Source organism: Paenibacillus sp. FSL P4-0127, assembly GCF_038007325.1.
GTDB lineage: Bacteria > Bacillota > Bacilli > Paenibacillales > Paenibacillaceae > Fontibacillus > Fontibacillus macerans.
In genome coordinates, this window is sequence record NZ_JBBOWY010000001.1 from 4,527,317 (window position 1) to 4,642,659 (window position 115,343).

Here is a 115,343-nt window from a genome sequence, read left to right on the forward strand (position 1 = left end):
CATTCGGCCTCGCCGAACTGCGTCCGGCCGGCATCCTCCTTGGGCTTGTTCCACGGAGTATACACGACCGGCTTGCTGAGCGGAGCCGCTTGCTCCTTAATCCAATCAAGCAGCTCGGAATCCCCGATGATTTCCGCCGGATCGTACAGCCCCAGCTCGTCCCGCAGCCACTCCTTGCTTGAAGGCGACGAGGTGGCGTACAGGGCTCCCGTGGACAGGTCGCAGGCGGACAAAGCCATCAGCCCCTGGCGTTCGGTTACGCAAACTATGTAATTGTTGACTTTATCGCCAACCGTTTTCCCTTCCATAATCGTGCCCGGGGTGATCACCCGCACGATCTCGCGCTTGACCACTCCCTTGGCCTGGGCGGGATCTTCGGTCTGCTCGCAAATCGCCACCTTGTATCCTTTTTCGATCAGCCGCTGAATATAGTTGTCCGCCGAATGGTAAGGAACGCCGCACATCGGTATTTTCTCGTCGGCCCCCCCATCCCGGCCGGTCAGCGTGATTTCCAGCTCTTTGGCCGCCAAAATCGCATCGTCAAAAAACATTTCGTAAAAGTCGCCGAGCCGGAAGAACAGAAACGCGTCCTGCGCCTCCGCCTTGACCCGCAAATATTGTTCGATCATCGGCGTGTAGGTAGCCATGATTCCCCTCCAGATTTGCCTCTATTTTCATGTCATTCGTAGAATTCTATTATAGCAGAGAAAGACGGGTAGGGGTTACGAACGAATTTGCAAATTCCATAACGGACGGATATCGGCGCTTTCGTCCCAGGTTCGCCCGGACAGGACCGCTTCCAGGAGAGGAGCGATATAGCTTTCGTAGCGGGGATAAGCGGCGGCGGCGCGGAGATCTTGGATCAGCGGGGGCAAAACGGAACGCAGTTCCTGTTGCCGGCCGGCGTAAAACGCGGTGAAAACGGCCGTTTTCTCCAGCGGCCTGCGATTGAGCTGTCCGGCGTTTTCGGCGATGAGGCGGGCCAGAGCGACGGTCCCTTTGGCCACCAGAGGGGAAATCAAAAAGCTGGGCAGCGTCCGGTACTCGAAGCCGCCGTAATCTTTGCGGCGGACGTCGCCGAGAAACCCGTAGCGCGGACGGCGGCGATGGCTGCGGCCATCCTCCAGCACCGCAAGCGGCAGCGCCAAATAGTTGTCAAAGGTCCGCAGCAGCTCGCTCGTCAGCGGAACGCCGCTGAAGTGGAGATGTCCGCCGAGCGGAAACCCTCGCTGCGGCATGGCTCCGGCCTGCCAGACAAGCTCCCGGTCATCGATCGCCTCGCCCGCCGCGCGAAAAGCGCGCATCAGGTGAACGATGGTTTCGCGCGGATCATGTCCCGGCTGCGGACGCAGCTCGGCGAGCGGAAACATGCGGCGCCCGCGGTAACGCAGCACGTCGCACCCGGCAGCGCCATGGCGGCTGAGGTAGCGCGAGGCCGGGATCACTTTGCCGGTGGCCGGATTCACCAGCAAAAATTCCGGGTCCATCCCGATCAGCGGTTCCTGCGCGGCTTCGCCGGCTTGCTCCAATTCTTCCATCGCTTCGCGGATCGCCCGGGCGAACAGGCCGGCTTGCCGCAGGTCCGGCACCTCCGGCGCCAGGGAGAGGGCTTCCACCGTAAAGCGGCCTTCTTCTCCGGCCGCGATCACGACCTCTCCCATATCCAGCCCCAGCGCGTATAAAGCCCGGACCGCCGTGGACTCCAGCCGTTTCCACAGCACGGAGCCCGGGGCCGGCCCGTTGGCGGGGAATTGCAGCGCATGCCCGCTCCGTCCCAGCGGCCGGGCCTCCAGGGCGCGCAGGTGAAACACGCTTACCGCGTACCGCCGGATAAACCGGCGCGGCGGCAGCTCCATGCCGGAGCCTGAAGATAGCGGCAGCAGCGCATCCGATACGCTGATCCCGGCTGCCCGCAAACGGCGGCTCGCGTCCTCCGGCGGCCGCTGCGGCGTTACAACGCAGGAACGGTTAAGGACGATCTCCTGTACCCCGCCGCCCCAGTAGGCCTCCTCCGGTCCGTAATGAATCCAGGCGCCGCGGCGCTCTGCGCGGCTTTTTCGTTTGCCGCGAAGCCTTTCCGTACGTTCCGTCCCGAAAGGGCGAATCACTCGATAACGGCCGCCGCTTCGCTCCAAAGCCTGCGTCAGACGCGTTTTGGATTCTTCCGAAGCGACGCGGATTTTAAGCACAGTATATTTTTCCCTGTTCACGGTCCGCATCTCCCGTCTCATTCGGCTTTTCGAAAAAATTTCCACAAAAAGAGGGCGGCCGCCCTCTTCGACGACGCCCCTGCTGCATATGCTACATTGTAGCCCGAACACCTGGCGCTCAACATCCGAATGTATAAGGCTTGAATTACAGTTCGTCGTCGAGGAGATCGGGATCCAGATCTTCGTAGTCTCCCAGCTCGGAGCCGAAATCATAATCCTTGTCTTCAATGCCCCCCGGCACGACAAGGACGTTCAGCTTCGTTTCGGCGATCAGTTCCACCGCGAACTCGCGCTCCACGCGGATCAGAACGCGGCCGTCTCCCGTCACGTTGGCCTCGACGGTGCTCGGTTCCTGCGTGGCTTCCGCGGAAACTTCGACCGTCGAGGCGCGGTGTCTCGCATCGAGGTAGTTCAGCGGCACATTCTCGACGTAAGATACGGTTTCCTTGGCGACCTCGGTCTGTGAATTTTTATCGTAGGAATACCAGATGTTGATATCGTAAGTACCAATAACTTCAATTCCGTCTCCCGCCGCGACCGCCTCGTACTGGTGATTGATGATCCAGGCCCCCAGAATGCTGGACGGTTTGTGCGGTGGAGTCACGGTATGTGTTACGGTAGAGAACTTACGACCTTTGCCGCAGATCGCTTTCGTAATGACCTCTCTACTTTGATATTTCAATGACATGTTAGTACCTCCTCCATACATCATTCACTTAAGTGTATGCAGGACATAGGCGAATGTTGAATATGCAGAGATAAATAAAAAATATTATGGTTGCTTTTATTAGGCAGTATATGTAATTGCCGCTAGTTTTAAGGACGAAAAACGCCCGGAAAATCAGCGGCCCAACAGCGTTTTTTTCCGCCCGGCCGCTTTCAAGGGGAGCGGCGCCTTGCTTTTTTTCGAAACTTCGAGATATAAAGATAGCTCGCGGCACAGCTGCAATATCGCCGAACGGATTTCAAATTCCTCGCGGCTCGACGGCAGCTCCATCGTTTTGAACTGCTGCTCCAGCTCGGCCAGCATCCGCTCGGTAATACCGGTATATTCCTCTTGACTTACGTCAATGCTCAGGCGGTCGAACAGCAGAGCGGCAATCTCTCCTTGCGGCATCCGCTGGTACACTTGCGAGATTAGCTCCAGCATGCCTTCGATCCGGTCCAGCTGCTGTTTGCGCATATAAAAATACACCGTCCAGGCCTCGTTCGGAAAAATCATCTGATTTTCCACGGCGCGCCTGGCGGCGGACAAGCCTTCATCCACAAGCTTAGCCGCTTCCGTCAGCTCTTTGCCGTCCCATAGATGATACGGGTCGCGCAGCGAGGCGGCGATTTGCCGAAAAATGACGGAAAACCGTCCGTCCACCTGCCGCCGGATTTCCATGAGCTTCTCCTCCGGTTTCGGCATGTACAGGAAATTGACCAGCAGCGCCGAGCCGAGGCCGATGATCAACAGCTCCACCTGAGTCAGCATGACGTGCCAGGAAACCTCCTCCCCGCCAAACACCCGGAACACGACGACCGAGCTGGTCACGATGCCTTCTTTAAAGCGGGCTTTGGCAATCAGCGGGAAAGCGATCAAAATATAAATCGCCAGCACCCAAATATGGAATCCCAGCACGTAAAACAGGATAAAGGCCAGAATCAGTCCCAAAATCGAGGCGAAAAAACGCGCCGAGATCGTCACAAGACTGCGCTTGCGGGTCACATCCACCCCGAGAATGGCCAGCAGGCCCGCGGACAACGCCCCGTCCACCCCGGTAAATTCCGCGATCAAAATCGCGAGCAGCGTAGCAATAGCCGTTTTAACAATGCGCATGAAGACCACCCTTATGTATGGATTTGCCGCCTATTGTCGATTGTATGAAAATATCCTACTTGATTTCACGCCCGCTTACAATCCCGCCAAAACGAAAAAGGAGCGTTACCGCTCCCGAACCAGTTTCCGCTCGATATAAACGACCAGTTGATACATCGCCGTGGCGACAACCGCAATAATGACCAGGCTGGAGATGACCAAGGTAAAGTTGAACACCTGAAACCCGTAGACGATCAAATAGCCGAGCCCGATTTTGGCGACGAGGAATTCGCCGACGATGACGCCGACCCAGGCCATGCCGACATTCACCTTCAACGTCGAGACGATGGTCGGAAACGACGCCGGCAAGATCGCCTTCATAAACACGTCGCGCCGACTTCCTCCGAATGTGCGAATGACCTTGACAAGGTTGGCGTCGACTTCATTGAAGCTGTTGAACACGACCAGCGTCGTCACGATCACGGTGATCGACAGCGTCGTCACGACGATGGCGGTGAAGCCGGCTCCGAACATGACGATAAAAATCGGCCCTAAGGCCACCTTCGGCATGCTGTTGAAGACGACCATGTACGGATCAAGCACCTTGGACAGAAAAGGCGACCACCAGATCAGCACGGCGAGCAGCGTCCCGAGCAGCGTGCCCAGCAAAAACCCGACCGCCGTCTCGCCGACCGTCATCGCCAGATGCGGCCACAGCGCGCCGCTCGCCGCATCTTTGAATATTTGCCTTGCCACCTTGGACGGATAGCTGAAGATCAGCACATCAATCCACTTCATCCGGCCGGCAAGCTCCCACCATCCGATCAACAGCAGCAACAGAAAGATTTGGACCGCCAGCACCATCCGCTTCATCTTCCGCTTTTGCTTCCGGTGCTGGTTCCATTTTTCTCTAAGCCAACGTTCCCGATCCGGCAAACGCGTTACATCCGCCTGCATCAATGGCCCCTCCTCCTTCATCCGATGTCTCGAGATCCCGCCAAATCTCCTGAAACAATTCGTTGAATCCCGCTTCCTCCCGGGCATAAAAAGGCAGGGCCCTGCGGATGTTGTCCGGAACGGTATACATGCTCCGGATTCTGCCGGGCTTTGGGGCCAGCACGATAACCCGGTCGCTGACGGCGATCGCCTCGGACAAATCATGCGTCACGAGCACGCCCGTTTTTTTCCGCTGCTTCAGCGTGCCGGCGACAAGATCCTCCAACTGCAGCTTCGTCTGGTAATCGAGCGCCGAAAACGGCTCGTCGAGCAGCAGCACCTCCGGATCGGTGGCCAGCGTCCGCACCAGCGCCACCCGCTGGCGCATGCCCCCCGACAATTGGCCGGGGTACAGGCCGGCCGTATCGCCAAGCCCCATCTCGGCCAGCAGGTTCCTTACCGTTTGCGTCGTTTCCCGGGTCAAGCGTCCGGTGAGCTCAAGGCCGATCACGGCGTTGCCGAGGATGGTCCGCCACGGGAACAAATAATCCTGCTGCAGCATGTAGCCTACTTTCGAGGTCGGTTTGGTTACCGGCTTGCCGTGCAGCAGCACTTCCCCCCGGGAAGGAGCCAGCAGCCCGGCCATCACGGAAAGCAGCGTGGTCTTTCCGCATCCGCTGGGACCGACCAGGCTGATGAATTCACCGGATTCCACGGTCAAATTCATCCCTTTCAGGGCTAGCACGGCTTCCCGATCCGTCACGTAAACCTGATCCAGATCCTTCAGTTCCAAAACAGGCAACAAAGCGCTCACGCTCCTTTTCCGTGTAAGAGGTTGTTCAAAAAGTCATCTTTTGATCACGAAGCGGGTCAGGAAGTGTTCTCGACGTCGAATCTTGAATTCAGCCGGGCCAAGCATATGCTTTCGATGTATGTTTCCTACGGAAACATTTCAGGTGCTCACGTACCCAAAACGTACGCTCCGCTCCTGACGTCCCTAGCTTCATCCAACCTTCTCGGTGCTGAAAAGCCGACTTTTTGAACTCGCACTTTAAGGTTGTTCGAAAAGTCAGCTTTTGAAGATATAAGAAGGAGTTAACTACTAAGTGTAACTCGGCATCGAATTGAACACGCATTATAAATGCCGGTTTTACCGGCCGGCAGCTGCGGAGGCGGATTGTACCGCTTTTTCGGCAAACCGGTTGTCGGCCAGCTTCTTAAGCTCTACCCGCTCGTTTAATTCCCCGGCGCTTTCCATCACATCAAGCAGGTTGTTCCAGGCATCCTCGGCCAAGGCCGGCGTTTCGGCGTAAGTTCCCTGCTCCAAATAACGCTTGACGGAGCTGGCCAGAATATCCCGATCCGTGTCCTTGAAGAAAGGCGCGATCGTTTCGGCCGTTTCCTCCGGCGTGTGCTCCTGAACCCAGCGCTGGGCCTTATGAACCGCATTGGTGAATTTCTGCACCACTTCCGGATGATCTTGGATATAGCTTTGTTTGGTCATAAAGACCGTATAGGGCAATTTGCCGCTTTCCGTACCGAAGGAGGCGACGACATGGCCTTTTCCTTCCCGCTCGATGATGGAGGCTTGCGGCTCGAACAGCTGGACGAACTGGCCGGTGCCCGAGGCGAATGCGGCGGTGATGTTGGCGAAATCGATGTTTTGAATCAGCTCCAAATCCTGATGCGGATCGATTCCCCGCTTGCGCAGGGTGAACTCGCCGGCCATTTGCGGCATGCCGCCTTTCCGCTGGCCGAGAAAAACGCTCCCTTTCAATTTCTCCCAATCGAATTCGCCGACATCCTCTCTGGACACAAGGAAAGTTCCGTCCGTTTGCGTCAGTTGGGCAAAATTGATCACCGGATCGTCCGAACCCTGCTGATAGACGTAAATCGATGTTTCCGCCCCGACCAGCGCCACGTCCACAGCCCCGGACAACAGCGCGGTCATCGTTTTATCACCGCCCGACGTCGTTTGCAGCTCCACATCGAGGCCCTCTTCCTTGAAGAAGCCTTTTTCAAAGGCAACGTATTGGGGGGCATAAAAAACGGAACGGGTCACTTCCCCGACCTTTACCTTCTGAGTTTGGCCGCCATTGCCGCAGCCCGCAAAAACCGCGCCCAGCAGCACCGCGGCGGCCAGCCATAACACCGTACGGCGCTTTATCATCCACGTTCACACTCCTTCCAACTTGCCGGATACTTAATAGTATGCTATTGCCCAGCAAAAGGTTAAGGAGTGAAGTGCCCTGGGGCTTGATTGGAAAAAACGAATGGATTGACGGAAACCGGCCGCCATTTCGAATTCCCATTGGAAATATTCAATAGATTCCGCCGACCATTCTATTGGATAATTCCAATCAGCAAAAAACCCCCAATCCCAATTGGATTGGAGGTTTCGCCACTACGGATTGGAGGCTTGTGCGGCCAGGCAACGGCCGTTTACAGCCCGTAGATGCTTTTGAATTTTTGTTCCAGGTAATCGGCCAAGTAGTCCGGATTCAGATCTTCTCCGGTCACCGCCTTGATAATTTCCGCCGGCTTGCGGCTTTTCCCGTATTTGTAGATTTTGTCGGTCAGCCATTCCTTGATCGGCTGGAAGTTGCCGGCCTCCACTAAGGCGTCGAGCTCCGGCATTTCCTTGCGCAGCGTGCCTGCGATTTGGGCGGCGTACATGTTGCCGAGCGCATAGGAAGGGAAGTAGCCGAACAGCCCGCCCGACCAATGCACGTCCTGCAATACGCCAACCCCGTCGTCCGGCGGCGTCAAGCCGAGATAAGTCTGATACTTCTCGTTCCACACTTTAGGCAGTTCGCTGACCGGCAGCCCTTCGTTAAAGAGCATCTTCTCGATCTCATAGCGAATGATGATGTGCAGATTATAGGTCAGTTCATCCGCTTCGATCCGGATCAGCGAATTTTCCGCGCGGTTCACCGCCAGGTAAAACATCTCCGCGGTCACGTCTTTAAGCTGCTCGGGGAAATGCTGCTGCAACTCGCCGAAGTACCGGTTCCAGAACTCCCGGCTGCGGCCGATGACGTTCTCCCAGAACCGCGACTGCGATTCGTGAATGCCCATCGACGTTCCCTGCCCCAGCGGCGTTTCGGCGAGCTCATCGGCTACGTTTTGTTCATACAACGCGTGCCCGCCTTCGTGCAGCGAGCTGAAAATCGCGCTGGCCACGTCATTCTGTTTGTAATTCGTCGTAATCCGCACATCGCCGTGATTGATCGTCGTTTCGAACGGATGCACGGTTTCGTCGACCCGCCCGGCCTCGAAATCGTAGCCGATTTGCTCCAGCAGGAACAAGCTGAACTTCTCCTGCGGCCCTACGTCGTACCGCTGCTTCAGGAACGACGCCTCCGGCTTGTTCGCCGCGTTCGTCACCGCCGCGACAAGCGGCACGAGCCGGTCGCGCAGCTGTCCGAACACTTGATCCAGCTTCTCCACGGTCAAATCGGGTTCATACATATGTAAAAGCGTATCGTAACGGGTCGCTTTGGGTCCCCAATAATCGATGAATTCCTGGGTTTTCTCCACGATTTGCGTCAAATAAGGTTCAAAACCCGGAAAATCGGCGTTTTCCTTGAAATCCTCCCATAGCGTTTCGGCGTGCGCCGTCAGTTCGGTGTACGCTTGGAACTTTTCCGGCGGAATTTTAACGCTGCGCTCATACTCCTCCTGCACGTCAAGCACCATTCTCCGCTGGATATCGTCCAGTTCGTCCATAACCGCAGGCTGGCTTAAATAGGCGAGATACTCTCCCATTTCCGGCGAAGTTTCCATTTTGAACGCCTCCGTCGACAACAGCCCGATCGATTTCGCGCGGGTTTCCGCCCCTTTTCTCGGCGCGCCGGTGCGTAAATCCCAGTTCATCAGCGCGACCGCCTCATGATAGCTCTGAATTTTTTGCAGAAGTCCGCGAAAAAGTCCCCACTTTTCCGCCGTTTCCTGTTTCATCGCCATTCCCACCTTTACTCTAAAATAACTGCTACTCTTGATGATACTTTTAACAAACCGTATAATCAAATTTTAAGGCGGGTTGTATAATTTATTTTTGAGATAATTGACTTCCAGACAAAAAGGAGGCGCTATGGCGCGATGAAAGTAACTCTTAATACGGCGGCGGAAAAGCTCATCCGGACGTCCCTCGCCGATAAGCCGGGCATGCTGCGCATCGTGTATGATACGGAAAACTGCGGCTGCGGCATGAGCGGGGTTCCCGGTCTGCAGCTCGTCTCCAAGCCGGGCGATTACGATATCCCCTTGGAAAACGACGCCTATCCGTTCTGGATCGACCGGATGCAGGCCGTTTTTTTTGAAGAAGAGCTGACCTTAAGCGGCGAAGAAACGACCGGAACCTTTCGGCTTGACGGCAGGTCGCAATTTTACAAATCGAATATTCGCCTGGTAGACCGGCGGTAATCCCAAATTTTATCCTAGGAGGCAAAACCAATGACCCAACTTGATACTATCCTGGAGTTTAACCGTAAATTCGTCGCCGATAAAGAATACGAGAAATACATGACGGACAAATTCCCCGAGAAAAAAATGGCCATTGTCACCTGTATGGATACGCGGCTCGTGGAGCTGCTCCCGAAAGCGATGAACCTGCGCAACGGCGATGTCAAGCTGATCAAAAACGCGGGGGCGCTCATTTCCCATCCCTTCGGCAGCGTCATGCGCAGCTTGCTGGTTGCGATTTACGAGCTGCGCGCGCAAGAAGTATACATCGTGGGCCATACCGGATGCGGCATGGCTGCGCTAAATTCCGATCAAATGATCGGTTCGATGCGCGAACGCGGCATTTCCGAAGACGTGCTGAACACGCTGGAACATTCCGGCATCAAACTCAACGAGTGGCTGCGCGGTGTTGACAATGAGAAGCAAGGGGTCATTCAAACCGTGAACCTGGTCAAAAATCATCCGCTTCTCCCTGCCGGCGTTCCCGTTCACGGGATGCTGATCGACTCCACGACGGGAGAACTGGAAGTCGTCGTCAACGGTTACGAAGAGTAGTAGTATGCATTTAAGGATCGCATCGAAGTGTATGAAGCGGAAAGGGTGTTAACATAAATGAATTATCAGTTTGACGAACGCACGCAACGCAAAGGAACATGTTCCGAAAAATGGGATCTCGGCAAAAAGCTGTTTGGCGATCCCGACGTGCTTCCCCTGTGGGTGGCCGATATGGATTTCAAATGCCCGCCGGCGGTGATCAGCGCGGTCACCGAACGGGCCAAGCTCGGAATCTATGGCTATACGACCAGACCTCAGGAATATCTGGATGCGATTATCGGCTGGTTTGGCAGACGGCACGGATGGCAGCTGAACGCTTCCTGGATCGCCAATACTCCCGGGGTCGTTCCTGCGCTAAGCGTCGCCGTTCAGTCGCTGACGGAACCTGGGGATGCCGTTATTTTGCAGTCCCCGGTTTATAACCCCTTTTACGATGTGATCGTGAAGAACGGGCGCAAGGTGGCCGAAAATCCGCTGGTTTTGCAAGACGGCGCCTACCGGATGGATTACGGCCATCTGGAAAGCTTGATGCAGCAAGGCGCCAAGCTGATGCTGCTCTGCAACCCGCACAATCCCGGCGGGCGAGTCTGGACGAAAGCGGAATTGGAACGGTTGGGAGAGCTTTGCAGCCGGTACGGGGTGAAGGTCGTATCGGATGAAATCCATTGCGATCTCGTGTTCCCCGGCAACCGCCATTATCCGTTCGCCTCGTTGTCCCAGCAGCATGCGGACATGACCATCACCTGCCTGGCGCCGTCCAAGACGTTTAACATTCCCGGACTGGCCAGTTCGTTCACCGTCATTTCCAGCCCGCAGCTGCGGCAGAAATTCACTGACCGGATCGATGCCCTGGCCATCGGTTCGGTGAATTACTTCGGCCCTCCGGCCACGATCGCGGCCTATAATGAAAGCGAAGATTGGCTGGAAGCGGTGCTGGAATACATCGGGGCCAACCGGGATTTTGCGGTCGGTTTTTTGGCCGAGCGTCTGCCGATGCTGATCCCGGTCCGCTCGGAGGGAACCTACCTGCTCTGGATCGACTGCCGCGCTTTGGGACTTGACGGAGCTGCGTTGAAACGGTTGATGTACAAGGACGCCAAAGTTGCATTTACCGAAGGCTCCATATACGGGAGGAACGGCGAAGGTTTCCTGCGCGTCAACCTCGCCTGCTCGCGCGAGCTGCTGGCCGAAGCGCTGGAACGTTTCGCCTCGGCCGTGGCGGCGGCAACGAAATAAACGTCAACGGAAGAACCTGGCCCAGCCGCCAGGTTCTTTGTGTAATCCGCAGGTATTGCCTTGCGAAGGAGGACCGTTTTTATGCCGACGCATCTCCATACGCTTTTTCAACCCAAACAGGCCAACGGAAGAGATCCGGCTTACCGATACCGCGAGCTGCCCCCCTCCCCGATGCTGGCTCCGTTCGTCTCCTGTTATTGGCAGAGCGAACCTGCTGGCGAAGGAGACTCCGTGCGGGAACATCAAATCCAAGATCCGCGGCTGAACTTAAACCGGTCTCTTCGGCACAAGAACAAGCCGATTGACCGGGTAATCCCGGACGGCTGCAGCGATATTTTATTTTCGCATGATCTTAAGCGGGGTCGCTACAGCGTGCTGTTTTGCGGATTATCGGACGAGCCGTTTGCGATTCGTTACGACCGGGACTATCCCCTGTGCAACTTCGGCATCCGTTTTTTTCCCGGAGCAGCCTACGCGCTGCTCGGTTTGCCGCTCGGGGAACTTACCAACACACTCGTTGCGCTTGATCTCATTTGGCCGGGAATGACGGACGAGACGGCATCCCGAATATTTGCGGAGACTTCGTTTCGCGGCAGGGTTCACATTGCCGAACAATTCCTGCTGTCCGCTATGTGGATGGATGGGGCTGGAGGTGAAAACCAGTTTCGAAATCTGCTGCACCGCATTTTGGTTTCCGGAGGAAAAATGAGCGTCCGCGAGTTGGCTAAACAAGAGGTGATCAGCGCGCGCCAAATGAACCGGATATTCCTGAACCGGATCGGGACGAGCCCTAAAAAGTTCAGTGAAATCGTGCGCTTTCAGGCGGTAATCCAATCCATCCGGAATCCCCCCGAAATGGACGGAGCCTCCCTTGCTCTCAAGCACGGTTATTTTGATCAAGCGCATATGATCCGTGAGTTTAAGCGATATTACGGTTGTTCTCCGATGACGGCGGTGCGGGAATTCGGGGGCGTGTCCGATTTTTACAATACGCTCCCCCATGCGGCCGACTAAAATAAAGCAGAGCAAACCCATCCATTTGGCACAAGGAGGTTCCATTGATATGAAACCGCGTATTACAGTCATTACGATCGGCGTGGACGACCTGGAGAAGTCGGTAAAATTTTACCGCGACGGTCTGGGATTCCCGACCGAAGGCATTGTCGGACAAGAATTTGAGCATGGCGCCGTGGCGTTTTTCGATTTGGAGCCGGGGATCCGGCTCGCCCTGTTCAGCCGCAAAAATTTGGCCCATGACGCGCAAATTCCCCAAACCGCGGCCAGTCCTTCCGAATTTACGCTGGGCCACAACGTAAGCAGCAAAGAAGAGGTGGACCGGGTCATGAAGGAAGCCGAACAGGCCGGCGCCACCATCACCCTGGCGGCGCACGACACGTTTTGGGGCGGGTATTCGGGTTATTTCCAAGACCCCGACGGCCATCTGTGGGAAGTTGTCTGGAATCCGGCTTGGGAGAATTAAGGAAACGGGAAGACACCTAATCAACTTTTTCATATCAGCATCGGCTTTGTTCATATCACCGGCGCTAACGGACCGAGATGGCTTATCCCCGTCACATTAGCCCAAAGGACTTATTTGGAAGCCCGATAACGACAGGTGAGCTCGTTAGAGCGGGAAATACCCGGGAAATGGACGAATACGGTCATTCAGGTCCGTTGCTGGGATTACACCAAGCCGGGTTTGGTTAAGGGCTGCGGGGCGAGTTTATCATCTTTCATGGAAAGAAGGATGGCCCGACCGGATCAACTGCAAAAGTGCATTCTATTTCCCCTAAATTACGATTTTAGAGCGATTGAAATGCAAATGTGCATCTCATTTTGGGCTATATGATAAAAAAGTAACTTTTTACCGGAAATGAACTGCACTTTTGCATTTGAACCACCGGTTTAGAGGAGTTCCGACAAAAACCGCCTGCACTTTTGCATTTCGTGGTGGGAGGGTCCCTCTCTTCCTTATATCGCAACGTAGCGGGAGTGGCATATAGTTCCTTTTATGCGAAAGGCTTCAACTCGCTCAAGTTCCCGAATAGCGGTCTCAAGCCCCGCATTCCATCGCTGTTAACCTCATGCTCGACCTGGGCGAGTTCCCTAAAAATTAGCCAAACTCCCTTTTTACCGTTCCTTCAGCAGTCTCTGCAAATACGCCGCCCCCTTACACCCCGGTCCACACATCCTTGGCGTACCGTCCTTCCGCGTTCAAGCCCTCCAGCCACTCCTTCGCTTCTCGCGCTCCGGTTCCCTGAACCTTTTGATAGGACTGGAGCAGGCGCGCTTCCACATCCGGCGCCATGCGGCTGCCGTCCCCGCAAATATACAGATGTCCGCCGCTTGCCAGCAAGGTTATCACTTCTTCGGCATTTTGCTCGATCAGGTCCTGAACATACGTTTTGGGGACGCCGTCCTTCCGGGAAAACGCCGTATACAGCGAAACGATTCCGTCCCGCACATAGCCTTCCAGCTCATCCCGGTAAATAAAGTCGGCCTCGTTCCGGCAGCCGAAAAACAACATGGCGCGTCCAAGCTGTTCCCCCTCCCGCTTCAGCGCCGAGCGCGCCTGAAGGAAACCGCGGAACGGCGCCAGCCCGGTTCCCGGCCCGACCATAACGACCGGCGTCCCGGGATCGTCCGGCAGCCGGAACCCGGATGCCGGCGTACGGACGAACATGACGACGCGGTCCCCCGGGTTGGCTTCCGCCAAATAATTGGACGCCACTCCGCGGTATTCGCCCTGCCCGCTCCAGGCCGGCCCGCGAACGACGCCCACGGTGATGCTGGCCGTTTCCGGAGATATTTTGGGCGAACTGGAGATCGAGTAATATCTCGGCTTAAGCGGGGGCAGCAATTCCATAAAGCGTTCGAACGGAATTTCGCACGCTGCGTATTTTTCCAGCAAATCGAGCATGGTGATATGGCGTTTGACGATCTGCGCCGTGTAATTTTCCCCTTCCAGCAGCTGCTCGAGTTCGCGTTTATGGGGCGGACATGCCGTGTAAGACGCCAGTTCGCGAATTTGCGCCCGGGTCGCCGGCTCCTGAAGCTCCACGCCATGCGCCAGCAGATCGCGCAGGTTCACCGGCCGATCCAAAGGAAGATGGGCCGCGCTGAAGCCGCTGGCCGTCATGATCACTTGATCCGCCCCGCTTAAACCGAACCGCTTTAAGAGCCGTTCGATTTGAACGCCGCTGTTTTCCGGCAGTACGCCCAGATGATCGCCTTCGCTGTAGCCGAGTCCTTCCGGCAGGGACAGCTCGATATGCCGGGTGCTCCGTTCGCTGCCTTCGGCCTGCAATTCCCGGTTAAGCGCTACCGCGGCGGAAACCGCATCGTAGGACTGCACCAGCGGCGATTCTGTCAATTCGTTTACGAATCGGATGCTTAACGTGCTGCGCTCCCTTTCGGCGTTCGGATTCAAAGCGATCCCGAAAAAGTCCATCGCCTCGCCCCACATCCGCGACTCCCACGTTTCGCGCTGCTGCTCGAAATCGCCGCTGGCGTCGGCTTCGCCGCGTACCGAGAAACGTTTGGCTCCCTTGAGCTCCATTTGCTCGTCGATAAATTTCGGCACATGCTGGTATGTGCTTGCCCAGTTGCGGTCGCCGCAGCCGAACACCGTATAATTGACGCCGGCCAGGCTGCCCGGCTCCACTTCCTCCAGCCATTCCACAAATTGTTTGGCATTCGCCGGAGGTCTGCCGTTATACGAGGAGGTGACGATAATGACCGCCCCTTCTTTGGGCAGATTCCCGACCCGCTCGTTTAAAGGCTGGGCTTCGCTGCGGACTCCATGCAGGCGCGCCAGGTCGGCCAGCTCCCGGGCGATTCCTTCCGCCGTTCCCATTTCCGAACCGTAGAGAACGAGCAGCGGACGGTCGTTAATCCCGACCAGCGCCGCCGGCCGGGGCGTTTCCGCTTCCAGCATCTGAAGCGGTCCTTTGCCGGCTTCCTGGACGGGAAGCACTTTCCCGGCGAGGTTTTCTTTTTTCGAGCGGGGCGCCACCCGGATCGTAAAACCTTCGGGCTTTAGCGTCAACGTCTGTTTGACTTTGAGCTGATAATTCGTATGATCGATGAGCTCGAACCGCTGCAGAATCATCCCGAGAACGAGCGCCGCTTCGTGAAGGGCAAACTGCCGGCCGATACAGGCCCGCTGTCCGTTCCCGAACGGTTTATAAGCATCGTGGGGTATTTTTTTCGGATCTTCGAACCGCTCCGGCCGGAATTGTTCGGCGTCCTCCCCCCAAGCCTCCTTGTCCCGATGCAGCTTCGGCAGGATAACCGCGACCGTCTCGCCCTTCTTGACCGCGTATTTGCCGCCGATGACGGTATCCTCCTTGGCGAACAAACCGAATTGCGGGGCGGTCGGCCACAGCCGCAGCGATTCGTCCAAAATCATGCGGATATAGTTCAGCTTCCGCACCTGCTCGTAGCTGGGAACGGGGTCCGTTAAAACTTGATCCACCTCTTCATAGGCTTTTTTCAGCACATCCGGATTTTTCAGCAAAAAATAGATGGTAAACGACAGCAAGCCGCTTGTCGTCTCATGCCCGGCGATGAGGAAGGTGATAATCTGAAAACGGATATTTTCGTCATCCAGCAGCTCCCCGGTTTCCGGCTCGGCCGCACTGAGCATCCGGGCGAGCAAATCGGTGCCCCCCTGCTCCCCGCTCGCCTTGCGTTCGGCGATGATGCGGTCGACCAGGGAAAACATCGATTGAATGTCGCGTTCGTATTGGCGTTTTTTCTTCACCATCAATTTGTTCTGAATCGGCAGCCGGCTCGAATAATGCATCGCTTCGTCGAGCGCGTTCACCATGCTGACGATAAACGGATTTGGCGTTTCCCGGTAGTAGCTGTTGAACCGGTAATCGAATCCGCATAAACCGATCGTATCCAGCGTAAGCCGGGTCATGTCCTCCGGCACATTGATGCTGTCGTCGGGGTTCAGCCGGGCCCATTTTTGCACGAGCTGCAGGGCGATGTCGACCATGCGCGCGTGGTAACCTTTCATCGCCGGCTGGCTAAAGGAAGGGATAAGAATATGATGCGCTTTGGCCCAATTCGGCTCCTTCGTCAGGCTGGTAAATAAACCGTCGCCGGCAAAATCGCGTACTTTCAGCAAATGGCCGATGCTTTTGTCAAAACGCGACTCGTCGCAAACCTCAGCTGCAAGCTTATGTCCGGATACGGCGATAAATGAGCGGTTGGCCACCTCGAACCGGTAAATCGGTCCGAACTCGTCGGCCAGTTTGGCAAAAGATAGAGTAGGCAAATCTTTATCGATCAAAGGCAGGTTGCCGAGCGCCCCGTAGGTTTTGGGCTGGGGGATCGGTTCTAGTTGCTGATCCATCGGGAACGAACACTCCTTTTTGCTTTGGGATTGCCGCAAACTATTCTTTTTGGACAACCTCTTTTAGGTTGATAAATTTCCCATTTTATTATTCAGCAAGAATTGTCCAATAGCGAATAGCGGTTGAACAAAGAGGCGCATTTCCGTCATTTTCCCCATGCCTTAGCGGCTTCCTCCACAATCGCCCTGACGCCCGGATCGATTTGCGCCAGCGGCACCCTTGAAACGCTGATCCGCAAAAACTTCTCCCTCGCCAGATAGTCCGCCAAATAAAACGCTTTGCCGGGTGACACCCGGATATTTCTGGCCGCCAGCCGCTCCGTCAAACGTTCCAAATTGACCTCCCGGGGCAAGCGCAGCTGCGCGAATATGCCCGAGTTGACGTCCGGAACCTCGGCCTGCCCGGCTTCGGCATGCCGCCGCACCGCTTCCAACAACGTTCGAATCCGTTCGGAATACCGGTCGAATAAGGTTTGCTTGTGGCGTTCGTACATGCCGTTTTTGATGTACACCTCCAGTGCGGCCTGGGACAACAGAGAGGTGTCGCCATAATTTTTATAAGCTCGAAACTGTTCCAAAAGCTCGCCCGGCAGCGCGGCAACGCCCAATCGCAGCCCGGGAAAAACGACCTTGGAAAAGCTTTTCAAATAAATGATGCGCGAGGCGCTGTCATACGCATGGATCGGGGAATATCCCCGCTCATCGCCCAGGTCGGCCATATAGTCATCCTCAACGACGTATACGTCGTATTTTTCGGCCAATTTGGCGATCGCCTTTCTTTGTTCCGTGCTTAACGTCGTCCCCAGCGGGTTGTGATTGCGGGACATGGTGTAGAAAAATTTGATCCCCCCGCTCTTGAACCGCTCCTCCAGTTCGCTTAAATCGACCCCTGCCGCAGTACGTGCGATACCCTGCACGGGGATTTTTTCCGCCGCGAGAAAGCGCAGATAAATATCGTAGCTCGGCTGCTCGACCAGGATGGCCGACTTTCCGTGCGGAAAAGGCATTTTCGCCAAAATTTCCAGCGCCTGCTGCACGCCGGAGGTGACCGCGATATGCTCCATTTTGGCGAACACCTGATTGCTTGCCAGATGGGAAACCAGCGTTTGCCGCAGCTTCTCCATCCCCAGCGGATCTCCGTAGGTGAAGAGCTGGGCCTTGTACGTATCGATCGCTTTGTTGAGGCAGTGCTGGAAATCGAGATAGGGAAACAGGCCGATATCCGGCGACGCCGACGTAAAATCGATGGTATCGCTTTCTGCGCTTGTCCGCGCTGCGGCGGAATGCCCGACCACATAAAACCCGCTTTGCGCCACGGAGTAGATCGCATGCCGCTTTTCCAGCTCCGCGTAGGCCTTGATGATCGTGCTGGCGCTGCATTCGTATTCTTGAGCGGCCTTGCGCACCGGCGGAAGCTTTTGTCCCGGGCGATATCGGCCTGCAGCTATTTTCCGTTCGATGTCGGACAGGATGGCCATGTACTTTTTCACGTTTCTGCTCCCCTTTCCCGTTAATACTGCCGGACTGGCCGCAATGCAGCTGATCTGTATCGGTACAGTTTTGAAAAATTGCGATTTTTCTTATCGATGATTCATTATACCATTGCTTACAGAATGACTGTTCGCGAACAGAATCAAGCCTTGAAGCTCATTAAGGAGGTTGTCCGCTTATCGAATCCAAAAAACAAACTCTTGCTTATATGTCCGCCTTGGTCAACGCCGCGATCATCGGCTTCTCTTTTCTGTTTACGAAAATCGCCTTGGAAGACGCGGGTCCTGTCGATACGCTGGCTTTCCGCTTTGCCGTTTCGTTTGCGGCGATGTCGATTCCCGCAGCCCTGGGCCTGATCAAACTTCAATTTCGAGGCAAGCCGCTCTTCCGGGTGATTTTATTGGCTGCGTTCTATCCGTTGGGGTTTTTCCTGTTTCAAACGTTTGGGCTGCAGCACGCCAACTCCGCGGAGGGAGGCATTATGTATGCTTTTACGCCGGTGTTGACGATGGTTTTGGCCTACGTCTTTTTGAAGGAAACGACGTCCTTGGGACAGAAGCTGGGAATCCTTCTTTCCGTATTCGGCGTAGTGTTTATTTTTGTTATGGGCAACGGCCGTATTGATTTCGGGAATGTGGCAGGGCTTCTGTTGTTGTTCTTGTCCGGCCTGGCGTTTGCCGGATACAGCGTGCTGGCAAGGTCGCTGCTGAAGCTTTACAGTCCGTGGGAGATCAGCTATTTGACGCTCGGCATCGGCTGCTTGATTTTTCTGGCCGTTTCGGTGGCCGGGCACGCCTCCGCCGGGACGCTCGGGAACTGGCTGGCGCCGCTTGGGAGCGGCAGGTTTATTTTGTCGGTCATCTATCTCGGCGTGCTGTCTTCGCTCGTCACCGCGTTAAGCTCAAATTACGCCTTGTCCAAGCTGGAAGCCTCGCGGGTGAGCGTCTTTTCCAACTTGTCGACCGTGGTGTCGATTGCCGCCGGGGCGATGGTTCTTGGAGAGAAAGTGACGGTGTATCATGTGATCGGCTCGCTCCTGATCATCGCCGGTGTAACGGGCGCGAATCTCTTGGGAGCCAAAAGCAAGGGGGCAAAACAAGGGCGGAAACAGCAAGACCGAGAACACCAAGGCCGAAAATAACAAGTTCGAAAACAACAAGTCCGAAAATGGCGCGTGTCGCTCGGGTGGCGAAGCAACTTAACCAATCTGCACCACCCGCTGGATTCTAACGGATACCAGGGCCGTTATTTCAGCGAAAACGGGAGCATTGGGGATGTAACGGATACCAGGGACCTTATTGGACGGTTCGACGCTCATTTCCGCCCATTTTCTGGCAAATAAGAGCGCTTCGGGCAAATAAGGGCTCTATACGGTCCGTTAGCCGGCCTAAGCTTGGGGCTCCGGCCTTGATTATAAAGAAAAATTTACAACTAAGGAGTGGATTTGATGACTTCCGCGGTACAAGCCGACTTTTTTACCGTGATGCGGGAACGCCATGCGGTTAAGCACTTTGATCCTGCGCACAAGCTGAGCGAAAGCGAAATTAACTTTCTTTTGGAAATAGCGGGGAGCGCCCCCTCCGCCTGGAACCTTCAGCCCTGGAGATTTCTTGTGATCGCTGAACAGAGGCTTCAGGAGAAACTGCTCCCGGTAGCGTACGGTCAGCGCCAGGTGGTGGAGGCTTCCGCCGTGATCGCTGTCCTGGGGGACCTTGAGGCCCACCGGGACGCTGATATGATTTTGAGCCGCGACGTGGCTGCCGGGTTAATGCCGGAAGAAATCAAGGCAAACCTGATCGCTCAAATCGAAGGGGCTTATTTGAACAACCCGCAAGCTCCCCGGGATGAGGCGATACGAAACGCCTCTCTTGCCGCCATGCAGCTGATGCTTGCCGCCAAAGCGATCGGGTATGACACCTGCCCGATGGGCGGTTACGACGCCGGCGCATTGATCGAGGCGTTTGACATACCGTCACGTTATATTCCCGTGATGCTCGTTGCCGTCGGGAAAGCGGCCCGCCCCGCCCGGCCTTCCACCCGTTTGTCCGCCGAACAGACCGTCGTTTGGAACGGGTTTTGACCACAAGAAGAAGCTCCTTACAGCCTAGGGGCTTCTTTTTTATGTCCGCCAAATAGAGGCTTGGCCAAATTGCTCGGAGGTTGCTTTTTCTCTAAACAGCCTCGCATAGCGGCAGGTACTGGTTCGGGATTGCTTTTGGCGATTGTCGCCGAAGGCGGCCCCAATCCCCCCTTGTTCTTCCTGTAGCCTATCTGATCTCTTCCTTGAAAATGGAGCTGACCATCCGAATCCCCGGTTTCTTTCTTGATCCACTGTTGAATGGAGTAGTTGCAAAATGTACACTTACATATCCGGAATGCTGCCTTAGCGCTTGATTATGTGTAAAACATGCAATTACTCCGCTATCTTTCGAAGAGGAGGGACAGAAACGAGGAAAGTATTGTATGAAATACAATTAATCGAAAGCTGGGGTAAATGGATGTAAAGTTAGTTGTATGATTTGCAATTCTGTCAGCGCCAAGCCGGTCAAGACACGCTTTTGCCTGCCTTCCGATCCGACCAGGCGAATAAACAGGTTAAGTTGATTCCACTGATTCTGTAAAAGATCCAATCTAAGATACCGAGCAAGAGCCTCAGCAAACTTTCAGTATGTTTTCATATGGACTTAAGGTAGGGCAGTCATACTAAGCTTACAACTAGACTTATTCAACTAAGGAGGACATCCCCATGGCAAACAACAAATGGACAAAGTGGTGTGTCGGAGTATCGAGCGCGGCGTTATTCGTCGGACTGATCGGCCTGAACGCAAGCCACAGTGATGCAGCGAACCCATCCTCATCTTCATCCTCGACTTCGTCTTCATCCACGGCATCCGAATCTGCACAAAACAGCGGCCAGTTCACCTATGATCATCAAGGAACCGAGCGGAGACCGCGGTTTGAAGACTTTAACGGTAATGACGGCAGCGCCTCCCCCGGGACCGGCTACGATGGCGGCGACTCCGGAGCCGGGCCGCAATCCGGTGAATTCGGGGGGATGAGATCCCACGCATCCTAAAGGAGGGAAGGGCCATGCACAAATTTCGCGCGATGAACGCTCTCTTTTTCACGGCCGGTCTCCCTGAACTTTTCCGGCGCAGTGCCATGAACTGGTTTATTTATGTGGAAAACAAACTTAGCCGGTTTCGCCCCGACAGCGAGCTTTCGGCATTAAACCGGTGCGGTGGGCGGCCATTTGCGGCTTCTCCTCTGCTATTCGACATCATATCCGAAGCGGATCTGCATTATCAAAAAACGGAAGGCTTATTTAACCCTTACCTTGGCGCGGCGCTTTGCGAGCTGGGGTATTCCCGTTCCTTTGAAACCTTGACGGAGCCAAGCAAAACCGTTACAGCGATCCGCAACACCGCAGGGATCGATCCGCGTCTGGCCGGCCTGAACCAGGAATTGCAGCGGATTACGCTGGAACCGGGGATTTCCGTCGACCTTGGCGGTTTCGCCAAAGGATGGAGTGCACACCACTTCGCTTTGAAGCTGCAAAAGGAGGGAATTTCTCCGGGAGCGATCGGCGCCGGCGGAGACATTGCGCTCTGGGGCACGCCCCGTGAAGGATGGCATATCGGAATCGCCAATCTGTGGCAAGAGGAGCGGGATTTGCTGAAATTGCATCTGCACGGGACGCTGGGGATCGCGACAAGCAGTCCGATGAAGCGGCGATGGACGGATACGGACGGAAAAATCCTTCATCATATCCTCGACCCGCGCCGCGGCACCTCTGCCGACTCGGGTCTGGCGCAAGTCACGGTGGTGGCGCCGAATTTGCCCGAAGCGGAGGTTTGCGCGAAATGCATCCTTATTTTGGGCGCCGCAGCGAGAGCACAGTGGCTTCGCGGCCATTATCCTTGGAGCGCCATGATCGGCGTTAAGCACGACCGGTCCATCGTCGTCAGCGGAATGCTGGAACAATACAACGCCGCAAAAGGAGGCATCCCCTATGAGCTCATTTCTTGACGCTTTTAATGTATGGTCAACGACGCGCGCCGCAGGTTTAATCTGTTATCTTCTGCTGTTTGTATCAACAGCAGCCGGGCTGATGATGGGTCTCAAGCTGGCAAAAGGACGAACGACATCCCTCTTGCTGGCAGTACATGAATCCAGCGGCTGGTCTGGCTTTTTGTTCGGGCGGATCCATGGCGGAGTACTGCTGTTCGACAAATACGTCGGCTACTCGCTCACCGGTCTGCTGGTGCCGTTTACCGCGACTACACATCCCATCGTTACCGGGCTGGGAACGATCGCTTTTTATATCGCCCTGTTACTAATTCTAACTTCCGATGGAATCAAAAGGATCGGCAAAAAAGCATGGCGGACCATTCATTTTCTGGCTTTTCCCGGTTTTTTCCTTGCCTTGGTGCATGGTCTGTTCATCGGGACGGACTCGCAGTACCTTTGGGCAAAGCTGATTTATCTCAGCACAGCGGCAATCGTCATCGGGCTTACTGCGGCCCGGCTGATTCTGACTTTTCGCAAAAGAGGGGAAACCATTCCCACCATGATTCCGCAGGCAACCGAGCATCGTTAGGCCGCCGCATGAGTCCGTATTCGCGGCAGCATAACAAAAGCTCCTAAACGGCGCCTGCGCCGGCCAGGAGCTTTTGTTGCGATTATTGGCAGCCCGACAAACATTCTGCTTGGATATATCCAAGCAGGTGCTTAAAATAAGGTTCAATTCCCGCCAATCAATTGGGCTTTTCCCAATGAGAATGGCGTATCCTCCACGAATATCTATTGGATTTTGGCAAGCTGCGCTTGTTCGCGCGCCCATTTTTCGCAAACAGCTTCCGTCAGCAAGTAAGAAACGACCGCTTCCGCTCCGCAGTTGCGATTGGGGCCGTCCGCGTTTAATCCGTCGTAACAGCTGCCGTCCCGCTCGTTAACCATGGGAACTCCGAGATCGTTAGCGCCGTAAAACCAATCGCGGCATTTCAGGGCAACCGCTTCGTATTTCGGCATATCGGTCAGTTCATAAGCTTTAGCCGCGGCCAATGCCAGCTTCATCACATCGACCGGCTGTTGGTCCCACAGCGCCCGATAGTCCGGGCGGCACCAGCCATGGCTTCCCACCGGCCGAATCTGACCCGCTTCATTTTGCGACAAACCGATCAGGAAATCGAGGGAGTTTAGGGCGGTTTCAAGCAATTCCGGCCGCTGCAAGATCTCGTACGCCCACAACAGCCCCCAGGGCAGCAGCGCGTTGCTGTAGGTGATTTCGGGCTCGTACCACGACCAGTTCGGTGCCGAATGCCGGCGATAAAGACCGGTAAGCCGATCTGCCAGCTCCTTGATTCGAACGGTCAAATCGATATCGAACCCGGAGCGCTGCAGCAGGCCGAACGCGGCCAAGGCGTAAGCCCATCCCCGCGGGTAACGCATTCCATCGGCCTGAGCGAGCGCTTTGCGCAGGATCGATTCGACCGCGAAGGCGAAAGACGAGGATGGTTTTGATGTCATTACCTTGGCGCAAGCCCAAAGTACGCGCCCCAGGCAATCGTCGGACGGCATTTCCGGCTCTTGGCTGCGGTCGTAAGCGAAATTGTTGTGGAAATGCCCGTCTTCTTTTTGCGCCCACAGCAAAAAAGCGGTATACGTTTCCGCAAGCCGATCGAGCCATTTTTGCTCCTCCGGGCCGCAATTGCCGGCCCATTCCAGGCAAACCCATAATGCCCGGGCCTGGTCGTCGGTGCTGTACCCTTCATTGCGCCGGGGCACCACCCCCAGGGCATGCTCCAAAATCCCCGTCTCGTCGGTCATTTTCGCCAGATGATCAAACCGAACGGATCGCCGCTCCATATCTCCCCACCTCGGTAAACAGCCGGTGATATTCGCTTCCGACGTTCGGCCAATGCATCGTCTGCCCCAGCCGCTTCATTTTCCGGACCACATCCTGCAGCATCACTTCGTTGTTCAGCAGCGCTACGATCCGTTCCCGCCATAACGCCTCGGCATCCGCCGCGATCAGCAGATCCGGCTCACCCTCAAGCAGATCCTGGGCATAACAGTACGGCGTCGACAGCGCCGGCCGCCCCAAACCGACGGCATAAGCCAGGGTACCGCTGGTAATTTGCTCCAGTCCCGGATAAGGCGTTACATAAATGTCGCAGGCGGTGATATGGCGAACCAGGTCGTTTTCCTCCATGTAGCGGTCGATCATGACCACGTTGTCCCCGATGGCGCTGTCCTCGATCATCGCCCATAGCTCTTCGCGGTATTTCTCCCCCTCCCATTTCTTAACCTCCGGATGCGTCTGGCCTACGATGGCATATAAAACATGGGGGACCTGTTTGACGATTTCCGGCAGAATTTTAAGAATCAGTTCGATCCCTTTCCCGCGGCTCAGCAGTCCAAACGTCATCAGCACCTTCCGGTCAGACCAGCCCAGCCGCTCCCGGAACGTTTGCCGCCGCTCCGCATCGGGTTCGGGCGTGCCGTGCGGAATAAAGACGATCTTGTCCTCAGGAATGCCGAACGAACGGTTTAAATAGGAGATCGCCTTACGGTTCATCACGACGATCCGGGCGCTTCGCTCGGCGATTTCCCGCTGGATGCCGGCGTACGGTTCGCGGGGATGCTCAAACACCGTATGGAACGTTGTCACAAACGGTTTGTTTAGGGCGCGGATGAACCGCAAAATATACCGGCCGGCCTCCCCGCCGAATATCCCAAACTCGTGCTGCAGCGAAACGACCTCAATATCCGAATTGTTGATTTTGTTCGCCATCTTCTCATAATCGTTTTCGCAGTCGCGCCGCAGCAGCCACAGCAGCGGGTCAGTCAGTCCGTCCGCTTCCCCGTCGTGCAGGACGACCACCCGGTCCTTCGCTCTCCACTCTTTGGCCGCATGGACGGATTGACGCAAATGATAGGTGAATGTGGCCAGGCCGCATTTTTTCGGAACGTAAGTGCTGACATAAGCAACCCGCGTCATGCTTGCATCACTCCCAATCGGTTCATAACGGCTTCGTGCAAAATATGTCTTGAGCCGAGCTCCAGGTTGTAACCGAAAATGCAGTTGTTTAAGTACGCCCCTTCGTTCACCCGGCAGCCGTCCCACAGGATCGTCTCCGCGAGCCGGACGTTCGGGCCGATCGAGCACTTGTCTCCGAGCACGACATAGGGTCCGATGACGGAACGGGCGCCGATGCTTACGCGGTCTCCGATCAATACCGGAGGAACGAGGAGGACGCCGGTGCCGATTTTGCAGCCTTTGCCGATCCAGATCCCGCTGTCCCGATCGTATCCCGGAATGCGGATCCGGCTTGTTCCTTTTAAGAGATCCCAATGGATTTTGCGGTATCTGTCTTTCGTGCCCATATCCGCCCAATAGCCCTGGATGGTTGTTCCGAATACCCCTATGTTCTCGCGGATGAGCTGCGGAAACGTTTCGCGTTCAATGGAGACTTCCCGACCGGACGGTATCGCTTGCAGCACGCTTTTTTCCATGATGTAAATGCCTGCATTGATCCGTCTTGAGGGCGCTTCGTCCAAGCGGGGCTTCTCCACAAAACGCAAGATGCGCCCTGCATCGTCCTGCTCGACGACCCCGTACGCGCTCGGATCTTCCACCTCCGTCAGGCCGATCGTCACAGAAGCCGCGCGGGAACGGTGGAAATCCAGCAGCGGTTTCAGTTCGATATCGTGGACGATATCCGCGTTCATGGCCACAAATTGTTCATCGAGCAACGCTTCGGCGTTTTTGATCGCCCCGGCCGTGCCCAGCAGCGTTTCTTCCACGGCGTACTGGATCGATACGCCCAGCCTGCGGCCGTCGCCGAAATACGTTTTGATTTTTTCGGGATGATGCTTCAGAGCGATAACGAAACGGTGAACGCCTTGTTCCTTCAGATGAAGAATGAGATGTTCCAGCCACGGGCGATTGAGGATCGGCGCCATCGGCTTCGGCATGTTCTCCGTCAAAGGTCTAAGTCTGGTTCCCAAACCACCGGCAAGCAACAGCACATTCATTTTCGAAATCTCCTCCTGTCCCCAAAAAATGGTTCGATAAACAAACTTACGCCAGTTTCGGCACTGACGCTAATATCTCATGCCGTTCCCTCCTTTAGCTCACAATTATCAGCACTCCATCTAGTCGAGTGCTGATAATATAGTATTTTATGGAAAGTTGCTTTTTTTCCTCAAGTTATCCCATGCTTAATAGTTCCGGCAAAATCCCTTAATCGGCCCGTCTGATCCCTAATTTTCTTTAGAAATCTCATGATTTCTCCGTTTTTCGATTCATCCAGATATTTGAAATTTTATATATTGTAAATTATTATAAATTTAGTATACATTTCTATTAATAGAATATTTATACTAAAAAAATATATAGTGGAGGTTGGTAACATGAAGACTGGACGAATCAGCAAGATCTTCTTGTCACTCTCGATGGCCTTCGCAACAATTCTGCTCTTTAATGCTGTTTCGGCGAATGCCGAATCCGGCGGCGGCATTGAGCCAAGCGCCTGCTCAACGTTCATCTCCGCCGTTTTCGATGAAGCCGTAGAGGTTGGCGGCGTTGGCCAGGCGAAGTTCTACTGCGGCCCTGTTAGCGACGGCATCCCCATTGATTTTTCCGCTGACGATATTTACGTTGCACCCGTTGATCCCACGGTTGACGTTTATGCCGATCCGGACAATAACACGGTGTACTACAAAGGCCTTTATAAGGGATGGATAGAGATCATAGTTAGCTGGCTGGACAAGCCGCAGGGCCCCCATTCCACGTTTTTATGGCTGGAAGTGAAATAATTTAAAATAATTATCCGGCCCCGCCGGTTTAATTACTAACGCCGGCGGGGGTGCGGGAACGTAATCATGCATACCGTCCCCTGACCAAGCCGGCTGTTGATGTCGATTTCTCCGCCGTGTGCGAGAATGATCTGTCTGGCGATGGCCATTCCGAGCCCTGTGCCGGAACTGTCGGACGATGCGTTTGTCCCCCGGAAATACCGTTCGAACAAACGGGCCAACGTTTCCTGATCCATCCCGGCTCCATTGTCCTCAATGCCGATGCGAACCCGCCCGCCTGTCCCCCGCTCTTCATTGATCGTGATTTTTACGGTGGTGCCGGGCGGGTTATGCTTAATGCTGTTGGCAATTACATTTTCCAGTGCGCGCTGCATGTACCCCGGATCCAGATCAAGCGGAATCCGCCCGCGGTTCGTTTCGAACAAAAACGTTTTGTCCGCGGACTCCGGCAAGCTTTGGAGCTGCTTCAAAATATCTCTTGTCATCCTTACGAGATCGTTTGGCTCGAGCCGCAGCGGAAGCGCATCGTTTTTCAACCGGAAGGTCAGGCCAAAATCTTCGATCAGCCGCTCCATATATTCCACGCGATCCCCCATAATGCGGGAAAAGCCGCGCACCTGATCCGGCTCCCAGTCGTATTCGGAAGATGACAACAGGACGGTATAGCCTTTGATTACGGACAGGGGGGTTTTCAGATCGTGCGAGACGCCCGCCATCCATTCTTCCCGCGTTTTCTCCAACAGCTCCCGCTCTTCCTTGTTGCTGCGAAGGGCGGAGGTTAGCCGGGAAAGCGCCTGTATCAATTCGTGAAACGTCCTGTACTCGGCCCTTTTGCGCAGGTGTCCATTCAATACGGATTTACGCTGCTGCAGGGGCTCCTCGTATTTTCCTGCGGACAACCGTTCGATCCAGGAGACGATGTAGAGCAAGGGGGAGCCGAGCTGTCTGCCAAAATACAGGACGGTTACAATCCCGACGGCCAGTATCGCCAAAATCCATAATATATTCAGCCCGTAAAGCAAGGGATTGCCGTCCGCCGACGGCCTCCCTACCACCCAGGTCAGCTCGCGTCCGCCCGCCGCTCCGTACCAGGTGGAAAGCTGATACCCGTTTTTGGCCGGATAAATATAGTCAGAAACGAGTTTCCCTGGAATATAGTGATCCGTAATGCTTTCGGGTTTATTTACGGAATAAATCTCATCTCCCTGCTCATTCAGGACCTGAAGCCACATATCGTTTCGGATGATATCCTCCCGGACATCAGGGGCAACCGTGAGGCGACTTCCTTCAACCGCCGTTTGCTCGGCGATCTCGCGAACCGACCATTGCGAGGCTGGCGTTTTGCCGTAACCGAAAAAAAAGCTGAACAGCAGCATACTTCCGGCGATGAGCAGCCCCCAAACCAGAAGCAGCCAAATAAGCCGCGAAACGAAGTAATAGGCGATTCGATTTCTCAGTTTCATGGCCTTTCCCTGTCCGCCGGCGCCTCAAAAAGATAACCCAATCCGCGAACCGTTTTGATCCACCGGGGGTTAGCCGGGTCCTCCTCGATCTTTTCCCGCAAACGGCTGATATGCACCATCACTGTGCTGTCCCCGCCGTAAAGTTCTCCCCACACGTCTTTATAGATTTGGCGCTTGCTTAAAATCCGGTTTGGATGCTCGCAAAAATAAAGCAGCAGCTTTAGTTCCTGAACGGGGCAGTTAATCCGTATCCCGTGTACGGTCAATCTCCCGGTATTCGGATCTACCGCAAACGACCCGAAATCGTATACCGGTTTGCGCACCGGCTCTAGCGGCGGCCGGGCGGCGCGCCTCAGCTGGGCCTTGACGCGAGCGGCCACTTCCAGCGGATTAAAGGGCTTGGTAATATAATCGTCCCCGCCTAAGCCAAAACCCTGCAGCTTGTCCAAATCGGCCGTGCGCGCGGTCAGGAACAGGATGGGCGCATCCGTCTCCGCCCGGATCGTTCCGCACAGGGTAAAGCCGTCCATATCGGGCAGCATCACATCCAACAAGATCAGATCTGGCCGTTTTTGGCGCGTAATGGCAAGGGCTTCCGCTCCGGATAGGGCGGTCAAAATATGACGAAATCCCTCCTTTTCGAATACGGTGGTCAGCAAATTCAAAATATGCCGGTCGTCATCCACCAGCAGAAGGATATGTTCCTCCAGTCTATAAGCCACGCTTATCCTCCTCCCGCTTCTATTATAAATAAATATCGATGGCGATTCGTTAAGAAAATGTTTAGGAAGAGTTTTGCTCCCGTTCAGCCTTTTTCTTATACGATGGACCCTGAGGTGAGATTTTAATGAATGAGCCAATTTTGATCACAAACGGGCTAACCAAAAAGTACAGGAGCCGCACGTCCGTCGACGGCTTGAATTTACGGCTGGAACGGGGGCAAATTTACGGGTTTCTCGGTCCAAACGGCGCTGGTAAAACAACAACGATCCGCATGCTGCTCGGTCTGATCGAACCTACGAAAGGAAGTATTGAAATTTTTGGCCAAAGCCTAAAAAAAGGGCGCCTGTCCATATTGAAGCGCATCGGATCGCTGGTCGAATCCCCGACTTATTATGGAAATTTGACCGGCCGTGAAAACCTGGAAGCGGTCCGCAGGTTAAGGGAACTCCCGGAAAAAAGCGTCCACGAGGCCTTGGACATCGTCCGATTAACGCATGTGGCCGACCGCTTGACCAAAGAATATTCCCTGGGCATGAAGCAGCGGCTCGGTATTGCCGCCGCGCTGCTCTCCAGGCCGGATTTGCTGATCCTCGACGAACCGACGAACGGCTTGGACCCTTCCGGCATCCAGGAAATTCGCGAATTGATTAAGAAACTGCCGGAGAACGGCATGAGCGTGCTTGTGTCCAGCCACTTGCTGAGCGAAATTGACCAGATGGCTACGCAGGTGGGGATTATTCATCACGGAAAAATGATCTTTCAGGATTCGATCGAACGCCTGCGGGAAAAGCAGCAGCCCTTGCTTAAGGTTGGCGTCAGCGATGTATGGGAAGCCGGAGCCGTGCTTTCCCGAAACGGAATTATGGCCGAAATCCGCGACGATGGCTTGTGGGTCCCCCGTACGGAGCCGGGTTTCGTCTCCGGCCTGAACTCGCTATTGGTCCATGCGGGCTTGTCCGTATACCGGCTGGAAGAAGTAAAGCGGTCGCTCGAGGATATTTTCCTGGAATTGACCGGTACAGAGGGAAGCTTATGAGACATCTGCTTAAAGCCGACCGATTAAAGCTGAGGCGTTCGTCGTTATGGATCGTCGTGATGTTGGTTCCGCTGCTCATCCTAGCTTATGAAACGGTGAACTTTACCTACCGCGCCGAGTTTGTCGAGAGACAAGCCGAACTGTTCCGCGCGGGTTCCCCATGGATGTTCTTGTTGTACGACAACAGCCTGCTGTTCGGTTTGGGCTTTCCTCTGTCCGCAACCCTGGCCGCATCCGTCATTGCAAATATAGAGCACCAAGCAAACGGGTGGAAGCAAGCCCTGTCTTTCCCGGTTGCCAGAAGCAAAATTTATCTCAGTAAATTCATCTGGTTAAACGCCGGGTTATTGGTTTCCGTGACGGTTTTCCTGATCGGGATGGTCCTACTCGGCAAGCTGCTGGGATTTGGCGGAGAGGTGCCGTGGGGACTGCTCGCGGGAGATTGTTATGGGATGCTGATCGCCGTATTTCCCATCGCAGCAGCGCAATTTTGGCTGTCCATGACCTTGAAAAATCAAGCCTTTTCCATCCTGGTCGGTTCAGTGTCCGCGATGATGGGGCTGTTCCTGGCCGCGGCTCAAACGACCCGCTGGTTCCCGCTGGCCTATCCGGTACAAGCCTCCACGGTGATCCTGCGCTATGAAGGCATCGGATTAAATCCTGATTTCCCGGTGTACCTCGCGATCAGTCTGGGCTTGGGCATCATCCTGCTGTTTGGCGGGGCTATGCATTTTGCCGCTAGGGATGTTCAGTAAGCAAGGAGGATTTCTTTTGAAAAATATTTTGTATGTCGAGAGATTAAAGTTAAAACGCTCCAGGCTGTGGCTGCTCTACTTTATCGGCCCCATGCTGGGCGTGCTGTTGGCTTACGCGAACTTCTATAAAAACTACGATCTGTTTATGCAGCCCGGAGATAACGCATGGCTTGAGGCCTGGACACAGGTCGCCTTATTTATGGGCCCTTTCGTTCTGCCGATCCTGGTCGGCATCTATGCGGCCTTCGTCTGCCGGGGGGAGCATGTCGGGGGCGGATGGAAGCAGCTGTTGGCGCTGCCGGTCGGACATTCGCAAATCTTCCTGGGAAAATTTTTTATGGTCGTGCGTATGGTGGTCATTACTATGGTGATCCTTTTCGGCTTCTTTACTATCGTTGGTCTGGTTAAAGGCGTTGCAGGCGACTTTCCTTTGCTCGCCTTGCTCGGGTATATGTTGCGGGGGATTTTAGCAACCTTGCCGCTGGCGCTCCTGCAGCTAGTGATCTCCATCCGGGCCAAAACGTTCGGCATTCCCCTGGCGGTCAGCATTATTTTTACGCTGCCGGCGATTCTCGTCGCCGGCACGCCGCTGGGACAGGTTTACCCGTGGACGCAGCCGATGCTGGCCATGTCGCCCGAAGATGAATCCCCGATTCAATCTTACTTCTTGTTCTATTCCCTTTTGACAGGCAGCTTCACCGTCCTGCTGCTGCTTGGTTTATGGAGGTTTACGAAACGCGACACCCTGTGAATACCGTTCCATATTTAGTGCGAAACCCGAACAAGGACTCCCTCGGGAGTCCTTGTTCGCTAGAATCACTTGCCGTACACCTTCCAGCTTTGGATACCGGTGGATGTCGATGCTTTGGCGACGATGTTCAGCCGGATTTTATTTGTCGTCACCGGCGTGAACGTGGTCGTGTTGTACCGGTCGGGCTGTACGCCGTAACCCGACGCCCCGCTGACGTTCACCCAGGCCGAGCCGTTCCAGTATTGAATCGTGTAGGAAGCCGGCAAATCGATGCCCTGGTCGTCGTCGAACCAGTACACGTCGACCCGGTTGAGCGTATAATTTTGATTCCAATCGTATTGCACCCACTGCGTCGTGTTCGGGTTGTCCCAATTGCCGTAAACGGGATGGCCCCGGTCGGCCGAACTGGCCGGCGTATACCCGTCATTCAGCCCGGCCAGGCTCTCCCACGGTGAAACATACGAGGTTGAGGCCGTGGCCAGCGGGGCCACATCCACCGGCCCCTCGGGATCGCCGCCCTTCTGCAGCTTGATATCGTAGGTCGCGGCCGCGCCGATATTCAAGCTGACGATCGTGGGCGCTCCGTTCGCCGCGGTCACGCTGCCGGCGGCGTTGTTGTTGATCAGCACGTTGTAGGAGCCCGGCGCCAAACCGTTAAAGGTGACTTTCGTCGTATGGGCGGTTCCGGGCGTCGCGTTTTTCAGCGAGAAGTTGACGTAATCTTTGGCGGCAGCTACCGTAGCTGTCGTATACGTGTCCCGCTCCAGCACCATGCCGAGTTTTTCCGTAATCAGATTCAGCTTTTGGAATACGCCGTCCTTCGGGACGATGACATAATTGTTCCCGTTCTTCGTCACCTCGGCCCCATAGCCGTAAAGTCCAAACAGCGGATCGACCGCCACGTCGGCGCTCAAAATCTTGATCGCGCCCCAAAGGCCCAGATCGGCTTCCCCGGACATGCCGCGCCAGCCGTTGAACAGCGGCCCGCCCCCGACGCCAAGCGCCCCGTGGTTGCCTTTGGTCATTTGGTACGTCCAGGCAACCGCGCCGATATCGGCCGGGTCCGAACTGATCTGCCCGGAATTGATCGCGCTTAAGTTGCCGAGCTTCGAAGCGTAGGTCAAACGCTGTTCGACCTCCGGATTGGCCGAATGGTTGCGCACCCAGTCATCCATCGCATAACCTTGCAGCGCGACGGTGTACTGGAAGTTCCACCACGGCTCCCCGGTAATCGTCACCGGTACGGAATAGAAGTACCACAACGGCATAGCCCCGCGCGTCGCCCGCACCTTCGTGTTGATTTTGCCCATCATCGACAGGTTGTTGTTCATTTTGGCCAAGGTGTACACCGACTCTTCCCCGGTGTTGTCGTAGTTGTACTCCGAGCCGTACGGGTAGGTCGTGTTTTTGAAATTGTTGTATTTGGTGTTCATTTTGCTGACGATGTCATTGGCCTGGGAAGTGTAGCCCTCCTCGCGCAGCGCTTTGATGATCTCGGGCGTCGTCATTTCTCCCATCAAGCCGGTGTTCCAGTTGTATGCGACCGGTCCGTCGTAAAGCGCTTTGAAGATGTTGTAAGCACGCAGCAAATACGTCGTGCGCGGGTGAATGTAGTCGATCATGTCCGGGTACATTTTGGCGAGTTTGTACATGCTGAAATACGTGTTGTAGACGTGCGGATAAGCGTAGCCCCGGTACGTCGGCGTCGTGTTCGGTTCCGGCATCAGGAAATCGTGAATCAGGTAATCCTCATGATGGCCGTTCATCAAGTTGGTCCAAATCGCCGTTTCCAAATACTTGTCCACGGCTTCGATTTCCTTGGCAACCGGTTTCTGCACGTTTTTCTCGGCCAGGAACTGCCCGTGCGTCAGCCCCCAATCGTCGCCCCAGCCCCAATAACCGTTAAACACATTGCGGCGGGAGTTGGACTGCATCATCCAGTCGTCGAACACTTTGTCGCGGATGTCGCCGGGCACGTTCCATTGCTGATTGTTCACCATAAACGTGGCATGGCGCTGCAAAGCGTCGGCGACCGGTTCGATCGCGTAAAACTGCAGCACGGTTTTTTCGCCGTTGCCGTAGTTGACGGTAATATCGTTTTGCCCCAGCCGGCTTAAGGTTAACGAATACAATCGGTGGCCGCCCGGCGCGGTCCCGAGCGGAGTGATCGTCGTTTGCGAAGGATATTGGGCGACGACCGAATTAATCGGCTTCGTGGTCCGGAGGCTGAATTTCGCCGTCTGGTCGGTCGGCACGATCATCCCCGGCACGACGGTGAAGTCAATCATCCCTTCCGCGTACAGCCGGTCCTTCACTGCCTGTTCATTCGCCGCCTTGAAAAATTTGAACGCGTACGTCTTGCTGGCACCCGGCGCCAGCACCAGGCTCGTGTTCGGCAGATACCCGCGGTTCGTGCTTTTGATTACATTGGAATGAACGTAGAACACGGTCAGCCCTTCCGGCCAGCCGCCCTCATCGGCCGCCCATTTGCTGCCCGGGTGCTCTTCGATGCGCCAATTGTCCATATACTCGAACCCGGCTCCGGTCGAAACATCCGGCACCATCAGCAGCGTATCGCCGATGCCGCTGGGCCGCTGCACGGTAATGTAGGAATTGTTGTTTGCCACGTTGGAATGGGTGACGACCCGCGACTCGTAGATCTGCTCCCCGCCTCCTGCGGACCAATATTCATTGAAGGGAAGCGGGAGGCCGAAATCCCCGATTTCGAGCGTCTGATTGCTGGTATTGGTTACCGTGATCGACCAGCGCAAATGGTCGCTTTGGAGAGCGTAGGACTCGTCCACTTTGAAGTTGCGAATCCCTTCCGCATTGCTGGAGTTCTGATACGTGATGTTTACCGTGTTGCCGGATTGGCTTTGCGTCCGCCCGTCCGCCGAACGGTTGGTCCAGGCCTTCGTCCAGGCACCGCTTCCCAGCCGGTAGGTAAACATCAGCTCACCGACCCATTGATGGTCGGATGTGTTCTGCTGCGGAGCGTTGGTGGCGTTCATCACGTAATTGGTCGGGAAGCTGTCCCCGACGATTTGCAGGTTCGTGATTTCTCCATGGTTTCCGGTCGTAACTTGAAACTCACTGTTTGACAACGTATAGGCCGAGGCCGCCTTTGGTATGGCGACCGCCAGCGCGCTGGCGACAAACAAGCCGACAATCAACTTCAAGGGTTTCAGCGTCCGTTCATGTCCCATCATTTCACCGCTCCTTTTCATTTCCATTCAGGAATTAGATTCAGCAGCCCTCTCCTCCGATCCCGGTTTGTTTTTTTGTATCCTGCTTAGCTAAGGAACATCACCTCCTTTCCGGATAAAGCCATCGCCGCCACCGCCGCTATGTCCGCTTTGGCAACCGGACGGTAACCCGCGTGCCTTGGTCCCGGGCCGAACGGATCTTCACCCCGTACGCTTCCCCGTAAAGCAGCTTGATCCGGTTTAGCACATTGGCCATGCCAACACCGGGCGCTTCCGGATTCAGCGCGGAAGCAAGCGTTTCTTCGTCCATGCCTTGTCCGTTGTCCTCCACCGTAAACACCAGCGCGCCTTCCGCCTCATGACCGGTAATACGCAGCAGTCCACCGCTGGTCCGTAAAGCAAAACCGTGAATGATCGCGTTTTCGACGATCGGCTGCAAAAACATTTTCGGAACCTTGCAATCCGGCGGAATAAGGTCAAGCTCGTACCTGGCTTCAAACACCCCGCAATAACGCTGCTCCATGATATGCAGGTAGCTCTTGAGCCACGCGATATCATCGCCGAAAGCGACGAGCTCCCGTTTGTTTTTAACCGTATATTGGAGCATCGTCGATAAGCAGACGAGCATTTTGCTGATCTCCTCTTCATTTCGCTCGAGCGCCATCCAGTTAATAACGTTAAGTGTGTTGTACAAAAAATGGGGATTGAGCTGAAGATTAAGCGCCATGATTTCGGCTTCTTTTTCCCTGAGCCGAGTCTCGTAGTTTTCGTTGATCAGGTCGCTGATTTTTTCGTTCATCAAATTAAATTTATTGATCAGAATGCCGAATTCAAGGTCGTTCTGCTCCGGGATTTTGGTCGAAAACACGCCGCTCCCGGTCAGTTGAATCGCCACCAGCAGCTTCTTGATCGGGATCGTCAGCCAACCCGAAATCATGTAGGCGACGGCGATGGAAACGGCGATCAGCACGGCCGCGATGTACAAGCTGTACGTATGGACCAAAGGCAGATCGCTCAGCAGCCTGTCGTAAGGAACGACCAGAACGCTGATCCAACCGGTTATTTCCGACGTATCGTAACAGATCAGCATCTTTTTCCCGTTGACTTTGGAAATCGCCGTCCCGGTCCTGAATGCAATCGCTTTGTCCAGCCAACCCGCCGTTTCAATGTCCGTTAGCCTGGCGGTATCGGGATGAGCCACGATTTCTCCCTGCGGGGAAACGACGAACATGTAGGAGCCGTCGAGCGCCGTCTTGCCGGGCTGGGGCGAGCGAAAAAAGCTTTCGTTGAAGTTAATGAGCAGGACCGGATTCTCGGTGCGCGCTCCCCAGCTCTTGACCACGCCGTCCTGGACGATTGAGCTTTTCAGCAGTTGGGAGGCGGAGAAAACATAACGGTACCGCGGATCCAAGTCTCCGAGTTCCTCTTGGTCAAACTGCTTGGCAAAATCATACGTGGGAATCCAGATCAGTTTGCCGTCGGCCCGGAGCGTGTCCCGGTAGAGCTGCGATGCGTGCAGCTTGTCCGGTTTGACTGAGACGAAGGTCGGCCTGGAGGTCAGGATGGCCGTTCCGCCAAAGCTGTAATAGCCGGTGACAAGCTGAACGCTTTCGACGCTGGGCTCCGAGGCGTAATACGTGTTCAGAATCTCCGATACTTTTCGGTCCATTTGCAGAAGTTCCAGCAGATCCGTCGGGGCCGATCTGTCAAACAGTTGGAATAACTCCGGATCGGCCAGCAGCGACAGCGACTGGTCCTTGATCCGGCTTAGCACCATGTCGGTATATTGGTTGTTTTTCTGTACAACCTCCTGCATGCTGTCGCTGGCGTGCTTCAGAATGATGTCGGAGCTGGTCTTGTAGTAGGCATAACTGATGAGAATTATGGGGAACGTGATGAGGAAAACGTAGTAAACGATTAGTTTGGTCCGCAACTTGAGCCGGGCGAACCGGCGGAGAACGCGTTTCATGGCACGGTTACCCCCGCTTTTGGCGCAGGATGCGGATCGTCTTGCGGTACTCCTCCGGAGTCATCCCGAACTCTTTTTTAAACACTCGGTTGAAATACTTTACGTCCTGGTAACCCACCGCTTCGGCGATTTTGTAGACGCGTAAAGTTTCATGTTCCAACATGGCTTTGGCTTTGGATAAGCGGACTTGGTTCAGGTATACCGTGAAATTGATTTTCAGCTTGTTTTTGAAATATTGGCTAAAATAACCAGCGCTGAGTCCAAACTTCTGCGCCGTGGATTCGAGCGAAATGTCGGACCGGTAGTGTTCGTCGATGTAGGCCAGGCAGCGCTGAACGAGCTGATGGCGGTGATTTTCCTTCCATTCCTTGATCGTGCGGACAGCGCGAACCACCACTTCAAGCGCGCCGCCTTCCAATTGGGAATAGACGGCCGTATGCTCGGTCAAAACCTCGATCTCCCGCAAAAAATCGTCATGCAAGCTGCCTTCTCTGAGCAGGTCGTGATCTTCGATCATTTTGACGAGCAGCAGCTTGCATTTATCCCGCAAACGATGCGGCAGCGGGTAAGGAGGGGAGCGCCACTCGCGGAACATGCCGGCCAGCGCGGCTGTCACGGCCTGTTCGTCTCCGCTCCGCAGCGCCTCCTTCAGCGCGGTTTCCGCGGCGGAAGCCAGCGCCGGAATGCGTTCCCGGTCCAGCCTGCTGGCCCCGATCGCAAACACGGCTCGATCTTCCTCATAGAAATACTCCTGCCTGGCGAACCGCGCTTCGCGGACGCTGATGTGGGCTTCCTCCAGGAGACTATCCCTGCGGCTGCCGATCCCGGCCGATAGATGCCCCGCCCCGAACCGCAGCTCCGGTTCCTCAAAGACCTGCCCGGCCGCCTGCGGATCAACGCCATCGCCGAGCACGCAGATCAGTTCCTCGTCGTCATGTCCATTGACGAAGCAAAAGCAGCCGCCGTACCTGCGAAGCAAGGTTTGTACCCGCGACGCCTCTTCCGGCCCAAAGGAAGAATTCCGCTTTACGCTTACGGCTGCGCCTGCACCGGCAATTGGCAAGATCACCTTAAGCTCCCCCAGCCGATCGCCGCTTAGGGTGCCGTCGATCCACGATTGCAGCAGCTTGCCGCTGTACGCCGGCTCCATGCGGTCAATCCTGGCCGCCAGCTCCTGCTGCCTTAAACGGTCGCGCCGCTCCCGCTCGCTGATCTGCTCCGCCCGCGCAAACACCTCCTGCAGCTTGGCGGCATCAACCGGTTTCAGCAGATAGCCGAACGCTCCAAACGTAATCGCCTGCTGAGCATATTCGAAAAAATCGTACCCGCTCAGCACAACCACCTTTGTCCGGTTTGCCGGGTCTAGCTTTTCCATAAATTCCAGCCCGGTCATTTGCGGCATCCGGATATCCGTAAAGATGAGATCAAACACTCTCCTTTCACACAGACGCAAAGCCTCCTCGCCGCTGCGCGCGGAACTGACGGCGTCGCCCGGCCTCAGCTTGCCCAGCAGTTTGGTGAACCCGATCACATGGCCCGGCTCGTCGTGACCAACAGAAAATGCAGCATCTTCCTCCCTCCTTATGCCTCATTCCAATAGAATAATTTGGTATGAAAGGGACTATTTCCTGCATCTTGCTCCAAAAAATCCCGCCAATCCTTTCAGCCTTTTACACCGCTCATCGCGATTCCCTCCACAAAATATCGCTGACCGACGAGAAACACCGCGAGCGAAGGCAATACGATGATGGCGGTCGCGGCCATCATCAGATGCCATTGCGCCGAATACGTGCCCTGAAACAAAGTGAGTCCCAGCATCAGCGTATAATTTTTTTCCGAGGAAATGAACACCATCGGAGCCAGATAATCGTTCCAGTTGGCCAGAAAAGTCAGCATGCCGACGACGATGAGCGACTGCTTGCCGAGCGGCATAATCACGTTCCAGTAAATCCGGAAATGTCCGGCCCCGTCCATTTTGGCCGCTTCGTCCATTTCCCGCGGGATCGTCAGAAAAAACTGGCGCAGCAGAAAGATGTTGAACACCCCTCCGCCGAACCAGGCCGGCGCAATCAGGGGAACGAGCGTATCGGTCAAATGGAGGGTTTTCCAGCCGAGAAAATGCGGAATCATCACGACGAAAAAAGGCATCATCAACCCTGTAAGAATAAAGCCGAATATTTTGTCTCTGCCTGGCCACGTAATCCGCGAAAAACTGTACGCGCACACCGAACTCGAAAGGACGACGCCGGCGATGGAAAGCGCCGTGACGACTGTACTGTTCCAGAAATAGCGGCCAAAAGGGTTGCTCGAAAGCGCTTTGGCGAAGTTGTCGAACCTTAGAGAGTCCGGCACGATGTCCGGCGGAATGGCAAACAGGCCGTCCATGCCCACGAACGCCGTTCGCAGCATCCAGTAGAAAGGAAAAACGAACACGAGCCCGCCCGCCGACAATACGGCATAAAGGCTCAAGCGGACGGCGATTTTGCGTATTTTCATCTCCCGCTTTCCCGCCCTTCGTAATAAACCAGCGAATTCGAAAATTTGAACAGGACGAACGTGCACAGCAGAACGACGAGGAACAATAAGGTTGCTACAGCGCTGGCCGTGCCGAACTTCGTAAACTGAAACCCTTCCTTGAACAAGTAATAAACGATCAGGTAACTGGCGTTGTCCGGTCCGCCCTGCGTCATGACCGCGGGTTGCACGAAGGTCTGAAACGCATTGATGAACCCGATGACCGTGTTGAAAAAAATGATCGAAGAGCTCATCGGCAGCGTAATGTACCAAATTTTGTGCATGGTGTTGCCGCCGTCCACCTCGACTGCCTCGTACAGCTGCGCCGGAATATTCTGCAACCCGGCCAGGAAGATCACCATCGTGTTCCCCGTCAACCACAGGCTGAAGAGGATCAAAGTCGGAATGACGGTGGTGTCCGAGGAGAGCCAGGAAAACTTGGGCAAATGGAATAAACCAAGCCCATAATTGACGATTCCGAAATCCGGCTGCAGCATCCACAGCCAGATGATCGACGACGCGGCCAGCGGGATCACGACCGGCAGGTAAAACAAACCGCGGAAAAACGCCCTTCCTTTGATTTTACCGTTAAGCAACAGCGCCAGGAGAAAGGAAAACGCGATGCCCAGCGGAACGCTGACGAACACGTAATACAGCGTGCTGACCGCGGCGTCGTAAAAAAGCGGTTCCTTGCCGCTGAATAGCCGCGCGAAATTCTCCAAACCCACGAACTTGGGGCTCCCGACCATGCTGTACTCGGTAAACCCTAGCAAAAATGTGAATATAAGCGGACCCAGCACAAATATCAGGTAGCCAAGCAGCACTGGAGAAGCAAACAGCAAGCCGTATTTCAGTTCCTTTCTCCTTCGCCTCCGGGCGCCTTGCAAGGGATCGAACGCCGCTTGACGTGATGTTTCAGCGACAGATCTCATAAGCCTCTCCTCCTCCCGGCTTGCCGAGCGCGCGCGGCTCTGATACGGACCAAACGTACCCGACGCGCGCCTCCCCTATGCCGCCGGTTTCTCTATTTGCCGTAACGGCCCTGGATTTCCGGCTGGACCTTGGAAGCGACCTCTTTCATGGCTTCTTCGGCCGATTGTTTGCCGAGCCACACGGGGTCCAGCGCGGAAAACGCCAAGGAGCTGACCTTGCCGAAGTTTTTCACGTAATATACCGGCGATGGCGTGCTGTTGTTCAGCAGGTTGGTCAGGAAAGCATCCTTGAAGCCTGACGGGTGCGACGGATTGTTTTCCGCCCACTGGGCGACAAGCTCGGGATCGGTGTACCATTTCTTGAGCGTCGGCATCCACAGGCCGTCCCGATATAGGTTTAACGCGCCGGAAGGGTCGGCGAGGAATTTGGTGAGCAGCCACGTTTCTTCCGGATGTTTCGTCGATTTGAACATGGCGCTGACGCCGCTGATGCCCATGGCAACGCTGCGCTTCATCTTCGGAAGGACGCCGATATCGTAATTGACCTCGGCCGCCCCGAGATCGAGATTGATCCATTGCCCGTGCATACTCATCGCCACCAGCTTGGATTGCAAAGCGACCGCCTGCGACGGGATCGACTTGGCCTGCACCGGGTTGGGCGCGACATGGTGAACGTTGATCAGGTCGGCCAACCGCTGGATCGCTTCCACCGCTTCCGGCTGATCGAGAGCGAACTTCGTCCCGTCCTCCGAAACGAGGTCGCCTTCGTTGTTGACGATGTGCGCCATCACCGGACCGTACCAGCTCTCGAACGAAACGCCGAATTGCTTGATATTGTCCTTATCGAAGCCCGGATCCGCGGCGTTTTTACCGTTTTTGTCGATCGTCAGCTGCTTGGCGGCTTCCACGAACTGGTCCCACGTCCAGGCGTCCTCCGCTTTGGCTGGAGGCATTTCCACGCCGGCCTCCTCGAACAAGTCCTTATTGTAAAACAGCGCGAACGTTTCGCCCGCCGTGCTGATGCCCCAAGTGTAATTCGGATCGTCGCCGTTGAACCAGATATAGTCGAGGAAGTCCTCTTTTTTCAGCTCCGTATCCTTGGCGAACATCTCGTTGAAGTTGATGAATTTCCCTTCCTTTTGCCAGGCCTCTCCCAGCTCCCCATGCACATAACCGGCATCCGGCGTTTCGCCCGCCGCAACCATCGCGGTAAGCTTGGTATCGTAATCGCTTTCAGGAATATGCACGGCGTTGACGGTAATCCAGGGATATTTCTCGGTGAACTTTTTCGTCGCCTCCTCCAGGGCCTTCTTCTCCTGCGGGCTTCCCCAGAACGTGTACTTCAGCGTTACGGGTTCCTTGTCTGTACCTTCGTTCGCCGGGCCGGCCGTTTCCGCCGCGGATTCGCTCCCGTTTGACGGATTGGCGGTATTGGGGGAAACGCCTTGATTGCCGTTAATGCTGCTGCTGTTAACGCTATTGCCGCCTCCGCAGCCCGCAAGCGCCACTGCCGCAACAAAGATCAGTACGCCAAGCAACATCGGCAGTTTTCGGATGTTTGCCATTTCCTTATCCCTTCCTCCCTGCATCTTGTGCAATTCGTTCATCCTGCTCATCCTCTTCATCCTCTTCACGCTGAGTGGATACCTTAGGAGCAAGTTGGTTTCATTATAATGTAAACGCTGCCATTGTAAAATTATAGATTTTTCAGATAAGTGGACATTTTTTAGTTATACGCTTTGCCGGAAGCGAAAAAAGAAAAAACCGCCAGAGATATGAGCCCTGCGGTCCTTTGAGAATTCTTTACAACTAAACTTAAAAAACGGCGTATGACAAAGTAATCGGGCTAGAATCGGGTGTACATCAACACCAAAAGCTCAAGTGGAAATATAAGAGCAAAAAACGGCGTTATTTCTGCGATATCCGTCAGCTTGGGAGATATAGAGACAATTTATGTCGCTATTTTCCTACGCTGCGAGGAAAGGCTGCCCATTCTGGACCGTTTATAGAAAAATAAGTACAAAAATTGCCGCTAATGAGCTGACATAGACTATAAATCCGGATTATAAGTACGTAAATTGCCGTTATTTTGAAGGCCGAGATTGTTCGTTCCGTTTTAGGTCGGGCAAAGCTTAAAGCTCATTTTTAGAAAAGATCTTAATCGACATAGCTATAGAAATACCTAAAATCATAACAACAAGAGTAATTAATATCAGGTATTTCATGCCCTCCGGCAGGTTTGAAAAAATGGTGAGATCCATTCCCGAAACTATGTTATAAATCAGAGGTGTTCCAAATGAAGCCGCAAAAAGTATAATCATAAAAGCATATTTGGTTTTTTCCACTCCGAATTTAAATTGAAAAGGAGTATATATTCCGTATATGACAACGTGTATTAATAAAGTCATCAAAATCGCAAAAGGAGTGATTGAGGGAATCGATGGCATCATCAAGGTGGTCAAACCATATACAACGCAACAACAAACAAAAACCAGCAGAAAGTGGATATACTTAGCCACAACAATATCGCTGCGCGAAAAAGGAGCGGCACACAGCAAAGCATTAACCTTTGGATATTTCAGCTCTATCATTGCGACATACTGCCCTAATATTAACTCAGCAAAAATGACCGTAAGCATAAAAGAGCCGACACCCAAGATTTCTGGACTGCGACTTGCAATAAATAGAGGTAGCCCGATAACCATTGCCATAATAATGAGAAAGAAATTTTTGGATAATAGAAAATCTTTCTTAACCAACTGCGGAATCATCCTTTTAGCCCCCTTTCAATATAAGCCAACATAATGTTCTCAATAGTGGGCCGTTCAATCACAATATCAGACATCATTTGTTGAACATCCGGCAAATGCTTTGTGATGCCGGTAAAACTATAATTTGTAGCTTGAAGATTCAGAAACAGAGATCTATTTTTGCTGTTTAACGCATTAATATCGCCCTTTACGACATGATGGCCCTCAAGCAAGGTGTCTTTTTCTTGCTCAAAAATGATTTTCCCTTGATCGATCAGGATGAGCATATCGGCAACCTTATCTAAATCAGAGGTAATATGCGTTGAAAAAAAGACTCCTTTGCCCTCCTGTTTCATGTAATCCTTGATTATTGCTAAAAGTTGACTCCTTATCAAAGGATCAAGACCGCTTGTTGGCTCATCCATTATAAGCAAATCAGCTTCGTGGGAAAGGGCTAGAGCCAAAGCGTATTTCATGCGCATACCTTTTGACAGCGTCGCAATCTTTTGCCGGGAATTCAAAGAGAAGCTCTCCATGTATTCCTTAAAGGTTTTATCATTCCATTTGGAATAAGCTGGAGCGATAACGCTTTTCATTTCAGCCATTGTCAAATCATCATAGAAACTGCCTCCATCCAACACAACGCCAATACGATTTTTTAGCTCCCTTTCATGTTTATCCAATTCTTTCCCAAATACTTTTACTGTTCCAGAGCGTCTTTGTACAAGGCCCAGGATGGTTTTAATTGTAGTAGTTTTCCCAGCTCCATTAATACCGATAAACCCGGTGATACACCCCTCCGGCAAAGAGAAACTCACATTTTTATACGAAAAATAACTCAACGCGTTAAAGTGTGGAAGCGCGTCGAAACAAAAAGGGGGGGTGTTTGATTCTTTTTTTTCCATAATATGGGTTTATACTGAATTCAGTTCATGAAGTTCAACTTCATAGCCCATCTGTTTGATTTTTCGAATCCAGTACTCGATGGTTTTTTCACGTTTACCCAAATAGTCTGCGCCCAGTTCCTCGTAAGGCACTTTATCTCGTAGGACGACGTAGATGATCCGTAAGAGTAAATGTGAAACCGCTATAATGGCTTTTTGTTTACCCATTCGTTTGACTAGCCTGTAATATAAAGCGGATATCCGGGAGTCTTTGACCCTTATGGCGGCCCAACCGCATTGACAAAGTACGGATTTTAGTCCCTTATTTCCGCGTTGGTTCTTTTTTCGTTTTTTTTACCGTTACTTTCATGGTTGGCTGGGCATACCCCGGCCCATGAAGAAAGGTGAGCATCGGATGGAAAATGTGACATATCTGTACCCAATTCGGCCACGATGCTCGCCGCTGCATCATGTTTGATCCCAGGAATAGTGTCCAGCAACTCCATTTCCAAGCGATAAGGCATAGTCAGTTGTTCAATTTCTGTTTCCAGTTCTTGAATCTCCTGTTCTAGATACGCAATATGCTCCAGATGTCTTCGAATCATTTTCCGATGATGAAGGCGTAAACGGCCGTTTAGCGCCTCAATAAGTTCGGGAACTTTGCGTTTCAGAGACGACTTCACCATGTCACGAACCTGCCGTTCATTAAGCACTTCACCGTTGACAATGGATTCAAGTAACAATCGGCCGGAAACCCCAAAGACGTCTGACATAAAGGTGGTGAGTTTCAGATTGGCATCTTGCAATATCTTGTGAATCCGGTTCTTCTCTTGGGTCACATTCTGCAGGAGTTTCCGGCGGTATCGAGTGAGGTCACGCAAGTCGCGAATATCTACGCTCGGGACAAAACTTTGCTCGATTAATCCGCTTCGGTGTAACCGGGCGATCCACTCGGCATCGCTATAGTCGGTTTTTTTGCCTGGAACATTCTTGATGCGGGCCGGATTGGCGAGGGTCAACTTACAAGAATCCTCCAGAATGTTCCATACCGGCTTCCAGTATACCCCGGTGCTTTCCATGGCCACATGGGTACATTGTTGATCTTCGAGCCAGTCTTTTAAACGAAGTAGTTCCTTGGTGGTCGTTCCGAATGTCTCGATTTCTTTTGACGGTCTCTTGTCGAGCGGACCGTACAGAAGGCAGGCCACGATATTATCCTGATGGACATCTATACCTGCACATCGTTCCAAAATCGCATCCAAAACGAACAACTCCTTTCTGGATGTTTTAAGCAGATCATGCAACCTTGTATAAAGATGACACTTTATACTCGTACTCGTGGTAACAATCGGCGATTCTCGTGGTTGCAATTGGTCCGATTCTAACACGGAGTGTTTCTCCAAAATGTAATCGACCTATGATCCACCTATAATTATTACCTCATAAAGTGAGTGCGTGTACAACCCATATTTTTCATATATGGCGGTGGCCGCCAGGCCATATTTGATTCTAAAGAAAAATCCCGATATGACTTACAAAGTCCTGAAACTTCCAAAATGTTATTCATCGTCTAAATCTCCTCGTACAATATTTCCATCATTGCGTTTAGTTCTTCTTTGCTAATATTAAGCATTTTTGCCGTCTGTATCATATCCTGCATCTTTTGTTCAACAAGGCGTCGCTTGGAATCTCGAAGAATTTCCAAATTTTGGGCCGAAACAAATGTACCAATTCCAACTTGACTTACAACAAAACCTTCTTTTTCCATTTCGTCATATACCCGTCTAATAGTTAGTACGCTAACCTTTAAGTCATTTGCAAAGCTACGAATGGAGGGAAGCAAGTCACCTTCAACCAACTCGCCCTGAAAAATCGCATCTTTTATTTGGTCTTTAATTTGCTGATATAGCGGAACGTCTGATGTATTAGATATGAGGATTTTCATCTTATCAGCCATCTTTCCTTTAGTGTGTATTACTACAATACACATTAAACACTTAATGCACTATCCTGTCAATATAAGATCGCTCATGCCGAAAGTGGATATATATAAGATTAAGGCCGCAATCCCATTTGGTTGCGGCCTCAACAGCAAAAGCACAACTCTTCTATTCCGTTCCCGCTTTCAAGGCTTCGCTCATCGAAACGGCATGGACTTTTTTTCTGCAAAGCAGCTTCGACAGCTCATTGGAGAACATGACAATGACGAATCCAACCCCGATGTAAAGCGGGTCAATGATCACCGGCATGGCAAAAGGAGCGCTGTTTTCAATGGCTTTCATCCAGTCTCCCATAGCGGCAAAACTGAGCAATATGCCCAGGATATATCCAGCCGCGACGACTACCGTGGAACTGTTAAGGACCAGGGAATTGACTTCCTTTTTCCGGTATCCGAAGTCCTTCATGAGCGAAATCGTACTCTTGTTTTCCTCAATGATCATGGAGGTTACGACATAAATGATCATCATTCCGATGAGAAACGCCACCTCCGCAACGAATACGACCATGGATGCCAGAGGCGAAATGGTGGTCCCGTAGGTTTGGTTTACCTGCTGCAGAAGCTGCAAGATGCTGCGGGACGTATCGAAATCCAGCGCACCGGTCGGCTCGTCGCACAGCAGCAGCTGCGGATTTTTGACGATCGCCCTGGCAATGGAAACCCTTTGTTGCTCGCCGCCGGAGAGCTCCCTGGGGAAGCGGTGTTTTTTATCCTTTATTCTCACCGCCGCTAAAACCTCGTCCGTATTCAGAGGGAATTTGCTGATATTGGAAACCACTTCAATGTTTTCGGCAACGGTAAGATTGGGCACCAGGTTGTAAAACTGGAAAACGAAACCGATATTTTCGCGCCTATAATCGGTCAGCTTGTCGGCATTCAACCGGCTGATCTCGGTCCCGCCGACGATCACCCTGCCGCTGTCGCCGCGATCGATCCCGCCGAGGATATTCATCAGCGTGGATTTTCCTGAGCCCGAAGGTCCAAGGATCACGCCGATCTCTCCTTTTTCCAGCTGCATCCCGATTCCTTTTAAAACTTCGGTTTTGACCACGTCCGTTGTATAGCTTTTCTTTAGGTTGGCGACATCAATAAACATAACGGGGCCCCTCCTTTTACCGGTATAAGGCTGTCCGCAGAATTTGCAGATACTCCTCGAGCCCTTTGACCAGTTCATCAGAATGTGCTTTGTAGGCGGCGATATCATCGCCATACCGGAATTGACTGTCGAGCAGACCGTTTATCGTCCATATCATGATGTTTTTCGCCTTTTCCTCATCGATGCCTTCCTTAAACAACGTTCTGTCATTATGGGATCTTTGGCAGACTTGCTGTATCGCAAGCAAGGGAGAATTCAACAAATCGCCGGGCAGCCCCTCCGGAAATACTTCTTTCATGGCGGCATAAGCTTTTGTCAGAACGCCGATTTCAAGCGGGTATTGGGAAGACAGTTCAACCTTCAGCTTTGATACTCTTCTGATATTTTCAAGAAAGTCGCAGCTTTCTGAAATAACCTTTTCATATTCGGCAATAATCAGGTCCGAAGCATATTTAATGAGAAACAGAAAAAAACCTCTTTTGGACCCAAAGTAATGAAACAACAGGCCCTTGGATATCCCCGCCTCCTTCACGATGACATCGGTGCTCGCCGCCGTATAACCTTTGGAAAACTCCTTTAGTGCCGCATCGATGATACGCTCGCGTCTTTCTTCTTCCATCGTCATAAACTTATGTTCCTTAACGTCGTATTCTTTGACAAACTCGGAATCATCCGTTCTTCTAGCCAGCTTCTTCACCTCATTCAGAAGTTTGATTGACTTGAAGTCAATATATTGGCGAATACAAATTTGCTCCAAAAAAAGATGGTGCAGCCTCACAGCCACACCATTTCCCGTATATGAGTATTTCCTTATATAGTTCAACTATGCCGAGGATTCCTTTAACGAAGGTTTGCCCGCTTCAAGCAATACCCGGTTTCGGCCCAAAAACACCGAGAGAATCAGCATCAGCAAACCGGTACCGATCAGCAGCCACTCGATTTGAATGACGTCGGCGATCGGGCCGAAAATCAGCATGCCGACCGGCATCATCGAAGTCGATATCATACCGATCACGCCAAATACGCGGCCCAAGAAGTTCTCATCCACTTTTTCCTGGATCAGCACGTTGGTCGGGGTGTTGAAAATCGGCATCGCCACGCCGAAAACGGCCATAAACAACAAATAGATCCCAAAGAACGGAACGACGCCGAGCAAAAACGTACAGGCGCCCATCAAAAGACTCGCGGCGGCCATCGTGTGAATTTTGTTGCGAAATCCGCCCCATGCGGCGATCAGTCCTCCCCCGGCCATCATGCCGACGGAGAAGGCGATTTCAATCGCCGTGAGCCGCCATACCTCATCCCCGAAGGTACGCGTTACCTGGAGCGGCGTCAAAAAGGCGGCAGGGGCCATCATCACCATAAATATGGCAAAATACACAAAAAACGTCTTCAGAAAAGCATGGTTTTTGATGTAATTCAAACCTTGCTTCATATCGCTGAAATACCCTGTCGTTTGTCCGCCGGCGGCTTTTTGGTGAACCGGAATTTGGAAAAACAGCAGCAGCGTTAAAATAGCGATGGCGGCGGTCACGACGTCGATGAAAAAGATCATCTCGATGGACGCTACGGTTAACAGCGCGGCGCTTACGATCGGAGATACGAACATAATCACCGCCTGCAAGCTTCCGTTGGTCCCGTTGACCTTCGTCAGCTTATCGCTCGGCACGATCTGCGGCAAAATCGCGCTCACCGCCGGGGTTTGAACCCCGGTCCCCAACGCGCGCACCGCGGAGATCACAAACAGGAGCCAGGTCGCGTCGTAGCCCAGCAAAAACAGCAGCGCGAGTACCAGCGTTACCGTCGCGATCATTCCGTCCGCCAGCATAATAAGCAGCTTCCGGTTGTAACGGTCGGCCCATACGCCGGCAACCGGGGATAAAATAAATGTCGGAATAAAGCCGCAGAGGATGTAGAGCGTCATCATCATTCCGGACTTCGTATTCAGCGTAATATACCACATGATGGCATACTGGACCAAAGATGAACCAAACAGTGAGATCGTCTGGCTGCTTAAAAAGAGAATAATGTTTCTTTTCCAATGATTCATTGGCGGATTGTTGCTTGACCTGTCTACGCGGCTCACGGTCATCCCCTCTCTGTGCTTCGATATTTTTTATATAACCATAAGTATATCATTGGATCTTGATAAATATTTCTTCCCAATTGCTCACCCTTTGGCTCAGCAGAAATATTATTTCCTTACTTGCTTGAAATTCTTCTTGTCAATCCCACGATATTCGATTATATTTAGAAACGATACGTTTCGTTTTATAATAAGCAGAAGGAGGAGCGTAATTAATGAATCAGCGAGTTTTCAAAACCGGGATATTTTCGGTTCAGTGGTTCGTATTTTTGGTGGCCAATTCCTTGATTCTTCCGATTGTTGTGGGGCAAATCTTTCATCTGTCCTCCAGCGAAATCATCGGTTTGATTCAGCGCATGTTTTTCGTGGTCGGCATTTCCTCGCTAATCACCGGCTGGTTTGGGCACCGCCTGCCGATTGCGGACGGTCCGGCCGGCATTTGGGTCGGGATTTTCGTACTGATGGGGCAATTGGCCGCCTCGCAAGGCAGCGATCCCAAGCATATGCTGCAGCTTCTGGAAGGCGGCATGCTCATCACGGGGCTTGCCGTCGTTCTGATCAGCCTACTCGGCTGGGTGCGGATCATGCTGCGCGTATTCACCCCGCTGGTTACCGGCGTATATTTAATCATGCTGACACTGCAGCTCAGCGGGACGATGCTAAAGGGGATGGTCGGGCTAAACGGCGCTTCCGCTTCCGTTTCCGTCGACCCAACGAGCATCATTCTTTCCTTCGCCGTATTCTTGCTCGTGCTGGCATTGTCGATTTGGGGCAAAAGCTGGATGCGAAGCTATGCGGTCCTCTTTGGCGTCATCGCCGGATGGGCCGCATACGCTTGCGTGTCTGGGGTTGGAACGATATCTAAATCTGCTTCATTGTTCCGGGCCCCGGAGTTGTTTGCTTGGGGAATGCCGGCCATGAACAGCGGCATGTTGGTCACTTCCATCATCGTGGCCTTTATCCTGATCTCCAGCGTAATCGCAAGCAGGTCGGCGATGGAGCTCGTTGCGGACCAGACGCAGCCGGAAAGCCGGGAAAAATCGTTGAACCATGGGGGCATCGCCGCTGGATTGTCGAACGTGTTCTGCTCCTTGTTCGCGGCTATCGGCGTCGTTCCGTTAACGATTTCAGCGGGTTTCGTCCGGCTCACCGGCCAAAGAAACATGAGGCCTTTTTACTACGCCTGCGCCCTACTCATTCTCGTCTCGTTCGTACCGGGCATATATTCCGTCCTCTCCCTGCTGCCCGCGCAGGTGGCGAATGCGGCCATGCTCGCTTCTTTTGCCCAAATGATCGGCATCGGCATGCGTTCCATTTTGAAAGAAGCTTTGGACGAACGACGGCTGACGATTTTGGGACTGGCGCTTTCGTTTGGAACCGGCGTCATGTTTCTGCCTCAGGATTTGTTTAACACCCTGCCGGCCCTGTTTCAGTATCTGCTTGGAAACGGCGTAATGGTGGGAATGATCGTGGCGCTCGCGCTTGAGCAGGCGTGGAGGGAGAAGAAGCCGGAGCGGGAGCCGGGATCCCGGGCGGCGTCAGGCGGTGCCGCATCGGTGTAAATCACTGCGGCGGTATGATATGATTAGGCCAAAGATATACCAACGGTTACAGGAGATGAAAAAATGACCGCCAGAACCAACGTGTCCGCGGGCCGGCCGCGCAGCGAAGCATCCAGAAACGCCATATTGCAAGCAACGCTCGAGTTGCTGGAACAGTCCGGATATCCTTCTCTAACCATCGACGGCGTCGCCGCCCACGCCGGTGTGAGCAAAGCGACGATCTACCGGTGGTGGCGCGACAAAAAGATGCTTGTGCTGGAAGCGTTCCTGACCCTGTTATCCCCCCGGATCGACTTTGACGAAACCGCCTCGGTACGGGACAATTTCATCCGCCAGTTAAAAGCGATGTCTGACCTGTTCGCCCAGCCGCTCGGGCGCTCCATGCTGTCCGTCATAGCCGGCGGCGAAGCGGATTCGGAGGTGGTGCGGGCATTTCATACCTCCTATCTCCTCCCCAAGCGGAACGAGGCGAAACGGTTTATCGAAGCCGGAATCGAACGCGGCGAGCTTCTGCCCGGCCTTGATCCGGAGATTACGCTGGATTTGATCTTCGCTCCCGTATACCATCGCTTTATCGTCCATAAGCAAACACCTGATGAGACTTATATTGAAGGACTGGTTGACACCATCCTGAAACCTCTGGCTTCAAACCATACCTAAAACAAGAAAGCAGCAGCCAGGGAATCCCCTAACTGCTGCTTTTCTTCTTCTAGGGCGTAATATTTGACTTATTTGCTGCTGACGGATGACGAAACGCTTTACCGCAATCGGGTCGAAGTAGATCCGCTGTTAAAGGACGAGAACGGGCCAATCCCGGTCGTGCATTACACCCCGAGCGCAAAAACGCTGCAAAGGCGCGATCGGCTGGCCAGATACGCCTGCGAATCCTTGAAAGCGGCCGGTGCCAAAAAAATCATCCGCTCCGATACTCCTTTCGCTTTTCAGCTTCATTTGGAAAGCACCATGCGCATGGGTTTCGTCGTAGACACGAACTGCGAAGCTTATCAGGTCAAACGGCTATATATCGCCAACAATAGCGTTCACTTCAACGGAATCGGAGGTCCGAATCCGACGCTGACGACCCAGGCGCTGGCCACCCGGACGGCCGAAAAACTTGCGGCTAAATATTTCGCTTAGCCCGGCGGCAGGGTCACGGAAAAATACAGGGCAACGCCCGATAATGCGACTATGGCCAAAAAAACGATCGCCTTGCCAAAGCTCTTCATCTCCTTTTTTCCCCGCCTCTTTTCCAAAATCTTATGGTTGAAGTATGCATGCCTCATAGGAAATTTATTCAAACTTCGCCGGCCGAGCCTTTCTGGCACCGCCCTTTGCTTTGTTCCCGAATAAACTGGAAGATGCAGGATACCCTATTAAGCATGAACCTATTGGAGTGAAGCTTGTTGAAAAACACACGTCTATCGAAACGCCTGACAAAAAAGCTGGCAGGGATCGACCCGACTCCCGACACGCCGTTATCTGACAGTCTCGACCTCAACGAAGCGGCAATCAGACAGGCTTTTATGCATTGCGCCGATCTGGTCACGCGGAAATTTTATATTGTTCATTCACTTCCCTGCTTGGCGGTGTATCTCGAGGTGTTGGTCGATCATACGCTTTGGGACGAAGGATTGTTAACGCCGTTAATGAAGCTGGATCCCAAAGAAGCTGAGTCCCCGGAGCAGTTGATTGAACGCTTGAAGCATCATCTGCCATCGATTGTCTCAATGGAAACGGTATCAAATCTGAAGGAAGCTGGCGGGCGCATCGTCAATGGCGAGGTCGTCTTATTTTTCGAGTCTTCCAGGCAGGCATTATCCATCAAGATCAGGAACAAACTGCAGCGCCAGCTGGAAGAGCCCAGCACCGAATCGGTGATTCGCGGCCCGCGGCTCGGCTTTATCGAGAGAATCGATGTCAACATGGCTCTACTTCGCCATATTATCCGGACGCCGCAGCTTAAGATGGAGAATATTACCTTAGGAACGACGTCACAAACCGAGGTGGCAATCGTCTACATCGACGGCCTGGCAGCCCAAAACATAGTAGAAGAGGTCCGGCGGAGGCTGAACAAAATCGATATGAACAGCGTACTGACCTCCGGGTATATTGAAGAGTTGATCAGCGATCATCCCCGGTCTCCGTTTCCGTTGCTTCAGTCGACCCAGCGGCCCGATGCCGTGTCGGCCTCGCTGATCGAAGGCAAAGTAGCCGTGCTTGTAAACGGCTCGCCCTTTGCGCTGATCCTGCCCGTGACGTTCTGGTTCGCATTCCAGACGGTCGAGGATTACTACATCAATTTCCTGTTCGCTTCCATGCTGCGTATGTTGAGGTATTTGTTCGCTTTCCTGGCTCTTGCCTTGCCTTCCATCTTCGTAGCGGTCACAACTTATCATCCGAAATGATCCCGTCGTCGTTGACGATGACCCTTGCGGCATCGCGGGAAGTTGTTCCGTTCCCGGCGCTTATGGAGTCGCTCATGATGGAGGTCACGTTCGAGGCGCTTCGCGAGGGCGGCGTCCGCTTGCCGCGTCCCGTCGGGCAGACCATTCAGCATCGTAGGCGCGCTGGTTATCGGACAAGCGGCCGTTCAGGCCGGCATTATATCGGCGCCCCTCGTTATTGTGGTGTCGTTGACGGGGATCGCCTCGTTTCTGATTCCCAATCCGAATTTGAGCCAGGCGGTCAGCCTTTTGCGCTTTCCGCTGCTGATTTGCGCCGGGACATTCGGGCTTTACGGATTCGGGGCCGGTTTGATCGCCATTCTGATTCACTTAACCAATCTGCGGTCCTTCGGCGTCCCTTACCTGTCACCTGTAGCTCCGTTTCATTTGGAAGGGTTACTCGACGTTTTCTTTAGAGCTCCTTGGCAGGTACTTAATAAACGGCAGCGCCGCGTCGGGCAGGAATTGGAGCTGAAGAAGAAATGAATTTTCGCCGAATCGCCTTCACGTTCACAGCTTTATGGTGTTGTCTCGCCATGCTTACGGGATGCTGGGACCGCAAGGAGATGGACGAGCTTGCTTTTGTCACGGCTTCCGGTCTCGATCTGTCCGAAAGCGGGGAAATGGTTACTTCCTTGCAAGTCGCCTTGCCGATCGGACTTCCGACTCCCGTGCAATCCAAAGGAAAAAAGTCGTTTGTAGTTCTTACGAAAGAAGGAAAGAACGGCATCGATACCCTGAACAAGGAGCAGCAGCAATTGTCGCGGAGCATCGATCTGGGACACCGGAGAGTGATCGTCATCGGCGAAAGTCTCGGCAGACACGGATTGAACCAGGTGTTGGATACGCTATTGCGCTCCCCGGAAAGCAGGTATAACAGCTATATCGTAACCGCTTATGAAACGACGGCCAAAGAGGTCCTCAGCACCCCTTACCTGCTCGAGGAAATTCCCGCCGTCGGCATAAACAACATTATGCAGAGCGATTTCACCCTGGCCGTCAGAACCGACGAGTTTTTGGATGCGCTCGCCACCTATGGGAAGTCTCCGGTAACCGCGGGCATCCGGGTTACAAAAGATGGGACCGGAAATCCGACCTTCACACTGGACACAATTGCGGCTTACCGTGATAACAAGCTGGTCGGATTTCTTTCCGGAGACGAGCAGAAAGCGTTTCGCCTGTTTCGGGAAAATATCCAGGCATTGAGCTGGGTGGTACAGTTCGATACCCCGAAACCCGAATATAAAGGAACCGTTAGTCTAAGCATCTTGAAAGTGAAGACGAATATTCACACCCGAATGATTGAGGAGAAGCCCGAAATCACCGTTCATCTTACGGTAACGGGCAGAATCAGCGCCAACGACACGGAGCTCGACATGGCCAAGTCGGAGGTACACGATCGCCTGGAACGGACATTTGAAGACGAACTGAAAAAAGCGATGGAAAACGCCGTCTCGATCTCTCAACAGAAATTCAAATCGGATATATTCGGATTCGGCAGGCAGGTCCATATCGACCACCCTTATGCCTGGAAGAATCTTAAGGAGCAATGGGATGCGATGTACCCGACGATTCCGGTCGAAGTGAACATCGATGTCCGAATCGAGCGATTCGGAAGAACACAGGCTGCCGGACATCTTATTAAAGAATGATCAACAAAAGAATTGAGGATGGTTGGCATGAAGGTAACCGGCATGCAGGTTTTCTGGATGATTACTTTGATGGCTATGGGAATGACCTTAATCATGACGTTAACCCCAAGCGTAAGCGCGGCCAGGCAGGATATATGGATGTCCATTATCGTTGCCGGCTGCATTGCATTTCTGGTTACCTTGATAACCACACGAACGACACTGCTGCACCCGGACCAGAACTTAATTCAATTATCCCAGACCCTCTTGGGGAAATGGCTGGGCAAAGCGGTTATACTGGTTTACTTCATTCAATGGTACACCATCCTCCCAATCGTTTTGCGGCAATTTAACGACGTCATCCATGTCATGATGCTGCCGCTGACGCCGAGTTGGGCGATTATGTTGATTATGATTGCCCTGATCGTCTATGCGACTTATTCGGGGGGAATTGAAACGATCGCCCGCTGCAGCGAGATTCTCGGCCCCATCGTCATCATCATGGTGTTTCTTACCTTGCTCGCCAGCATCAACAACGTGAACCTGAATTCCCTGCTTCCCGTGTACGCGGACAGCGGCATCGCGGCGATACTCAAAGGTTCGCTTGCCCCCGCCTCCTATCTTGGACACTCCGTAGAGTATCTTCTGCTTGCCTGCTTTTTGACCACCCCGCGCAAAGGGGGGCGGTACGCCTTCGCAGCGGTGATTGTGGCCGTGTTTGTCGTCCTGATCGCCATGACGATAGCTACGACGACAATCGGGGTGACGCTAACCTCCAAAATGTGGTATCCTTTTTTTGAAATGTCCCGGAAAATATCGATATTCGGATTTATCGAAAACCTTGATCCGCTGCCGATTATCGTTTGGTTCGCCAGCGTGTTCATCAAACTGGCGATATATTTGTTCATAACCAGCTACGGGACGGCGCAATTTCTGAATATTGAAAATTGGCGATTCATGATCTGGTTCATCGCGCCGGTCATCCTTCTTTTCGCCTTGATTCCGCAGAACGTAGCCGAAGCGGTCAACCATTACTTGCTCAATTATTGGATTCCCGTCGCGCTTCCCGTCAACATGGTAGGCCTTCCCCTGCTGCTGTTGACCGTGGGAAAGATCAAACAAGGCGTGAGCCGGTCGAAAAAATAACTCCCGTATAAACAGGGGGAGGGATCGTCTAATCCAAGGAGTCCTTGATCTGTTTCATATGATGCTGATCATGAGAAATAAAAAATTCTCTGATATAGGACTCCAACGTGAACCCGCGCTTGCCCGGATAAACCATCGTAAATTTACGATCCTCCAGCCTGCTCAGATGATCGATCATAAGCTCACGGTTTCGTATCGTTTCTTCCATCGCCGCCTTTTTGGTCATCCCTTTTCCGTAAAGTACGGATAGCTCGTTGTATCCTAAATAATCCGGGTGCTCGGTTAATTCCGGGGACTCGCTTTCGGCCAGCGCCTGAAAAGCAACCCGATTGAAGTATTCGTCCCATTTCATGATGTGAACGATAATATCGTGGATGCTCCATTTCCCCTCACTGATTGGCGAAAACCAAACTTGATCGTTTAAACTGTCCAATGACCTGACAAATTTTAAAAATTCATCCAGTTCGGAAACCAACAGCTGCTTCACATTATTTCCTCCAACAAAATGATTTAAGAAAATCATATCATAAAATCCAGGAATGTACGTTCGTATTCATGTCCAAATTTTTAACAGCAAAGCAGAGTCTCGCTACCCGGAAACAATGAGGACAGTTAACCGGGCAAGGGCGTGTGATAGAATATAACGTAGTGATCAACTCAACTTTCGCAACACGGATTTGGCAAATAAGGTTGATGTAACTGGGCGAAGCAGCTATCCAGACCTGAGTGTTGACATTGGATCAAAGGAGAAAGCTCCTCCCGGTTTTCGAGGGACTTCGTGGATCATATCCAGTAGTTGTAATAAAGCGAACGCCCCACCTGAGCGTAACTGCTTCATACTCCAGCTTTCTTGGCCCATTGTTAAATGGAATAGTTGCAAAATGTACAATTACTTATCCGCAAATACTGCCACAGCGCTTGATTAAGTGTAAAACCTGCAATTGCTCCGCTATCTTTCGTAGAAAAGGCAAAGAGACGAGGAGATAGTTGTATGAAATGCAATTAAACGAATGTTTGGGCCAATGGATATAAAGTTAGCTGTATGATTTGCAATTAATGGTCAGAGCTAAGCCCGGTCAAGCACACTTTTGCCCGCCATCCGACCAGGCGGTATAAATAGGCAGCATCAGCGGTTAAACCTTTTGGTTCCGCGAAAGTTGAGTAATTAAGATAAAGGGAGGCAGCAACTTATGAAAAAGCAGTTGGATAAATTGTAACGTTTTTTCAGGAGAGCGCTTTATTTCTATCGAATCCGCGGCCCGCCCTCCTTCTTAATTAACAACATCCAAATAAAAAAACGGGAGGCTGGGTCCAGGATGAGAGGCGAACAAGAAATGATGCAAATGATTTTGGACTACGCAAAAAATGATAACCGGGTCCGCGCGGTTGGGATGAACGGATCGCGAACGAATCCGAACGCGCCGAAAGACAGATTTCAGGATTACGATATTGTGTTTTTGGTTACGGACATGAATTCTTTTATCGCGGATAAACATTGGGTGGACTGCTTCGGAAGCCGGATCATCATGCAAACGCCGGAAGACATGAAGCTGCTTCCGCCTGAATTGGATGGGAACTACTCTTATCTTATGCTGTTCTCGGATGGCAACCGGATCGATCTTACCCTTTGTCCTGTCGAGAAAAAAGCAAATTGGATCAACGGCGACAAACTATCCATTGTCCTGCTGGATAAGGATTGCGCTCTACCCCATCTCCCGGAACCAACCGATCAAGATTACTGGGTGAAGCGTCCGTCAGCCGCACTTTACGCAGATTGCTGCAACGAATTTTGGTGGGTTTCCACCTATGTGGCCAAAGGCTTGTGGAGACGAGAAATGACTTACGCAATGGACCACTTGAACATGTGTGTAAGACCTATGCTGATCAAAATGCTGGAGTGGAAAGTTGGTTTGGACACCGGTTTCTCTCTTAGCACGGGAAAAAACGGCAAGTATTTGGAAAACTACCTGCCGAAGCAGAGCTGGCTGGCATTGATGTCCACTTATCCGCAGGGAACATATGAAGCAGTGTGGAACGCCTTGTTCACCGCATTGGATTTATTTCGCGGCACGGCGAAAGAGGTTGCGGAACAGTTGAATTACGAGTATCCGCTTGATGATGACAGAAACGTCACTGCATACTTGAAGCGGGTGCAACAGATGGAAACGTGACGTAGCATAATGTAGCGCAATAAACAAACGCCAATCTAACATTGATTCAAAAAACAACCGCCGTCAGCAGTATAGCCGACAGCGGTTGTTGTATATATCGTCATTTACGCTTTCGGGCGACCACCGCCAACCGGCCGTTGTCGGTCGAGTACTCGCACGTCGACAGTACAATAAGCTTGTCGCCATAGCGGGCTGTCACGCCGGTGTCGTAAAGAGCGAGTTTTTTGATGTTCTGTACATACGAATCGAACTCGGCGGGCGTACTTACGTTGTCAATCCGGTAGTACTTAAAAACGTCGTCCGATTTGCGATAAACTTTTGACAGAATTACAGCAATAATCTCATACTCTTCCTTTTCGTAAAGCGTATTGAACTGGAACGTTGCATGCTCCTTATAAAAGCTTTCTTTCTTGTACTTCACCAAGTCTTTAAACATCCATCCGCTTTTCATGTGATGTCCGTGAATCAGCAAAATGCCCGAACCGTTGATCCGGCTGTGAGCGTCCAAAAATGGGAGGCCGCCTTTGTTTTTCTTTTTATCGAAATCATGATTGAGATAGAACTGCGCATCTTGTGGATTCTGCATGACCGGGTACTCAATTCGGGTGCCGTCGATCTTCAGCCATCCGACGATGTCCGGGTTCCTCTCGTAAAGCTCGCGAAATTCGGGAAGCATGACCGGCTTGCCCGCCTTCATGATCAAAGAGGAGGGGAGTGCCTCCCCTCCGTCTTTGCCCGACTTTTCTCCCCAAACTTTTGACAACTCTACAATTTTCTTCCGTTCAGCGTAATCCTGCAGGAAAGTTCTCGCCATTTCGAAGAGAGAAAATACCAACAGAAGAAAGGAAACGGCGATAAGAATTTTTTTGGTTTTATTCATTTTCTTACCGCCTTTCCGGTTTACTGGATGTGCTTTTTCTTCTTGCTGCCGAGCAGACAAAGTCCGATCGTAATCAAGGACATCAGCGCCAAAGCCATATAGAATGTTGGCGGTGCGCTGTTATCTCCGGTTTGCGGAACATCATCCAGCTCGCTGCTGCCGTTGCCGGTTGGAATATCGACGCTGCCGGTTTCGGGTTTGCTGTTGTCGCTCGGAATGCCGACGTTGCCGACTTCGGTGTTGCTGTTGTCGCTCGGAATGTCGACATTGCCGACTTCGGTGTTGCTATTGTCGGTCGGAATGTCGGCGTTGCCGTCGTCGGTTGGGCTGTTGACGTTGCCGGTTTCGGTGTTGCTGTCGTCAACTGGAGTGCCGACGTTGTCAGCTCCATTGACGTCATTGTCGCTTCTACTATCGCCGTTGCCAGACACAGGATTTTGCGGCTGGGGCTTGCCCGGTTCAGGCTCTGGCTCGGGTCCATTTCCGCCACCGCCGCCGCCACTACCGCCACCGGAACGGATTGGCTTCATTGGCACGTCGTGTTTTACAATGTCAAAATCGACAGAGATCGTATCGCTCCTGTACGTCTCGTATCCGTCCTTCGTTACGATCAGATAGTAATCCGCTTCAGGAAACACCATGTACGCATAGAAGCCATTTGCGTCGCTATCCTGCTCTGGGCTCGCGTTGTCGTGCGGCGGAAAATTCGGAAACGGAGGGAGCGTTACTTTCGTATCCGGAATGCGCCCTTTTTCTACATTCCGCTGCGTATTCGCATAATACAGTGTAACTTTGGCTCCCTCAATTTTCTTCCCAGTGGTGGCATTTCCTGTCGTTTCATCATAAACCGTACCGTAAGGGTCGACCAATTCCTCGGAGATATTCAGCTCTCCGTCTGCCTTTACGTCCAGCTGTGTCACTTTGATGAGCAGTTCCTCGCCGGTCTCGGCTTGATAGCGAACTTCCATGGTGTACTTCTGCTCGCTCAGCCCTTCCACGGAGAAAGTTCCGTTCGAAGCCATCGGAAACGCCTTGGGCTTGCCGTTTTCCTCAATATACTTGTTGTTCTTGTCCTTCAAATAGATACGCATATTGCTGGTAAACGACTCGTTGAATAACTCAGTTGTTCCATCCAACTGCTTGAACAGAACGATCCCTACCGCCGTAATGTCCGCCGGAACGGTCTCGTCCTTCACGCTGCCGTCCACATTTGCTTTTTGCGTGAACTCGACAGGGACATCCTTCCCGCTTGCCTGATACCACTTCGTATATGTGATCGTATAGTCGGTATCGGCCGCAGCTGGGACGGAATATTCACCCTTCTCATTCGTCCGGATCTTCTGCGTTTCGTTGGTCTTCTTGTTAGTCACAATGATTTCCGCATTCGGAATGATTTCTCCTGTGTTGTTGTCACGCAACACACCTTCCAGATACGGGCGGGTATTGACAAAGTGTGCTTCGGCCACTTTTTTCTCCGGAATGGTGCCTGTGCGTTCAAAACTCACAGGATCCGTCACATAACCGTCCTTCGAATAATCACCCTGGGTCACCGAATACTTGAGATACGTCGGAAGTCCTTGCACAACGAACGTTTGGCCATCTGTAAGCTCGAAGGTGTCTCCGCTCGTGATCGTGCCCTTGCTGCCGTCCGACTTCTCATAGGAGTAGGATTTGTCCGCTCCTTCGCCTGTGAAGGTGACTGTGTACGTGAACGGCTTCTTCTTGTCGTCGTCTTTGCCTTTAACCGTGTTGCTGATGATCAGGCCGCCTTCGATGACTCGCACGTTCGTGAACGGGGCAACTTCATCTTTGCCCACCATGACCCCGGTATAATGCCGTTCCTCAGGCGTGGTCACATATTCGTCAGTTGTGTAGTCCTTCTGAGTCACAGTGTATTTCAGATCCTTAGGCAGACCCACAATTTCCAGCGTCTCTCCATCCTTAAGTGTGAAGGATTCGCCAGACTTGATCGTGCCCGGTGTATTCGTCTTGCCATCCGACTTCGTATACGCGTAGCTTCCATCCTTGCCTGTATCCTCAAAGATGACGGTGTACTCGAACTCCTTCGTCTTGTCGCCGCCGTTGCCCATGACCGTATTGCTGATCGTCAGCTTGTTGACGGTCCGTTCATTGGAGAAGTCCGCTTCGCGATCGGCGCCCGCCATGACGCCCTCATCAACCAATGTCTCAGGGGTGGTCGCGTAGCCGTCGTTCTTGTAACCGTCCTGGGTGATCGTATACTTCAAGTTGTCGGGAAGGTCTTTAATTTTAAAGGTCTCACCATGCTTGAGCTCGAAGGTGCCACCAGAAGTGATCGTGCCCGTCTTACCGTCTGAATGCTCATAGTTGTAGGTTTGACCCTTACCTGTACCATCAAAGGTCACCGTGTACTTAAACGGCTTGTCCCGCTCTGCACCGATCCCCGTGACGGTATTGCTGACGATCAGATTGTGAACGTTTCGCTTGTTGACGAAATCCGCTTTGTGGTCGTTTTTATTCACGATTGTGCCGGAATATTCTCTCGTCTCCGGCTCAGTCGTGTAACCGTCAACGGTTGTATAATCGGCCTCGGTTACGGTATAGGTCAGACCCGCTGGCAGTGCCGGGAGCGTTGCAGATTCCCCGTTCTTGAGGTTAATCTTGTCTCCGCTCTTGATCGTGCCAAACGTATTATCCGGCTTCTTATAGGTATACTCTCCATCCTTGCCTTCGCCGGTGAAGATCACGGTGTATTCGAACACTTTGCCCAGATCGCTACCGTTGCCCTCCACCTTATTGGTGATGGTCAGCTTGCCTTGGGCCGGTGTGGGCACCTTCAGCGGATTGTTCGAATCCACCTTCTGTCCGTCAACGAGGACAGGCTTACCCGGCGCATCGATGACACGCACCCGGTACACCGTAGTCGTAGGCAAGTAAGTATCAGGATCAATATACGTCTGCTTGAGCAAGTAATCACCCGGTACTTGAATAATGAAACTCGTCTTGCCGTCCGGACCAGTCGTTTTTTCTTCCATCTCATCGTTGTTCATATCCTTGGCCGGAGTACCATCAGGATTATATAGCTTGAACTTGACGTCCTTCAGCGGTGTTTTCTCGTCGGGACCAATCTTCAGGAGGTAGAGCAGCCCATTTTCATTTGCGCTTCCCGCCACATCGTTTGCGTCCAGCATAATACTGCTCTGCGCTTCGATCGGCGGAAGGGTATCGTCGCCCATCAGCTTGATGGAATTGCCGGCCGTTCCCGGCTGCATGCCCTGAGATTCGGTCTGGTAAACGATCTGATAGAACTTGTTCGGGTCGGCAAAATCAAACCTAAGCGTCGATCCCCCAGTTGCCGGGTCTGTGCCTGCGGTAACCTTCACTTCACTATTCGGATCCGCTAGATTCAGCGGCCCTCCGTCACGCTCCAGGCTGCCGTCCGGCTTCATCTTGCCAGGATAAACTGCGATATCGGAAGGTTCGAGAGATAGACCACCCTCCGCATTTTTGCGCAGCTTCAGCCCTTTGGCAAGGGTATCCAGCAAATAGACGCCTTTCTCCATTTTGAACGGAGGCGTATAGTTCACTGTCCATTCCTGCACGCCGGAAACAGGCTTTTTCGCCGTCTTGCTCAGAGACTGCACAGGCACAATGATTCTGTGCTTTTCGGTGGTGCTATAAGACTTGTCTCCCCATTTCATGGAGAACTCAGCCTGATTCTCACCGGCATCATTGTTGCCTATCTGGTAGGTCGCCAGCTTGGCATTGGTCGGACGCGCCTTAACCAGAATGACGTAGGGACTCTCCAGCTTGGAGAAGGTGAATGTGCCTACATTGCCATTCTTGGAGAAGCTCACTACATGCTGAGGCGTACCCGCCGAAATTTCCGAAACGGCCTGGGCATATCTACCATTCCCGCCTTTACCGTCGGTTCTATAGCCCGTACCACCTTTATATAGCCTATAAGCCTCGCCCGGAGCAAGATCTACAAACTCCCAGCCATCCGGTAACGTATCCACCAGCTTGATGTCGCTGGCTACGCGGGTGCCGCCATCCTTGGCCATCTCTTCCGTATTGAAGCCCGGCATGTTCACCGCCAGCCGGAAAGTGACCGTTCTATCCTTGCGGTCATAGCCTGCCAGGATGTAATTGTCAGGACGGGAGTTGTCCGTATACCAGTTCGGATCGTTTACTAGAATTGACCGCGTCCATATGCTGCCGCTATATTGGCCATAATAATTTCGGTTCCAATCGGCTGCAACCCCCTCTACACCCACCGTGTTGGCATACAGCATCTCCTTGTTCAACATCCGCACATAGTTCGAGGTGTTGGCTTCGGCGCGACTCATATAATCGTCGCCATCGAAGAGCAGCGCCCGGTTGCTCCATGTGTTTCCGGCGTTTTCCTGGCTAAACAGGTTATCCGGGTTGGTTGTGATGGCCTCAAAGGAAACGCTCCCCGGCACATCTCCTTTATACCCAGTCACTTTGATAAGATCCGCCACCGGCTCGCCGTCCACCGTCAAGGGGATCACTTTGCCGGTCAGTCCGCCGCTATTCACAGTCAGCGTACCCTCGCGGTATTTCTGCCAGAGCTGCTTGTCGTCGATTTGGCTCCTGATGGCATCGAGAGTTGTCTTCGGTATCTTATCATAATTCGCATCATCCAGATTATTCAGCACATCGAGAGAACCGCCATGAATCAGCAAATCATAGACGACTGGAGCATCCAGGTTGTACTGCAGCGTCAAGTTTATCGTCCACTTGGTGCCTGCGATGTTGTGCAGTGCGGTGGTTGTGGCGGCACTTTTCGTGAAGGCATGTGCGCCGATTTTAACCTGTGCGGTTTCCACAACGGCAGCGGGAGCGGTCCAGTCGGTCGCATCGTTGTTCTGGATGGCGGTTCCTTCATCCATTACATTCAATTCCCAGTTTGCACGCGCTGTATAGTCGAAGGTTGCCTTGCTGCTGTCTGTCACCCTCGTCACGACCGTCATATAGAGAGGGCCGTCCAGTTTCCCGCCGATGACGGTTCCGATGTCGTACTCCCCTGCAGCGTTGCGGGTTATTGGAGTATTCGTACCGTTGTCCCCATTCTTATAGGTTGCGGACACAAAATCCGTCCCGTCTGGCAGCTTGTCTGCAATCTTAACATTCTGCAAGCCGGATTTAGACAGCACGCTGTTATTGTTGATTCTCTGGTTGACCACAACCGTCCATGTGATCAGCGTATCGTTTCCGCTCTTGCTGGGCTTGCCGCTCACTGCAATCCAGTTAGGGCGTATGGCAATCCGATGGGTATTTGATAAAGCCTTCATATCGGCAGTGTCATCCAAAAGCTTTGCGGCATTATCAATGCGGTACCATCCATACTGATCAGCAAAATTGCCGTTCTTTTCATTGTAATAAGCTTTCTTAGGAATCCACGTTTTGAAGGTGATAGTCGCCTTGCTTTTGACGTTTTCTTTAGTGGATACCTCTGGGAACTTGTAGGAAAGCGTGCGATCAGCAGCAAAAGCAGGATCTGCCGCAATTCCATCCACCAAGAAGGACCCAGGCACATATACGCCGACGTTCGCAAGCTCATCAGAGAAGGTCAACCCGTCCAGCGGCATGGGGATGGTCTTATCATCCTTGTCGGTGGCAGTCACAACCGCTCGCCATGTAATAGCGCCCTCTTGAAAAGAGGGGTTGTTGATCCCGCTGTCATAGCCGCCGTTGCTTAAGGAACTGGCGACAATGGTATACTCCGGCACCAAAGCCGAGTTTTTAAACTTATAGCCGTCTCCGAAAATATTCGCTTCCCCGCCGCCGCCGGGGGTCTGATCCGCCGCCTTGGCGTTAGCGGAAAAGCCGATTTTGACACTGTTTCTACCGCCGTCATATACCCCTGCGCCATCAAACGTAATTTTGATGGAATCGTCAAAAAACTGAACGGTAGCAATTTTCAGGCTGCCTTGAGTGATTGGCATAGGACCTGCAGGCGTTAAATTCACTTCAGGGAAGTAGGTCGTCTTATCCAGGACGGCATAATCCCCTTGCTGAATTACGGTATCGGGCGGAGCACTGGGATAGTCGCCCTGGGTCGGCACGGCGATATCGTTCAGGGCAATGGTAAAGTTGTCCCGTCCGTTAATCTCGCCCCCCGGCTGAATCACAACCGCAGGGTCACCCTGCTTCACTGTGAGGTTAAACGTCGGATTGGCGTTCACCAACACCGCCGTTTTGTCCTTCGGGTCTGCCGCCATCAGTGCAAAATTGACCGGCGGAGCGTACACCGCCTCAGGCACTGACGATGGTTCGTCTGGCGCAGCGTACACCGCCTCAGATACCGACGACGGTTCGGCCGCTGTCCCGAAACCATCTGACGCGTTCTCCGCATAAGCTGCAGCAGAGAACGTCACTGACTGCAAGGCGATCACTATCGCCATGCAGAAAGATACTAAAGATGTTCTTACACGACCTCTTCGTTTCATGTCAAAGCTCTCCTTACGATATTTGCTTGCCCCAGCACCCCTTTCGCGTCGTCGAAACCTATGCCCTTTCAGATGACCGAATAAGGGCCGCGGGTGTGCGGGACGCTGATCAATGCTTAGTCGTCTCCCCTCCTTCGAGCATCTTTGCTATTACACACTGTATATGTGGAAGAATGTGCCAATCCCACACAGTGCGTATTTCCAACATATCACTACAAACTCGACAAAATCTCGACAAAGAATAGACAAAATTAGATATTCTGGATAGCAAAAAAACGGACGGAATTCCACTCCGCCCGATTTACCGGTCTTCTTTAACGAAACTACGCTTTCGCTTCCGAACTGTACAATCTCCAGATGACGATGCCCGGCAGGATAGCCCAGCAAAAAAACAGGCCGGCCCACTTGTCATGATGGACCAGCCTTTGCCTTAATGATCGGCGTTATGATTCACTTCTTTACAAGCGGAACCGCTGCGAATCCTGCTTGAGCTGGCTCCAGGTATAGCGAAGCAGCCATACATCCCAATCCGTGATCTTCGCCGAGTTGCCCGCCCACATAATCGTCGGCACCGGGAACCCTCCCTGCGGACGATCATTCTCTCCATAGAAGTCCGGCATGCCGAAACCGTGGCCGATCTCATGCTCTGTAATCTGAATCTCGTTGTTGTTGACCGTGCTCAAAATATAATCGTCCGACATGCGCTGTCCCCAATCGCCTCCGGCGCCGCCGCCAAAATTAGTCGTACCCCACAAATACATGTCAAACCGCTTGTCCAATCCTCCGGGATATGCATAATTCGGGTCGGTAAAGTGATCGAACCGGGACAACGCGCTGGGAGCAACGGGGAGGGCCGCCGGAATGCGTGGGTCAGTTTTGCTAAGCTCATCCACAATCGTTTGCGTGTAAACGATTTCATTTGGTTGCTTGTTAAGAATTTGCGCGGGATTGGCAACAGCCCAGCCCACCACTTTAACCGGGATATCACCATAAGGCCATCCGTCATACCCCTTAAGATGTTTTGTCCAGTTATTCAACTGGCGTCCCAGCATCCTTTCGATATCCTGCCGCTGCTGTAGCGCCAAATTTTTGGCCGACTGCCAGCGCACCACATAATTGATCGTTCCCTTACCGGCAAAGATTTGGTCAAAAATCAAATTTTTACGGCCTACGGAATTTTCCTTCAACATGCGGTTCTTGTAGACCCATTCAATGGAAGGTCTCAATGATGCAGGCATGTCGGACAATGAGGCTTGGATAGACTCTTCGCTTTGCGTTATCGCAGAACTCTGCGGCGTCTCGGCCAAGGCCGTGGCGGTTCCGGTCAGGGGGACCGTCAACATTGCGGACAGAAGAGCTAACAACCATTTTCGCTGTGTGGACATCATCAAATCATCCTTTCTTTTTCAAAAGTGATAGATTTACCGACTTGAAATAGCTATCTCCCTTCGCATGAAATTGATGGTTCATATTCTATTATTTAACATATAATAGAATATAAAGGTAGGTGCTTTTATACCTTTTTATAATAATATTTTTGGCTTCGTGTCTTGGTGTCCCTGCCTGCTGCTTGCCTTTGCACGATTATCCCCTTCTTTCAGGAGCAGGGAGCAGGGGGTGGGGGGTAGAGCAAGGGTTCCAAAAAAGAGAGAACAAAAAAGAGGGGAAAAAATGAGGCGGTTCAGGTGAGATTTTTGGCTTGATAAGAGAACTTATGTTTGGTATAATGAAATAAATGGAACTTATGTTCGTGTATTCTTGATTCGGGAGGTAAGCGGATATGGAAGCCAATGCGGGAACGGAACTTCAGCCATTCAGCAGCCGTTTTAACAGCGAGCAGGACTGCATGGAGGCGCTGATCGCGATGAAGTGGCCAAACGGCTTTGTCTGCCCGCGCTGCGCTCACACCCGGTGCAGCCGTCTGACTTCCCGGCATATCCCTTTATTCGAGTGCGGAAAATGCAAGCATCAAACATCGCCTTTGGTCGGCACGATTTTTGAAGGAACGCATCTCCCCTTGGTGAAGTGGTTCCAGGCCCTGGAGTTATTCCTGCTTGAGGGCGGCATCTCAGCGCTGCGGCTGCGCAAGGAGATCCGTGTCGCCTACAAAACCGCCTGGTTAGTGCTGCACAAAATACGTCATGCCGTGGGGGAGTTCGATGCCCGGGAGCTGCTCTCCGGAGACGTGAAGGTGAACAGCGATCAGTATGGGCGTAATCCGTCCCGGTGTCAGCTTTCGCATCCGTACGCCTCGGCGGTCGTAGCGGGATGCACGGTCACGGAGTCGGGCGAGCCGGAACAGGTCAAAATCCGCCTGGTGCCGCATAAGCGGGGAGGCGAAAAGAGGGCAAACCGTCACGATCTAACCGCGTTTATTGGCGGGCATGTGGATGTCCGTACATCGGCGGTACAGTTGTTCCCTCAGGCCTTTCGGCTGTATGCTCCCTTGCGGAAAGTGGTGAGAGAGGCGTGGGAATCGCTGAAGAGTACGTATGGAGCCTTGGGACTGAAGCATCTGCAGGCGTACCTGAACGAATACACCGGACGCCGCCGGCTGCGCCTGCCCGGAGGACTACCCGGAGCCGAAGAAACAATGCGGCAGAAGTTACTACGCATGTGTGTGGCGATTCCGGCGATCCCTTACCGCCGGCTGATCGCACGCCAACCGAACCAGCCCCTTGCGGTTGTAGCCTGATCACGGTCTTTTCATTTTTCCCGTTTTCTTCCCCCATCCCTCCGTCAGGTCTGCTTCCCTTCTCCTAAACCTCCTTCTCACAAATCTGTCTAATGATCTTGAATATGTATGTTTCTATCGAAAATATCTTATACTCCCAATCTACCCACTCCCCCCAAATATCTCTTCTTCTCCTGAATGTATCTTCTTCTCTGCTACCTGATCAAACGGGATAATCGTGCAAAGCGTCTGGACAACGGATGTTCATCTGCCGATCAACAGCTTATTGTATAATGGATGGATGATATAACCGGTCGGGCTGATCGCATATCTTTTTCCCGTATCGAGCCCGGCAATCCTCTCCATGTCTTCGCCGGTGAGTTCGAAGTCGAAGATTTCGCTGTTCTCGCGGATTCTTTGCGGATTGGAGGATTTTGGAATAACGATGATTCCCCGCTGCAGATGCCAGCGCAAAGTGACCTGGGCCACGGATTTTTGGTGCCGGCCGGCGATTTGTTGCAAGACCGGATGTTCCAGTAACGCTTTATTCCCTTGACCAAGCGGCCCCCAGGCCTCGTGCAAAATCCGGTGTTTCAGCATGTACTCGTGCAGTTCGTTTTGTGCAAACTCCGGGTGGGTCTCAATCTGGTTAATCATCGGCGGGATTTCCGCGTGGCTCAGCAAATGCTCGAGATGCCCGATCTCAAAATTGGCCACACCGATCACCTTGATTTTCCCTTCCGCGTATAACTCCTCCATCGCCCGCCACATTTCCAGGTAACCCGGTGCCTCAAAATGAATGAGGTACATATCGAGGTAATCGAGGTTCAGCTTTTTAAGGCTTTGCTCAAACGCCTTCTTCCCCGTTTTGTAACCTAAATCCGTGTTCCAGACCTTGGAGGTGATAAAAAATTGCTCACGCGGTACTCCGCTCTTCTGAATCTCTCTTCCTAGCGCTTCTTCGTTGCCGTAGATTTTGGCCGTATCGAAATGGCGGTAACCGGTGCGGATCGCCTTGACAATCGCCGTTTCAAACTCGGCGTATTTATTAATTTTGTAGACCCCAAAGCCCAGTTGAGGGATTTTAACGCCATTCGCCGCTTCTGCCGTCTTTGTCTCCAAAGTCATCTTAGTCATCATATTACTCTACCTTTCAACTATTTAAAATATTCTCAATATTCTATATATAAATTATATTTATTTATGGGCAAAAAAAGGACGGAATTCCATTTCGCTTGGCCGTCCTTGTTTTTACTTTATCAAATCAATTAATCTAACTTCCGCGAGCGATTGCCGCAGCGTCTGTTCCGCCGCTTGAAGGCGGCCGCTCAGCTTTTGCTGGATTGCGGCGACTTCGGCGTCTTTGCCTTGCACCGCCACATCCGTATGAAGCTTGAATAAAGGCTTGCCCGGTTCCACCGCCAAGAATACGTCCAGCAGAGTGATTTCCGTTAAAGGCTTGGCCAGCATAATACCGCCTTTTGCCCCCTCCTTGGCCACCGTAAGCTTGGCATTGCTCAAGTTCCGAATCACTTTGACCGTGGTCGGCATGGGAATGTTCAATTGCTCGGAAATGACCTTGGTCGATAAAAAGTTCGCGCAGGGCTCCTCCGAGATCCCGTGAATATAAAGCAATATGGAAACCGCCTGCGACAACGCCGTGGAATAAGCCATGGAATCCATCCTATCTTGTATTTTCTAAACATACTATATATTAATTATATTTAGTTTTGAATTATTTCAATTATTTTTCTCGCGCACATCAGTTTGAACGCTTTGATCCGGCCCGTGGAAGGAAAAGCGGTCCCCGGCAAAGATCAGCAAACTCGCCCTGACGGTATACTGTGATGACGGCGTCCTCGGGCAAATCGCGAATCAGCTCCAATTTCAGCGGTTCCCCCCAGCGCTTCGAACATGTTCATGGCATCCTGGCGGCTCACGACGTGCCTGATGATCGGCAGGTCCTCTTGAATAATCTTCTTCATTTCTTGTTCGATCGCGATCAAGTCTTACCTTTAGAAGCCCCCAATTCATCTAATGCCTTTTGCTTTCTTTGGGGACCGTAAAGGAGACGACCGTTCCCTGTCCGGGAGAGCCCTGAATTTGCAGGCCTCTCCCGAACAATTGCTTCAAACGGCGATCGGTGTTGGCCAGACCGACGCCCGGTTTTCCAACGAGCTCCTCCCCCTGGTGGAGAATCCTCTGCTGCGCGCCTTGATCTATGCCGACGCCGTCATCCTCAATGGATATTTCCGCACGGTCCCCCAAGTCGAGCACCCGAATCCGGACCGTACCTCCCTGGGTGCGGCTAAGCACGCCGTGCCGGACGGCATTTTCCACCAAGGGCTGAACGGAAAGCGGAGGAACTTGCAACTCAAGACGGTCGTCCGCCTCCCACTCCACCTGAACGCGGTCTCCGAACCGCTCCTGCTCGATGTACAGATAAGCTCGCACCAGCTCCAATTCCTTCCGCAGCGGAACCAAGCGTTCCAGGTTGGCGAAGTCGAAGCTGGCCCGCAGGTAATCTCCAAATGCAAGCAGCAGGCTTCGCATGCGGTCAATGTCGACTTCGACAAGCGCGGCCAAAGAATTCAGCGTATTAAACAGAAAATGCGGCTGAATTTGCGCCTGCAGCCACGCCGCCTCCAAGCGCGATTGCTCGCGCGCGGCCCGGGCGACATTCGTGAGCGCCTTTACCCGCGCTCTCAGCTCGTGGGAGTCGACAGGCTTAACGATATAGTCGTTGGCCCCTGCGCGGAAGCCCGCTTCAATATCCTCCGTTCGATAGCGGGCCGTGAGCAGCAAAATCGGCAGCTCGGAATGGGAAAAAAGAGAACGGACGGTCCGGGCGACCTCGTAGCCGGACATTTCCGGCATCATCACGTCCGCGACGACCAAATCCCACGCTCCCGCATTCAGCAGCGACAATGCCTCGGAGCCGCTTGTTGCCGTCACGATTTCATATTGATCCGGGGCCAGCGCATTGGTCAGAACGCGCAGATTCACCGGATCGTCGTCGACGGCGAGAATGCGGGGCCGGTCTTCGCGCACGGGAGCTTCCTCCGGCACGGAAGCGGCGACCGTCTCGACGAAGGTAAGAACCCCAGCGTCTTCGACCGGCCGGCTTGCGGCGGCCGCATTCGCCGCCGGTCCGGCCTCACCCGGTTCCGCCATGGGCAAAGTAAACCGGAACACAGAACCGGCGTTCGGCGCCGAACTGACCGTCAGCTCTCCGCCATGAAGCTCCACCAGGCGCTTGGTGATCGTAAGCCCCAGCCCAAATCCCGCCGCATTCGTCTCCGCCTGTGCCGCGCCTTGTTCGTAAGGCTGGAAGATCCGGCTCACCGTCGCCCCGTCCATACCGATCCCGGTATCCGAAACGCGGATCACCACCCTGCCGCCTTCGGCCTCCGCTTCGACCGCAACTCGCCCCTCGTTCGTAAATTTAACCGCATTATGCAGAAGGTTGAACATGATTTGCACCAGCCGGTTCTCATCCGCCAGTACCGGCGGCAGCGAATCCGGAATCCGGTTCTCGAGCCTGACCGGCTTTCCATCCGTCATGAACCGGACCATGTCCAGCACGCCGGCGGCCTCCGCCTGCAGCCGGAGCGGGACCGGATTCAGCCGGATCCGGTTCTCCCGCAGCCGGGTCAGATCGATCAGATCATTCAAAAGGAAGGACATGCGCCTCCCCACCGAAACGAGCAGTTTCAAGCGCTCCCGATTGGCCTCATCGTCTGATCGCCCCCCGCTGTCAAGCACGGTCTGGGCCATATTCAAAATGCCGTGAAGCGGATTCCGCAGCTCATGCGAGGTTTGGACCAGAAACTCGTCCTTGAGCTTGTCGGCGGCCTGCAACCGTTCCGCCAGCCTGGCCGTCTCGGCGGCATTGCGGAAATACTGCCTAAACCAGTACAATGCAAAAGCGGTAAACAAAGCCAGCATATCGAAAGGATAATAGCCGATATCGAGAAAAAGCGAGTAACTCGCGATTCCCCAAACTACATTCCCCGCGATCGCTACTATCCCGAGCAGCAAATAGATCGCATCGGGAACGCCTTTCCGTACCGCCAGATAGAGGAAAATCGGGGCGGTTACGAACGAAACCAGCATCAGCACGGTATGCAGCCCGTCGGCATAGGTGTACAGCCTAGCCGGCAGCGCAAGAACGAGCCCCCCGAAGACAATGCAAGCGGCCAAGTGCCAGCGGGAATGGCGAAGGATCGGGAACTCCGGCAATAAGCTTCTAATATATTGCAACAGCAGCGCCGCTACACCTAAGTAGGAGAGATAGAAAACCTTATAAGTCGTTTCGTAATCGACCCCAAACCAGGCGGACAGAATACGGTCCTGGTCGACAGCAATGGCGGCGGCCCCGAAAAGCGCCAGCAGGGAGAAAATCAGAAGCGGCCTCTGCCGGGCGCCGATAAAATAAAGAACGAAAGCGTACATGGCATGCATGATCATCAGCAGGCACATCGCCGCTTGCGATCCGGCGGAGAACCAATAAGCACGGCTCATTGCCTTGGCCGTTCCGAAACTGATCGGCTCGTTCAGGCCGCCCATGACGCGGTCATCATAATTCGCCGCTTGCAGCACGATATCCAGAACGCCGTGCTCGGCGGCGAACGTGGCGGAATACGGCACATTGCCCGCCGTGTAGGATGATGCACTGTCCGCCGGCTGACCGGATCCGCCCAGCAGCCGCCCGTTCACATACAAAGACGAGGATGCGGAAACTCTCGGCACGCGAACGGTCAACTTCGGCAAGTCTCCGGACGGCAGTAGAACACGCAGGCGGTACGTCCCGTATCCGAAAGTCGACCTGTGCGGCGGAGAAAAATCCCGCTGCCAGCTTCCGGGGACCGTTGCCGTTTTGGCTATGCCGCTTTCCAGCTTAATCGTACCGTCCGGACCGGGCATCACCAGCTGCGACGGATAAAATTCCCATTGCCCGACGAGAGAAAGTACCGGTTTGGAAGAGGGGTCCCAATCACGCAGATCCAAAAGCCCCCCTTCGGCTTCGACTTGGGTCGAAGTCGTCTGTACGTTAATCCAAGCGAGGCGAACCAAGGTTAAGGCGAGTAAAAACAAGCCGACAATGGCCGCGATTTTTCTTCTTTTCATCATAAAGATAAAGATTCGACAAAATCAGAGAAATTCCTCTGTACTTTCTCACGGGTACAAACCGGCAATTTTCAGCACATGGCTGCGGAACGCCTGAATCAACTCCGGCGGTCCCAGCACTTTCGCTTGCACGCCAAATCGAATAATGTGCTGAACGGCCTGTTCCACCGTATAATAATAAGCCGATACATGCAGCGTCCCGTCGGCATTCAGGATGATCCGGCCGTGATCGAATTCATCCCGTACCTTTGTCTTTGCAGAAGGTTGAAATTGCAGCAAGGCTTCTACTCCGCCCGGAGGCTTTTGACGTCCTTTATCCACATCTTCTATCGTCAAATGGCGGCGATCAAATTTCTCCGAGAGCACTTTCAGATGATTCATGCGGGATAAGCGAAAAACCCGAAGCGCTGAGCGAAAACGGCAAAATCCCCATAGATACCAGGCTCCGCGCATCAGGTATAGTCCCATCGGTTCAACGGTCCGGGTCGTCTCCTCCCCGCGGAAATCCATGTAATCGAACTCGGCCACACGCAGCTCGCGGACAGCAAGATCGAGCGAGCGGATCTTCTCTCTCTCATCCGGCTTCGAAGCATGTTGAAAGTCCAACCTTGCAGCCGTAGGAGGTGCGGAGTGTTCGGGCAGGAGAGCTCCGATTTTCTCCAGCAGCCCGGTCAAATCGGGATTGTCCGTAGCCGTTTGAATGCCCCGCACGGCGGAATAGAGGGAATACAGTTGCTCAAGCGTCAACATTTGTTTATCCAGCCGATAGCTCGGCATAATCTCGTATCCGCCGTCGGGTCCCGGATAGGAGATGATGGGGATGCCGGCCTGACTAAGCGTCTCGATATCGCGATATACGGTCCTTAATGAGACTTCGAACCGCTCCGCCAAATCCTCGGCCGTCAGCCGCTTCCTGCTGCCAAGCAGCGCCATCGTGATGGATAGCAAGCGATCCAGCTTCAATCGTATTCCTCCTTTCTCCGAGATAATGAGTTGCCGCATTCCTCATTGCCCGATATACATGCCGGTGGTGGAACCTTTCGCATTCAACAACTGCCTTGGCGTTCCTTCAAAAACAACGCGCCCCCCTTTGCTCCCGCCTTCCGGTCCAAGATCGATAATCCAGTCCGCCTGTCTGATGATATCCAAATGATGCTCGATGACAATCACCGTACTTCCTTGGTCAACAAGCCGGTTCATGATCGCCAGCAGCTGCCCGACATCCGCCATATGCAGTCCCGTCGTCGGTTCATCCATCACATAGATATGGCCTTCTTTGTGCAGTTCATTCGCCAGCTTGACGCGCTGGCATTCCCCGCCGGAAAGCGTGTTCAAAGGTTGACCCAGCGTCAAATAACCTAATCCGACGTCGTTTAGGGCTTGCAGCGGCTGAACGATTTCTCTCTGTTCAAAAAAATCGAGCGCCCCCCACACCGTCATGTCCAGAACGTCAGTAATCGATTTTTCTCTCCATTTATAGTGAAGCACCTCATCCCTAAACCTTCGTCCCTCGCACGTCTCGCATGCCGTCTTGATGCCTTCCATGAAAGCTAGATCCGTATAAATGAACCCTAACCCTTGACAGTCCGGACAAGCGCCTTTGGAGTTAAAGCTAAAAAGGGAGGCGCTTTTTCTGTTGGCTTTGGCGAACAAATTTCGAATCATGTCCATGATTCCTGTATAAGTCGCAGGATTGGAACGAATGGACGTGTGTACGGCCGATTGATCAATGACCGCGGCTTCGGGATACCTGGTTATGAATTCATGGTGGACGAGCGAGCTTTTTCCTGACCCGGCGACACCAGTGATCGCCGTGAGCACGCCCTGCGGAATGCTAACGGTTACGTCCTTTAGGTTGTGTGAGGTGGCTCCTTCGATACGAAAGTGTCCTTTCGGCGCGCGCACCGTTTCTTTTAAAGGCCATGGCCGGTTCAAGTGCTGACCCGTAAGCGTAGCGGAGTTGTACAACTGCCGGACCGTGCCTTCAAATACGATCCGTCCTCCCTCGGTTCCTGCGCGGGGCCCGACATCGACAATATGATCCGCGATCCGGATCACATCGGGATCATGCTCAACGACCAGGATCGTGTTGCCTTTATCGCATAATTTTCGCAGCAGCTGATTTAGACGCCGAATGTCTCTCGGGTGCAACCCGATGCTCGGTTCATCGAAGATGTACACCATATCGGTCAGACTGTTGCAGAGCTGCCTTACCATCTTGATTCGCTGGGATTCGCCTCCGGACAAGGTTGTCGTTTCGCGGTTCAGACTTAAGTATTCCAGTCCCACATCGATGAGATGCTGCAGCCGCTCCGTCAAGCTGGACACCATCGGCGCCGCCACCGGATCGTCTATCCTGCTTACGACTTCGAATAGCTCGCCAAGCTCCATCGCCACGCATTCCGCGATATTATAGCCGTTTATCGTACAGCTGAGTGATTTTTGACTAAGACGCGTCCCTTTGCAGGTCGGACATTCGACTTGGGTGATGAAGCGCTCCACCTTGTGTTTGGTGCTTTCGGACAATTCATTACTGTCTCTTTGAATATACAGGCGTTGAAATTTGGGAACAACCCCCTCATAGTCGGACTGGATCGGGCCTCCCTTTGACGGCAGCTTAATCTTCTTCCCTTTGCCGTACAGCAGCATGTCCCATTCTTGTTCCGAATAATCCGCCAGCTTCTTGTCATTGTCAAAGAGGCCGGACAGGGTGTACGTTTTCAAATACCATGATCCTACCGCAAATACGGGAAACAAAATCGCCCCTTCATTCAGGGACTTGGACTTATTAAAAATTTTGCCGATATCCAGCTCCATCTTTTTGCCAAGGCCTTGACAATCGGGGCACATGCCGGCCGGGTCGTTAAAGGAAAACACATGGGAGTACCCGACAAACGGCATGCCTACGCGTGAATACAGGAGCCTCAGAATCGAATAAATATCCGTGATGGTGCCCACCGTAGACCGTGAGTTGCCGCCCAGCCGTCTTTGATCGATAACGATGGCGGGCGACAGATTTTCAATCGCATCCGTATCCGGCTGTTTAAATTTGGGGAGACGATTGCGGATAAAAGCTGTATACGTTTCGTTCAACAACCGCTGCGCTTCGGCTCCGATCGTGTCGAACACAAGCGAAGATTTTCCCGAGCCGGATACCCCGGTGAAAACCGTAATTTTCCGCTTCGGAATTTGCAGGGACACATTTTTTAAGTTGTTTTCTCTCGCTCCCCGTATAACGATGTATTCTTGCCAAGACATGACACTCGCTCCTCTTTCGTTCCAAGATGCTTCTATTATAAAGAGGAGACCCTGACAGCTATTTGTCAGGGATTTAATCCACCACTTGAAACCAGCCCGGTGTATTGGTGATCATTCCCCAAAAAACATCCGGAATCATCAGCTCTTTTTGCGCGGAACGGGAAAGCGTCGTTTTAATTTCCTGTTCACGGCCGCTTTGCACCAAGGCAACCCATTCCGGATTCATAACCATCGCATGGCCAAGCGAGATTAAAGGAACGCCGGTTTCCAGGGCTTGAACGACATCATCCGGAGTCAACAACCCGCCGACGCCGATCACGGGGACGCGGTCGCCCACTCGTTCCTGTATCATGACGATTCTTGATTTTTTAATGCTGTCGTCCCGTCTCGGGCCAGCCCAGAAACGATCTACGGAAATATGAATGTAGTCCAGGGTTTGTTCAGCTAGCACATCTACGAAATGAAGTGTATCCGTCATAGTGATTCCAGGAGTTTCGTTTTCCTCGGGTGAGATTCGATATCCGACGGCAAATGGCGACGTGGCATGTGCTGCAACCGTTTCTTTTACACGTCTTACAACTTCCAGAGGCAAAGTCATGCGTTTCTCCAACGTTCCGCCCCATTTATCCTCTCTTCGGTTGGAGCGGGGGGAGAAGAATTGCTGCATCAGGAATCCGTTGGCACCGTGAATTTCAACGCCGTCAAAACCGGCCTCAATCGCTCTGCGCGTCGCCTGAGCGTACTCTTCAATCACGGTTTCAATTTCCGCGTCGGTCATTGCTTTTGGAACGGCTGCACCTTCACGTTCTACCGCGACAGGACTTGCGCCCAGTATATGACCGCCCGGGACTAGGGCCGGATTGCTCAAGCGTCCGCCATGATAAAGCTGAACAATCGCTTTGGCTCCATTTTCCCGTATAGCAACCGTCAGCTTTTGCAATCCAGGCAGCAGCGTATCGTTATCGATACCAATACCGTGTTCAATCAGCTTCCCGTTTGGCGACACCAGTGCGCCGGTCACTACAGCCCCAACTCCCTGAGCGCGTGCTTTATAAAAAGCTAACTCTACATCCGTCAATTCTCCATTTGCCCCGGATGCCGTCATGCTCATGGGAGCCATAAGCACCCGGTTTTTCAATTGCACACCTGAAGACAGGGTAAACGATTTGAAAAGGGATTCATACTTTTGATTCATATTTCATTCCTCATTTCTGTATATATTCTTATTAAGGACCTATTGGTCCATAATAGACAAAAAAATAACAGGCTTAGCCTATGTTACGAACCGATCGGTCCATAACGATGAAAAAGAAAGTGAGCAACTCGCTCCGGTTATTTCAATTTTTCCAAAATCACCGAAATCGAATCCTCGATTCTTTCCCGTTTGGATTGCGCTCGCACCATGACGTTAATTCCTTGCAAAGAAACAGTGAGGAAGCGGGCAAGTTTTAACGATTCGATATCAGTAGGGAGGGAGCCATTGCTTTTCCCTCTTTCAATGGCATCCAGATAAGCCTGCTCGACATCGTCAAAATCGCTTTCGACCATCTTTCGGAACTGCTCGTCATGGGGAGCCAATTCGATCGCTTCATTCGAAGTCATGCAGCCCAGTTGACTGCCCTCACCGTCAAGCAGCGCATGAAAGGAGGTTTCAATCCCCCGGTACACATTCTCGTCGTTCAAGCAATCGATTAGACCAGCCATGCGTTTAGTCCGGTACAATGCAAATGCTCGAATAAAAAGATCATGTTTGCTGCCAAACGTTTCATAAAGACTGCTTTTGCTAAGCCCTGTTGCCTGCAGCAAATCACTCAGGGACGCAGCTTCATACCCTTTGCTCCTAAAAAGTGTCATTGCTTTTCTCAACACATCGTCTTCATCGAAGTTACGCGGGCGTACCATATTGTGCCACCTCCCGAACAAAGTATATACCATTTCGGACCGATATGTCCAGAATGAAAATGTAACAGGCCGTCCATGATGGATGGCCTTAGCGCCTAAGCAGAACGATCCGGAAATCGAAGTTCAATTCTAACGGACACCACAGACCTTAAGGTCAGCGATATTAAGCGATTGCGGCGGAAACCGGGTAAGTTCCCCCTGTTCCGCCGCTGCTTTTCCCCCACCGACTTATGGACGCTCCCTGGTGTACATGTTCTGATCCTGCAAGCGGATCAGCACTTTGCCAAAACGGCCGCCCTGCCGGATTTCCACCTTGTCCGCCGGATAAGTCCGTTCCAAATAATCCGCGACAATGTTCCGGGACCGGTCGTCCGCAGGCAAATTAAACATTTTCAGCCAGTTCATCACTTCCTGGAGGGCAGCTTCTCTGGAGAGCTCCGTCGTTTTCAGTTCCTTGGTAACAAGCGACTCATAAGAATAGCCTTTGAGATAGAGTAAATGAAGCAAATAGGCCATCTCCAGATGTTCGTTTTTCATGGGCTGATCCGTAACCAGCGGCCAAATCTCGTTCACCAGACTGTGTTCCCTGGAACCCGCGGACAGACTGATATAGCAGAATTTCCGCGCGCAGCTCAGCACCTTTTCCACGCTTTCCCAATCGACAATCACCGGACACATGGAGACGAATACAAAATCAAAAGCTTTCTCCCACCCTTTGGCTTGAATATCGATATCTTCGAACGGCTCAGCTACAACATCCACCTTCCCGTTTGCAATTCCCGCAATATTTTCGCGCAGCAGCTCACTCAGTGAAAGATTAGGTTCCACCGAGGTAACACGGGCCCCTCGTTCCGCAAACGGCACCGTAAATCCGCCCGAGGCAGCTCCAATGTCCAAAATGGTGTTGTCTTTGAAGGTTACGCCCTGCCCTTCCAGCCAATTCATAATCCGCCTTGCTCTTTGTCTGCCCTCTTCGTTAAACGCTTGCTCGTTGAATGACTTTGCCTTATCGTCAAACGTGCGGACCGGATCGATCCCGGCGTTTTTCATCTTGTTCACCGCGGTATGCGTATCTTCCTTCCACGCTTGCTCCCAAGCGGCTTCATTAAAAAAATCATTCCTCATATTGCATATCTCCTTCCATCTCTTCAGTAGATTTTAAAGACTTTTTATATCTACAATAAAATCCAAAAAAACAGTCGTTCCTTACAGAACAACCGTTATTTTCTTGGCAAGCTCGGACATTTTTTGGTTTCTTAAATACTCCTCCATCTGCTCTTCGGCCGATACCATCACCTTCTGGATCAGACATTCCGATCCATGGTTCAGTTCGCATTCGAACAAGGAAGCCGTGCCTTCAATGGCATGAATTATATCCAGGAACGAAATTTCTTCCCAGTTCCGCTTTAACCTGTACCCGCCGTGAGCACCCGAAGTGGATTCAATCATTCCCGCCTTGACCAGCTTGGTTAGTATTTTGGATAAATACGTCGGCGAAACGTCCTGCCGCTCCGCCAATTGCTGTACGCCAACAAGCTTATTCGGAGTGGCCGCGGCAAGAAAAAGCATGGTATGAAGGGCATAGTTCGTCGCTTTGGAAAACTTCATCGCGTTGTGTCACCTCAATCAAGGACTTTACTTATCCAAAATAACTTTTATGCGGAGCGATGTCAAGGTTAATGATCATGATTGGACATGGACGAGCTCTAGGTTAATACGATGCCTGGCGGCTCTCCGGTACTTGCGGCTGAACTGAAGCAAACGGAATAAAGAAGGTAAGAAAAAAACCAAGCGCAGCCGCCGCAGTTAGCGCCCAAAACGCTGCATGAATCCCTTCGAGCATATTTACAGGAAAAACGGCCAGGCTGGCATCTGCAGTAAAAGTCATCATGGTGATCAGCAAGGCCCCGCCCATGGACATGCCCAAGAAACGGATCGCCGTCGTCATAGGCGGAGCATACGTACTTATGGGGACTGGGAAGACTTGCTACGGCAAAAGCGGTGATCGGTGTCAACATAAAGCCCATCCCGGCCATAAGGCCCGATAGCCATCCGAACAATCCCATAAGCAAAGCGCCCGGAAAAAGCAGGAGCCCCGACTCTCTCGGCATCAGCCCTCTGACATTTTGGGCATAAATCGGAAGCAGCAGTTCCGCCCCAGCCATGACGATATACAAAATTACGCCTATGATTGAAGGATATGTAAATCGCGGATACCGAAACACGTTGAAATCAAGCAAAGGCACAGCCAGCTCAAATTGACGCTTCACAAACAAGAACACCATGATGAGCCCAACCGCAATAATGGAACATGAGAGACGGGCGCTTACTCCCTGTTCGCCAACGATGCTGAATCCGTACAACAGGCCGCCGAATCCCAAAGTAGAATAAAGGATCGACCTGCGGTCCAACTTCGCTTTTTCGATCTCCCCCACATTTTTCAAACAAAAATAGGCGACAACCATCATAATGCAATCATCACCTTCAGTTTATTATGCAGTGAGCTGTTGTAAGACACCTTTGGGCAAGATGCCCACTTCTTTATTAATGAGCTTCCCGTCTTTGAAGATCAGGGTGGTCGGTATGCTCATAATCTGAAATTGCGAAGAAGTTACTGGATTTTCGTCCACATTCACTTTGACCACTTTAACTGAACCGTTTGCTTCCCTTGCAAACTCCTCCAGAATAGGTGCAAACATCTTGCACGGACCACACCAAGCAGCCCAAAAATTCACAACGGTTACCCCCTCCGTTTGCACCATTTCCTTAAAAGTTGAATCCGTAGCGTGCTTAATAGCCATCATGATCATCCTTTCGAATATATATATTATAGATATTTTATATCTGTAATATTGCAAAAAAAATAACTCCTGCTGCCCAGTTAACATATTCGCTTTCTATTACGGACTTTGCATATCTATAATATATTTTATCCATCCTTTTGTCAACACAAAAATAGCTTTATCCACACCGTCCGCGAGCGGCGGCAAGAAGAGCGCCTGGAACGCCGTTCTCTTCTTGCGCCGTACGTTTAATTGTGGGGTATGGACGAAGATTTCCGTATGCGAAGACAAAGCTATTATTGATTGATCACTTATTTTCCTGTAAAGCGCGAATCGTATCCGTGATTCCTTGCTCGAAGGGCGTTGAACGTATCGGTCCAATCAGACGTTTGTATTTATCCCCGCTCAAGACCACCGGTTCTACGGTCAAATAGAGCATTTCCACCACTTCCTTCATAACCGGCACACCCATTCCGAGCAGAGATAGGCCGATTTTTCCGAGAGGAATCACCGGCTTACTACTTCCGCTGGCCTTCCGGGCGATTCGCACGATGTCTTTGCCCGAGATTAAGCCCGCGCCCGGAATATGCCAATTCTGTCCGTAGGCATCGTCCCGGCCGGCGGCTTCCACGATCATGAACGCCGCGTCCGGCAAGTAAACGAACTCCCGGGGAACACGCATGGTGCCGATGAAAAACGCCATCTTACCGGCCGCGATCGCTTCGAGCGTTGAGCCCAGATAAGACGCTTCATTCGCCGTGGGGCCGTAATAATCCGGCAAGCGGGCAATCAGCACTTTGGCTCTTTTCCACCGGCCGTCAAACAGCATTTTTTCGAAGGCAAGTCTGGTCTTACCCTTTTTCGTATGCGGCTGCTTCGGATGCTCTTCGGTTGCTCTGGCCATCCGGCTTCTCCCATAAGGATAGATGCCATCGATGGCGACGACCTTCAGGCCCAACCGCTCGGCTGCCTCCATGACCGACTCGCCCAAAGGAATCAGCTTGCTTGCCATCTCGTGGTACGGCACGTTCGCAGCGTGGAACAGGACTTCGGCGTCTTCCGCAGCGGAAACGATGTCTTCCGTCCGGAACGCATCGCCAACGGCAATCGTCAAATGCTCCGGCTGTCCCAACTTAGTCTTCAGTTGCTCCAGCTTTTGCCGGGATCGCCCGAAAGCTACGGTCCGAATCCCCCGCTTGACCAATTCCTCCGTGATCGACGCCCCCGTGCCTCCCGTTGCTCCTACCACAATCGCTTTTTTCATCAGGATCACCTCATTAATGAATTTTGTTATTGATCAATCACTAACTTTGAAATCAATATATCACTTTGTTATTGATTGGTCAATTACTATTTTGAGCGCAGTTCCTCCGGACGACCTGGACGCGCTTTTGAACCGGGGTGTTCAACGATTTATATTCCTCCGAGGAAAGCCAAATTAGCAATTCATAAGTAATATATTCCGTAGAATGATGATATTATAGTGCTAATTCTCAAAATAAAGGATTGGTAATAAATGAAGAGCGATTCAAGCAGAACTGACACCGCATCCCGAATTTTAAAAGCGCCGCCATCCGCCGTCTATCAGGCATTCATGAATCCGAATTCGCTTGTTGTCTGGCTTCCGCCGGAAGGGATGGAAGGACGAATCGACACATATGTACATACTTATTGATTTCGCCCGCTTTGACTTCCATGGCGCATTTTTCCACAACCCCCATTAAGCTGCATCCCTCCTCTTCCACTGTATAACACTTAAGCAGCAGCAAAAGGGACACCTAATAAAATTGAACATTTTCCCATCTATAGTACAATAGAGAGACAGGCTTTAGAATTTTTATGAACAAAGGAGCGTGTGCAAATGTATACAACGATTAACGGATTCTTAAACGATTGGAAGCAGGAGGCTTCGCTTACGCTGCAAGTATTGGACAAATTGACGGACGCATCGCTGAGTCAGGCAGTGTCGGACGCACAGCCGCGTACGCTTGGCGAAATCGCCTGGCATGTCACCCAGAGCGTTGGTGTATTTTTCAATCAGATCGGGCTGCAGCAGGAGATCCCAACGCCCGTAGCAGGTTCCGCGTCGGCCATCGCCGAGGCCTACCGCCGGGCAAGCGAATCGGCGATTACGGAATTGAGCGCTAATTGGACGGATAAGGACGACCAGCTGCAAGAGCCGATCAAGCTGTTCGGCTTTATCGACACCACCGTTGGCGGTGTATTGAATACGCTCGTTCGCCATCAGATTCACCACCGAGCCCAAATCACGATTTTGATGCGTCAGGCGGGATTGGCGGCTCCGGGCGTATACGGGCCGAACGAGGAAGAGACGGCGGCGATGAAGGCGGCGCGCTCCCAGTCTTAACAAAGTTTGTAAAGACAAAACCCTCGTTCCTGACAAGGACACGAGGGTCTATTCCCTTTTTTGCCGGGATATCCATACCTTACATTAAATCCAGTTGGTAATTGACCGCATATTCCACGTCTTTGAAACCTTCCAGGAGATACAGCGCCTTGGCACGCTCGTTTTCCGCGTTGACGCACAGGATTGTCCGGGAATACCCCCGATCCTTGGCAAACCGCAAAGCCTTTCGCAAAAGCGCCCTCCCCAGCCCTTGTCCCTGGTATTCGTTCCTTTATACCTTTATAAGGATATACGTTAGTTGACCGGGCATAGTTTTTTTTGCGCGTGACAAAACCGGCCTTGCGGCCGGCTGGCATCTTGCTGAAAGCAATTACGGCACTTAGGCGGATCTCATCTTTTGCAACTCGCCCCAAGCAGGACATGAAAAGATGGTTTGGTCCGGTATATCCTTAATGTCGGCCTTAGCTTTCTTTCTTCTGCCGTCTTCCGCATCTGCCGCACCAACTCCGCCGTTGACCGGTGTCAGCATTGTTGGCATCACGTCCGATGGCAATGGTTACAAGGGGAGCAATTCAAACCTTTCCGGAACCGAGTGTGTGATTGCAGTTTATTGTCAAGGTACGATCTGGGCGCCGCCGAACTATCCGGTCATCAGTCAAGGTGGTGAACTCGTTCCAACAACAGAAGATCGGCCTAACGAATATGTAACAGATTCAGGGGGGTATGTCATAGGGACGGTCCATTATCGCGCTTTTGATCTGAGTGACGTAACAACCGGTATTCTTTCGGCTTCCGCTCAAGACTATAATACTCCTCATAGAACATTTACCGATTTTATCTCTATCACAGTGTCGTAATTTAGAAACTAACCTATAATATTCCATTGACTTCTCGCCGATAAAAGTTATGAGTCAACCGAAGAAAGGAGGATCAACAATGGCTATAAATGCGAAGGTCAATGGACAATTCACGCCCGAATTTGCCGCATATACGAAACTTGTTCTCGTCAATCGGATTCAAAATCAAGCTCGCGGTATACGTACTGAAACCCAAAGCAATTCCATGAGTTTCCAACAGTTCATGGAGGCGATCCAAAAAGATCAGGAAGTAAATCATGCATACGCTAGGCCAGTTTCCGAAAACGAAGTGATCAACAATCGTATTTATGAACAAAACAACGGCCTTAGCTTTAGCGATTTCGCCACGGAACGTTATGCTGCAATTGAAAGAGCCTATGAGCTTGGCTTGGTCGACCGCAGCGGTGTTTTGCTTGCTTCTTTTCAAACAGAAGCGTAACAGATTCTATGAAAAAACCTCGTTTATAGAATTGGCGAACGAGGTTTTTTCATTTTGTAATTTTTAGCAGCGATTTATTGCTGGAATAAAGGGGGTTACGTTTCCCATTAATTCACGTCCCCCAACTAAAGATATCATTTCAGTCCTTATAGAACTGAAACAGCCCAACGATTTACTATAGAGGACGTTCTCTAACGCTTTACTTCAGCGTAAGAACGACTTTACCATACCCGTGTCCGGACTCGACTTCCCGGTGGGCGTTTGCGGCTTCTTCGAGGGGAAATGCTTTACGGATGGGGATACGAAGCTTCCCCTGAACATATAGGTCGACAAGCTCGGCCAGGCGCTCCTTGGATCGCTGGCTGCGGATAACACGCACGCCGAGCCGCTCCCCCAACTCGAATGAAACGATTGTGCCGATGCGGTGCTTGTCGATCCCAATCGCCAAAGAGCTGCGCAGCGCATCTTCTCCGGCCGCGTCCAAGGCGGCATCCATCCCATTGGGGGCAAGAGCGCGGACGTTTTGCACGAGTTCGTTCCCATAAGCGACGGGGATCGCGCCAAGCGAACGGAGATAATCGTGGTTGCGCAAGCTGGCGGTGCCGATGACGTTGGCTCCCCAAGCTTTGGCCAACTGCACGGCGAAGGTGCCTACCCCGCCGGCCGCGGCGTGAATCAATACCGTGTCGCCCGGGCCGACGCCCAGCTCCTTAAGCGCCGTGTGAGCGGTTTGACCCGACGCCGGCAAGCCGCCCGCTTCTTCCCAAGGCATTTCGTTTGGTTTACGCACGATCTGATCGGCAGAAACGACCACGAACTCGGCATAACAGGCCAGCAGCGCCCAACCCAAAACTTCATCTCCGGTGAAAAAATCCGCAACGCCCTCTCCAACCTGATCGACGATGCCGGCAAACTCGTTGCCTAAAATTTGCGGGAAGCTGATCTGAAGTCCCGGCGGCGCCCATCCGCTGCCGCGAACCGAACAATCGAACGGCTGAACGCCGGCGGCTCTTACCCTTACCCGAACTTGACCTTTACCGGCTTTAGGGTTCTCCAGTTCCATAACCTTCAGCACTTCCGGCGGCCCAAACGAAGCAATCGCCGCAGCTTTCATGCCCTCTCTCCCTCCTCTTGCCGAACCGTTCTCAAGACCCGGTTCCATTTGATTAACTGACTGAGCATTTCGCCCGCCATTCCATCGTTCACCTCCTGTCCGGGACCTGGACGTATTGTCAGTGTCCGTATCTATGGCTATTGTAAAAGCTTTATTGTATATTGAATAATATATATTTCCTTATCTTTTTATATTGTTGAGTGTATGAATATGAGGTGTAGATTATGGAACTTTTGCAGCTGCAGTATTTCCGGACCGTCGCCCGTCTTGAGCATATGACGAAAGCCGCGGAGGAAATCCGCATAGCCCAGCCCGCGCTGAGTCAAACGATCGCGCGGCTGGAGACCGATTTGGGGGTTCCTTTGTTCGACCGTAATGGAAGGCATATTAAGCTAAACGGATACGGGAAGGCCTTTTTGAAAAAGATTGAACCTGCCCTTGCTCTAATCGAAGAGGGACGCGCGGAGGTTGCGGATTTGGCCGGTTTGGAAGGCGGCCGCGTCTTTCTGTCGACCACGACGCACAAATGTTTTACCGACGTCATCGGCTCGTTTATCTCCCGGCATCCCAAGGCCAGACTGCAGATCACCCAGGCCTCGACCCTGGATAAAATCAAGCAATTGCGAAGCGGGGACATCGATTTTTGCATCACCTTCCCTCCGCTGCAGGAAGAAGGCATTGAAGGGATTCCGTTCCTCACCGAAAATATCAACATCGCCGTGCCTTTGGCGCATCGTTTGGCCGATCGGTCAAACATCGACTTAAGCGAGCTGGCGGACGATCCGTTTATTTGCATTCATGCGCAAAATCCTTTTCGGCAGATGACCGACGCTTTTTGCGAGCAGGCCGGCTTCGCTCCGAATGTGGTTTGCGAGGTCGATGAATTATCCGGAGTCATTCATTTTTTGCGCACCGGGATTGGCGTCGCCTTCTTGCCGGAAACCCTTTTTGAAGGTCAGGAAATGGGCTTTCGGCTGATCCGTATCGAAAACCCCGACTGCCGGCGCACGTATCAAATCGCCTGGCTGAAGGACCGCTACCTTTCCGTTGCCGCGCGCACGTTCCGGGATTATGTCGTCGATTACTTTCAGGAGCAGCCCAAACAATATAAGATTTAACGGTTAGCGGCTGCATTCTAAATCAACTCTCGCTAGCCTGATTCTCCTCCTCCTCAGAAAGCAAAAAAGGACAGCCCTCTTTATAGAGAACTGTCCTTTCTCGCATTTGCGCCAAGTTATGCAATAACGTCGTTTAGTAGGTTAACTCTTCCAAATATCCCAGGATAATGGCTCCGATTAGAAGCATAATTATTCCAAAGGCAATGCCCCAACCGGAGGTTCCACCCTTTTGTTGAATTAGATTACGGCGAATTTCCGGATTTGCATGCAATAAAAGGATGTGATCAATCTCTTTTTTGGCTTTGCGGTAATACAATTTATTTCCGAATATTCCGTTTAAGATAAAGATTATTGTAAGCGCATACCTAAGCGAGAAGCCCAATAACAGTTCAAACAATCCCAACACGACGGTGATTCCTATGTATATCGCGCATTCGGCATACATTTTTCGATAACCGAACCATACAGGCGAAAAAAGAAAAGCCGGCCAAATCCATTTAGAATCTTTACGCCATTTTTCAATATATTTATCACCGTGGGTATACAACCTTAACCATTCAAGTTCAGGCACATCATTAGAGTTTGATTGGTGATTTTTCCAAGTGGGGGCTTGAAGTTGATACGTTCGCCCTTGATGCGTTTGTTGTTGATTTGCCTTCTGCCGATAAGCTTGGTGCTCCAAAGGTTTCCCACAGTTTTCACAAAAGCGGGCTGTCGTACTTGTACGCTGTCCGCATGAAGAACAATACCTTGCTTCCAAATAAATTCTCCTTCCTCCGTCATTATGTCTCCCGTTTACAAGTTCATATTCTTAACAAACTTTTTATTAGAAATAGTCTATATGAACTATAGTCATATTCTACTACAAAATGGGAGAGTGTCACTATGAATCATAGCAGCAGTTGTAGTGGAGCCGCCCCACTCGAGCGTACCTGCTGCCTACTGCAGCTTTCTTGGTTCATTGTTGAATGGAATTGTTGTAAAATGTACAATTACTAATCCGGGAATGCTGCCACAGCGCTTGTTTAAGTGTAAAACCTGCAATTACTCCGCCATCTTTTAAGATAAGGCAAAGAAACGAGGAACTAACTGTATGAAATGCAATTAAACGAAGGATTGGGTGAATGGATATAAAGTTAGTTGTATGATTTGCAATTAATGGTCATAGTAGGGCCAATTAAGGAACATTTAGAGTCGATGATATAATGATTGCTGAACCAACCTAAGGAGCCTGTAAACAAATGGACACAACAAACCAATCATACTACCGAGCTATTCTGGCCGCTTATCCGCTGCCTCCCGCCCTGCGGATCGAAGAGCGCGACAGCGGCATGAACAACACCACCCGCTACGCCGTCCTTGAGGACGGACAGGTTCAGGTTCTGCGCGTTTATGAGAACCATCGTTCGGACCTGAAGCTGGCGGCCGAACACGAGCTGCTGCTCCTGCTGGCGCGGCAAGCGCTGCCGTTTCAAATCCCTTGCCCGCTTCATACCAAACAAGGCGGGACCTGGACGACCGCGCCGGACGGAAAGCTGGCAGCCGTGTTCGCGTACTTGCCCGGCGCGAAACCGGCGGCCGGCCGCCACGACTTGTCTTACGCCTACGGGCGTGCCGTCGGCGAGCTCACGTTGGCCATGGAGGAGCTGCAGCCTGCAGCCGCGCCCGCTTATCCGCCTTACGATGAGCTGCTCGGCCCGGATACTGAAGAAGCGGCGGCAAGCGCCCGCCGCCTCTATAACACGGATCCGGCTCTCAGCGCGCTGGCCGGAGATGCCGGCTTCCTGCTGGACGTCCTGAATTCGTTGTCCGCCCAGGCCGCATCCATCCGCCGCTTGGAGCGGCAATGGATTCATGGCGACTTCTCGCACTCCAACGTCCTCGTGGAAGGTGGGGAAATCCGCGCCGTGCTTGACTTCGAGTTCGCCACCCGCGATCTCCGGGCGATGGAACTCGCCGTCTGCCTGGCCGAGCAGCTCTCTGCTCCCGGCGGCCTCTCGAGAGCCGTCGCGAAGGAAATGCTGGCCGGCTATCGCAGCGTGCGCACGCTTGTGGCGGAGGAGTTGGAACGGCTGCCCGAGCTGCTCCAGCTCCGCAAGCTGGACGTCTTCCTGCACTTCCTGCACCGCTATCAGGCCGGACTCGATCCGGCTCAAGTCTTGCAAGACCAAACGAGAAAATCGTCGGCCGTATGCCGTTTTATCGGCTCGCATGCCGATTGGATCCGCAGCCTGTGACCGGAAATATGAAAAAAAGAAACCTTCGGACTTCACTTGCGATCCGCAGGTTTCTTTTTTGTTATTCTACTTTTTTTCCCGGATTCAAATAATGGAGTCCAAAGCATGTTTATTCACCTCTGTCACAAAATTTAGGTATTACTTCTGTAACAATCGACTCGAAGTACCCTGATCGTTTTCCCACTCGGGGTATGGTCTATCTCTTCAGCAAGCTCCAGATCGCCGCATCTCATTACAGGTTCGAGCAGCATAACATATCTATAATTTCCGGGCTGCTCCTGAAAAAGCCTGAAAAGTGCCGCAGCATCTTCACGATCACCATATAACGCAATAACTTTACAATAGGAAGCCAGTATAGCTGCGGAAGTCCTTGGATAGCTGCCGAGAAGACGGCCCAGTTGTTCCGTGTATGGAAGCATCATACTCTCCTCATTTCTAATACAGGTAATTCCCAAGTCAACTGCTGCGGTTAGACATATAATTTGTCCCGCTCAAACGCTCCCCTGCTCGCCCGGCTTGGCCGCTAGCGCATCCCAGACGCTCATCAGCTCTGTAATGGCTGCGTCAATAACCTCGTAAGGAACGCCGTCCCGGGCTTGCGTGGAAATTCCTCGTAAAAATGTTTCAAATAACGTAACCACCATGGAGGTATCCGTGAATTTGGGCAACTCTCCGTTGGCCACGGCCCGTTCTATACAATCGTTCAGCCAACCGCGGACCCGCTCCCTTTCCTTGGCCAGCATCTCTCTGATGTGTTTTTGCTCGGGGGAACAGTTTACAGCGGACAAAACCAGCAGACAACCCCGAGGATGGGAATTCTCCGTCTGCATTCGCGCCGATTGCCGCAATCCCAGCTCCATGGCCTCTTTCGCTGATATGCTCGTATCCCTGAAAATTTCCGAAACATGTCCATAAGTCGATATATATCGATCCACCGCTTCGCGGAATAGCGCTTCCTTGGACTCGAACGCCGCGTAAAAACTCGCCGCCGATATATTTCCCATCCCCGCCCGCAACTGAGCCAGTGAAGTGGATTCATAGCCATATTCCCAGAACAGAAGCATGGCGGCAGCCACTGCCTCGTCACGATTAAATGCGCGTGGACGTCCCGTTCGTGGCATAAGATGACCTCCCTTATGATTTTTATACTAATCGATCCACAACTCCTTGACAAGGGAGCCTGCCCCAACTTAATATATGGAATGATCAATCCGTAATTTAATTCAGCTTAAGGAAGAAACTAAATGCTTCAATACTTCTGACAAGGATGTGTTGATAGATGATCAACTTTAGAAACGAAACCTATCGCTGTACTTCGGAAATTGTTCTCAGCTTAATCAGCGGGAAGTGGAAAATCGCCATTTTGAACCACTTAGCCAAAGGCCCGGTACGGTATAATGAACTACGGCGGCTGCTCCCTGAAGCGACCCAGCGCATGCTTACGATGCAGCTCAAGATGCTGGAAAACGATGGGCTCATTATCCGCAAGGTTTATCCGGTTTCACCGCCAAAAGTGGAATATGATTTGTCCGAGCTTGGCAAACAATTGGCTCCCATGCTTTTGATGTTATGCGATTTTGGCACCACCTATATCGAAAGCTTTCCCGATGAAGTATCGTACACCAATCATAAGCATGCTTAAGGAAAATACGCGGTTAAAGGGCCCCCCTTAACCGCGTATTCCGTGATCACAAGCTTCCTTCGTGTATTGGCCGCCCAGCCCTTGCTCCGCTTTAGAAGCGCTGCGAGCAAGACTTACAGCACTAAAAATTGCGTTCCGAACCCCTTGCCGGAAACATATGCCGCTTCCAGTTCCTCTGGATTCCCTCTGTCCAATAAAACCACATTTTCGGGATACAGCTTCCCTAGCAGAGCCCATAACACAAGTTCATTTCCGCCGGTTGGAATAAAATGAATGCCATCGGTGTTCGTCACCAGACCGGAATGCGAGAGAATGTCTGCCGCAAGGTGCCGGCTGAGGGAGTTTCGCTTCGCGGCTGCGGTATCGGGATTGTCGCTCCCATGCGGACGATATAAAAACCGCTGGCCCCTAAAAAGCTGGCCGAGATCTACCGCAAACTCGCGGCCTTCCATTTTCAAGCTGAACCGCAGGGTTGTTCGATCGTCTCTCCTATTTGGCAACAACCGGGCGATGGCTGGTTCATCATTATGCTCCCCGGAATAAGCAAGCCTTTCCTCCTTGTTTACCGGTGCCCCCTTTCCCGCCTCGTTGCGCGGCGCGGCATAATAATCTTCATATTCATAGTCAAAGGAGACCGCGGCCAACTCTTGTGTTTCATCCGCTCCATCTGCCGCTATGGTTTGTACCGGATGCCATTTCAGCAGATAGCGCGCCGCCGTCCCGGCCTGCTCTCCCAAACCCGCCGGCAAGACGGTTCCCAGACGATATTGGAAGCCGTAACCGGCTTTGGTTAACCCTGAACTGACCACACTTTGCGCATACTGGACCATCGATTTGTGCGTCAACTTTTTCCCCAGTAATTGCGTTAAAAAAATCTCCCGGGCCGGCTCCAGAAAACGCAGCCCTTTGAACTCCGCGTACTCCTTGACCTCGAACGGAACCTCCTCCCAATTGGCGAACGGAAGCAAGGCATCCCGCAGCAAAACGAATTGGTGCAGGTATTCATTATAAATCTGCATGACCCTTGGGCCGCCGAAGGGTCCCCAAACCTGAGCAATCGCCTCCGGGATCAAGGCATGACCGTAACAATGGCTTCTAAATTCCAGCTTTCCGAGCGTTTCCGGCCCATACTTGGCGAGCGTCTTTTTCCCGGCATTTATCTCCCTGGCCCAGCTTACCAATTGCTCGCCGATGCGCACCGCTTGAGCCGTAATCTCGGCGCCGGCTTTATCCTCAAGCGCCAATGGCCCCAGCGGCAAAGATGACACGCGTCCGGAAATCGCCAAATTGGCTTGAAGGCTGTCTAGCAGCACCGCCGGATCGCTGTTCACCGGTTCTCCAAGCTGTACCAGCATCGCCTCGAGCATCTTATCGAGCTCCATAACGATCTCTTTCGCCCGATATATTCCCGCGGGCAAATTCCAATCCAAAGCCGCGTTTACGCCCTGTCTGATGGAATCGCCGGGATACTTGCCAATGAGAGGCTCAATATCGATAGCCTTCCCCCATACGATTCGCTTATCATTCAAAGTAAGTTGATATTCCTGCATACTTTCGCACCTCACCTATATGTTTTTAAACGACCGTCGCACTCGGCGAATTTTGGATCGACCGTTCTACATGTAGGTTATCAGGTTGCCCTGTGCTTGAATAGTACGCACTTTTTTGTATGATCCGATCATTTTTGTAAGGTAGGATACATTTTGATACTGCTCCCGATAGGTTTGGCAGTTTATCTATCTTCGCAATTCACTAAGCTATAGACATAGATTATCAATATAAAACATCTGGACTAAATAATAAAAGCACAACACTAACACGGAAAGTCCATCACCGTCCGAACTTGTTGTTTTAATGCAAAATCATTTAAACAACTCCATATATTCTTTGGCGGCTTTGGACAAGTACCCGCTGCTGCGGTAAATGACTGACGGCTCGGAGCAAAGCGGACAGTCGGTGATTTGCAAAACTTTGTAGTTGCCCGGCGGACTTAAGTCCAAAACGGATTTAGGAAGCAAAGCCGCCCCGAATCCGCCGGTAACCATACTGAGCAGCATCGCCGAATCATGGCATTCACATAAAATGTGCGGAACCTCACCCAGATCGGCAAAACACTTCATAATTCGCCCGTACATCCCATCACTGCTGGCAGAGCGCAGCACAATCAACGGCAGATCGGCAATTCGTTGAAACCCAACCGCTTCCCGCTCACGGTCCGCCAAGCTCCAATGCTTGGGAATCACCAGCACTAAAGGGTCCGGCGGCAAGCGAAACGAGCTCAGGCCCTTTACCGGAAGCGGACTGCTGCTAATCGCGATTTCTATCTCCCTGTTCTCTATCAATTCTCCCAGGCGAACCGGGTCCCCTTCCCAGACTTTATACTGCATATCGGGGTATTTTTCGCGCATGCGCCTCATCTTGGACAGCATTAATGCCGCACAGTACAGACTTGAACCGACAGAAATGAATCCGTGCGCCTCCTTGTTCATTTCCCGCATTTCCGTGACCAGTTCGGAGAAGCTGGCGAGCAATTGCTTAGCGTTTTGATAGAGCACTTCCCCTTCAGGAGTCAGGCTCACCTTCCGTTTATGCCGTTCAAACAACAATACGCCGAGCTCGTCCTCCATCCCCTTAAGCTGCTTGCTGAGCGGCGGCTGCGCCATATGCAGCCTTCTTGCCGCTGCCGTAATTTTGCCTTCCTCCGCGATCGCCACAAAGTATTTCAGCTGTCTGATATCCATATAAGGCCGCCTCCAATCCATATATAGCCAAAAAGTATGGACAACATAGCCAACAAATATTTTAACTATACTAACTCCCGCTCTACACTTTGTATGTAAGAAATTTAATAAACAACCAATCCATCTTAAGGAGGGAAACCGCCCTATGGCGTATCAAGATCTCAGGGAATTTCTAAGTGCACTTGAACAGGAAGGGCAGTTGCTGAACATTGAAGAAGAGGTAAAGCCCGAACCCGACATTGGAGCGGCCGGACGCGCTGTGGCTAATTTAGGGGGAAACTCGCCGGCGCTTTTGTTCAAAAACATTTACGGTTATCGCAACGCACGCATAGCGATGAACATGATCGGCTCCTGGGAGAATCATGCGCTGATGCTCGGACTGCCGAAAAACACGCCGGTCAAAGAGCAGTTTTTTGAATTTGCCCGCAGATTCGCCAAGTTTCCGGTTGCCGTAAGACGCGAGACTAAGGCGCCGTTTCAGGAAAACCAAATCACCGAAGATATCAATCTGTTTGAGCTATTTCCTTTGTTCCGGCTGAACCAGGGAGACGGCGGATTTTACATCGATAAAGCCGTCGTAGTCTCGCGGGACCAATACGATCCTGAACATTTCGGCAAGCAAAACGCCGGCGTATACCGCCTTCAGGTGAAAAACAAGGATACCTTGGGCATTCAACCGGTGGCTCAGCACGACATTGCCATTCATCTCCGCCAGGCCGAAGAAACAGGGCAAAATCTCAAAGTGGCGATCGCGCTGGGGTGCGAACCGGTGATTACCACCGTGGCAGGTTCGCCGATTCTGTACGACCAGTCCGAATACGAAATGGCCGGAGCGATCCAGGAGGCGCCTTATCCGATTGTCCGGCTGGAGCATGGAAACCTGGACGTCCCTTGGGGAGCCGAGATTGTGCTGGAAGGGGAAATCGTCTCCCGCTACCGGGAGTTTGAAGGTCCGTTCGGCGAGTTCACCGGGCATTATTCCGGAGGCCGCGCGATGCCGATCATCAAGATCTCCAAGGTTTACCACCGTACCAACCCGATTTTTGAACATCTGTATCTCGGCATGCCCTGGACGGAAATTGATTATATGATGGCGATCAATACCTGCGTTCCTCTGTATCAGCAACTGAAAGACGCCTATCCCGAGGAAATCGTGGCGGTAAATGCGATGTATACACACGGGCTGCTGGCCGTCATTTCCACCAAAACCCGTTACGGCGGATTTGCCAAAGCCGTGGGCATGCGCGCGCTGACAACACCGCACGGGCTGTGTTACTGCAAAGTCATCATCGTCGTCGATGAGGACGTCGACCCGTTTAATCTGCCCCAGGTCATGTGGGCCATCTCCACGAAAATGAACCCGAAATACGACGTCGTTGTCCTACCGAACTTGTCCGTTCTACCGCTTGATCCGGGTTCCGACCCCGCCGGCATCACCGATAAACTGATTATCGATGCGACCACGCCAAAAGCGCCGGAAACGCGGGGCCATTATTCGCAGCCGCTTGACTCTCCGCTAAATACGGACGTATGGGAGAAAAAGCTGGCTGAGCTGCTCAGACAGAAATAACCGTGCGACTCATTTCCATTCAACAAAGGAGTGTATATCTATGAAAACCTGTCCGCGCTGCAATTCAGAAAAAGCGTCCGTGCTCGCGAGTTCGCCGGTAAAAGGAGCCTGGGAACTCTATCATTGCCCGGTATGCTTGTTTATCTGGCGGTCTACAGAACCGGAGTCGATCACGGACCCGCAAAAATATAACCCGTCTTTTAAAGTCGATCCTACGGATATCCCCAAAGCCGCTCATGTTCCGGTGATTCCGCCGCTGAGAAGAAATTAGGATTATATTTTAGGTTAAATATTCCTATTGAAAAATATGGCAGATCATGAAATGATTTAATATAACCTATTTTTTCTGGTTGCCAAAGGAGGGAATGATGATGACAAAAGTAAAATTCCGCTGGAAAACAAGCGTGCCGGCTCTCGCCTTAATGTTAAGTTTAATCGGGTTTGCCCTGCCTGCTTCCGCGGCTTGGGAAGATACGTACACCGGATATGCGACCTACACGGGCTCCGGTTATTCAGGCGGCGCCGCTTTGCTTGATCCGATCCCGGCGGATTTGGAAATCACCGCTTTGAATCCGGCACAGTACAACTATGGAGGCATCAACGCCGCACTCGCCGGGGCCTACCTGGAAGTGGAGGGACCGCTCGGCACCACTACGGTTTACGTCACCGATTTGTACCCTGAAGGGGCCAGCGGTGCATTGGACTTATCTCCTAACGCATTTGCCAAAATCGGAAATATGGTAGACGGGAAAATTGATATCAAGTGGAAAGTGGTTGAAGCGCCGATTACCGGAAATGTCCAGTACCGGATTAAAGAAGGCAGCAGCCAGTGGTGGGCGGCGATTCAAGTCAGAAACCACAAATACCCGGTATTAAAAATGGAAGTGCTGCAAAACGGGACCTGGGTCAATCTCGAAAAGCAACCTTACAATCATTTTCTGGGAACCGGTCTGGGTACGAAAGACCTGACCATTCGCATCACCGATATCAGGGGTCAAACGCTGACCGATACGATCCCCGCCCTGCCTGAAAACGGCACCAGCCAAGCCTACATCGTTCCGGGACATGTCCAATTTACGGGCTCCTATTAATTGAACTTTCGCAGAGCCAAAATCGGCTTAACCTGGACAATACGGCTAACCCCAAGTCAATACGGTTTTCAGACCAGCGAGAGGTAGGAGGGCAAAGACATTGACGCGGCTAGCTTTCCGCTTCTTGTGTTTCTTGTCCCACCATAGACTCATGCGTCTACTTATGTGCCAATCCACCTGACCTCCTTTAGGCGGTTGCTGTTATGGAATATTGTCCACTTTTGTCAAATTGGCGTATTCGGCAGGTTTCACAGTGTCGGCAGTAACCGGTGGACAGTATTTCTTCGCGTATACAAATATTGAAGCTAATCTTGTCCGGATTGGGATCGGTGCTCTGCTGGAGTGGGTGTTCCATAAAAAAGCCGACAAAGCGTAAGCTTATTTCCATTGGGCTGCTTCTGGTCGGTTCCGTTTTGGCGGCCAATATGCTGTTTCAGGAACGCCTGGCGTTGTCGTGGCAGGAAGCATTTGGGGAATGCTTGCGGCATTAACCTTTTCCACATTCGTTTTTTTGAGCAGCTCTGTTGAAAAAGCAACCCCTCCCATTTTAAAAAGCGCTCTTCTTTCCACGGGAGGGGTATTAACCGTATTTATCGTATTTCCGCCTACGTTTTTATTGGACTTGGATGTTTAAATGGGGTTGATCCCCTATGGATTAGCTCTGGGAGTATTCGGGGTCGTCCTTCCTCCCCTTTTGTTTTCAATCGGCATGCCGCATGTTGGTTTTGGATTAGGAACCATTTTCCACTTGATGTTCCAGCCTGCCGCTTGCCTTTGCACGATTATTCCTTTCGTTCAGGGAACGGGGGAAGGAGGCTAGAGCAAGGGTTCCAAAAAAAGTGAGAAGAAAAAGAGAGGGGAAAATGAGGCGGTTCAGGTGACATTTTCGGCTTGATAAGGGAACGTATGTTTTGTATAATGAAAATAAGTCGACTTATGTTCGAAAATTCTCAATCTTTGGGAGAGAGCAAACATGGAGATCAATGCGGGAACGGATCTTCAGCCATTCAGCAGCCGTTACTTGATCTCTTGTCCGGTCTGTTTCACCTCCCCTAAACCTTATTCCTTCTCTTAAGCCCGTCTAAATTATCTCGAACCTATCTGCTTCTCCACCAAATATTTTTTTCTCCCAAGCTTGTCTTTCTCTCTGCTATCTGATCAAACGGGATAATCGTGCAAAGTCTCCGGACGCGAGTGTTGATCTGCCGCGCCTCCCCCCCATGCCTCAAGCTTTCAACGCCCTTCCGCGTTTCTTGCCACTCTTAATTCTTTGAATACCTTCAGCTCAGGGACTCAAGCCGATTTTTGCTCTGCGAATGTTGAGTTAATAAATCAAGCGAGCTCCCATGACATAATCTAGGACTCGCTTGACAAAAAAAACTGCCGGTAAACCGATAAAACTGCGAAGGACCATCGCAACAAACTTCTCGGACGGTATCGCCAATATGTACAAATTGTAAATAATTAACTTGAGCAATATGTTGCTTAAAGAATGAGAAAACAGCCTAAAATAGTAATGATGATGAAAAAGGTCGCATAATGATAATTATCCGACAAAAGACATGGGTAAAAATGTAGAAAAAAATAAAATTTTGCGGAGCGCTTAATCAAATTATAGGCCAAATAGCACGCTTTTGCATAGTACGTCAGTTAATAAATTCCTTTAAGCAGTCCTGTACATAATCCGGAGCTGCTTTTTTCATTTGCTCTACAGTATGCAAATATCGCTGAGTCGTATTGATATGCGCATGCCCAAGCGTTTCCTGCACTTGCTGAAGCGAAGCTCCTCCCAGCAAAGCCAAGGTTGCGTTGGTATGCCGCAGCCAGTGGGGCGTAAGCTTTTTTGTAATGCCGCAGCTTTCCCCGGCTTTACGAATGATACGTTCAATTTGTCTCGTAGAAATAGGAAACAGCCTGAGCGTATCGGGTGGTTCCGCGCCACCGGCTAGACCCCTTGCATATTCCGCAAATATTTCCCATAAATGCTGGGGCACCTTTATTTCTCTTGTCCTCCCTCCTTTTGTATAGTGAAGCGTAAGCCAAACGCTGGTCTCCATAGGATCAGTATGGAAATTTCCCCAGTACACCGAATTCAGTTCGGACACCCGCAGACCAAGCAATACAAGCGAAAGCCCCATCAAATAATTTCTTTGGCTTTGCTGCTGCAAATGCTTAAGCAACAATCCTACTTCCTTTTTGGTTAAAAAGTTACGGTGGCTGGTCACCTGAATTACCGGCAAACGCACATTCGTTGTAGGATTCTTTTCAAAAAAACCTACGTTGCTGTCGCTCCCCCACTTGTACAGCGATTTTAGCGGAGCAATAAAAGCGGCGATGCTAGCCGGGGCCAATGCGCGTTTGGAGGTTACTTTCTCGCGTTGCTGCAGGTACAGCTTGAAGGCCTCAATCTCTCTCCATGTTACCGAATCAAGCTTCTTGAACCCGATGAACTCCCGAAAACAATGGATTGCCCTCAAGTAGCTCCTCCTCGTATTGTCTGCCGTACAGCAGGCACTCACAAACATGTGCACGATTTTTTCGTCGCTAAAGTTATTCAAGTTCGTATGCAGCATAGTCAACTGATTTGCAGCATTCTTGTTGCTATTGGTAGTCATTATCCATCCTCCCCAAATTTTGTCGGATAATTATCATTATACGACCTGCTATGGACTTTGTTCACTAGCCCTTGGACCAGCGCAGGAGGAAAGACATTCACAGGTCTGCCGGAGGTTATGTTTTAAAGGAAAGGAGGGCTTTTCACCAAGGCCAACGCCGTAACTTGGATGGCTTCTATTTTTCAAATATGTCACAAGAAAAGGAGAGAACACCATGAGCTCCTTGCAGAAATTTATTGACAATCAGGTTATGGTACAGCAAGATTCAACATCACTGATTCAGTTGATCAACTTTATGCGCGCAAAACGTCCTGAAGTCTATCGGCATAGCATACGGGTAGCTATGCTGGCGGAACGTATAGCCACGGAGATGAATCTGGAGGAATGCGATAAAGAAAACTTGCTGCGCGGCTGCTTTCTTCATGATCTGGGGAAAATCATGCTGCCTTTGGATGTGCTGGAGCAGGCTGCGCCCCTTACCCCGCGCCAATGGAAAATTATCAAACTCCATCCGCAGGTGGGCGCCGACCTTTTACATAACATCTCCGAATTTGAAGAACCGGTCATCGAAGTAATTCTTTATCATCATGAGCGTTGGGATGGGCAAGGTTACCCCTATGGATTGAGAGAACAGGACATTCCATTATTGGCCCGCATCTGCTCTGTAGCCGATGCCTTTGACGCCATGATGAGCGCACGTCCATACCGTCAAAGTTTGCCATTGGAACAGATCAAGCAGGAGCTATGGCGGAACAGAGCCATCCAGTTCGATCCTGATATCACCCGCCTGACACTTGAACTGCTTGAGTCGGACACGTCTTATTTCGGATTTTTTCAAGAAAGGTAGGGAAATCGCGCATGCATTCAACGGACAATGAGCAGTACATCGAGTTTTGTGTAGATGGTGAGAACTACGCGATCTCCATCTCCGAGATTCATGAAATTATTAAAATGCAGGAAATCACGGATATCCCCAATACTTATTCATATGTTCAGGGTGTCATCAATTTACGCGGCCGGATTGTACCTGTCATCAGCCTAAGAAGCTTATTTATGCTGGAGCCGGACGAGTACACGAAAAATACGCGTATCGTGGTCGTCAACCACAAACAGGAAGCGGTCGGAATCATTGTGGACAAGGTTAGCAAAGTAACTACCTTCGGGGACATTCAGCCTCCACCCGACAAGATTGCCGATGTAAGCGGCTTTTATTTTACAGGTATTGGATTGGCGTCTGATGAAAGCCTGGTGGGAATTCTAAAGCTGGATGAAGTGCTTATCGGAAACAGCTAGGAGGCGAACCGGTGACGGATCTATCGGAATACCGAGCATTATTTTTAGAAGAGCTGGATGAACAGCTTCAATATATTGAAGAAGAAGTTTTGCGTCTTGAGCATGAGGGGGCTACCGACACGGCCGTTGATCGGCTGTTTCGGGCCGCGCACACTTTGAAAGGCTCCTCGGCAGCCATGGGTTATCACAAAATGAAGGAAGTGACCCATCAACTTGAGCATCTGCTCCATCAAGTGCGAAACGGTGAACGAACGGTCACCAAGCCATTGATCAACCTAATGTTCACGGGACTCGATGTCATGAAAGGGCTCCAAGCGGAAATTGTCCGAACCGATGCCGAAACTTCGGATATTTCTCCTCTTCTGCAGCAACTTCAGCAGTTCAGCATGAATGCTGCCTCGGAATCAGTTATTCCCGAACCCCCCAATGCATTTTCCGGAGGTGCAAAGGAGGAACTGCCGGGGGATGTGGGACAGCCTCCTGCGCAGCGCTCCGTTTATACGGAGACAAAAAGCAAATCGCAAACGATCCGAGTCAATATTGAACGGCTGGATCATCTGATGAATCTGGCGGGTGAACTGGTTATTGATCAGACGCGGATCCAACAGGTGAATACGTTATTTAGACAAAGATTTGGTTCTGATGACCTTGTGGAAGAGCTATTTCAGCTTTCCGATCACTTGAGCCTGCTCATCGGCGAACTGCAGGACGGTGTGATGAAAGCCCGGATGCTTCCGATTGAGCAGTTGTACAACCGTTTTCCGCGCATGATTAGAGATTTGGCCGAATCTTTGGGCAAGCAGGTAGACCTCATTTTGCAGGGTAAAGACACCGAACTGGATCGCACATTAATTGAAGAAATTGGCGATCCTTTGATCCACTTGCTGCGCAATGCCGTTGATCACGGCATTGAAGCGCCGGAGCAACGGCGGTTGAGCGGCAAAAGCGAACGCGGTACGGTCACCTTGTCCTCCGCACATCAGGACAACCATGTCGTGATTTCAATCCGGGACGACGGCGCTGGCATCGATGCGGACAAGCTTCGCGGATCCGCGGTAAGCAAAGGGCTGCTATCGCAAACCGAAGCCCGGCGCTTAAGCGATGAGGAAGCTTTGCAGCTCATCTTCAAGCCCGGTTTTTCCACGGCTTCCGCAGTCAGCGATGTCTCCGGGCGCGGCGTCGGCATGGACATCGTCCGCAACAATATTGAACGAATGAGCGGCATGATCGATGTTGAGACCGTTAAGGGACAAGGTACCCTGTTCCGTATCCGCCTCCCTCTTACTTTAGCCATTGTCACAGGACTGCTCGTTAATATCAGCGGGCGGGTATTTATTATTCCCATGAGCAGTGTGGCGGAAATTACCCGGATCGAAGCCAAAGAAATCAAAAGATTGCGCGGGAAACCTGTAATTAAGATTCGTCATCAAGTTATTCCTGTCATCTGGTTGCACGATCATTTTCAGTATCCGCGTCCCCCCGTTCGGCGTTATTTGCCCATGGTCATTATCGGAAGAGGCGAAAAACGAGCCGCGCTGGCGGTAGACGAGCTGATGGGCAATCAGGAGATCGTTATCAAAAGTCTTGGCAGCTTTATCGGCAAAATCGGCGGCATTTCAGGAGCAACCATTTTAGGCAGCGGGAATGTGGCCCTTATTCTTGACGTGGAAAGCGTTGTTAAGCTTTCCGGCCATGCACAGGCAAATTCATCAATTTAGGAGGCATCATTAAATGAAATTTTTCTATAATCTGAAAACGAGCGTAAAGCTGATTTCCGCATTTTTGCTAGTATCTCTGATTCTCGCTTTTGTTGGCTTTTATAGTCTTAATAATTTGAACAAAATGAATGGTTCCGTGAAGTCCATGTACGAATATGGCCTTGTTCCCTTACAATCCGTACAATCGGCGCAGATCAGCTACACCCGCATGCGGGTGCTGATTCGCAACATCTATATGGCGGATGACAGAGCCGCGCAAGAGAGCAACGCAGAACTCCTGGAAACAGAGAAAAAAGAACTGATGAATCATATGAACGCTTTTCGCAATACGGTCCTGAGCGATAAATCCGCGGCTGCTTTGGAGCCGTTTGACGGACTCTGGAATGAATATGCACCTTTGGTTGATAAAGCTGTGCAACTAGGATTGAATGGACGCAGTGACGAGATGAAGACGCTGATCAACAACGATTTGACCACGGTCGGCAATAAAATCAGAGACTTGTTGAACACTTTGATCGATATCAATATGGCGGAGGCTGACGAGACCAAAGATGCGGGCGAAGCATTGTACGTTTCCTCCCGGAATGTATCCATTGTTGTTATCGCAGCTTCCGTGGTGATATCTATTTTGCTCGGATACGTGATCTCGCAGATTATATCGAGACCCCTCGCCCGCGTCGCTCACCTCGTCCAAGAAGTAGCAGGCGGAAATCTGCAAAACACACTGGATATATCCACCAAGGATGAGATCGGACAACTCGCCCAAGGAGTCAATAACATGGTGGCCAGCTTGCGGGAAACCGTCAGCAACATTTTAAGCCACTCCCAAAGCCTCGCCGCAGCATCGCAGCAAATTTCGGCCAGCACCGAGGAGATTGCCAGCGGGAATGCAAGCCAAGCCAATGATGCCCAAACCATCAGCGAGCTGTTCAAAGAATTGTCCTCAGCGATTCATGCTGTGGCCCGCAATACCGAACAGGCCTCGGAATTGTCCAGCGAAACGGTGCGCATCGCCGAAGAAGGCAGCGGGGTCGTTCAGTCATCCAGCGAAAGCATGAAATCGGTAAGCCTGCAGATGACAAGACTGGAAGATGACTCGCAAAAAGTCGGCGAAATTATCGGGGTTATTGAAGATATTGCGGATCAAACCAATCTGCTGGCGCTAAATGCCGCTATTGAGGCCGCGCGGGCCGGAGAACAAGGGCGCGGGTTTGCGGTCGTCGCCGACGAAGTACGGAAATTAGCCGAACGGAGCGGCGAAGCCACGAAGCAAATTACGGGCATCATTAAAGGAATGCAGGAAAATACACGCGCCAGTGTAAAATCCGTGCAGGAAAGTGCGGAATTGTCCGAACGCACCGGAGAATCTTTTGGGCACATCGTCAGCTATGTCAATGATGCCGGCCAAAAGGTGGCAGAGATCGCTGCCGCCAGCGAGCAGCAGGCTGCGCAAACCGCCACCGTGCTCTCCGCGGTTGAGAATATCTCGGCTACAACGCAGGAAGCGGCCGCAAGCAGTGAAGAAACGGCTGCCACCGCCCAATCGCTGGCCTAACTGGCGGAAGAACTGCAGCGTTCCGTTTCTGTGTTCAAGCTTTGAGATTAAACCGCATCATTCTATTAATAGAGAAGCCTTTTCGAGAATCAGCATTCTGCGAAAAGGCTTCTTACTGAACAAATCTGGTCTGCCTTCATTCAAACAACCGCTTATGCTTATGAAAAAATCGATAAAAAAATTGTACGTTGTCCAGTTCAAACCATTCTGCCGTTTGCAAAGGTTTTGCATCCAAATTATGGATTTTGGCATACAGCGTGCAAGCTCATTGATTTGCTCTGCCAGCTTGATTGGGTTGGCAGGAGGGATATATGTTGGGATTTCGACTCGTACAAGAAGAAGCTTGAAGCTTCTTGGATAAATCATTGGTGCACTCCCTTTGCCTTTCTTCTGATTTTGATTCTATTTTTCTAGAAAAAAGACATGGATTTCTCAAGATGAAATTCATTAGACTATAAACATAGTCCTTCTTCCGACCGATATATCTTTTAACTAACCAGCGCATCTGTAGAAAAGGGGAAATTTTCTTTGAGAAAAAAAGCACAGAGCATCAGCCCTTCCGAACTGGTCGTCATGAAGGTGTTGTGGAAGGAAAGAAACTGCACCGCCAGTGTCATCATTGATCAGGTGTCCATGGAAGCCGAATGGCATTTTCGCACGATCAAGACGCTGCTGCGAAATTTGGTAAGGAAACAATTCGCAGGTTTTAAGGTGGATGAACACGACAGCCGAATCTATTATTACTTTCCTCTGATCGAAGAGGAAGCTTATTTGCGGCAGGAGCGGCAGCAATTTTTGGATATGTATTATAACGGGAACAGGCACTCCCTTCTGGCAGGATTCCTTCAGGACGGGGGCCTATCCCCGCGCGAGGCGGAAATGCTCAAACAACTGTTGTCCCAAAATGACGAGCCCCGCGGGGATGAGCGGCCCTGATGGATATACTGCTGCCTTTGCTCGCCTTGAAAGGAATCGAATTGACGCTGGCGGCCTCCGTGATCGCGCTCCTCGTGCTGATGCTTCGCCGGTTCGGACGCAAACTGCTGGGGCCCCAAACGATATGCTGGCTCTGGCTCCTATTCCTGTTAAAGCTTTGCCTGCCTTTCGCGATCCCGAGTCCTACCAGCATTGAAAACTGGACTGACGCCTACCTGTACGAGCGGCAATTCGGCGTCGGCGCCGCGTTCTCTTCTATAGGAAGGGGCTGGAGTGAAGTCAGGGAGGTTGTATTGGGTCCACCCGCCCTTTCCCCCCCTTCCCGGGAAACGCGTGTGTACCGTGACGGCGAAGAAACGTGGATTCCCCTCCCTTCGTTGGAGCACCAATTGATCGAATCCACCCGCACCCAATCAAGCCTGACGGAGGTAGTTATTGCGGTCGCATGCGTATGGATTGGCGGGATTTGCATTTATGCGGCCATCGATTGGACACGAAGCCGCCGGACGCGCCGACTTGTCCGATCAGCACTTTCATGCGAGGACCGGGAACTGCTTGAGTTGTTCGACAAATGCCGAGAGGAAGCCGGCATACGCGGGCATGTCCGTCTAATGAGATCGGGGATTCTCTTCCCCGCGCTTCACGGATTACGCCGGCCGGTCATTTTGCTGCCATACGACTACGACAAGAACTATTCGGCGGAAGAATTGCGGTTTATTCTGTTGCACGAGTTGATGCATTACAAGCAAAAAGACCTCCTCTTGCTCGGTTTGTCCCGAGCCTTGCAGATCGCTCATTGGATAAATCCGCTCGTGCACTTGGCCGTACATAAGTATCGCGATGATCTGGAAATCCGCTGCGATTCGCGCGTGTTGCTGCTGCTCAGACGTGAGGAACAAACGCGCTACGGGATGCTGCTCATTAGACAAGGGGAGTTGAACAGCATGCCTTCTCTTCCCGGAATCGGAGCGAACTTGGTGACCCGGCACGCTCCACTGGCGGAACGGATCAGAACGATCGCCAATTTCCGAACCGAGCGCCAGGGCAAACTCAAGGCTATCTCGGGTGTCTGCCTGTTTGTTTTCTTATTTTTTTGCCTGCTGCCTTCAAACAATATGTACGCTGCTTTATATGCGGATAATTCACCAAAACTATACGCGTTTTGGTTGGACGAACGTACCGATCCGCGCAGTCAGCAGACCCTGTCCAGCATTGCGGAGCAAATGAGCGGCCTCCCGTCCAACAACCCAAGCGTCTCCATGCTGCTCAAGTCAGACTTTGACAGCTTGCCGCTTGGGCAGTTCCGGACCCGCCTACGGATACTTTCGGAGACCGAAAGGGATTGTCCGATCTATGTGGATACGCAGCCGATTCGCGATTCGGTCCGGGAACAAGGATTACAAGAAGGACATGTGCTGGTGACGATACAATATCCTTACAATTACGTCAAGTATTGGGGCTTCGGTGTCGGCAAAAGCGTGCTGACGGACCTGTCCAGTCTCGAGCAATTGGAACAGCTGGCATTGTACTGACAAGCAATGATGCAGGTAGGGCTTTGTTCGGTAAAAGGACTATAATTATAGTCTTTTTATAAATCAGATGCATGAAAGGATGATCGTGAATGCAAGTCGCTTTATTGGGAGACCACGTGTGCCGCTGCATGGAATCCCCGGTCCGAAAGCTTGAAGCGGAGAACGGAGCGGTGCCTTTTTCAAGTTACCTGACTCCGATGTTATCGGAAGCACCATCCCTTAATTCCTATCCGTATGTTGGGCTTTCTGAGATGGGGCTGGGCAATTACCCGCAATCCCCCTACTCTATGCTGTTCCCGTTCATTGCCGGATTGGGCAGCCGGAACAAAGAACTGTTGAGCCTAGCGCTTTTGTCAATCGCCGGGCAAGGACTCATGTCGCCGAGCTACGGTTATGCGACGGGATGGGGGACGAACCGCATGCTAAACAGCGCTTCCGGCTTCGATCTCAGACTGTAGCAACCATTCGCGTCCAGCAACCGGCCGCTCCGATTCATGAACCGGTTGCTGGACCTTATAGCCCATTGCGATACTGCCTCAGTCCGTTCATTACAAAAGGACGAACTATATCTACAAGTAAATCAGCTCTATTGTTTCCCCCAACCGTAACCCCATAATGCGCAGCGCCATAGATTGCCGAACCAGTCATGGCCGCAATAATCTTTACATGATCGCGGTCTGTCTTATGTCTGGTATCTTCTTTCAAAAGAATGCTTTCTATGGTTTGCTGCAACATTTTCTTTATTTTATCATCGACAAGCGTAGCAAATGCGTTGGAATCTATTCTGCATATCCGATAAAAATCTACAATGTAGTTATGTGTCAGCAAGATCAACTGGTCGCATATTTCATCGGTAAACTCCCGCGCATTCACCACTTGTTCAGGAATCATCTCGTGAAATGCCTGTTCCGTGATTTCTTCCAACAAAGCATATTTATCTTCATAATGGGCATAAAAAGTGGCGCGGTTAATAGTGGCTCTCTGTGCAATATCTTTTATGGTTATGGCATCAAATCCTTTCTTCTGCAACAAATCTCTGAATGCTTCCCCTATTAACTGTCGTGTACGCAAAACCCTTGGATCTTCCTGATTTACCATATCTATATCCCCTAACTAAGCATCAAATTATCACAATGTGTTGTCTATGCGACTTTTCGCTAACTTTGCCGGTTGAAATCATACGAATGCTGTACTATCATTTTATCCGACAGGTGTTGCTTAAGCAATCTGTGAATAATTCGTTGAAAGGAAGGATCATCATGGATACCAAACAAAATAGACTCTTGATATTTGGCGCCGGTGTGATTGGCAGTGTATATTCACTCAGGTTTGCACAGTCAGGACTGGACGTCACCTTACTGGCACGAGGAAAGAGGCTGGAATCGTTGAAAAGGAACGGACTGAGATACAACGATAATGGAACGATAAAGCAAACATCGGTCAAGACGATAGAAAAACTTGAAAACGAGGACATTTATGATTTCATCTTTGTTCCCGTACGATATGATCAAGCCGAATCTGCCCTGACAGCGATCAAGAATAATCAGAGCAAAACCATTGTCACCTTGACCAACACCATTGGATATGACACCTGGCTTGAAATCGTGGGCGACCGGTTACTCCCGGGATTCCCGGGTGCAGGCGGAGATATCAAAGAAGATGTTCTGCACGCAGAGTTCGGTTCCGAAAAACATCAAGGAACCATTTTTGGTGAAATCCATGGACAAACGACCGAAAGATTGAAAGAACTTGCCAAAATATTAGAAGCAGCGGATTTGCATTATGAAATCCAGAATAACATTCAGGCATTCCATGTTTCACATGCTGCGCTCGCTATAGTCAACAAGCATTTCTATACAAATGACGGAATGGTGGATATAGAGACGGCAAGAAGCGAGAGCACGCTAAGCAAGGTCGCCGCAGATATTAAACAAAATATTCGCCTGGTTGAGCAAGCCGGAATCCCGGTAATCCCGCCTGAAATGAAGGTAATGGGAGAATGGCCTGAGAGCGATATTATATCATCATACCGCCAGATGCTGAGCAATGACTTTATCATCGATGTAAAGCTTGGTAACCATGCCGTCAGCCAAAAAGCAGAAATCCTGTTATTGGATGAATTGTTTCATAAAAAGCTCTCCTTAGCGTCAGATAATCAACACGAGAGAAGATAAAATGTACGGTCAGGATTATTGAAATGTTTAGTCCGCATTTTCAAGGATCTCGAAATAAAAAAACTCCAATTAAACAATAAATGCCTAATTGGCGTTCATCCACATGCGGCATGCCAATTGAAAAACAAAAGCGGCGGAAGAACGACTCCGAATATACCCAGAGCTAATCCATAGGGAATCACCACCACTAAAACATCCAAGTCAAATAAAAACGTTGGCGGAAATACGATAAATACGGTTAATTCTCCTCCCGTGGACAGAAATGCACTTTTTAAAACAGGAGGGGTTTCTTTTTCAACAGAACTGCTCAAAAAAGAACGTTGTGAACGCAAAAAAACCACACAAATGACCGGCAAGGCCTTTGTGTGGCGAAAATAGAGACTATTCTCCAGAAAAGTCCACATCATCCAAAATAGGTTTTAGGTATTCCGTTCCTGTAGCTTTATAAAAGCATCCTTTGAATGTTGTCAATTTCAGCATTGCGTTATTGAACGGCCGAGAACTTACGGGACATCGTCCGATACGTTGTCGGCGAGATCCCTTTTTTGGATGTAAATTGCTTGATGAAGTAGGTATCATACTCAAATCCGGTGGCACGGGCGATATCATTCAGGTTCATATCCGTATGCGTTAACAGATCACCCGCTACTTTCAAACGATGCGAAAGCAAGTAGCCGATCGCTGTAGTTCCGCATCTTTCCTGAAACAACTTATTAAGCGTCACACGGTTCAAATGAGCGCAATTCGTCAAATCTTCCAAAGTAATTTTTCTGGGATAATTCGTGTGTATATATTCCAACACCAAATCAACAGGCGATTGTTCGCTATTGCGATTCAAATCCTCAAGCAAACCCATAATTTGAATAAAGTATTTTTTTATTCTGCACGCCCACCGTTCATCGCTTTGCGCCTGCACTTCCGTACCAAGTACAAAAAACCATTCAAATAAAAGCGGATATGCTTTCTCGGTTATACGAGGCACACCTCTATTGGGATGATCACATTCAAAAAAGGAAAGACCTGTTTGTATTCTCGGAGCAGACGGAAAGTAACCCTGGGTTTCGGAAAGAGTTACGCTGTTCAGAAACTCGGGATGAAAACTAAAGGATTGTGCGGCAATGTTCTGCTTCTCAAGGACTTTCAGATCATCATCTTCAGCCAGGCAAAGAACGCCGGGAGCGGCGATAACGATCGGGCGTTCGTTTAATATCCCGCTCATGCTTCCGGACGTAATGAAAATCAGAGTTAGACGTTCAGGATATGGAAGATTGCTAAAATCCTCCACGGCGGCAAATTCGATGTTCACGGTACGGTTTTTGTATCGATCCATTTGCGGCATAGCAGTCACCTATTATCAAATAGTATAGTTAGATGCTTCATTTATGCCAGTGTACCACACAATTTTGAGGGATATAATAACGATGTAACAACTAAGTCCATGCTTGGCGAAGCAAGTTTGTGCGAAGTTGACTCAGGAAGTAAGGCTCACAAAACTTTTAGGAGGGGAATCTTGATGGCTATCGAACGTTTTCATATTCAAGTCTCCGACGAAATCCTGGACGATCTAAAATACAGACTGCAGCACATCCGTTGGCCGGATGAACTTGAAAACCAGGGTTGGGAACGAGGTACGGAATTAAGTTACTTAAAATTGCTAGTTTCGTATTGGAGAGACCATTACGATTGGCGCGCCCAAGAATCCGAGCTGAACCGCTTTTCCCAGTTTCGCTGCAATATCGACGGGATCGACGTGCACTTCGTGCATGAGCGCGGGAAAGGACCTAACCCTTTGCCCCTGATTCTTACCCACGGATGGCCCGACAGTTACCTTCGTTACCGAAAAATTATCCCGCTGCTTACGGATCCGGCCAGCCACGGCGGCAACCCTGAGGACGCTTTTGATGTGATTGTGCCTTCGATACCCGGATTCGGGTTCTCCAGCCGCCCTAAACACCCCGGCGTCAACAATTTTCGTGTCGCCGAAATGTGGGCTAAGCTGATGACAGAAGAATTGGGCTACCAAAAATTTGCCGCCGCAGGCGGGGATATGGGCTCCGGCGTAACAAGATACCTGGCAGCAAACCATCCTGAGTTGTTATACGGCATCCATCTCACCGATATCGGGATTATCAGAGATCTCATGGCTTCGCCCGATCAGGCCAAGCTTTCGGAAGAAGAACGGCAATACAAGAATAATGCGGCGGCATGGCTCTCTCAGGAAGGAGGCTACATGTCCATTCAATCGACACGCCCGCAAACGCTGGCTTATGGACTTTCCGACTCGCCCGCAGGTTTGGCCGGTTGGCTGCTAGAGAAATTCCGGGCATGGAGCGATTGTGACGGCGACCTAGCGCAAAAATTCAGCGAGGATGAACTCATCACGCATATTATGATTTATTGGGTGACGAACACAGTAGGATCGACAGCACATATGTACTATGAAAATGCGCATTCTTTGCCGCCACTCGGCTACATCGGGGTTCCGACAGGCCTTGCCCTGTTCCGGGCAGATGTCTTGCTGCCGCCCAAAGCATGGGCAATGCGCCACCTGAATGTAACTCGCTGGACTTCGCTGCCCCGCGGCGGACATTTTACCGCTATGGAAGAACCGGAGCTTTTCGCCGATGACATTCGCGCATTTTACAGGGCTTATAGAACGCCGCATCCCGAGGCTCAGGCCTAAAGACTAAAGAAGGAAGTCGAAGCTGTTTCAACACGAAAAGGCTAACCGCTTGGTTAACCTTTTTCGTGTTGAATGGTAATTGGATGCGGATTTGCATCTGGCCAATGAATTTCCCGGATTATCCTTTATGGCTTACCCTAAAAATATCCTCTATAACATTCATGACTTTGCGAACTTCATGATTTTTCACGATCGGTTCCGCGCCTTCGCGAACGACCTCATAAAAATTTTGATAAAACGGAACAAAATCCGCTTTAGGCTCCGGGAAGGCGATTTTTTCGGTGGCCTCTTCCGAAGGAGGCGCCATCGTTTTGGTGAGTCCCACACCCGCTTGGATCGGCGCCGGAGCCGGGACATCCTTGCGGCCGGTAGCGGCAATGATCTCGCCGGACAAATCCCAATCGTCAATTTTTGCGGTTCCTTCCAGGCCTTTTACGTACCAGCGGGGGAGCTTGGTATAGTTGGTGGTGCCCACCTCAACCAAAGCCTTTACGCCATTTTCAAAGGTAATGCAGCTCATAAATCCATCATCGACTTCATCGCCTAAGATATAGCTCAAATCCGCCTGCACGCTCTTAATCGGACTGTCTACCAGCCATAGCAGTTGATCCAGTAAATGGACCCCCCAATCCAACAGCATGCCGCCCCCATGTTTCCGCAAATGACGCCAGTCTCCCGGAATGCCGTTGGCGCCTTGAACGCGAGATTCGATTTGGAATATATCCCCTATCGTCTTTTTTTGATACAGCTGCCGAATTATGAGAAAATCCGGGTCCCAACGGCGATTCTGGTGAACCATAAAGACGTTTCCGGTCGCTTCGGCAACCGCCAAAATCTCATCGAGTTCGCGGGTGTTCATCGCCACCGGCTTTTCGCAAACCACATGCTTCCCCGCCCGTAAAGCTTTGATCGCTATTTCTTTATGAGAATCGTTGGGCGTTGCGATAAGTACGGCTTCGATGTTTCCGTCATTCAACACTTCTTCCAGGCTTTCATAAATCCGCAGGCCCTTGCCTTGGGATATTTGCTGTCTTTCTCCGGAAATATCATAGGTCCCCACGGCTTGAACTCGAGTACTTTCCGCAGGTATAAGATTGTGGGCATGGTAGGAACCCATGCCGCCATAGCCTATTACGGCAAAATTTATGATTGACATCCTTCTTGCTCCTTTACGCCCACCACATCGCCGAGGGTTGTTCATGAATCATGATCGATTTTAAGTTGGTAATGGCACGGCTCAATCCTTCGTCAATAGACATTATCGGATCTTCATGCTCAATACTTAAGACATAATCATAGCCGTAAACGCGCAATGCGGAAATGATGTCCGACCATACCTTCAAGTCATGGCCGCAGCCTACGGAGCGGAAGGTCCATGCACGGGTCTTTACATTGCCGTAGGGCTGCATATCCGTTAATCCGTACATATTGATGTTGTCTTGATCCAAATAGGTGTCTTTGGCGTGGAAATGGTGGATCGCGCCGGCCTCGCCAAGAATCTTGACGGCAGCCACCGGATCGATCCCCTGCCACCATAAGTGGCTTGGATCCAGGTTGCAGCCGATGGCTTTGCCGGTCGCTTCCCGCAATTTCAACATGGTATAAGGCGTATGGGCCAAGAAGCCGCCATGAAGCTCAATTCCGATCTTCACGCCAGCCGCTTCCGCTTCCGAATTAATTCCCTTCCAGTAAGGGATCAACTTTTGTTCCCATTGATAAGTATAGCTGTCCTCATATTCGGTTGGCCAAGGCAATACAGGCCAGTTCACTTGGGTGTCCGATGCATTCCCGCCCGATACGCCGGAGAAACCATTTACAACCGGAACGTTCAGCAAGCTTGCCAATTTGATGGTTTTGCGCAGTAATTCATCCGCTTCCGCAGCCACTTCTTTTATCGGCGAAATCGGGTTATTATGGCAACTGAGCGCGGAAATTTCCAAGCCCTTGTCCGCCAATTTAGCCAGGTATTCTTTTCTTGCCTCGCTGCTTGCCAGCAATTGATCAATATCCAAATGAGCGTTGCCCGGAGAGCCGCCGGTACCGATTTCAACCGTTTGCAATCCTTTTTTGGCCACTTCCTCAATCATCTCTTCAAAGCTGAGATGGTTAAACAATGGGGTAAACACACCTAGTTTCACTTTCGATCACTCCTTTTATTTTTCACGTGCTTATAGATATACCGGCTCGCCGGTCTGCGAAGATTTATAGATCGCTTCTAAAATTTCCGTAACCACCAAGGCTTCCTCCGGTTTCACTACAGGTTCAGTATCATTGAGGATGGCACTTACCCAAGATTTCGCTTCAAGAATTTCCGGTTTCTCGCCCGCGCCGTCGTAGAAGTCGACGCCGCCCGTTTTTAGTTCAATTTTCTTCTCATACAGTAAGCTGTGGTCTTCGCCATTGATGGTCAAACCGTTGTTCATATCGGCGCCCGCTTTGGTGCCGCACAGGGTGGTTTTGGCTTCTTTCACATCCAAGCTATTTAAGGCCCAGCTGGATTCCAGGAAGATCGTTGCGCCGTTTTCCATGACAACAAAACCGAAAGCGGAGTCTTCCACGGTGAATTTTTCCGGATCCCACGGTCCCCAAGCGTTGGCGGCATTGGGGGTTTGGGATAAGGCATGATAGGTTTTCCCAACCACGTATTTAGGCTTGTAATTGTTCATCATCCAGAGCGTCAGGTCTAAGGCGTGCGTGCCGATATCGATCAATGGACCTCCGCCTTGGGCTTCTTCATCCAGGAAAACGCCCCAAGTTGGCACCGCACGACGGCGAATCGCATGGGCTTTTCCGAAATAAATCTCTCCCAATCCGCCCTCTTTGCAAATTTCATGCAAATATCTCGAATCGGTGCGGAAGCGGTTTTGATAACCGATCGTTAATTTTTTGCCGGTACGCTTGGACGCTTCAATCATGCTTCTGGCTTCTTCGGAGGTTTTCGCCATCGGTTTCTCGCACATCACATGGCAGCCCGCTTCCATGGCTGCAATGGATAATTCGGCATGCGAGGAGTTAGGGGTACAAACATGGATAACGTCCAAATCGGCACCCGCTAACATTTTCTTGTAATCATCAAAAACCTGCGCATCTTTGGTTCCGAATTTTTCTTTTGCTGCTTCTGCGCGTTCCACGATGATGTCGCAGAATGCCACCATTTCTACTTCTTCTACATTTGAAAGCGCAGGCATGTGCTTGCCATTTGCAATCCCGCCGCAGCCGATAATTCCTACTTTTAATGTCATAACCATCCTCCTGAAAACGTTTCTATTTGTCGAGTTCATTATAGCCAAATCCGAAACTTCTTTCTTCCCGCTTTTCCCGCAAAAAACTCCCGAATATTGCGCCTTCATCGAGAACTAAAAAAGGGCTTTAAACAAGAACTCCTTGTCCAAGCCCATTTTGCTTAATGGTTATTCAAATTCTTCCGGTATTGCAGCGGCGATTGTCCAACCGCCTCCTTAAAAACATGATGGAATGTTTTCACGCTGGCAAATCCGGCCTTTTCCGCAACTTCAACCATCGGTATCTTTTCGTTCGCTAAAATAAACTTGGCTTGATTAATACGGTATTCCGTCAAGAACTGCATAAACGTTTGTCCTGTATTGGTTTTGAAGAAACGGGTAAAGTAGTAAGGGCTGAAGCCCACAAATTTGGCAACATCCTCCAGCGCAATGACTTCCCGGTATCGATCTTCCACGTATTCGAATACTTGATTGAGCAGATCTAAAGTTTCTTTATGTTGAATGGCAGATCGTTTGGTCGGCGCTTTTCTTTCTTTGCGCCGCGGCAAATACAAGTAGAATTCCCCAATCAATTGATACAGATAACCTAGTGTCAAATAATTCATGCCAGCGGGTTTACTCTGTTCGATCCCATAAAGATGAACCAACAGCTCCGTGGCCTTCCGAGCCAGCGTCTTAGGCCAATTGCGGCTATGCCGTTCCCCGGATTCAAACAGACTTAACAAAGAATCTTCGGAAGTCCGCAAAATTTTCTCGTCAAACAGCTTCAGGTTAAACTGGAAGACATAGCGTTCACTATCCGGGGAAGCCAGGAAATAATGCGCTTCTCCGCTTGGGAAGAAGAAGATTTCCCCTTCCTCCAGTTGAACGATATCTTCATTAATGCCGATGTTGACCTTGCCTTTTCGGGAATAGATGATTTCAATTTCTTTATGCCAATGAGGATAAACGATAGTCATGCCGTCGTTTAGGAACGCTCTGAACGGGATTGAATCCTCGAACTCCGGAAATTCCAGATAATAACTCATAACCAATTGACTCCCTATATGTCGGATAAGCTGCCGCCCCTATTATCATAACGGGAAAATCGAATAAATGCAGCAGCGGAGTCTTTAACGGATTTTCACTGCGCATTTACCACATTGACGATGCTCGTTTTTTTCACTTTTTTGGCCGGTGAGATCACCGCCGCAAACGTCGTAAGAGTTGCCGCTAAAATGGTGACCGCCAAAACCGTGATTGGCGGCTGCCAAGGATCGCCCCAGTTGGAGGTGATCATCAGCCCGAAAAAGAAACGATGCAGCAGCAATCCCAAAACACCGCCTGTCAGACTGCCC

The 115,343-nt window shown here is 51.7% G+C and carries 97 protein-coding genes and 7 pseudogenes (2 of these 104 running past the window's edge); 42 read left to right on the forward strand and 62 right to left on the reverse strand.

Going from position 1 to position 115,343, the window contains the following annotated elements; genetic code table 11:
- The 8 genes from mutS to NYE74_RS20505 all read right to left on the reverse strand — a co-directional run.
- On the reverse strand, positions 1-647 hold the 5' end (the start) of the coding sequence (gene mutS / locus NYE74_RS20470; protein ID WP_213510343.1) for a DNA mismatch repair protein MutS. 2,200 nt of this gene lie to the left of the window's left edge; 647 of the gene's 2,847 nt are visible here — the first part of the coding sequence; it begins with the start codon at positions 645-647; its stop codon lies off the left edge, out of view.
- A gap of 75 nt (positions 648-722) precedes the next feature.
- Entirely contained in the window at positions 723-2,210 is a 1,488-nt protein-coding gene (locus tag NYE74_RS20475; protein ID WP_174719597.1) for a putative amidoligase domain-containing protein, read from the reverse strand.
- A gap of 145 nt (positions 2,211-2,355) precedes the next feature.
- Positions 2,356-2,898 (reverse strand): outer spore coat protein CotE, encoded by a 543-nt coding sequence (gene cotE / locus NYE74_RS20480; protein WP_036623149.1) that lies wholly within the window; start codon positions 2,896-2,898, stop codon positions 2,356-2,358.
- Positions 2,899-3,051: 153 nt separating this feature from the next.
- Positions 3,052-4,032: an aromatic acid exporter family protein gene (locus tag NYE74_RS20485; protein WP_213510342.1), complete on the reverse strand. Its 981-nt coding sequence runs from the start codon at positions 4,030-4,032 to the stop codon at positions 3,052-3,054.
- Between the two features lie 105 nt (positions 4,033-4,137).
- Complete coding sequence (locus NYE74_RS20490; RefSeq protein ID WP_373872250.1) at positions 4,138-4,884, reverse strand: ABC transporter permease; 747 nt, start codon at positions 4,882-4,884, stop codon at positions 4,138-4,140.
- Positions 4,885-4,921: 37 nt separating this feature from the next.
- On the reverse strand, positions 4,922-5,752 hold the full coding sequence (locus NYE74_RS20495; RefSeq protein WP_213510341.1) for an ABC transporter ATP-binding protein: 831 nt from the start codon (positions 5,750-5,752) through the stop codon (positions 4,922-4,924).
- Positions 5,753-6,097: 345 nt separating this feature from the next.
- Positions 6,098-7,117 (reverse strand): ABC transporter substrate-binding protein, encoded by a 1,020-nt coding sequence (locus NYE74_RS20500; protein ID WP_213510340.1) that lies wholly within the window; start codon positions 7,115-7,117, stop codon positions 6,098-6,100.
- A gap of 272 nt (positions 7,118-7,389) precedes the next feature.
- Positions 7,390-8,907, reverse strand: a complete 1,518-nt coding sequence (locus tag NYE74_RS20505; protein ID WP_326045359.1) for a carboxypeptidase M32 — start codon at positions 8,905-8,907, stop codon at positions 7,390-7,392.
- A 141-nt stretch (positions 8,908-9,048) separates the two neighbouring features.
- Between NYE74_RS20505 and NYE74_RS20510 the strand changes: the two genes are divergently transcribed.
- The 5 genes from NYE74_RS20510 (at position 9,049) to NYE74_RS20530 (ending at position 12,682) form a co-directional block, all read left to right on the forward strand.
- Positions 9,049-9,372 carry an iron-sulfur cluster biosynthesis family protein gene (locus tag NYE74_RS20510; RefSeq protein ID WP_213510338.1) on the forward strand — a complete coding sequence of 108 codons (324 nt, stop codon included), beginning with the start codon at positions 9,049-9,051 and terminating at the stop codon, positions 9,370-9,372.
- A 30-nt stretch (positions 9,373-9,402) separates the two neighbouring features.
- On the forward strand, positions 9,403-9,966 hold the full coding sequence (locus NYE74_RS20515; RefSeq protein WP_036623160.1) for a beta-class carbonic anhydrase: 564 nt from the start codon (positions 9,403-9,405) through the stop codon (positions 9,964-9,966).
- A gap of 57 nt (positions 9,967-10,023) precedes the next feature.
- Complete coding sequence (locus NYE74_RS20520; protein WP_341005158.1) at positions 10,024-11,202, forward strand: MalY/PatB family protein; 1,179 nt, start codon at positions 10,024-10,026, stop codon at positions 11,200-11,202.
- An 81-nt stretch (positions 11,203-11,283) separates the two neighbouring features.
- Complete coding sequence (locus NYE74_RS20525; protein WP_036623164.1) at positions 11,284-12,216, forward strand: AraC family transcriptional regulator; 933 nt, start codon at positions 11,284-11,286, stop codon at positions 12,214-12,216.
- Positions 12,217-12,265: 49 nt separating this feature from the next.
- A complete protein-coding gene (locus NYE74_RS20530; RefSeq protein WP_036623166.1) occupies positions 12,266-12,682 on the forward strand; it encodes a VOC family protein in 417 nt (138 codons plus the stop codon).
- A gap of 690 nt (positions 12,683-13,372) precedes the next feature.
- Here the strand turns inward: NYE74_RS20530 and NYE74_RS20535 are convergent.
- Together NYE74_RS20535 and NYE74_RS20540 are read right to left on the reverse strand one after the other, a co-directional pair.
- Positions 13,373-16,567, reverse strand: a complete 3,195-nt coding sequence (locus NYE74_RS20535; protein WP_036623168.1) for a bifunctional cytochrome P450/NADPH--P450 reductase — start codon at positions 16,565-16,567, stop codon at positions 13,373-13,375.
- Positions 16,568-16,713: 146 nt separating this feature from the next.
- A complete protein-coding gene (locus NYE74_RS20540) occupies positions 16,714-18,057 on the reverse strand; it encodes an aminotransferase-like domain-containing protein (RefSeq protein WP_341005159.1) in 1,344 nt (447 codons plus the stop codon).
- Between the two features lie 209 nt (positions 18,058-18,266).
- Between NYE74_RS20540 and NYE74_RS20545 the strand changes: the two genes are divergently transcribed.
- From NYE74_RS20545 to NYE74_RS20565, 5 genes are all read left to right on the forward strand, one after another.
- Positions 18,267-19,199, forward strand: a complete 933-nt coding sequence (locus tag NYE74_RS20545; RefSeq protein ID WP_341005160.1) for a DMT family transporter — start codon at positions 18,267-18,269, stop codon at positions 19,197-19,199.
- 306 nt (positions 19,200-19,505) lie between these two features.
- Positions 19,506-20,138 (forward strand): nitroreductase family protein, encoded by a 633-nt coding sequence (locus NYE74_RS20550; RefSeq protein WP_213510334.1) that lies wholly within the window; start codon positions 19,506-19,508, stop codon positions 20,136-20,138.
- A gap of 666 nt (positions 20,139-20,804) precedes the next feature.
- Entirely contained in the window at positions 20,805-21,134 is a 330-nt protein-coding gene (locus tag NYE74_RS20555; protein WP_213510333.1) for a hypothetical protein, read from the forward strand.
- 14 nt (positions 21,135-21,148) lie between these two features.
- Positions 21,149-22,087 carry an FAD:protein FMN transferase gene (locus NYE74_RS20560; RefSeq protein ID WP_341005161.1) on the forward strand — a complete coding sequence of 313 codons (939 nt, stop codon included), beginning with the start codon at positions 21,149-21,151 and terminating at the stop codon, positions 22,085-22,087.
- On the forward strand, positions 22,071-22,658 hold the full coding sequence (locus NYE74_RS20565) for a ferric reductase-like transmembrane domain-containing protein (RefSeq protein ID WP_036623176.1): 588 nt from the start codon (positions 22,071-22,073) through the stop codon (positions 22,656-22,658). Before NYE74_RS20560 ends, NYE74_RS20565 begins: the two co-directional genes overlap by 17 nt.
- 203 nt (positions 22,659-22,861) lie before the next feature.
- Here NYE74_RS20565 and NYE74_RS20570 read toward each other — a convergent pair whose 3' ends face one another.
- Genes NYE74_RS20570 through NYE74_RS20580 form a run of 3 tightly spaced genes read right to left on the reverse strand, consistent with a single transcriptional unit; the run spans position 22,862 to position 26,098 of the window.
- Positions 22,862-23,926 carry a glycosyl transferase gene (locus NYE74_RS20570; protein ID WP_036623180.1) on the reverse strand — a complete coding sequence of 355 codons (1,065 nt, stop codon included), beginning with the start codon at positions 23,924-23,926 and terminating at the stop codon, positions 22,862-22,864.
- A complete protein-coding gene (locus NYE74_RS20575; RefSeq protein WP_036623181.1) occupies positions 23,901-25,061 on the reverse strand; it encodes a glycosyltransferase family 4 protein in 1,161 nt (386 codons plus the stop codon). Before NYE74_RS20575 ends, NYE74_RS20570 begins: the two co-directional genes overlap by 26 nt.
- Positions 25,058-26,098, reverse strand: coding sequence for a sugar phosphate nucleotidyltransferase (locus NYE74_RS20580; RefSeq protein ID WP_036623182.1), 1,041 nt, complete (start codon positions 26,096-26,098; stop codon positions 25,058-25,060). The genes NYE74_RS20575 and NYE74_RS20580 overlap by 4 nt, the downstream gene beginning before the upstream one ends.
- A gap of 378 nt (positions 26,099-26,476) precedes the next feature.
- On the opposite strand from NYE74_RS20580, the gene NYE74_RS20585 reads away from it, so the two are divergent.
- Positions 26,477-26,881: a hypothetical protein gene (locus tag NYE74_RS20585; RefSeq protein ID WP_051985456.1), complete on the forward strand. Its 405-nt coding sequence runs from the start codon at positions 26,477-26,479 to the stop codon at positions 26,879-26,881.
- A 35-nt stretch (positions 26,882-26,916) separates the two neighbouring features.
- Here NYE74_RS20585 and NYE74_RS20590 read toward each other — a convergent pair whose 3' ends face one another.
- Both NYE74_RS20590 and NYE74_RS20595 read right to left on the reverse strand, forming a co-directional pair.
- Positions 26,917-28,344: a HAMP domain-containing sensor histidine kinase gene (locus tag NYE74_RS20590; RefSeq protein WP_341005162.1), complete on the reverse strand. Its 1,428-nt coding sequence runs from the start codon at positions 28,342-28,344 to the stop codon at positions 26,917-26,919.
- A complete protein-coding gene (locus NYE74_RS20595) occupies positions 28,341-29,066 on the reverse strand; it encodes a response regulator transcription factor (protein WP_276307693.1) in 726 nt (241 codons plus the stop codon). Before NYE74_RS20595 ends, NYE74_RS20590 begins: the two co-directional genes overlap by 4 nt.
- A gap of 125 nt (positions 29,067-29,191) precedes the next feature.
- Here NYE74_RS20595 and NYE74_RS20600 point away from each other — a divergent pair, with 125 nt between their 5' ends.
- From NYE74_RS20600 to NYE74_RS20610, 3 genes are read left to right on the forward strand one after another with little or no spacing between them, the layout of a single operon-like run.
- Complete coding sequence (locus tag NYE74_RS20600; protein ID WP_036623188.1) at positions 29,192-30,103, forward strand: ABC transporter ATP-binding protein; 912 nt, start codon at positions 29,192-29,194, stop codon at positions 30,101-30,103.
- A complete protein-coding gene (locus tag NYE74_RS20605) occupies positions 30,100-30,858 on the forward strand; it encodes an ABC transporter permease (RefSeq protein ID WP_124332174.1) in 759 nt (252 codons plus the stop codon). The genes NYE74_RS20600 and NYE74_RS20605 overlap by 4 nt, the downstream gene beginning before the upstream one ends.
- Positions 30,859-30,874: 16 nt before the next feature.
- Complete coding sequence (locus NYE74_RS20610; RefSeq protein WP_115311190.1) at positions 30,875-31,609, forward strand: ABC transporter permease; 735 nt, start codon at positions 30,875-30,877, stop codon at positions 31,607-31,609.
- Positions 31,610-31,674: 65 nt separating this feature from the next.
- Here NYE74_RS20610 and NYE74_RS33370 read toward each other — a convergent pair whose 3' ends face one another.
- The 14 genes and pseudogenes from NYE74_RS33370 to NYE74_RS20675 form a co-directional block, all read right to left on the reverse strand.
- Positions 31,675-32,106: a galactose-binding domain-containing protein gene (locus NYE74_RS33370; protein ID WP_306308134.1), complete on the reverse strand. Its 432-nt coding sequence runs from the start codon at positions 32,104-32,106 to the stop codon at positions 31,675-31,677.
- Positions 32,098-34,815 (reverse strand): annotated as a pseudogene (locus NYE74_RS20615) (DUF5695 domain-containing protein); the annotation flags it as partial. The pseudogene NYE74_RS20615 and the gene NYE74_RS33370, both read right to left, overlap by 9 nt.
- 139 nt (positions 34,816-34,954) lie before the next feature.
- Positions 34,955-36,784, reverse strand: a complete 1,830-nt coding sequence (locus NYE74_RS20620) for a sensor histidine kinase (RefSeq protein WP_036623195.1) — start codon at positions 36,782-36,784, stop codon at positions 34,955-34,957.
- A gap of 7 nt (positions 36,785-36,791) precedes the next feature.
- On the reverse strand, positions 36,792-38,369 hold the full coding sequence (locus tag NYE74_RS20625; protein ID WP_341005322.1) for a helix-turn-helix domain-containing protein: 1,578 nt from the start codon (positions 38,367-38,369) through the stop codon (positions 36,792-36,794).
- Between the two features lie 77 nt (positions 38,370-38,446).
- A complete protein-coding gene (locus NYE74_RS20630; protein WP_036623199.1) occupies positions 38,447-39,280 on the reverse strand; it encodes a carbohydrate ABC transporter permease in 834 nt (277 codons plus the stop codon).
- Complete coding sequence (locus tag NYE74_RS20635) at positions 39,277-40,230, reverse strand: carbohydrate ABC transporter permease (protein ID WP_082207780.1); 954 nt, start codon at positions 40,228-40,230, stop codon at positions 39,277-39,279. The genes NYE74_RS20630 and NYE74_RS20635 overlap by 4 nt, the downstream gene beginning before the upstream one ends.
- A gap of 92 nt (positions 40,231-40,322) precedes the next feature.
- A complete protein-coding gene (locus NYE74_RS20640; RefSeq protein ID WP_240534136.1) occupies positions 40,323-41,837 on the reverse strand; it encodes an ABC transporter substrate-binding protein in 1,515 nt (504 codons plus the stop codon).
- A 525-nt stretch (positions 41,838-42,362) separates the two neighbouring features.
- The gene (locus NYE74_RS20645; protein WP_036623201.1) at positions 42,363-43,001 is read right to left on the reverse strand and encodes an ABC-2 transporter permease; all 639 of its coding nucleotides are present in this window, start codon (positions 42,999-43,001) and stop codon (positions 42,363-42,365) included.
- Positions 42,998-43,885, reverse strand: a complete 888-nt coding sequence (locus tag NYE74_RS20650; RefSeq protein ID WP_316561825.1) for an ABC transporter ATP-binding protein — start codon at positions 43,883-43,885, stop codon at positions 42,998-43,000. Before NYE74_RS20650 ends, NYE74_RS20645 begins: the two co-directional genes overlap by 4 nt.
- A gap of 293 nt (positions 43,886-44,178) precedes the next feature.
- Positions 44,179-45,126, reverse strand: coding sequence for an IS110 family transposase (locus NYE74_RS20655; protein WP_249732660.1), 948 nt, complete (start codon positions 45,124-45,126; stop codon positions 44,179-44,181).
- A gap of 308 nt (positions 45,127-45,434) precedes the next feature.
- Positions 45,435-45,809 carry a GntR family transcriptional regulator gene (locus NYE74_RS20660; RefSeq protein WP_036628206.1) on the reverse strand — a complete coding sequence of 125 codons (375 nt, stop codon included), beginning with the start codon at positions 45,807-45,809 and terminating at the stop codon, positions 45,435-45,437.
- A 163-nt stretch (positions 45,810-45,972) separates the two neighbouring features.
- Positions 45,973-46,959, reverse strand: coding sequence for an ABC transporter ATP-binding protein/permease (locus tag NYE74_RS20665; protein ID WP_082207781.1), 987 nt, complete (start codon positions 46,957-46,959; stop codon positions 45,973-45,975).
- Positions 46,960-46,975: 16 nt separating this feature from the next.
- Positions 46,976-47,743, reverse strand: coding sequence for a TetR/AcrR family transcriptional regulator (locus NYE74_RS20670; protein WP_127463446.1), 768 nt, complete (start codon positions 47,741-47,743; stop codon positions 46,976-46,978).
- A 39-nt stretch (positions 47,744-47,782) separates the two neighbouring features.
- On the reverse strand, positions 47,783-49,009 hold the full coding sequence (locus NYE74_RS20675) for an MFS transporter (RefSeq protein ID WP_036628209.1): 1,227 nt from the start codon (positions 49,007-49,009) through the stop codon (positions 47,783-47,785).
- A gap of 251 nt (positions 49,010-49,260) precedes the next feature.
- Between NYE74_RS20675 and NYE74_RS20680 the strand changes: the two genes are divergently transcribed.
- The 7 genes and pseudogenes from NYE74_RS20680 to NYE74_RS20710 all read left to right on the forward strand — a co-directional run bounded on the left by NYE74_RS20680 (position 49,261) and on the right by NYE74_RS20710 (position 55,828).
- Positions 49,261-50,607: a purine/pyrimidine permease gene (locus NYE74_RS20680; protein ID WP_124332177.1), complete on the forward strand. Its 1,347-nt coding sequence runs from the start codon at positions 49,261-49,263 to the stop codon at positions 50,605-50,607.
- Positions 50,608-50,670: 63 nt separating this feature from the next.
- On the forward strand, positions 50,671-51,267 hold the full coding sequence (locus NYE74_RS20685; protein ID WP_051985460.1) for a TetR/AcrR family transcriptional regulator: 597 nt from the start codon (positions 50,671-50,673) through the stop codon (positions 51,265-51,267).
- A 63-nt stretch (positions 51,268-51,330) separates the two neighbouring features.
- The gene (locus NYE74_RS20690; protein WP_036623205.1) at positions 51,331-51,744 is read left to right on the forward strand and encodes a GMC oxidoreductase; all 414 of its coding nucleotides are present in this window, start codon (positions 51,331-51,333) and stop codon (positions 51,742-51,744) included.
- 386 nt (positions 51,745-52,130) lie between these two features.
- Positions 52,131-53,068: pseudogene (locus NYE74_RS20695) on the forward strand (spore germination protein); the annotation flags it as partial.
- A gap of 79 nt (positions 53,069-53,147) precedes the next feature.
- Positions 53,148-53,537, forward strand: a pseudogene (locus tag NYE74_RS20700) (spore germination protein); the annotation flags it as partial.
- Complete coding sequence (locus tag NYE74_RS20705; protein WP_082207782.1) at positions 53,534-54,703, forward strand: Ger(x)C family spore germination protein; 1,170 nt, start codon at positions 53,534-53,536, stop codon at positions 54,701-54,703. The pseudogene NYE74_RS20700 and the gene NYE74_RS20705, both read left to right, overlap by 4 nt.
- A gap of 27 nt (positions 54,704-54,730) precedes the next feature.
- Entirely contained in the window at positions 54,731-55,828 is a 1,098-nt protein-coding gene (locus NYE74_RS20710) for a GerAB/ArcD/ProY family transporter (protein ID WP_227872766.1), read from the forward strand.
- Between the two features lie 28 nt (positions 55,829-55,856).
- Here NYE74_RS20710 and NYE74_RS20715 read toward each other — a convergent pair whose 3' ends face one another.
- Positions 55,857-56,315: a DinB family protein gene (locus NYE74_RS20715; protein WP_196427534.1), complete on the reverse strand. Its 459-nt coding sequence runs from the start codon at positions 56,313-56,315 to the stop codon at positions 55,857-55,859.
- 829 nt (positions 56,316-57,144) lie between these two features.
- Here NYE74_RS20715 and NYE74_RS20720 point away from each other — a divergent pair.
- The gene (locus tag NYE74_RS20720; RefSeq protein ID WP_036623211.1) at positions 57,145-57,999 is read left to right on the forward strand and encodes an aminoglycoside 6-adenylyltransferase; all 855 of its coding nucleotides are present in this window, start codon (positions 57,145-57,147) and stop codon (positions 57,997-57,999) included.
- Between the two features lie 100 nt (positions 58,000-58,099).
- Here NYE74_RS20720 and NYE74_RS20725 read toward each other — a convergent pair whose 3' ends face one another.
- The 3 genes from NYE74_RS20725 to NYE74_RS20735 all read right to left on the reverse strand — a co-directional run bounded on the left by NYE74_RS20725 (position 58,100) and on the right by NYE74_RS20735 (position 66,719).
- A complete protein-coding gene (locus tag NYE74_RS20725; protein ID WP_316561585.1) occupies positions 58,100-58,879 on the reverse strand; it encodes a class B sortase in 780 nt (259 codons plus the stop codon).
- Between the two features lie 20 nt (positions 58,880-58,899).
- Positions 58,900-65,334, reverse strand: a complete 6,435-nt coding sequence (locus NYE74_RS20730) for a DUF7601 domain-containing protein (protein WP_036623215.1) — start codon at positions 65,332-65,334, stop codon at positions 58,900-58,902.
- A gap of 458 nt (positions 65,335-65,792) precedes the next feature.
- On the reverse strand, positions 65,793-66,719 hold the full coding sequence (locus tag NYE74_RS20735; RefSeq protein ID WP_036623216.1) for a dockerin: 927 nt from the start codon (positions 66,717-66,719) through the stop codon (positions 65,793-65,795).
- A 395-nt stretch (positions 66,720-67,114) separates the two neighbouring features.
- On the opposite strand from NYE74_RS20735, the gene NYE74_RS20740 reads away from it, so the two are divergent.
- Positions 67,115-68,029: a transposase gene (locus NYE74_RS20740; protein WP_124332182.1), complete on the forward strand. Its 915-nt coding sequence runs from the start codon at positions 67,115-67,117 to the stop codon at positions 68,027-68,029.
- Between the two features lie 243 nt (positions 68,030-68,272).
- Here NYE74_RS20740 and NYE74_RS20745 read toward each other — a convergent pair whose 3' ends face one another.
- The 13 genes and pseudogenes from NYE74_RS20745 to NYE74_RS20805 form a co-directional block, all read right to left on the reverse strand.
- Positions 68,273-69,136 (reverse strand): aldo/keto reductase, encoded by an 864-nt coding sequence (locus tag NYE74_RS20745; protein ID WP_036628215.1) that lies wholly within the window; start codon positions 69,134-69,136, stop codon positions 68,273-68,275.
- 123 nt (positions 69,137-69,259) lie between these two features.
- Positions 69,260-69,682 carry an RrF2 family transcriptional regulator gene (locus tag NYE74_RS20750; RefSeq protein ID WP_036623219.1) on the reverse strand — a complete coding sequence of 141 codons (423 nt, stop codon included), beginning with the start codon at positions 69,680-69,682 and terminating at the stop codon, positions 69,260-69,262.
- 86 nt (positions 69,683-69,768) lie between these two features.
- Positions 69,769-70,017, reverse strand: a pseudogene (locus NYE74_RS20755) (threonine--tRNA ligase); the annotation flags it as partial.
- 25 nt (positions 70,018-70,042) lie between these two features.
- The gene (locus NYE74_RS20760) at positions 70,043-73,141 is read right to left on the reverse strand and encodes a hybrid sensor histidine kinase/response regulator (RefSeq protein ID WP_227872769.1); all 3,099 of its coding nucleotides are present in this window, start codon (positions 73,139-73,141) and stop codon (positions 70,043-70,045) included.
- A 45-nt stretch (positions 73,142-73,186) separates the two neighbouring features.
- Complete coding sequence (locus NYE74_RS20765; protein WP_036623221.1) at positions 73,187-74,101, reverse strand: helix-turn-helix transcriptional regulator; 915 nt, start codon at positions 74,099-74,101, stop codon at positions 73,187-73,189.
- A 42-nt stretch (positions 74,102-74,143) separates the two neighbouring features.
- Positions 74,144-76,396 (reverse strand): excinuclease ABC subunit UvrA, encoded by a 2,253-nt coding sequence (locus NYE74_RS20770; protein ID WP_341005163.1) that lies wholly within the window; start codon positions 76,394-76,396, stop codon positions 74,144-74,146.
- A gap of 73 nt (positions 76,397-76,469) precedes the next feature.
- Positions 76,470-77,591 (reverse strand): NADH-dependent flavin oxidoreductase, encoded by a 1,122-nt coding sequence (locus tag NYE74_RS20775; protein ID WP_036623224.1) that lies wholly within the window; start codon positions 77,589-77,591, stop codon positions 76,470-76,472.
- Between the two features lie 137 nt (positions 77,592-77,728).
- On the reverse strand, positions 77,729-78,298 hold the full coding sequence (locus NYE74_RS20780) for a TetR/AcrR family transcriptional regulator (protein WP_341005164.1): 570 nt from the start codon (positions 78,296-78,298) through the stop codon (positions 77,729-77,731).
- 228 nt (positions 78,299-78,526) lie between these two features.
- Positions 78,527-79,423 carry a class I SAM-dependent methyltransferase gene (locus NYE74_RS20785; RefSeq protein WP_036623228.1) on the reverse strand — a complete coding sequence of 299 codons (897 nt, stop codon included), beginning with the start codon at positions 79,421-79,423 and terminating at the stop codon, positions 78,527-78,529.
- 81 nt (positions 79,424-79,504) lie between these two features.
- Positions 79,505-79,906 (reverse strand): Rrf2 family transcriptional regulator, encoded by a 402-nt coding sequence (locus tag NYE74_RS20790; protein ID WP_341005165.1) that lies wholly within the window; start codon positions 79,904-79,906, stop codon positions 79,505-79,507.
- 103 nt (positions 79,907-80,009) lie between these two features.
- On the reverse strand, positions 80,010-80,246 hold the full coding sequence (locus NYE74_RS20795; RefSeq protein WP_124332186.1) for a hypothetical protein: 237 nt from the start codon (positions 80,244-80,246) through the stop codon (positions 80,010-80,012).
- Between the two features lie 544 nt (positions 80,247-80,790).
- A complete protein-coding gene (gene trxA, locus NYE74_RS20800) occupies positions 80,791-81,099 on the reverse strand; it encodes a thioredoxin (RefSeq protein WP_036628220.1) in 309 nt (102 codons plus the stop codon).
- Between the two features lie 289 nt (positions 81,100-81,388).
- The gene (locus NYE74_RS20805) at positions 81,389-82,345 is read right to left on the reverse strand and encodes an SDR family NAD(P)-dependent oxidoreductase (protein WP_155620617.1); all 957 of its coding nucleotides are present in this window, start codon (positions 82,343-82,345) and stop codon (positions 81,389-81,391) included.
- A 597-nt stretch (positions 82,346-82,942) separates the two neighbouring features.
- Here NYE74_RS20805 and NYE74_RS20810 point away from each other — a divergent pair.
- Positions 82,943-83,449: a DinB family protein gene (locus NYE74_RS20810; RefSeq protein WP_036623230.1), complete on the forward strand. Its 507-nt coding sequence runs from the start codon at positions 82,943-82,945 to the stop codon at positions 83,447-83,449.
- Positions 83,450-83,528: 79 nt separating this feature from the next.
- Here the strand turns inward: NYE74_RS20810 and NYE74_RS20815 are convergent.
- Positions 83,529-83,705: pseudogene (locus tag NYE74_RS20815) on the reverse strand (GNAT family N-acetyltransferase); the annotation flags it as partial.
- 172 nt (positions 83,706-83,877) lie between these two features.
- On the opposite strand from NYE74_RS20815, the gene NYE74_RS20820 reads away from it, so the two are divergent.
- Positions 83,878-84,306 carry a hypothetical protein gene (locus NYE74_RS20820; RefSeq protein ID WP_124332189.1) on the forward strand — a complete coding sequence of 143 codons (429 nt, stop codon included), beginning with the start codon at positions 83,878-83,880 and terminating at the stop codon, positions 84,304-84,306.
- 79 nt (positions 84,307-84,385) lie between these two features.
- Positions 84,386-84,745, forward strand: coding sequence for a hypothetical protein (locus NYE74_RS20825; protein ID WP_036623231.1), 360 nt, complete (start codon positions 84,386-84,388; stop codon positions 84,743-84,745).
- A gap of 199 nt (positions 84,746-84,944) precedes the next feature.
- Here NYE74_RS20825 and NYE74_RS20830 read toward each other — a convergent pair whose 3' ends face one another.
- On the reverse strand, positions 84,945-85,859 hold the full coding sequence (locus NYE74_RS20830; RefSeq protein WP_036623233.1) for an NADP-dependent oxidoreductase: 915 nt from the start codon (positions 85,857-85,859) through the stop codon (positions 84,945-84,947).
- A gap of 224 nt (positions 85,860-86,083) precedes the next feature.
- Here NYE74_RS20830 and NYE74_RS20835 point away from each other — a divergent pair, with 224 nt between their 5' ends.
- Positions 86,084-86,977 (forward strand): LysR family transcriptional regulator, encoded by an 894-nt coding sequence (locus tag NYE74_RS20835; protein ID WP_341005166.1) that lies wholly within the window; start codon positions 86,084-86,086, stop codon positions 86,975-86,977.
- 133 nt (positions 86,978-87,110) lie between these two features.
- On the opposite strand, the gene NYE74_RS20840 is transcribed toward NYE74_RS20835, so the two are convergent.
- The gene (locus NYE74_RS20840; protein WP_341005167.1) at positions 87,111-87,737 is read right to left on the reverse strand and encodes a DUF2628 domain-containing protein; all 627 of its coding nucleotides are present in this window, start codon (positions 87,735-87,737) and stop codon (positions 87,111-87,113) included.
- A gap of 481 nt (positions 87,738-88,218) precedes the next feature.
- On the opposite strand from NYE74_RS20840, the gene NYE74_RS20845 reads away from it, so the two are divergent.
- Positions 88,219-89,214 carry a phosphotransferase gene (locus tag NYE74_RS20845; protein WP_036623236.1) on the forward strand — a complete coding sequence of 332 codons (996 nt, stop codon included), beginning with the start codon at positions 88,219-88,221 and terminating at the stop codon, positions 89,212-89,214.
- 491 nt (positions 89,215-89,705) lie between these two features.
- Here NYE74_RS20845 and NYE74_RS20850 read toward each other — a convergent pair whose 3' ends face one another.
- Positions 89,706-90,335, reverse strand: a complete 630-nt coding sequence (locus tag NYE74_RS20850) for a TetR/AcrR family transcriptional regulator (protein WP_036623240.1) — start codon at positions 90,333-90,335, stop codon at positions 89,706-89,708.
- 158 nt (positions 90,336-90,493) lie between these two features.
- On the opposite strand from NYE74_RS20850, the gene NYE74_RS20855 reads away from it, so the two are divergent.
- On the forward strand, positions 90,494-90,856 hold the full coding sequence (locus NYE74_RS20855) for a winged helix-turn-helix transcriptional regulator (protein WP_036623243.1): 363 nt from the start codon (positions 90,494-90,496) through the stop codon (positions 90,854-90,856).
- 113 nt (positions 90,857-90,969) lie between these two features.
- Here the strand turns inward: NYE74_RS20855 and NYE74_RS20860 are convergent, their stop codons facing one another.
- The gene (locus NYE74_RS20860; protein WP_036623245.1) at positions 90,970-92,406 is read right to left on the reverse strand and encodes a hypothetical protein; all 1,437 of its coding nucleotides are present in this window, start codon (positions 92,404-92,406) and stop codon (positions 90,970-90,972) included.
- 312 nt (positions 92,407-92,718) lie between these two features.
- A complete protein-coding gene (locus NYE74_RS20865; RefSeq protein WP_036623246.1) occupies positions 92,719-93,597 on the reverse strand; it encodes a LysR family transcriptional regulator in 879 nt (292 codons plus the stop codon).
- A gap of 145 nt (positions 93,598-93,742) precedes the next feature.
- Between NYE74_RS20865 and NYE74_RS20870 the strand changes: the two genes are divergently transcribed.
- The 4 genes and pseudogenes from NYE74_RS20870 to NYE74_RS20885 form a co-directional block, all read left to right on the forward strand.
- Positions 93,743-95,167: a non-oxidative hydroxyarylic acid decarboxylases subunit C gene (locus NYE74_RS20870; protein ID WP_341005168.1), complete on the forward strand. Its 1,425-nt coding sequence runs from the start codon at positions 93,743-93,745 to the stop codon at positions 95,165-95,167.
- Positions 95,168-95,207: 40 nt separating this feature from the next.
- Positions 95,208-95,438 (forward strand): non-oxidative hydroxyarylic acid decarboxylases subunit D, encoded by a 231-nt coding sequence (locus tag NYE74_RS20875; RefSeq protein ID WP_036623250.1) that lies wholly within the window; start codon positions 95,208-95,210, stop codon positions 95,436-95,438.
- 97 nt (positions 95,439-95,535) lie between these two features.
- Entirely contained in the window at positions 95,536-96,258 is a 723-nt protein-coding gene (locus NYE74_RS20880) for an expansin EXLX1 family cellulose-binding protein (RefSeq protein ID WP_036623254.1), read from the forward strand.
- A gap of 208 nt (positions 96,259-96,466) precedes the next feature.
- Positions 96,467-97,000, forward strand: a pseudogene (locus tag NYE74_RS20885) (EamA family transporter); the annotation flags it as partial.
- A gap of 904 nt (positions 97,001-97,904) precedes the next feature.
- On the opposite strand, the gene NYE74_RS20890 reads toward NYE74_RS20885, so the two are convergent.
- Positions 97,905-98,873 (reverse strand): tyrosine-type recombinase/integrase, encoded by a 969-nt coding sequence (locus NYE74_RS20890; protein ID WP_036623260.1) that lies wholly within the window; start codon positions 98,871-98,873, stop codon positions 97,905-97,907.
- Between the two features lie 214 nt (positions 98,874-99,087).
- Between NYE74_RS20890 and NYE74_RS20895 the strand changes: the two genes are divergently transcribed.
- The 4 genes from NYE74_RS20895 to NYE74_RS20910 are packed head-to-tail and all read left to right on the forward strand — an operon-like array spanning position 99,088 to position 103,439.
- Positions 99,088-99,720: an HD-GYP domain-containing protein gene (locus NYE74_RS20895; protein WP_278739839.1), complete on the forward strand. Its 633-nt coding sequence runs from the start codon at positions 99,088-99,090 to the stop codon at positions 99,718-99,720.
- Positions 99,721-99,731: 11 nt separating this feature from the next.
- Complete coding sequence (locus tag NYE74_RS20900) at positions 99,732-100,166, forward strand: chemotaxis protein CheW (RefSeq protein ID WP_124332194.1); 435 nt, start codon at positions 99,732-99,734, stop codon at positions 100,164-100,166.
- An 11-nt stretch (positions 100,167-100,177) separates the two neighbouring features.
- Entirely contained in the window at positions 100,178-101,884 is a 1,707-nt protein-coding gene (locus NYE74_RS20905) for a chemotaxis protein CheA (protein ID WP_270620013.1), read from the forward strand.
- Positions 101,885-101,897: 13 nt separating this feature from the next.
- Complete coding sequence (locus tag NYE74_RS20910) at positions 101,898-103,439, forward strand: methyl-accepting chemotaxis protein (protein ID WP_316560746.1); 1,542 nt, start codon at positions 101,898-101,900, stop codon at positions 103,437-103,439.
- Positions 103,440-103,496: 57 nt separating this feature from the next.
- Here the strand turns inward: NYE74_RS20910 and NYE74_RS20915 are convergent, their stop codons facing one another.
- Positions 103,497-103,805 carry a hypothetical protein gene (locus NYE74_RS20915; protein ID WP_036623270.1) on the reverse strand — a complete coding sequence of 103 codons (309 nt, stop codon included), beginning with the start codon at positions 103,803-103,805 and terminating at the stop codon, positions 103,497-103,499.
- Between the two features lie 162 nt (positions 103,806-103,967).
- Between NYE74_RS20915 and NYE74_RS20920 the strand changes: the two genes are divergently transcribed.
- The 3 genes from NYE74_RS20920 (at position 103,968) to NYE74_RS20930 (ending at position 106,365) form a co-directional block, all read left to right on the forward strand.
- Positions 103,968-104,375 carry a BlaI/MecI/CopY family transcriptional regulator gene (locus NYE74_RS20920; protein ID WP_036623272.1) on the forward strand — a complete coding sequence of 136 codons (408 nt, stop codon included), beginning with the start codon at positions 103,968-103,970 and terminating at the stop codon, positions 104,373-104,375.
- Positions 104,375-105,907, forward strand: a complete 1,533-nt coding sequence (locus tag NYE74_RS20925) for a M56 family metallopeptidase (RefSeq protein ID WP_063836310.1) — start codon at positions 104,375-104,377, stop codon at positions 105,905-105,907. The genes NYE74_RS20920 and NYE74_RS20925 overlap by 1 nt, the downstream gene beginning before the upstream one ends.
- A gap of 89 nt (positions 105,908-105,996) precedes the next feature.
- Entirely contained in the window at positions 105,997-106,365 is a 369-nt protein-coding gene (locus NYE74_RS20930) for a hypothetical protein (protein WP_036623273.1), read from the forward strand.
- A 55-nt stretch (positions 106,366-106,420) separates the two neighbouring features.
- On the opposite strand, the gene NYE74_RS20935 is transcribed toward NYE74_RS20930, so the two are convergent.
- On the reverse strand, positions 106,421-107,005 hold the full coding sequence (locus NYE74_RS20935; protein ID WP_036623274.1) for a TetR/AcrR family transcriptional regulator: 585 nt from the start codon (positions 107,003-107,005) through the stop codon (positions 106,421-106,423).
- Positions 107,006-107,166: 161 nt separating this feature from the next.
- On the opposite strand from NYE74_RS20935, the gene NYE74_RS20940 reads away from it, so the two are divergent.
- On the forward strand, positions 107,167-108,081 hold the full coding sequence (locus NYE74_RS20940; RefSeq protein WP_124332196.1) for a ketopantoate reductase family protein: 915 nt from the start codon (positions 107,167-107,169) through the stop codon (positions 108,079-108,081).
- A gap of 100 nt (positions 108,082-108,181) precedes the next feature.
- On the opposite strand, the pseudogene NYE74_RS20945 reads toward NYE74_RS20940, so the two are convergent.
- Positions 108,182-108,395 (reverse strand): annotated as a pseudogene (locus tag NYE74_RS20945) (EamA family transporter); the annotation flags it as partial.
- Positions 108,396-108,565: 170 nt separating this feature from the next.
- A complete protein-coding gene (locus tag NYE74_RS20950) occupies positions 108,566-109,420 on the reverse strand; it encodes a helix-turn-helix domain-containing protein (protein WP_036623278.1) in 855 nt (284 codons plus the stop codon).
- 174 nt (positions 109,421-109,594) lie between these two features.
- Between NYE74_RS20950 and NYE74_RS20955 the strand changes: the two genes are divergently transcribed.
- The gene (locus tag NYE74_RS20955) at positions 109,595-110,764 is read left to right on the forward strand and encodes an epoxide hydrolase family protein (RefSeq protein ID WP_036623281.1); all 1,170 of its coding nucleotides are present in this window, start codon (positions 109,595-109,597) and stop codon (positions 110,762-110,764) included.
- A gap of 118 nt (positions 110,765-110,882) precedes the next feature.
- On the opposite strand, the gene NYE74_RS20960 is transcribed toward NYE74_RS20955, so the two are convergent.
- The 5 genes from NYE74_RS20960 to NYE74_RS20980 all read right to left on the reverse strand — a co-directional run.
- Positions 110,883-111,920 (reverse strand): Gfo/Idh/MocA family protein, encoded by a 1,038-nt coding sequence (locus NYE74_RS20960; RefSeq protein WP_036623282.1) that lies wholly within the window; start codon positions 111,918-111,920, stop codon positions 110,883-110,885.
- Positions 111,921-111,933: 13 nt separating this feature from the next.
- The gene (locus NYE74_RS20965) at positions 111,934-112,902 is read right to left on the reverse strand and encodes a sugar phosphate isomerase/epimerase family protein (protein ID WP_036623283.1); all 969 of its coding nucleotides are present in this window, start codon (positions 112,900-112,902) and stop codon (positions 111,934-111,936) included.
- Positions 112,903-112,932: 30 nt separating this feature from the next.
- Positions 112,933-114,006 carry a Gfo/Idh/MocA family protein gene (locus tag NYE74_RS20970; protein ID WP_036623285.1) on the reverse strand — a complete coding sequence of 358 codons (1,074 nt, stop codon included), beginning with the start codon at positions 114,004-114,006 and terminating at the stop codon, positions 112,933-112,935.
- Positions 114,007-114,167: 161 nt separating this feature from the next.
- The gene (locus tag NYE74_RS20975; RefSeq protein WP_036623287.1) at positions 114,168-115,034 is read right to left on the reverse strand and encodes an AraC family transcriptional regulator; all 867 of its coding nucleotides are present in this window, start codon (positions 115,032-115,034) and stop codon (positions 114,168-114,170) included.
- Between the two features lie 95 nt (positions 115,035-115,129).
- Positions 115,130-115,343 carry the 3' end of an ABC transporter permease gene (locus NYE74_RS20980; RefSeq protein ID WP_036623288.1) on the reverse strand. It continues 2,093 nt past the right edge of the window, so 214 of the gene's 2,307 nt are visible here — the last part of the coding sequence; the start codon falls outside the window, past its right edge — the gene reads right to left on this strand; the stop codon is at positions 115,130-115,132.

Coding starts and splice junctions, on each gene's coding strand:
- cotE (WP_036623149.1), bottom strand. CDS start 2,898: ATGTCATTGAAATATCAAAGTAGAGAGGTCATTACGAAAGCGATCTGC.
- NYE74_RS20485 (WP_213510342.1), bottom strand. CDS start 4,032: ATGCGCATTGTTAAAACGGCTATTGCTACGCTGCTCGCGATTTTGATC.
- NYE74_RS20490 (WP_373872250.1), bottom strand. CDS start 4,884: ATGAAGCGGATGGTGCTGGCGGTCCAAATCTTTCTGTTGCTGCTGTTG.
- NYE74_RS20500 (WP_213510340.1), bottom strand. CDS start 7,117: ATGATAAAGCGCCGTACGGTGTTATGGCTGGCCGCCGCGGTGCTGCTG.
- NYE74_RS20505 (WP_326045359.1), bottom strand. CDS start 8,907: ATGAAACAGGAAACGGCGGAAAAGTGGGGACTTTTTCGCGGACTTCTG.
- NYE74_RS20510 (WP_213510338.1), top strand. CDS start 9,049: ATGAAAGTAACTCTTAATACGGCGGCGGAAAAGCTCATCCGGACGTCC.
- NYE74_RS20515 (WP_036623160.1), top strand. CDS start 9,403: ATGACCCAACTTGATACTATCCTGGAGTTTAACCGTAAATTCGTCGCC.
- NYE74_RS20520 (WP_341005158.1), top strand. CDS start 10,024: ATGAATTATCAGTTTGACGAACGCACGCAACGCAAAGGAACATGTTCC.
- NYE74_RS20525 (WP_036623164.1), top strand. CDS start 11,284: ATGCCGACGCATCTCCATACGCTTTTTCAACCCAAACAGGCCAACGGA.
- NYE74_RS20530 (WP_036623166.1), top strand. CDS start 12,266: ATGAAACCGCGTATTACAGTCATTACGATCGGCGTGGACGACCTGGAG.
- NYE74_RS20535 (WP_036623168.1), bottom strand. CDS start 16,567: ATGGATCAGCAACTAGAACCGATCCCCCAGCCCAAAACCTACGGGGCG.
- NYE74_RS20545 (WP_341005160.1), top strand. CDS start 18,267: ATGTCCGCCTTGGTCAACGCCGCGATCATCGGCTTCTCTTTTCTGTTT.
- NYE74_RS20550 (WP_213510334.1), top strand. CDS start 19,506: ATGACTTCCGCGGTACAAGCCGACTTTTTTACCGTGATGCGGGAACGC.
- NYE74_RS20555 (WP_213510333.1), top strand. CDS start 20,805: ATGGCAAACAACAAATGGACAAAGTGGTGTGTCGGAGTATCGAGCGCG.
- NYE74_RS20560 (WP_341005161.1), top strand. CDS start 21,149: ATGCACAAATTTCGCGCGATGAACGCTCTCTTTTTCACGGCCGGTCTC.
- NYE74_RS20565 (WP_036623176.1), top strand. CDS start 22,071: ATGAGCTCATTTCTTGACGCTTTTAATGTATGGTCAACGACGCGCGCC.
- NYE74_RS20570 (WP_036623180.1), bottom strand. CDS start 23,926: ATGGAGCGGCGATCCGTTCGGTTTGATCATCTGGCGAAAATGACCGAC.
- NYE74_RS20575 (WP_036623181.1), bottom strand. CDS start 25,061: ATGACGCGGGTTGCTTATGTCAGCACTTACGTTCCGAAAAAATGCGGC.
- NYE74_RS20580 (WP_036623182.1), bottom strand. CDS start 26,098: ATGAATGTGCTGTTGCTTGCCGGTGGTTTGGGAACCAGACTTAGACCT.
- NYE74_RS20585 (WP_051985456.1), top strand. CDS start 26,477: ATGAAGACTGGACGAATCAGCAAGATCTTCTTGTCACTCTCGATGGCC.
- NYE74_RS20590 (WP_341005162.1), bottom strand. CDS start 28,344: ATGAAACTGAGAAATCGAATCGCCTATTACTTCGTTTCGCGGCTTATT.
- NYE74_RS20600 (WP_036623188.1), top strand. CDS start 29,192: ATGAATGAGCCAATTTTGATCACAAACGGGCTAACCAAAAAGTACAGG.
- NYE74_RS20605 (WP_124332174.1), top strand. CDS start 30,100: ATGAGACATCTGCTTAAAGCCGACCGATTAAAGCTGAGGCGTTCGTCG.
- NYE74_RS20620 (WP_036623195.1), bottom strand. CDS start 36,784: ATGAAACGCGTTCTCCGCCGGTTCGCCCGGCTCAAGTTGCGGACCAAA.
- NYE74_RS20630 (WP_036623199.1), bottom strand. CDS start 39,280: ATGAAAATACGCAAAATCGCCGTCCGCTTGAGCCTTTATGCCGTATTG.
- NYE74_RS20635 (WP_082207780.1), bottom strand. CDS start 40,230: ATGAGATCTGTCGCTGAAACATCACGTCAAGCGGCGTTCGATCCCTTG.
- NYE74_RS20640 (WP_240534136.1), bottom strand. CDS start 41,837: ATGAACGAATTGCACAAGATGCAGGGAGGAAGGGATAAGGAAATGGCA.
- NYE74_RS20645 (WP_036623201.1), bottom strand. CDS start 43,001: ATGATTCCGCAGTTGGTTAAGAAAGATTTTCTATTATCCAAAAATTTC.
- NYE74_RS20650 (WP_316561825.1), bottom strand. CDS start 43,885: ATGGAAAAAAAAGAATCAAACACCCCCCCTTTTTGTTTCGACGCGCTT.
- NYE74_RS20660 (WP_036628206.1), bottom strand. CDS start 45,809: ATGAAAATCCTCATATCTAATACATCAGACGTTCCGCTATATCAGCAA.
- NYE74_RS20665 (WP_082207781.1), bottom strand. CDS start 46,959: ATGTTTATTGATGTCGCCAACCTAAAGAAAAGCTATACAACGGACGTG.
- NYE74_RS20675 (WP_036628209.1), bottom strand. CDS start 49,009: ATGAATCATTGGAAAAGAAACATTATTCTCTTTTTAAGCAGCCAGACG.
- NYE74_RS20680 (WP_124332177.1), top strand. CDS start 49,261: ATGAATCAGCGAGTTTTCAAAACCGGGATATTTTCGGTTCAGTGGTTC.
- NYE74_RS20685 (WP_051985460.1), top strand. CDS start 50,671: ATGACCGCCAGAACCAACGTGTCCGCGGGCCGGCCGCGCAGCGAAGCA.
- NYE74_RS20705 (WP_082207782.1), top strand. CDS start 53,534: ATGAATTTTCGCCGAATCGCCTTCACGTTCACAGCTTTATGGTGTTGT.
- NYE74_RS20710 (WP_227872766.1), top strand. CDS start 54,731: ATGAAGGTAACCGGCATGCAGGTTTTCTGGATGATTACTTTGATGGCT.
- NYE74_RS20720 (WP_036623211.1), top strand. CDS start 57,145: ATGAGAGGCGAACAAGAAATGATGCAAATGATTTTGGACTACGCAAAA.
- NYE74_RS20725 (WP_316561585.1), bottom strand. CDS start 58,879: ATGAATAAAACCAAAAAAATTCTTATCGCCGTTTCCTTTCTTCTGTTG.
- NYE74_RS20730 (WP_036623215.1), bottom strand. CDS start 65,334: ATGAAACGAAGAGGTCGTGTAAGAACATCTTTAGTATCTTTCTGCATG.
- NYE74_RS20735 (WP_036623216.1), bottom strand. CDS start 66,719: ATGTCCACACAGCGAAAATGGTTGTTAGCTCTTCTGTCCGCAATGTTG.
- NYE74_RS20740 (WP_124332182.1), top strand. CDS start 67,115: ATGGAAGCCAATGCGGGAACGGAACTTCAGCCATTCAGCAGCCGTTTT.
- NYE74_RS20745 (WP_036628215.1), bottom strand. CDS start 69,136: ATGACTTTGGAGACAAAGACGGCAGAAGCGGCGAATGGCGTTAAAATC.
- NYE74_RS20750 (WP_036623219.1), bottom strand. CDS start 69,682: ATGGCTTATTCCACGGCGTTGTCGCAGGCGGTTTCCATATTGCTTTAT.
- NYE74_RS20760 (WP_227872769.1), bottom strand. CDS start 73,141: ATGATGAAAAGAAGAAAAATCGCGGCCATTGTCGGCTTGTTTTTACTC.
- NYE74_RS20770 (WP_341005163.1), bottom strand. CDS start 76,396: ATGTCTTGGCAAGAATACATCGTTATACGGGGAGCGAGAGAAAACAAC.
- NYE74_RS20775 (WP_036623224.1), bottom strand. CDS start 77,591: ATGAATCAAAAGTATGAATCCCTTTTCAAATCGTTTACCCTGTCTTCA.
- NYE74_RS20780 (WP_341005164.1), bottom strand. CDS start 78,298: ATGGTACGCCCGCGTAACTTCGATGAAGACGATGTGTTGAGAAAAGCA.
- NYE74_RS20785 (WP_036623228.1), bottom strand. CDS start 79,423: ATGAGGAATGATTTTTTTAATGAAGCCGCTTGGGAGCAAGCGTGGAAG.
- NYE74_RS20790 (WP_341005165.1), bottom strand. CDS start 79,906: ATGAAGTTTTCCAAAGCGACGAACTATGCCCTTCATACCATGCTTTTT.
- NYE74_RS20795 (WP_124332186.1), bottom strand. CDS start 80,246: ATGACGACGGCGATCCGTTTCTTGGGCATGTCCATGGGCGGGGCCTTG.
- trxA (WP_036628220.1), bottom strand. CDS start 81,099: ATGGCTATTAAGCACGCTACGGATTCAACTTTTAAGGAAATGGTGCAA.
- NYE74_RS20805 (WP_155620617.1), bottom strand. CDS start 82,345: ATGAAAAAAGCGATTGTGGTAGGAGCAACGGGAGGCACGGGGGCGTCG.
- NYE74_RS20810 (WP_036623230.1), top strand. CDS start 82,943: ATGTATACAACGATTAACGGATTCTTAAACGATTGGAAGCAGGAGGCT.
- NYE74_RS20820 (WP_124332189.1), top strand. CDS start 83,878: ATGGTTTGGTCCGGTATATCCTTAATGTCGGCCTTAGCTTTCTTTCTT.
- NYE74_RS20825 (WP_036623231.1), top strand. CDS start 84,386: ATGGCTATAAATGCGAAGGTCAATGGACAATTCACGCCCGAATTTGCC.
- NYE74_RS20830 (WP_036623233.1), bottom strand. CDS start 85,859: ATGAAAGCTGCGGCGATTGCTTCGTTTGGGCCGCCGGAAGTGCTGAAG.
- NYE74_RS20835 (WP_341005166.1), top strand. CDS start 86,084: ATGGAACTTTTGCAGCTGCAGTATTTCCGGACCGTCGCCCGTCTTGAG.
- NYE74_RS20845 (WP_036623236.1), top strand. CDS start 88,219: ATGGACACAACAAACCAATCATACTACCGAGCTATTCTGGCCGCTTAT.
- NYE74_RS20850 (WP_036623240.1), bottom strand. CDS start 90,335: ATGCCACGAACGGGACGTCCACGCGCATTTAATCGTGACGAGGCAGTG.
- NYE74_RS20855 (WP_036623243.1), top strand. CDS start 90,494: ATGATCAACTTTAGAAACGAAACCTATCGCTGTACTTCGGAAATTGTT.
- NYE74_RS20860 (WP_036623245.1), bottom strand. CDS start 92,406: ATGCAGGAATATCAACTTACTTTGAATGATAAGCGAATCGTATGGGGG.
- NYE74_RS20865 (WP_036623246.1), bottom strand. CDS start 93,597: ATGGATATCAGACAGCTGAAATACTTTGTGGCGATCGCGGAGGAAGGC.
- NYE74_RS20870 (WP_341005168.1), top strand. CDS start 93,743: ATGGCGTATCAAGATCTCAGGGAATTTCTAAGTGCACTTGAACAGGAA.
- NYE74_RS20875 (WP_036623250.1), top strand. CDS start 95,208: ATGAAAACCTGTCCGCGCTGCAATTCAGAAAAAGCGTCCGTGCTCGCG.
- NYE74_RS20880 (WP_036623254.1), top strand. CDS start 95,536: ATGATGACAAAAGTAAAATTCCGCTGGAAAACAAGCGTGCCGGCTCTC.
- NYE74_RS20890 (WP_036623260.1), bottom strand. CDS start 98,873: ATGACTACCAATAGCAACAAGAATGCTGCAAATCAGTTGACTATGCTG.
- NYE74_RS20895 (WP_278739839.1), top strand. CDS start 99,088: ATGAGCTCCTTGCAGAAATTTATTGACAATCAGGTTATGGTACAGCAA.
- NYE74_RS20900 (WP_124332194.1), top strand. CDS start 99,732: ATGCATTCAACGGACAATGAGCAGTACATCGAGTTTTGTGTAGATGGT.
- NYE74_RS20910 (WP_316560746.1), top strand. CDS start 101,898: ATGAAATTTTTCTATAATCTGAAAACGAGCGTAAAGCTGATTTCCGCA.
- NYE74_RS20915 (WP_036623270.1), bottom strand. CDS start 103,805: ATGATTTATCCAAGAAGCTTCAAGCTTCTTCTTGTACGAGTCGAAATC.
- NYE74_RS20925 (WP_063836310.1), top strand. CDS start 104,375: ATGGATATACTGCTGCCTTTGCTCGCCTTGAAAGGAATCGAATTGACG.
- NYE74_RS20930 (WP_036623273.1), top strand. CDS start 105,997: ATGCAAGTCGCTTTATTGGGAGACCACGTGTGCCGCTGCATGGAATCC.
- NYE74_RS20935 (WP_036623274.1), bottom strand. CDS start 107,005: ATGGTAAATCAGGAAGATCCAAGGGTTTTGCGTACACGACAGTTAATA.
- NYE74_RS20940 (WP_124332196.1), top strand. CDS start 107,167: ATGGATACCAAACAAAATAGACTCTTGATATTTGGCGCCGGTGTGATT.
- NYE74_RS20950 (WP_036623278.1), bottom strand. CDS start 109,420: ATGCCGCAAATGGATCGATACAAAAACCGTACCGTGAACATCGAATTT.
- NYE74_RS20955 (WP_036623281.1), top strand. CDS start 109,595: ATGGCTATCGAACGTTTTCATATTCAAGTCTCCGACGAAATCCTGGAC.
- NYE74_RS20960 (WP_036623282.1), bottom strand. CDS start 111,920: ATGTCAATCATAAATTTTGCCGTAATAGGCTATGGCGGCATGGGTTCC.
- NYE74_RS20970 (WP_036623285.1), bottom strand. CDS start 114,006: ATGACATTAAAAGTAGGAATTATCGGCTGCGGCGGGATTGCAAATGGC.
- NYE74_RS20975 (WP_036623287.1), bottom strand. CDS start 115,034: ATGAGTTATTATCTGGAATTTCCGGAGTTCGAGGATTCAATCCCGTTC.